We start from the raw sequence: 103004 nt of genomic DNA, 5'->3' as shown, positions 1-103004 counted from the left end.
TGATTGCTGGCTGGACGAACCTCTGTTGGCGGATCAATGAGCCCTGTTGGACGAATAATTTGTTCTGCAAAAGTGCCGTGAGATTGTTCTATTTCCCAGCGTCCTGGTGTTGCAGAGACGGCAATAGTTTGTGGGCGCATGGCATCCCATTCTTCAAAGCGTAAAGGGCGATTGTCCATACAGGAAGGTAAGCGAAACCCATATTCTGCTAGGGTTGCTTTTCTTCGAAAGTCACCTCGGTACATGCCTCCAATTTGGGGAATGGTTACGTGACTTTCATCGATAAAAACAAGAGCATTGTTTGGAATGTATTCGAACAAGGTTGGTGGTGGTTCTCCAGGTTTTCGTCCTGTTAAATAGCGTGAATAATTTTCGATTCCAGAGCATGAGCCGGTGGTTTCCAACATTTCCAAATCAAAAATTGTACGTTGTTCTAAACGTTGTGCTTCTAAAAGACGTCCAGCTGCGTTCAACTCATCAAGGCGTTGAGCAAGTTCCATTTTGATCGATTTCATCGCTTGATTGAGTGTTGGGCGTGGTGTTACGTAGTGTGAGTTGGCATAAATTTTAATCGATTGAAGATCGCCTGTTTTTTGTCCCGTTAGAGGATCAAATTCCGTAATTGTTTCCACTTCATCGCCAAAGAGCGAAATACGCCAAGCACGATCTTCGAGGTGGGCAGGGAAAATTTCGATTGTATCCCCTCGAACACGAAAGGAACCACGAATGAAATTGATATCTTGTCGATAATACTGTTGAGAGACTAAATCAGCCAAGAGTTTTCGTTGATTGAGTTTATCACCTTTTTCTATTTTGAAGGTCATAGCAGTATAAGTTTCTACTGAACCAATCCCATAAATACACGATACAGACGCGACAATAATGACGTCATCACGTTCAAGGACAGCACGTGTTGCTGCATGGCGCATACGGTCGATTTGTTCATTAATTGAGGATTCTTTTTCAATATAGGTATCAGAGCGTGCAACGTAGGCTTCTGGCTGATAATAGTCATAATAGGAAACAAAATATTCGACGGCATTGTGGGGAAAAAAACTTTTAAACTCTCCGTAAAGCTGCGCTGCTAGAGTTTTATTTGGTGCTAAGATTAAAGCTGGACGCTGTGTTTCTTCAATGATTTTGGCCATTGTATAGGTTTTTCCTGAGCCGGTAACACCCAAAAGCACTTGTGTACGTTCATCTTTTTGAATTCCCTCAACCAGAGTTTTAATTGCTTGAGGTTGATCTCCTGCAGGTTCAAAGGGTGTTTCGAGTTGAAATGGAATGCCACCTTCAGATTTTTCAGGACGAACAGGGCGGTGAGGTGTCCATAACGCGCCATTCTTAAAAAGAGGATTGCCTGAGGAAATCAGAGCAGAAAGAGCCTCAACTGTTGCTGTAACACCATTTTTCATTGTTGTATCCTTTAATAGAAAAGTGCTGGTGATTTTAAAGAAAATACTAATTTTTACAATTTCATTACGACAACAGCAAAACGTTATTGAACAGATTTATTTTGGTTTATTGGAGCTTTCATTAGGATATTGATCAAGTTTTTTCTATGAGACGAATTCTTCGAAGTGTTTCTTTGGAGGGGGCATATTGTGGTTGTTCGTGGACACTATTGCATTTTTGCCATGATGATATTTAAAATGGCATAAGTTATTATGGCTGTTATGGAGAATAATCGGTACGTTTGGGCACTAAAGACATCGTGTATGTGTGATAAAGATCATTTCCATCTTTAAATGAAAGATAACGAGATGACACCCAACCTATTTGAGTGTTATATCGGATATGGCACCAATTGCCTTCACAGTTTTTAACAAAAACCAATTCTCCAGCAGAGATTAAGCCGCAAAGTGCATACTGAGTGCTAGGACCTGTTCTAAAATTAAGATTTCTCGTAACAAAAGCATCCGCAGCTTCAGATACCGTTGTGGCGAAAAAGAAAGAGCCAAACATAAAAAAAATGACGATTTTTTTCATTCTTCTGTAAAGAATTTCTTTAGAGATTTTCTATCCTTCTCTCTTTGTATCCCATATGATTTCTTTTGCTAGATTATGATAAAACAGAAAAAAATACAATTCTTTCTTCTTTAGGAGATTTTAAAGAGAAGAGTGAAGTTTAACGGTTTAAACACCAAAATGAGATGTTTTAATCACTATTTGTGCATGTTTTGTTTCCTTTATTTATTTTTGTATGGAAAATAGCGATACTGTACTATATAATGAAAAAGATCGTAGTTTTCGGATTCCAAAAGTAATTTTGGAAGCCGTTTTTTGTATTTTTATTAAACCTTCCGTGTAATAGAAAGGGACGGATTATGGAAAAAGTTCCGATGACTACAGCTGGTTTTGAGAGTCTTAAAGAAGAGTTGCGTTGGCGTCAACAACAGGAGCGTCCGCGAATTATTGAAGCAATTTCTGAGGCGCGTGCACATGGTGATTTATCAGAAAATGCTGAGTATCATGCAGCTAAAGAAGCGCAAAGCCATAATGAGGGGCGTATAAATGAGCTTGAAGATTATATCGCACGAGCAGAAGTTATAGATGTTACGCGTCTTTCAGGCGACAAAATAAAATTTGGAGCAACCATTAAACTCTTGGATGAGGATACTGAAGAAAAAAAAGTGTATCAGATCGTAGGAGATCAAGAAGCTGATGTAAAGGTTGGTAAAATCTCTATTTCTTCGCCTATTGCACGTGCACTCATTGGCAAGCAAGAAGGTGATGTGATTGAGGTGAATGCACCCGGTGGTGCGCATAATTACGAGATCATTAAGGTTCAGTACATCTAAATAACATATGGATTATTATGCGTGTATCTTTGGATGAAACTGAGATTATTGCGCCTCACTTTAAAAGGCGTTTATCGGGAGTAACATCTACGATTATTCAGCTTATTCCACTGCAACGCGAACAGGGGGTGCGTATATCCACTTTGGGGTTTGGTTTACCACAAACTTTGCCGGCTCTTGCCTTTAAGGACCTTTTCGGACTTTGGAAAAGTCCGAAAGGGAAGCCATTTCGTATTTGGCATGCACGACGCAATATTGAGATGCTTTTTGGGATCTTTTTGCGCGATATCTTGAAAATGAAGCTGAAACTTATCTTTACATCGGCTTCACAACGCCATCATAAGCCTTTTACCAAATGGTTGATTCGCTGTATGGATAGGGTTATCGCTACCAGTACACATACGGGCGCTTATCTGGAAGTGCCTCATAAGGTTATTATGCATGGGGTGGATGTGAGGCGTTTTACTCCACCACAGACTCTTGATGATTACTTTTCTTCGACAGGATTTCCAGGAAAATATGCGGTAGGGTGTTTTGGGCGTCTGCGTTACTCAAAGGGAACAGATTTATTTGTTGATGCCATGATAGCGTTATTGCCTGACTATCCTGAATGGACAGCACTTATTGCTGGTCGTACGACAGAGCAATATTATCATTTTGAAAAAGAATTACACCAAAAGATTGCTAAGGCTGGTCTGGATGATCGCATTATTTTTCTTGGTGAGATTCTGGATATCCCTTTGTGGTATCGTCGTTTATCGCTTTATGTTGCACCTTCTCGTACAGAAGGTTTCGGTTTAACACCATTAGAAGCAATGGCATCACAGGTTGCTGTTGTAACGAGTGATGCAGGAGCTTATAAAGAATTGGTGGTCGAGGGAACAGGAACAGTTGTAAAAGCAGGAGATAGAGCGGCTTTAACAGCAGCAATTGAACCTTATTTTTCTGATGTAGAAAAAACATTGGTCGCCGGAAAGAAAGCTTTAACCCATGTTCGTACACACTTTCCTTTGGAAAAGGAGACAACCGAGATTGAGCGTGTTTACAAAGAACTGTTTGCGGAAAAAACACTTTGATTATTATATCAAAAATCTTTTTGAGGAGTGATAAAAAGTGTTTTCCTTAAAGGTTTTTCATAGTCATCAAGAAAACAGCTCAATGATATAAATGTTATTTTACAAAATTTATATTGTCTTTGGTAGAACGCTATAAGAAGTTCTCAAAATTTTGGATAAAAGATTAAAAATGTATACGCTTGAGAGCAATATGTGCTTTATGATGAAGCATACTAGGAGAGAGGAAAATTATTTTTATTCAGTGATATTTTAGAATAAGAAAATAATGCTTTAACTCAAGTCTAGATATACGGTGTCGTACTGATATTGTTCGTTTTGGAAGACTTAAATAGATAGAAAAAACGTTTTCTTGTCTTTAAAAAGATATTTATGGTGTCTCCATGGGTAAAATAGTCGTACATATTTTCAATAAATTCATAATAAGATGGATCTAAGATCAATATATATATGATTTCTATAGATAATTTACCTTTTTAATTTGAATAAGAGCTATCCTCTTGCACATCACAATTGGAAGAAAGCATGTGGTGGATAAAAACTATTGAAGACAGGGTATAAAGAAATTTCTTATAAATTGTCTGAAATGCAGGCTGTTACGACATTAACAGAAAGAAAATAGTATGGTGGTACTAATTTATATCTTATTTTGTGGTACCGTCTTGCACCTTATTATTATTTAAGTAAAAATGATGGTGCCCATTTTATATCTTTCATGAGAGCTGTCGTGAAATGGGGGTGATGAGTATTGTGAGATGTTTTTTTACAAACAAGCTTGTGAATTCGTAATATAATAGCATTTTATTTTCTATAAGGATGTAACTCTATTAAAGAGAAAAAGCACTTTTATCAGCAAATATTCATATTTTTTGCATGAGAGATTATTCGTAAAAAAAAAAGGATGTTCTATGTGCCCACTTTATTTGATAAAGAAGATCAATAAAGTGAAGTTTTATATGTTCTGGATTTGAAGGCTCTTAGTATTTGATTACTCTTGTCGAATTATTTTTATATCAACATTTATATCGTTGATATGATGATTTGTATGAAATTTTCGGAAATCTTCAGTGGATTGAGTGAGGGGTGAATATTATGACTCATACTGTTCACACCTTTTTATGTTGTAAATTTTTTATCATGGTAGAATAAAATGCTTTATGCATTAGAATTGTTCACGCCAGAAAGCGGGAATAAAAAGGACGAATATTGTTATGATTTCAAGGCGTCCAGCTAACATTAGAAAACTTAAAATCCATAAAGCATTATCGTTGATTGTAGAGAAATTACCAGTGGGGCCAATAATATCTCCAAAGCCTGGACCAACATTTGAAAGTGCGGTTAAGACCCCTGTAAAGGCAGAGGTAAAGTCAAGACCGGTTGTAAGCAAAAGTGCAGTGCCGATAACAAGGCAAAACATATAAAGACAGACAAAAAACAAAACGGCTTGAGCAACATCGTTTGATATATTTGAGTGATCGTAGCGCGCCTTTACAACGACATTAGGAGAAAGAAGTTTTTCTATATTTGTTTGTGTAATACGCCAAAGAATAATGAGGCGATTGATTTTCATGCCACCAGAAGTAGAACCAGCACATCCGCCTGTAAAAGAAACAATGAAGAAAATTCCAAGCGCAAATGGTCCCCAAAGTTGATAATCTTCAGCGCTGTAACCTGTGGTGCTAATAATGGATGAAAGGTGAAAAATGACATCAAGGAAAATTAAGTGGAACGAGCGATGATCATAAAACCGTAGCCATGCCGCTAAAGCAAAGCTGAAAAGGAGAACGATATGGAGAAAAACAATCACTTGTGGGTCAAGGAAGCGTTTGGAGTGTCCAGGAAGGACTAATTTGACATAAAGTACGAAGGGCAAAGCAGAAAGCAACATGAAGATTGTTGAAATAATTAAGATGGCTGGTTTATCTAAAAAATAACCAAAAGAAGCATCATGCGTTGAAAAACCAGCTGTTGCGACTGTACTCATTGCATGGTTAATGGCATCAAATAAATTCATGCCTGCAGCAAAATAAGAAAGCATACAAGCCAATGTGAGACCAACATAAGCGATGATAATTCCGTTAGCAATTTGGTTGATGCGAGGCAATATTTTTTCAGATTTATCAGATGATTCCATATGAAAAAGTCGTACGCCACCCACACGCAGTGAAGGCAAAAGTAAGAGGGCTAAACCGATAAAACCAATGCCCCCAATCCAGCATATAAGAGAACGCCATAACAAAATACTTCGCGATAAATTATCAAGATCAGAAAGGACTGTGGAACCTGTTGTTGTAATTCCAGAAACAGATTCAAAAATGGCTCCTGCTAGAGAAATGGGAAGAGGAGAAAGATAAAGAGGTAAGGCACCTACGATGCTTCCTGTTAGCCAAAGACAAACAGTGAGCATAAAGCCAAGCCGTGCTGAAAAACGACAAGTAGCTCCCTTAGTTGCTAAAAGAATCAGCGTTGCTAACATTGTGGTTATGGCACAAGAATAGAGAAAGGTTATCCAATTACGATTGTTGTCGTGCAGATCCACAAAAATTGGCAAAAGCATTGCTCCTGCCATGATTAACGCAAAACGTGCACAGACATTGATAATAAACTGAAAAATGACCGTTCCCTATCTTTGTATCTCTTTTTATTATGGTTTTGTGCTCATAAGAATTTACGTTTTTCTCTTTATAGGATAAAGATTAATTCTTAACATTAGGATGCCTTGATGAAATTGGTAATCAGACCTTTTTATAAAACTTGAAAATGAAGTACATATAACATAATTGGAGTTCTTGAAAAATATTTTTTTAAAAGGCTGCATTCCGTTATCATTTATAGAATAATTAAGTTATAATAAAGTGAAGGGGATTTAATGGTACAATCGCATATTCGTCTGCTGATTATTGGCTCAGGTCCAGCTGGTTATACAGCGGCGATCTATGCAGCAAGAGCAATGCTTAAGCCGGTTTTGGTGACGGGCTTGCAGCAGGGTGGACAATTGACAATTACAACTGATGTTGAGAATTATCCAGGTTTTGCAGATCCCATTCAAGGACCGTGGTTGATGGAACAAATGGCGAAACAAGCTGAGAATATGGGGACAAAAATTGTCTATGATACAGTTATAAAGGCTGATTTGTTGAAGTATCCTTTTGTCTTATATGGGGATTCAGGAACACAATATTCTTGTGATGCACTGATTATTGCAACAGGAGCTCAAGCGCGCTGGCTTGGTTTAGAAAGTGAACAAACCTTTATGGGCGGTGGTGTGTCCGCTTGTGCTACATGTGATGGCTTTTTTTACCGTGATAAGGACGTTATTGTCGTGGGAGGAGGAAATACCGCTGTTGAAGAAGCACTTTATTTATCGCATTTGGCTAAAAGTGTAAGCGTGGTTCACAGGCGGGGGCAGTTTCGGGCAGAAAAAATTTTGCAAGATAGGTTGCTTGCTTGCAAGAACGTACGTATCATTTGGGATCATGTGGTGGAAGAAATTGTGGGGCTGCCTGCACAGGGGGCAGTGGGCGCTGTTGTAACAGGGGCACGTCTGAAAAATGTTAAGACAGGTCACGAGATGACAGTGAATGCAGAGGGAATATTTATTGCTATTGGGCATGATCCTGCTGTTTCTCTGTTTGAAGGACAGTTGAAACAAAAACGAGGCGGCTATTTATGGACAGCACCGGACTCAACAGCAACAAGCATTGCTGGTGTTTTTGCTGCTGGGGATGTAACAGATGAAATATTCCGCCAAGCTGTAACAGCTGCGGGAAGAGGATGTATGGCAGCGTTGGAAGCAGAACGGTTTTTGGATATATCTAAGCGTTAGTAACTCATTGAGAACATAAAGAATTTAGAGGTAGAATTAATTGTGGCACCACCGTTGGATTGGGATAAGTTAAGGGTTTTTCACGCTGCAGCAGAAGCGGGATCTTTTACGCATGCTGCTCAAAAGCTTCATTTATCTCAGTCAGCAGTTTCACGACAGGTTTCGGCTTTAGAACAAGAGGTTGGGGTATCCTTATTTCAACGTCATGCGCGTGGTTTGATTCTTACAGAACAGGGAGAAACTCTTTATCGTACAGCTCATGATGTTTTGATGAAGCTTGAAAGTGTACGTTTGCAACTAAGTGAAAGCTATGCAAAACCAACGGGGCACTTGCGTGTAACCTCGACCTTTGGAATGGGGGCAGGGTGGATTGCAGAGCGTATGCCAGAATTTCTTAGTCTTTATCCTGATATGCAGGTTCAGCTTTTGCTTTCCGATGAAGAGCTTGATTTGACAATGTGTCATGCGGATTGTGCTGTTCGCTTACATCAACCCCAACAACCTGATCTTATACAAAGAAAACTCTTTACAATTCATATGCATGTTTATGCTTCGGAAAAGTATATTGCAAATTATGGAAAGCCGGAAAAATTGTCTGATCTCGATGAGCATCGTATTATTTCGTTCGGTGAACCTGTCCCACCTTATTTGTCTGGTTTAAATTGGTTGGAAAAGGCTGGTAGAAGTGATGGATCATTGCGCGTTTCAGTTCTACAAATCAACAATATCATCTCAATAAAGAATGCGCTTATGCGTGATCTTGGGATTGCTGTGCTGCCTGATTATATCGTCAATAATGATGAGCATTTGGTGCGTCTTTTTCCTGATATGGTTGATATTCCTTCTTTTGATACTTTTTTTTGTTATCCTTATAATTTAAAGAATTTGGCAAGGTTAAATGCTTTTCGAGATTATATTTTTTTAAAAGCCCGTCAGTGGTCTTTTTAATGTTAATGCCTTAATTTATAAGGAATAATTAACTTTTTTACAATTTGAGACTCCCCTAATATTCTTTCGTTTTAAATTTGCCCATATTGAATCAATTAAAACTATTCGTTGCACATTAAAAGTGGATGGAGTCCGTGTGGAAAAATACTTTTGAAAAAAGGGATAAATGTTTTTTATGAATGCTAGCAAATGTGAGAGTTATTATATATTGAAAACTGGACAATCGTGTGATGGTGTAGCTTACATTTTTATATTTAATTAATAAAGAGTGGTACATGATAGAGACAAATTTAAAGCTATGTGTTTATTGCATAGCAGATACGCTTAAGTCTTTATTGTACTTTTTCTTATAAAATGACATAGAATGCTATCTCTTGATTATGTTGCCTCCCAGTGCATTTTCTTGAGTGTTCCCTTACGAAGATCTATCAGATTGATTTTATCTCTGAGGATTTTCCAAATTTGCCGGACATATGTCCGGCTTTTTTTTTATTTTTGAAAGAGCTCCTAGAAATTGCAATATATGGGAGGATGATAAGGAAAAAATTTCGAAACTTGTGGATATCCAACAATTTTTTAAGAATACTAAAATTCAATAAGGAGTTTGAGAGAGATTTATTCTGTTGTAGCATAAAAGTCTGTCTTTTAGGGGCATGATATAAAATATTTAAAACTTTATACATTGAGGTGCTTTTTATTAGAGTGAGAGGTGAATATTTAAGGCAGGTCTTGTTCATAAAGCCTATGAAGTAAATCAAGTCGTTATTAGATAGAACTTAAAGGAAACTGGATTGTTTACATAACGACGGGAAGTGGCTTCTTCTTCATTTTAGGACGAAGAAGAAGCCGAGAAATAGAAAAGATTTGATTGTAAGGGCAATTGGGTTTAAAAGCGCTCGATCTTTTTTAGAGTTATACATTGAATAGAGAAAGCAGAATAGTTTTTTTATCATCTCATGATAATAAACCGATTCATTTATTTGATCGCTAGATTTTTTTGATCTTTATCTACAGCCTCTATTGTTGTGTTTATTCATGGATATTTTTGCTGAATCGATTGATTCAGACCATGATACAGTTTCCGATATTTTCTCGGATATACTGACATTCGGCAAAAAAACGATCACAATAGATGATATTAAAAATTTTAAATTAAACTGTTGCAAAAGCGCTGTATACGTATACAAGCTTCTTCAAGTAATTCTTCTGATGTTGCATAAGAAATACGAAAAGCTGATCCAAGTCCAAAAGCAGATCCTTGGACGACAGCAACAGCTTCTGTTTCTAGAAGCGCTATGGCAAAGTCTTCATCATTCGTAATACATTGACCGTTGGGTGTTTTCTTTCCAATAAGTCCTGTGCAAGAAGGATAAACATAAAAAGCACCTTCGGGCGTTGGACAGTGAATGCCAGGAGCTTGGTTTAGCATGGAAACAACGAGATCACGGCGTGCTTGAAAAATACTTTTATTTTTAGCGATAAAGTCTTGTGGCCCATTGAGTGCTTCAACAGCAGCCCATTGTGAAATGACACTTGTTCCAGATGTTTGCTGACCTTGAATGGTATCCATAGCTTTAATTAATTCTTGTGGTCCCCCTGCATAGCCGATTCTCCATCCCGTCATCGCATATGCTTTGGAAACACCATTCATTGTGAGTGTACGCTCATAAAGCGCTGGTTCTACTTGAGCTGGAGTAACAAAGGTAAAACCCTCATATGTGAGATGTTCATATATATCATCGGAAAGAATATAAACATGAGGATATTTTACTAAAACATCTGTGAGTTTTTTCAATTCATTATGTGTATAAGCGGCACCTGATGGATTTGAAGGAGAGTTAAAGATGAACCATTTGGTTTTGGGGGTAATGGCAGCTTCTAGCTCTTGTGGTTGGAGTTTATAAGAAAATTCGGCTTTTGTTTCTAAAAAGACAGGCGTACCATCGTTGAGTGCAACCATTTCTGGATAACTTACCCAATAAGGAGATGGAATGATGACTTCATCCCCTTTATTCAAAGTTGCCATCAATGCATTAAAGAGAATTTGTTTTCCACCGGTACCAACAATAATTTGCTCTGGTTCATAATTGAGATTATTTTCCCTTTTAAACTTTGCAGAAATTGCTTGGCGCAATTCTGGAATTCCAGATATGGGAGGGTATTTTGTTTCTCCTCTTCGAATAGCTTCAATGGCCGCGTTTTTGATGTTGTCTGGGGTATCAAAGTCTGGCTCTCCAGCGCTTAAAGCAATAACGTTGCGCCCTAATGTTTTTAAATGACGGGCTTTTTGGGAAGCAGCAATTGTTGCAGAAGGTTTGATACGAGACAGTTTGTCGGCAATAAAAGCCATAATTTTAAATCCTTATATTATATCAACAAATAGTTATTGCTTTAAGGATATTCTATAAGAGATTATATTGTATGCAATAAAAAACTTCCAAAATACTCTTACACGGGCTTTACATTCTTCTTTTTTGAGATTTTTACAAGATAATCTATTCTTAGATTTTACGAAAGTTTTAGAGGAAGTATAAGGGGGGGGTGATAAATTGTGCAAAGGAGATAAGCAGCTTTTTATTTTAACAAGGTAAAATGATGCTTTATACAAAATAAAAAAATCTTCGTCGTTACAGACGAAGATTTTTAAATAAAATATTGCAGAATTTAAACCTTAAAGAGCTGCAAGGTTGCCAGCGGCAAATTTTCCTGAACGACGATCTTGAAGAACATCATAAGAAATTTTTTGCCCTTCATTAAGACTGTTTAGACCAGAACGCTCAACAGCAGAAATGTGCACAAATACATCTGCACTACCATCACTAGGCTGAATGAATCCGAAACCTTTTGTTGTATTAAACCACTTAACTGTTCCTGTAGACATAGGAAACTCCTTAGAATATATAATTATATTGAGTATTGAAGCTTTCATTCCTTCAATACGGTTGTAGATCGAAATTAGGTGGGAGAAGTTTCGTCAAAAGTGCAGATCGCACAGGAAAGAAAGTCACGTAACCGAAAATTCGATGAAACCTCTATAAAAGTCTTTAGAACAAAAAGCAAGTCTTAATCAATTTTTATATAAAAAAAATAAGAAAGCAGTGTACCTTTTGCTGAGTAGAAAAAATTCAACTGAAATAACTTTGTAGTGAACGTACTTCAAGGCGCCTTTTTTTGAGTGCTTTGATCGCTTCTACGACGGCTTCGGCCCCAGCTATTGTTGTATAATAGGGAACATTTTGCATGAGTGCTGCATAACGTAATGATTTTGAGTCTGAGATGGCACTGGCAGTGCTAGTTGTATTAAAAATCAATTGAATTTGGCGATTACGAATGGCATCTTCAATATGAGGATGCCCTTCTAGGACTTTGTTGATTTTTGTTGCTTCGACGTGGTGTTCGGTAAGAAATTTATGTGTTCCACTTGTGGCGACAACAGAAAAGCCAAGCTCAGTTAAACGTTTTACAGGATTTAAGATGCGTTTTTTATCTTCATCTCTTACAGAAACGAACAAAGTTCCCTCTTTAGGGAGTTTTACACCAGCTCCAAGTTGGGCTTTAGCAAAAGCAAGCGAAAATTCATAGTCAAGTCCCATAACTTCACCGGTTGAGCGCATTTCTGGACCAAGAAGTGTATCAACACCTGAAAAACGAGCAAAAGGAAACACTGCTTCCTTGACGGCAATATGTTGTTTTTTCTGCAAGGAAGGTAATCCACCATAAGCTTGAAGAGCATCATGAAGTGTTTCTCCTGCCATAATACGTGCAGCCATTTTAGCAATAGGGCGACCAATCGTTTTTGCAACAAATGGGACAGTACGTGAAGCACGGGGATTGACTTCTAAGACATAAATGGTGTCATCTTTTATAGCATATTGTACATTCATGAAGCCGCGAACATGAAGTGCTTGTGCTAATGCTTTGGTTTGGCGCTCTAATTCAGTAACTATTTTATTTGAGAGCGTACGGACTGGTAAAGAACATGCTGAATCACCAGAGTGGATACCAGCTTCTTCAATGTGTTCCATAATACCAACAATCAGTGTTTCGTTGCCATCACATAGACAATCAACGTCTACTTCAATTGCTTCTGTTAAATAGGTATCAAAGAGAAGCGGATTTTTACCAAGCAATATATTGATTTGTCCTGTTGTGTCGTTAGGATAACGGACTTTGATATCTTCTGAAATTAATTCTGGGACACTCTCAAGTAAATAATTTTGTAAGCTACGTTCATCACGGATAATTTGCATAGCACGTCCTCCTAAAACATAAGAGGGACGTACAACCAATGGGAAGCCTAGTTCGTGGGCAATGAGGCGTGCTTGTTCAATGGAGTGAGCAATACCATTTTGAGGTTGTGTTAAGTTAAGTTTAAATAACAGTTTTTGAAAGCGATCTCTATCTTCTGCTAAGTCGATAGCGTCAGGTGAAGTACCCAAGATGGGAATGTTGTGTTTTTCTAGAGCGCTTGCCAATTTCAAGGGTGTTTGTCCGCCAAATTGGACGATGACTCCAACCAAATCTCCTTTTTCCTGTTCTGCTTCTAAAATAGCGATAACATCTTCTGTTGTTAAAGATTCAAAGTAAAGGCGATCAGAGGTATCATAGTCGGTTGAAACTGTTTCAGGATTACAGTTAATCATAATCGCTTCAAAGCCTGCATCACGCAGTGCAAAAGCAGCGTGGCAGCAACAGTAATCAAATTCAATACCTTGCCCAATGCGGTTTGGTCCACCGCCTAAAATAGCAATTTTTTTGCGTTCAGAAATGTGTGCTTCCGAGTGCTCTATACCTGCAAAGGGAACTTCATATGTTGAATACATATAGGCTGTAGGAGAAGAAAATTCAGCGGCACAAGTGTCAATCCGTTTGAAGACGTGTCTAACATTCAGTGATTTGCGTAAAGCTGCGATATCATCGGGTTCTTTTCCAGTAAGGGAGGCTAATCGCGCATCTGAAAATCCCATAGCTTTTAACATACGTAAGTTATCTGCATCTTGGGGTAATCCATGAACGCGGATACGCTGCTCCATTTCAATGATGGAGGCTATTTGTTCTAAAAACCACGGATCAATTTTGCTAATTTGGTGAATCTCATCTATGGGTAAGCCTGTACGCATGGCTTGAGCAATATAGCGTAGACGATCAGGGCTTGGTATTGCAATGGCGGAGCGTATAGAACTTTTTTCATCACCTTCAGCATGCTCTGGAATAACAATTTCATCAAGACCCGTAAGTCCTGTTTCAAGTCCACGGAGTGCTTTTTGTAACGATTCTTGAAAAGTGCGTCCAATTGCCATGACTTCTCCTACAGATTTCATCGCAGTTGTGAGGACAGGTGATGAACCGGGAAATTTTTCGAAAGCAAAACGAGGAATTTTTGTCACAATATAGTCAATAGAAGGTTCAAATGATGCTGGTGTTGCACCACCCGTTATATCATTTTTTAATTCATCAAGAGTATAACCAACAGCCAGTTTAGCGGCTACTTTGGCAATGGGAAACCCCGTTGCTTTTGAGGCAAGCGCTGAAGAGCGAGAAACACGCGGATTCATTTCAATAACAATGAGGCGCCCATTTTCAGGATTGACAGCAAACTGTACATTGGATCCCCCCGTTTCAACACCAATTTCACGCAAAACAGCAATCGAAGCATTACGCATACATTGATATTCTTTATCTGTTAAGGTGAGAGCAGGCGCTACAGTGATCGAATCACCGGTATGAATCCCCATTGGATCAATGTTTTCAATAGAACAAACAATGATACAGTTGTCGTTCTTATCACGAACAACTTCCATCTCATATTCTTTCCACCCTAAAACACTTTCTTCAATTAAAACTTCAGTTGTAGGCGAAGCTTCAAGACCGCGTTCAATAATTTCATAAAATTCAGAACGATTGTAAGCGATTCCACCACCGGTTCCACCAAGGGTAAATGAAGGACGAATAATAGCTGGAAGTCCAACAACATCAAGAGCTTGAACTGCTTTTGCTGTTGCATGGGCGATATAATGTTGTTTGCGATCAGTTTCGGTATGTCGCCAGTTGCGCTCAAGTTCTTCGAGTGCTTTGTCAAGTGCAGCACCAGAAAGTTTTGCTTTAAGTTCAGCACGCGTTTTTGCGTGCTGTCGGCGATTTTCTTCTTTTAGTTCTGTTGCATTGGCTAACATAGAGCGTGGCGTTTCTAAACCGATTTTTGCCATCGCTTGGCGGAATAAAGCACGATCTTCAGCTTTATCAATAGCATCAGCATTGGCCCCTATCATTTCAACATGATAGCGGTCTAAAATACCCATACGCTTTAATGATAAAGCAGTGTTGAGGGCTGTTTGTCCTCCCATAGTGGGCAAAAGGGCATCGGGACGTTCGTGGGCAATAATTTTGGCAACTATTTCAGGAGTAATGGGCTCTATATACGTTGCATCAGCTAGATCTGGATCTGTCATAATCGTGGCAGGATTAGAATTTACCAAAATAATTCGATAACCTTCTTCTTTTAATGCTTTACAGGCTTGTGTGCCTGAATAATCAAATTCACATGCCTGACCAATGATAATAGGTCCTGCTCCGATGATAAGAATAGATTTTATATCTGTGCGTTTGGGCATGGCTTTTTCCTATGACAAATATCTGTGCGCGATTGTTGCGGGTAAAATATTTCAGTTCTGAGGCTACAGTCATTTTATAAGTTAAGTGACAAAGAAAGTAAGCACTAAAATACCTTTTCCATGCTTTTTTTCATAAAATTGAAGATAAATTTCTTTTTTGAGCTGAGTCATCTCGTCAATATATCAAAAGTATGATCTTTGATAAAAAAATAATAGTAGTACTCCAACAAATTAGAATATTTAAGCATACTGTGGAGAATAAAAGCCGGAACATCTTTTCAATCCATTGCCGGCATATTTTGTGTTTTTATGACGTTGTTTTCCTAAAGAGGGAGCGCACTTTTTCTGTTGCTTGTAAAACATAAGCCATTATTTATGGTTCGATGGGATTTCGTAAAATGAAATGGGAAGTTTATCTTGTTGTTCCGTAAAGTACTACCGTTTAGAGCTGTGATATAAGGTATGAAAATTTACTACATTAAGGTGTTTTTTGTTAGAGTATATGATAGAATCCAGGGCGGAATTTGTTTTTAGAGAGCTTATGAAATAAACCATATGAAATGGTCTTAGTTGGAATCTGTTAGATAAAAGGCAAGATTGTTGATAGATCGATTCTGGTCGAACTTTCCGTTTTAGGGTAGGAAGAAAATCAATAGATGTATGTTTCCATTTCATAAAAGGGTGAGAGTGTATTTTAATACAATGGCTAAGGAGATAATTTCAGAATGATTTTGTTTGCTGTTAAAAGATAGTGAATACTCTCTCTTTACTTTATGGATGATGTTCAAAAATATTTAAAAATATAAAGAAGGCTAAAATGCTGAACATTTCCCAAACGAGAATATTCTGTCTGAAAGATGTATCAATAGGAAAGCTTTTGGTGGCTAGGTCTCAAAAAGGGATTTGTTATATAGCGTTAGGAGATACTATAGAGCAATTATTACAGGAGTTTAGGATACGATTTGGCAATGCACAACAAGTTGTAGGTGACAATACATTTAAGAGAGAAGTTGCTCATATTATAGCCATGATAGAAACACCTAAGTTGGTCAAAAAATATAATTTTCCCTTAGATATAAATGGTACAGTTTTTCAACGACAAGTATGGGCAGTATTATGTGATATACCATGTGGTGAAACAATTTCATATGAAGTCTTAGCATGCCGTATTGGTATACCGAACGCTTTTCGTGCCGTTGCTAATGCGTGTGCACGTAACGAATTGGCTGTTATCATTCCTTGTCATCGTGTTGTGCGTAAAAATGGTTTTATTTCAGGGTATCGTTGGGGATCCAAACGGAAACAGATTTTGCTACAACGAGAACAAAATGGAGGAATTTAATTTTGTGTGATGGGCATTATAATCGTTACAGTTGTCCCTTTCATTTCTTTTGAGGTAATTTCAAGTTTTCCTTTGTGGAGTTCTAGCAAGGAGCGTGAAATGGCTAAGCCAAGACCTGAGCCCGTGTGAGATTTAGTAAGCTGATTTTCAACTTGTTCAAAAGGTTGCCCAAGTTTTTTAATTGCTGATTGGGGAATACCAACACCTGTATCTGTAATTTTAAAAATAAGGTTGTTTTTTTTCTTGAAAGCACAGACATCAATATTTCCGCCAGAAGGCGTAAATTTAACGGCATTAGAGATGAGATTAAGGAAAATCTGTTTCATTGCACGACCATCAACTTCAGCATGAAGTTCTGGCGTAATGTTTGTTGTAACAACAATATTTTTTTCTTGAGCTTGAGGCGTTAGTGTCCGTACAGCTTCACTAATGATGGGCTCAAGATCGGTATTTTTACAATCAAGCGAAAATCTTCCAGCTTCAATTTTTGACATATCAAGGATGTCATTGATAAGGGTTAGAAGATGGGTTCCCGAATTGTAAATATCATGCATATATTCCTTATAGCGTTGTGAGCCAAGAGGTCCAAAAGTCGATTGCAACATGATATCTGAAAAGCCTAGAATAGCGTTAAGTGGCGTGCGCAATTCATGGGACATATTAGCCAAAAACTCTGATTTAGCTTTGTTAGCACTTTCAGCACGCTCTTTTTCTGCCTTGAGACTTTTATTAAGTTTTTCAACTTCTGAGGCACGTTGTTGAGCACTTCCTCGAGCACGTTTGAGTTCTTGAATAAAAGAAAAAAGACGCCTTTCACTGTCTTCAAATTTTTCCTGTTGTTGTTTAAGCTCAGAAATGTCAGTACCAATACAAACCAATCCTCCGTCTTGGGTTCGCCGTTCGTTAATTTTGAGCCAACAACCATCTGCCGTTTGGCGAATACTGGTTAAGTTACCAGTACCATCATCTTTAAGGGGATATTCACTGATAGCAGGGCGTGCCATGGCTTCGACGGTTGCACGTTGGATACCGGATTGTAGAATTTGTTTAGGAATAGCAGCATATTCGCAAAATTTGCTGTTGGACATGACTAAACGTCCTTCTGAATCCCACAAGACGAAAGATTCTGAAATGTTTTCAATTGCATCACGGATACGAAGGTCGGCTTGCGCTGTTTGTTCAGCCAATTGTTGCTGTTCACTAATATCGAAGGAAATACCAACCAAATGGGGTTCTTCTTCTTCAGTAACTTCAGCACGAATGCGCATCCAGACATAATGGCCATCGGCATGGCGCATGGGAACGTTAATATCGATATGCTTTTTTTTACCGCTCATTAATTCCTGAGCAAGATCAAAAAAATTCGCATCATTTGGATTGATAATGGCGCTAATTTGGGAAATTGAGAGCAATGCATCTTGAGGGACATAGCCCAGCATTTCGTACATTGCTCGTGACCAGTAGACGCGTCCACTTGCCATATTCCAATCCCATAGTCCACAGCGTCCACGCATCATTGCCATATCAATACGGTTTTGAATTTTTTCTGAGACAAGATCCGTTTTGCGTGCTCGTACAATTTGGTTGTAATAAGCATAAAGAAGAGCGAGGATAACGCCACTAGTTCCAATGAATAGGGTTATATTTAACGAGAGAATTTTCCGCCATTCCATGGCGCTATCTTGCATTTTTTCGCTAATGAATACGCCATATTGCCCATTTTCTGTTTGCTGAAATGAAGCAAGAGCAGGGGCATCTTTTCCTATTGTAATTTTCATAATTCCAACGTGCTGTCCAAGAGATTGTAAAGCAATGCTGTCAGAGATAAAATCTTGCAAAGGTTTTCCTAAAGAAATCTCTGAACTGGATGAAGCTAAGACATTTCCTTTTTGATCAATAATGGCGATCAGAGTGCTAGGATTAATAAGATCTTGATTACGAAAAGTGGTGAGGATATTTTGCAAATGACTATGAGAAAGGGCAGAGACTTTTCCTTTCTGAGAAACAGCCAGTAAGTCATGATTAATTGTATTGGTAATATGAGAAGCTAAGAGAGTGATGGTAGAACGCGTGTTCTTATCAATCGTGTTACGCCAATCATAGAGTGATATAAAACGAATTGATGCAAGTACAATAAGAAATGCTAAAATAACAAACGGAAGTGAGCGACGCAACCAAGGTTCAATAAAGAGAAGCTTTTGATAGGCGGAGCCAGAAAGCAGATGAATACGTTTTTTCTGCGCTTTATGACTTGGAGCGCTCGATTTTGAATCAGCATACACCTCCGTTGGCGCATGATATGCGTCCAATTTAGCCATTTCCAGTTCCTTTAATTATGGAATAATGTGATTTAAAAACTGCTTCGATATTCATAGTAACCCCATCGAGTGCAATGAATCAAAACAGGAGTCTTCTGTCCAGTCTTTTTTTTAAAAAAAAATAATTTTACTTCTATGAACGTGGAATATGAAAAGAAAAAGGCACTTTAAACATGATCTATAAACAGGCTTAGATTGCCTGTTTATAGATTTAATGATGATCGAATAGTCTGTAGAATTTATTTAAAAAAATATTATAGAATATTGATTTAAAATAATTTTTCGTTTCAAGTGAGCAGACGGTTGATGATATCAGCGACATCGCTTGATAACTTTGGCGCAGCAGCAATCATTTTTAATTCAGTTTCAAGTTTTTGTTGTCGAATGGGTTCTAATTGTCGCCAAGAGCGCATCGTTGTTAATAACCATGAAGCGAGCTGTGGATTTTTTTTGTCAATTTCCAAAATAATTTGGCAAAGAAAATGATAAGATGCTCCATCCATTCTGTTAAAGCCCGTGAGATTGTTAGAGGCAAAGACACCGATTAGGGAACGCACACGATTGGGATTATCTTTTGAAAAGAGCGGGTGTTGCATGAGCTTTTGAACATTCTCGAGCGTTGATGCCCCTGCAACCATTGCTTGAATGGAGAACCATTTATCCATGACCAAAGGATCATGGTGATAGCGGTTTTCAAAATCATTTAAGGCATTTTGCGCCTGCTCACTTTCATTAAAACGCTTCACGAGAACAGCGATACTAGCCATACGGTCAGTCATATTATCAGCTGTTGCATATTGTGTGGCAGCACGATTTGGATTGGCCTCAGTAATGGAAAGATAATCCAGTATTATATTCTTTAATGCTCGCTTTCCAGCTTGTACAGTGTTTGATGAATAGGGCTCTTTGGTTTGCATTTGCCCATAAAATTTTGTGAAGAGCCCTTGATGTGTATGCGCGAGCGAAGCTAAAAACTGATTGCGCACATGATGAATACGCTCTGGATCAACATTTTTACCAAGTGTATGGGCAAGTTCAACTTCGCTCGGTAAACTTAAACAAAATGCACGAAACTCAGGTTCAAGACTTTCATCTGTAATGATAGCTTCAATCAATTTTATCAAAGCAGAGGGCATACCCTCTTTTACTTTTGTTTCATCTTGAATGCTTTGAATCAAAGCTTGCGTCATTAAATGATTAAGAGATTGCCAGCGATTGATGTGATTGTCATCATGTTGTGCAAGAAAAATAAGTTCGCTTTCATTGAATGGAGTTTGTAGATTGATTGGCGCAGAGAAGTCTCTAAGTAGTGATAAAACAGGTTTTTCACGCAGACCCTTTAATGTAAACGTTTGGTTTTCCTTGGATAAAAGCATAACGTTTGATTGAATATCTGTATCCGCTTCATAGGTGAGGTTTTCTCCATTAGGTCCTAACAAGCCAAATAATATAGGGATAAGCATGGGCTTTTTTGTATTTTGTTGTGGGGTTGCCGGAATATGTTGCTTTGCATGAATTGTTAAAACACCATCGTTATAATGACTATCGATTTCTACATTTGGTGTTCCAGCTTGTTCATACCACAACATGAATTGGGAAAAGTCTTGACCAGATACTTCAGCAAAACAGGCGATAAAATCTTCAATTGTACAAGCTTGTCCATCATGACGTTGAAAATAAAGATCAGTACCTTTACGAAATAGAGAGGGTCCTAAAATAGTCCGTATCATGCGAACAACCTCAGCACCTTTTTCATAAACAGTTGTGGTGTAAAAATTGTTAATTTGGCTATATTGACGAGGACGTACAGGATGAGCGAGGGGACCAGCGTCTTCGGCAAATTGAGTAGCTTTTAATGTTTTTATATTTTCAATTCGCTGTAGGCTGCGTACATTTTGATCTGATGAAAATTCCTGATCACGATAAACAGTGAATCCTTCTTTTAAACAGAGTTGAAACCAATCGCGACAGGTAATACGATTACCACTCCAATTATGGAAATATTCATGTGCAATGACACGTTCAACATTTCTATAATCCTGATCGGTTGCTGTTTCAGGATCTGCGAGAACATATTTATCATTAAAAATGTTAAGTCCCTTGTTTTCCATTGCTCCCATGTTAAAATCGGAGACAGCAACAATATTAAAAACATCAAGATCATATTCGCGCCCAAAACATTGTTCATCCCAACGCATGGAACGTTTAAGAGCATCCATTGCATAGGTTGCGCGTTTGGTTTTTCCTTTTTCCACATAGATACCAAGCTCGATACGTCGTCCAGATACAGTTGTAAAATGGTCTTCTAACTTATCAAGATCTCCACCTACTAAAGCAAAGAGATAAGATGGTTTGGGATAAGGATCTTCCCAAATGGCAAAATGGCGATTATTCTCTAAAGTTCCTGTTTCCACCAGATTACCATTTGAAAGCAAGATTGGGATTGTTTGGGAATCTGCTTCAATTTTCACTCTATAGGTAGAAAGAACATCTGGGCGGTCGTAAAAATAAGTAATACGACGAAAACCTTCCGATTCGCATTGTGTACAATAAACACCATTTGAAAGATAAAGTCCCATAAGTTGGCGGTTGCTTTCAGGATTTAGTTCCGTAACCAATTTCAATGTAAAAGGAGCCGCTGGTGGGTTTGTAATTTCTAAACGTGAAGGCGTCACTTTATAAGTGTTTGGGGCTAACATCTCATCATTGATAGAAACGGAAATTAAAGTAAGATCATCACCAGAAAGAACAAGAGGTGTTAATTCTTTTGTATTGTGACGGGATTCAATAGACAATATGGCTGTAACATAGGTTTTTGTTGGTGCCAATTGGAAGGAAAGTTGTGTTTTAGGGATAGCGTAAGGGGTTGGCTGATAGTCTTCCAAACGATAAATAGATGTTGTTGGCTGTTCCATAGTTTTTCCCATTCGTATTTTAAGAGTTAAAGAAGGTGTTTAATTTTAGAGTCAAAGAAGATTACAGAATTACAAAAGGCTATCGAGGCGATTTTTTACTTCTAAGAAGTCTATCCATGTAAGTTTTTTTTGACTAGGGGTTCGGAGAAGGTAGGCAGGGTGGAAAGTTGGCATAACAGGTATTTTAATATTATCCTCACTTTCATAAATATGCCATTTCCCTCGTGTTCGGATAATCCCATTTTGAGATCCCGTAAGAAGCTGTGCAGCAATGCCTCCCAGTGCTATAAGTACACGAGGACGCGCTAAATAAATGTGCCGTTCAATAAAAGGACGGCACAAGGCAACTTCTCTTGGTGTTGGTGTACGATTTCCTGGTGGACGCCAAGGAATAGTGTTGGCAATGTAAACATTATTTCTTGTTAAGCCAATTGATGCGAGGATTTTATTAAGCAACATCCCTGCTTTTCCCACAAAAGGAATTCCTTGTATATCCTCTTCTCGTCCTGGTGCTTCGCCTATAAGCATCAGGGGGCTTCCTGCTGTTCCATCTGAAAAGCAGGTATTTTTTGCTGTCAATTTTAGTGAACAGCCATTAAATGCGAGGAGCGCAGATTTTAATTCATCAAGTGTTTTTGCATTGTTTGCACTCTCTATAGCTGTGGGTTCATTTTGTATAGCCCCCCTAGAGTTATGCAGCGGACGATGATCTGATTTTACGGTGGGAGATGTTTTGGGAGATGTTTGTTGATTATGAGAAATGTTCACGACAGATATTAATTTGCTCTCTGAACAAGCAGACTGCTTAAAACGATTAATAGGGAAATCTGTCAGAACAGCATCCGCACCACTTTCTTTATAAAAGTTTAAGAGTTCTTCATAAGAAATTGAGCACGGCGTTTGATTTAACATTTTATTTTTTCTAATGATCTAGCAACTATAGATCAAACAAAATTATCCTTCAAGTTTTATAAATGTATTCGCTAGCCATTAATGTACAAGAACGCTGATAGGATTCTCTCTTTTCACAAAAAAGGCAAATCGTAAAATGCGAGTGTTCGCGATTATATACATCTTTAAATGTACAATTTGTTTAAATTACGCTATTTTAAATTTTTAAACAGACTAAGCTCTTTATAATAAAAGAATTCTCTACTGAATGCAAGTGGTATGATAACATTTTTGATCATTATATTCTATATTTAATAATTAATGAAAGTGATTTTTATAGTATTTTATTTGTAAAATTAAGTATAAATTTTTTATTATTATATTTTTATCTTTTTTTAATAATTTTTATTAAAAATATTAAATATATTAATGAGATATATAAATATTACTTTTATATGAGAAAATATTAGATATATGAGAAAATACTAAGACTTTACAAACTGTTTTTGCAATGGGTTAAAAGCAATGTGTGGATATATGCTTTTGCTTTTTTTACAGCTGAAATGAGAGGTTCATTTAATGCTAAATGCGCAGCAATAGCGCTTGAGAGAATGCAACCTGTTCCTCGCATTGTTCCTTTTAAACGTGGCGTAGAAATATTTATGACTTCAGTTTTGTCAATGAAGCTATCAATTGCAAGAGGACCCTCTGCATGTCCCCCTTTTACTAAAATAGATCGAGCTCCCAATGACAAAAGTTTTTTTGCTTGTTGTATCGCTTGCTCATCATGAGATGCCAATGGACTTTGGCTAAGAAGAGCAAGTTCTTCTCTATTCGGTGTTAAAAGAGTAACATGGGAAAGCAGTTTATCGATCATCGTGTCGATGATTGCTTCCGTTGTTAGTTTTCCTCCTGATGAAGCGACAAGTACGGGGTCCAAAATAACTGGAACATGGGGATAGTCTTTGAGTACGTTACAGATTGCTGTTATAATTGCTTTTGTACCCATCATACCGATTTTTATTGCGCTTATAGGATTTGCTTCTAGGGCAGCACGCATTTGCGCAGCGACGAGGTCTTCACGCATTGGAATGATTTCGGCAACGCGATTATCATCTTGTACGTTAACACAAGTGATTGCTAAATTTGCTTTTATTTGAAAATATGCAGCGGTTTCTATATCACGAACAATACCGGCACCTCCTGTTGGATCCGTGCCTGCAACAATAAGAATGGAAGGTATCAACGCCATATTTGTGTCACTTTTATCCACTGTTGGACACGTTCTTCAGGTTTTTTATGGAGGATAATATCAGTCACAACAGCAGCACTATTTGCTCCCGCTTTTAAAACACCAACTGCGCGTTCTGGTGTTAAACCACCAATACCCACCAAAGGTAAAGCACCAATCCGCTTTCTCCATTGTTTGATTTTTTCTAGTCCTTGCGGCATCCATTTCATTTTTTTTAAGATTGTCGGATAAATAGGACCAAGTGCAATATATTCAGGATTAACAGAGAGTGCGATATCCAATTCATGTTCATCGTGTGTACTAAGACCAACTTTTATACCACTTTTACGAATTGCGTGAAGATCAGCATTGCTTAGATCTTCTTGTCCCAGATGAATAAAATTGCACTTTTCATCAATTGCTATTTCCCAATGATCATTAATAATTAATTGTGCTCCCAATTTATTGCATATGTTTTTTGCGCGCTTGATATGTTGACGGATTATTTGTTGATTTTCATGTTTCATACGCAATTGTACGAGCTTGATGCCAAGAGGGAGCAAACGTTCAACCCAATCAGCGTTATCAACGATGAGGTAAAATGGATCCAGTTTCATAAAAATACTGCTTTTCCAATGACTGGCGTTGAAGGGACTGCCACATTGCGTGCTTCGATCATGCCAGCTTTATATCCCATACGTCCTGCTTGAACAGCTTTAGAAAATGCTTCAGCCATTAAGACAGGATCACCTGCTTTAGCAACTGCGGTATTAAGCAGTACTGCATCGTAACCGAGTTCCATCGCAATGGCGGCATGTGATGGGCGTCCAATGCCGGCATCAACAACAAGAGTAGCGTCAGGAAGGTAAGCACGGATAGAACGCAGTCCATCAGTATTATGAGGTCCTTTGGCAGAACCAATAGGAGCACACCAAGGCATAATAACACGGCAACCAATGTCGAAAAGTTTTTCAGCAACAATGAGATCATCCGTTGTGTAAGCAAAAATTTTGAAACCTTCATTGTTTAAAATTTGCGCTGCTTCGATTAAGGAAAAAATATTTGGCTGTAATGTGTCTGGGTTTCCTATCACTTCGAGTTTAATCCAAGCTGTTTTAAAGAGATCTCTTGCTAATTGCGCTGTGGTTACGGCCTCTTTAACAGTATAACAACCAGCAGTATTAGGAAGCACTGTTACCCCAAGTTCTTGAAGAAATTGCCAAAATTGTCCACCTTGTTTTCCACCTGCCGTTTCACGACGCAAGGAGACAGTCACAATTTCCGTATTCGATTTATGAATAGCATCACGAAGGATTGCTGGTGAAGGATATTGCGCTGTACCTAATAGAAGACGGGAAGAGAATTGTCGTCCATAAAGATTCAGCATAATTTTAGCCTCCTTGCATTGGGCTTAAAATTTCAATTTTATCTCCTTCATGCAAGACAAATTGGCTTCGTGCATCTATGGAAACAACTTCAGCGTTAACAGCGGTTGCAAGCCAATTTCCTTCATACCCCAATTCTTCAAGTAAGAGACCGAGAGTCATAACTTCTGTTTGGACTGTTTCACCATTAACAAATATTTGCATGCTTTATTCCAATGCCAATTTCATTGCTCGTTTTGCCATTTCTGGAGACAAAAGAAAACCATGTCTATAAAATCCATTAATAGAAATACAATTACCATCTTTATGCACAGAAGGGAAGTTATCAGGATAACATGGACGAACACCAACGCCAGATTCAATAATTTCTGCTTCAGCAAAAGCAGGATGTAAAGTATAAGCCGCGTTGAGCAGTTCCATCATTGATCTCACTGAGATTGCACCATCAAAGTCACTTTCAATCATTGTTGCGCCAATCATAAAAATATTATCTTGTCGAGGTACAATGTAGAGAGGAAACCGTGGATGAAGAAGACGAATTGGACGCGAAATTTTAATATCGGTGCAGCGCACGAGAAGCATTTCGCCGCGTACGCCCCGTATATTTTTATCTTTTCCTAAACGTGCTATTCCTGTCGCATCAATAACAATATCAAAATTTGTTTCAGCCGTCTCTACATCAACAAAACACGCTCCATTGTTGAGAAGCTTTTCTTTTAAAGCCATAAGTGCTTTGCGAGGATCAATATGGGCTTCATTTTCATAAAAGAGCGCACAGTTAAAACGTTCCGCAAGATCTGGTTCAAGATGAGCTATTTCTATATTATCTATGGTTTTGTGATTATGCGTGCGTCCAGAAAACCGTTCAAGCTCTCCTCTATCTCGTGTAGGTGCAACCACTAAAGTGCCTTTTTGTATGACAAGGTTGGGAAGCGTTTTACGCCACCACTGTATAGCTTGTATACCAAGATCTTCAACAATCTGTTCCGCATTTTCTCTCTCACAGTAAGGTGCGAGCATTCCTCCTGCATACCAACTAGCACTTCCTATCGGAGAATGAGGGGGAGCCGATATAGTAACAGAAACACCTTTTTGCTGTAACATAAAGGCAACCGTTAAGCCGCCTACACCTGCACCTTTGATAAGAATGTTCTTCAACTGTTTGCTTTCTCTTTTTGAGGAGAAACGATTTCCATATAAAGATCACCATTTTTTTGATATTTCTCGGCCATGGCGATCATACCTTCCCCTTTTGTTTTTCTTATTGCTGCTGCCTCACGAATATCATGAGAAATACGCATAGAACAGAATTTTGGTCCACACATGGAACAAAAATGTACCAATTTATGGGCTTCTTTAGGCATTGTCTCATCATGAAAGGCACAGGCTGTTTCCGGATCAAGAGAAAGGTTGAATTGATCATGCCATCTAAAATCAAATCGTGCACGCGAAAGAGCATTATCGCGCAATTGTGCTCTAGGCAAACCTTTGGCAAGGTCAGCGGCATGAGCAGCAATTTTATAAGTGATCACACCAGTTTTTACGTCATTCCTATCGGGGAGTCCTAGGTGTTCTTTAGGTGTTACATAACACAACATAGCTGTTCCAAACCATCCAATCATAGCGGCACCAATTGCTGATGTAATATGATCATAACCAGGAGCAATGTCGGTTGTAAGAGGTCCCAAAGTATAAAAAGGCGCTTCATGACAGAGATCTAATTGTTGCTTCATATTTTCTTTAATTTTGTGCATTGGGACATGCCCAGGACCTTCAATCATAACCTGTACATCTTTTTCCCAAGCAATTTTTGTCAATTCTCCCAAAGCTTTAAGCTCTGCAAATTGGGCTTCATCATTGGCATCGGCAATAGAGCCAGGGCGCAATCCATCCCCCAAGGAAAGAGAGATGTCATACGTACGTGCAATATCACAAATTTCATCAAAATGTTCATAGAGAAAACTTTCTTTGTGATGATGCAAGCACCATTTTGCCATAATAGAACCACCTCGTGAAACAATACCTGTTACCCGATCAATGGTCAAAGGGATAAAAGGTAATCTTAATCCCGCATGAATGGTAAAATAATCAACACCTTGCTCTGCTTGCTCAATAAGAGTATCACGGAAAATATCCCATGTTAGGTTTTCGGCAATACCCTGTACTTTTTCGAGTGCTTGATAAAGTGGAACAGTTCCAATAGGAACAGGGGCATTTCGAATAATCCACTCACGAATATTATGAATATTTCGACCTGTTGAGAGATCCATAACTGTATCTGCTCCCCAGCGAATGGCCCAAACCATTTTATCAACTTCTTCTTCCATAGATGAAGTCACTGCTGAATTGCCAATATTGGCATTAATTTTAACACGAAAATTACGCCCAATAATCATGGGTTCGCACTCTGGATGATTAATGTTTTGTGGAATAATGGCGCGTCCACAAGCAATTTCATTGCGAACAAATTCGGCAGTATAAATTTCTGGTATTGATCCAGCAAATGTTTCATTTGATGGTACATTCTGCTGTTCGTTTACTGCTAATCCTTCATTTTCTCGTATAGCCACATATTCCATTTCTTCGGTAATAATGCCTGCGCGCGCGTAAGCCATTTGTGTAATTGCTTTGCCATTTTTTGCTCGTAAAATGGGACGTTTTTGTTTAAAGGTTGGTGTAAGGTTTTTATCAGAAGCCAATCCATTATCTTCAGGTTTAACTAATCGTGCAGGATAAGTTTCAGTATCATCCCGCTTAGAGAGCCAAGGCAAGCTAATTTCTGGCAAGCCTTTTGTAATATCAATGATCATATCTTTATCTGTGTAGGGGCCAGAAGTATCGTAAACTTTTAAAGGTTCCTCACCACTGCCATCAGTCAGTGAAATTTCACGCAATGGTACGCGCACATCAGAAAAGATAGGACTTTGTTGATAAATTTTGCGTGAAGCGGGAAAGGGGCTACAACTGATTGATGGAGTATTTTTCTGCACAAACTTTTTCCTTATAGATACAGAGTTCAAAAATAGGTTGCGATGTTAATGGGGATGTATTCAAATTATCAATTACGAGCATGCGGATGAATAGGAATAGTATTGCTTTATAGCAAAGCAAACCCAATAAAGCTCAAGAAAATTTATTTTGAAAAATTGATACAATATCTATTCTAATATTTGCATGCCTCCTCCCACTTAAAGTATTTTTGTTAATACGAATATGGTTGGCTTAAATATCTATGATGTCAATCATAAAAATATATTTAAATGATTTTGATGTGTTTTTTAAGAGTGAAAATAGATATTATGAAGTGATAAACTATGATACTGAAGCTTTTATAAACAAGAATAAAGTTAAAAACGGATTATCAAGGAAAAATTAGATAGTTTATAGCTCTGATCGAGATTTTTTTCATATTAAAATAATAACTCAGAATACCATAAGATTCTTTCATCATACATCTTTTCATATAAAATTACTTCTTGCACGTCATCCGTGGGAGCATATGGGGCAAAACACTTGAAGAAAGGAAGCCAAAAGTCATTCATGAAGATTCTCAGATGCGAGGACTATCGCAATGTGGGGACCAACAAAATGTATAATGGGTTCTAGCTTGTATCTTCAAAAGCTTAAAGATGATGATCTGTAATGGCTTACCATTGTATCATTGACGTGCGCTGTCGTAAAATGAACGGAGTATATTTTAAGCAATATTTCTTTAAAAAGTGCGTGATATGCAATACCATTCTATTTTTCATGAGGGGATGTTCCCATTAGGAATGCAATAAACAAAAGCGTGAAACAATACCTAATCTTCATTATTAAAAATAAATTGCCTTGAATGTTTTAAAAATCGTAAAGCGGAATTAAAAAATGATGATGAAAATAAACAAAGGCTTTTCATCTTGAAATTTCATCAACACTTTTAAAGAGTTGGAAGAGAGAGGAAAGCAAAAGGATGTATCTCAGCATAAAGTACTACGTAAATTCATTAATTAGTTTGCAATAGAAATGCGCACAAAGCGCTGTGTTTTAGCTTAAGACGAGGAAAAAATTCATTTTCTGAGACATAAAACTCTTTGTTTTCAAGGTAAAGTTATTCAAGAGTCATGTGATATCGTGCAACAATATTACAGATAAGAAATCACTAATTATATACAAAAAGCTTTCTAATTATAATGAAGTGCTCTTATTATTATAAGACAACAAGAGAAAAATTGAGTAAATTTGCGTCAAAATTTTTTTAAACACTAAAATAGGTAATAAATAAAACAAACGCAAACAAAGAATTATTATGATAATGATTAACAAAGCCAAAAACTAATTTTGGAATAAGTAGGGAATTATGAGGAGGAGTAACCAAATTCCCACTAATATTGCTATTATTAGCAATGTTACAATTGGTAGCCATATAAAAGCTGCAGCTATACAGGAAAAGATGATTGGTATACTCCAGAGATAGACAAATGTGTTAACAAGAGACTCATAGGTAAATTCGTTAGTGAATTCTTTATCTACACTATTATAGCATTCTATAATCGCTTTGCATTGTCCCACTAATACCATAAAACTGGTTATGAACATTATGAAAGATATAAAAAACAGTTTATCTTTTAGATCTTGTTAAAAAAATCATTTTTAAGTAGTGCACTTATACTAAATAATGAGGTAAACGCCGGAAAGAATAGAGAAGAGCACCAATAATTGCAAGATGTTGTTGAGAATGATTTATTATTCTTGCAAAAAAAATATACATATAATAATATATATAGAGATATGCTAAGTGCGGGAGGGGAGAATTTGATTACGGGGCGTTTAAAAAACAAGGGTATTGTTCATAAAAATTGGGGGAGGGTGCTGGGTTATGTTTTTTAATATTTTCCGGATTGGGTACAACCTTCAGATTTGGTGAGGGTGTGTGGTGTTTCTTTAGTATTTCAAAGTATTTCATTTCCAGTTCAATGAAAGCGTGAAGAAGTGTCCATATTGAATATATTTTCTATGGTGCATTTAGATTAGACAAAAGCTTGTTCAAAAAAACATTGGTGCTGACCTTGTAACACAATTTCAGGAATAAATTGAATAAAATAGAACAAAGCATCTGCATGTGAATAAAAACATAATGAAGCATGCAACGAAGTTGAAGCTAACTTTTAAAATTTTAATATAAGTGATAGCTAAAAGATAGAGTTTCTTTGTTTTAAAATATCGACGCGATAGATTTAAACTATTGAAAAAAATAAAAAAAGATAATGTTTAAATCAGAAACTTTCTATGTGGATGATAAGTTATTACATTCTATAATGGTTGTATGAAATCCATAATAAGGAAAACTTTGAACAGTATTTATAAATTTTGCAACAAGATGCAAGATTTAAAAAACAATTATATAACAACAGCAAAGCAACAAAACAAGATATTAAGTAACATCAGATGAGGTAGTTACATTACACATTAGAAGAGAAAACATTAATACTAATGTTATGAAAAGCATCTGGTGAATTTAGGTTATTAAATTGTAAGGAGTGAAGAGAGGTAAAATGCGTAAATACGGATGGTGCAGTAATTATGATGTACCAATCAACAGCGGCAGCACATTTTAGTGCACAGAACGAGAATTTGTTAAAAAAACTATGAAAATAATGGGGGATTTATAATGTCTAATATTTACGATTGGTCTCTAAAGGCTGATGAAAATGCTTATTCAGATAGTATCATTAATTGGGCAGAAGGTCAGCCGCCTAGTTCTGTTAATGATAGTGCACGGGCGATGATGCAGCGCGTGCGTGAATATCTTGCAGATAATGGTGGATCTATTAATTCAAGCTTTATAGTGAATGTGGAAGATAAAACAACATTAATTACCTTAAAGACAGTTTCGCCTATAAAGAAATACAACAATGATATCGTCATACGTTTTAAGGCTTGTGGTGTAAATATTGGCTCGACAAAAATAACTGTTAATAATATAGGGGAAAAGCTTATCTATAAAGCAACTGATGCGGGAGTTATACCATTAGAAGGTGGAGAATTTCAAACAGATGGCATTTATGAAATGGTATACAATAATGGTGTTTTAATAAAAGAGCATGAGGGGTGGTACTTATTAAATCCTACACCACCAAAGATAGAAAGTTTTCCCTCTGGATTTATTGCAACATTTGCTATGCAAAATGTGCCAAATGGTTGGCTTTTGTGTGATGGTAAGGCCTATAAGCGTGAAGATTATCCGCAGTTATTCAACGCAATAGGTGATAAATGGGGAAAAGACAGCAATAAAACTTTTAAAGTTCCTGATTTTAGAGGCATGTTTTTACGCGGCTTTGATAATGGTCGGGGTTTAGATAGTGGTAGAAAATTTGCAGATAAACAACAAGATAGCATAAAATCGCATACGCATATTGGGAGTATTGAAAATGCAGGCGAGCATACGCATAATTTTGAGTATCAAGGGGTAGGATGGCCAGTTGGTGATATTGGGAGACTACCAAATCATTATACCTATAATGCGACCCTGAAAGGGAGAACAGGTTCTGCTGGTGCACATACACACAAGGTAACTCTTTCCCATACGGGTGAGGCAGAAACGCGCCCTGTTAATGCAACCGTTGTCTATGCTATAAAATCATGAGTATGTTTGAGTAATAATAATCCATCCACCCTGATAATTTTGTTAACGCGGAGCAATTTCGCGTTATTTTCTAGCATATGAAGAGGAAATCTATACTGTTAATATGATACTTGAGAGAGTCAAAAAAAACAATTTTTTAAAATGACAGATGACAAAAAAAGCTCATATAAAAATAAAAAAAATTCTTGAATATTTGCATTTTTTATTTTTCTATGGACTTTAGTTTTTAGATTGAAACCGATAGCTTAGAGATCTAATTTCATAGGAGGATGCCGTTTGAGGGAGTATAAATGGGATATCTTCTTTAGGTAATTCAGAAACGTTTAAAGAACAATGATAAACATCGCGGAGATTTTGTGTTGTCAAAACGTTAGTTGCATTTCCTTCGCAATAAATCTCTCCTTCCTTGAGCAAAATCATGTTATCTGCATAATGTGCTGCGAGATTGAGGTCATGAAGAACAGCAAGAACGCCGCCACCAGAATGGGCAAAATTTTTGGCAATATCCATAACGATGATTTGATGTTGAATATCGAGGCTAGCAATAGGTTCATCTAATATCATCCAGCGAGGAATTCCATTATGAACAGGTTTCCAGATTTGGCAAAGTACACGGGCAAGTTGTACTCTAGCTTGTTCTCCGCCTGATAATTGGTGATAATATAGGTTGCCATAATCAGCAAGGTCAACGCACTCTAAAGCTTTTTGGATAAGATTTTGCACTTCGGCTTTAGCAATGGTAAATTGGTTTACAGAAAGGCCAAGCCCTACAACTTCATGGACTAAGAATGGAAATACGAGCGTTGTTGATTGTGGTAGTACAGCGCGCATTTTGGCCATTTCATGAGTTTTTGTTTGGCATACATTATAACCATTTAAGGTTATTTTTCCACTGTAAGGAATTTCACCACTCAGAGCTTTGATAAAAGTACTTTTTCCTGATCCATTAGGACCAATAATAATGGTAAAAGCACCACTTTTAGCTTGAAGATTAATGTGTTTAAGAATTTGCTTCTTTCCGCGCTGAACACAAATATTTGTCGCTTCAATCATGAAAAGTCTGTTCCTCGTTTGCATATAAGGATCCATAGAAAGAAAGGTGCACCAAAAAGTGCTGTTACAATTCCAATTGGCAATTCTGCGGGGGCAACAATTAAGCGTGCAAACGTATCAGCAAAAATAAGTAATGCTGCTCCCAAGAGAGCAGAGCAAGGAATGAGATAGCGATGATCAGGACCAATGAGTTGACGTAAAATATGAGGAACAATAATACCAATAAAACCAATACCACCACTGACAGCAACAGCACTACCACACATAAGAGCAACAAGGGGAATAGCAATATTTTTAACGCGTTGAATATGGAAACCAATATGGCCAGCAACAGCTTCTCCAAGAGCAAGGGCATTAAGTGCTCGTGATAAAAAGGGAGAGAAAAGAAGACCAATAACGATGAAAGGGAGAACGAGCCATACTTTCAACCACGTAGCGCCCGCAAGAGAGCCAAGACTCCAAAAAGTGATATCACGGAGTTGTTGGTCATTTGCGATAAAAATCAATGTTCCAACAACTGCACTGCTTAATGCACCAAGAGCAATACCAGCAAGCAGCATGGTTGCAATAGAGGTAAAGCTATTATGCGTTGCTATTATGTAGAGAATAATCGTTGATAAAAGTCCACCAAAAAAAGCACCTATGATAACTTTGTAAGGCTCTAGAAAAGGTGCAAATGAAATAGGAAAAGCAATACCGACAACAATCGCTAAGACTGCTCCAAGTCCAGCACCTGCTGATACACCTATAATTCCAGGATCTGCAAGAGGATTACGGAAAAGCCCTTGCATAAGAACACCGGAGACAGCTAAAGCTGCTCCAATCAACAATCCAAAGATAACACGGGGAAGCCTTATGTCAATAAGCACGAGGTAATCACGCGTTTTACTACTTACTGAAAAATCTTGTGTAAGCATTACATGGAGGAGATCAACGAAAGAAACCTTTGCGGCACCATTCAAGAGCCCACCAAAAATACTGAAGATAAGGAATATTATTAAGCTTAATAATAAAATCTTCCCCTGCTTTGAACGGTTTATTTTTTTACCTTCTTTTGCTTCAGGCAAATGCATCATGGATGTACCGTCTACCATTTTTATCAGCTCTTACCGTTTTGATTTGCACCATAAAGTATCTCAATAAGCTCTCTTGATGCGTCTGCAGTGCGTGGACCAAATCCTAAAAAATACATAGCATCCATCTGTTTTATGGCATGATTTTTTGCTGCTGTTGTTGCTTGAACTGCCGGTATGGCTAAAATCTTATCAATGCTGGTTGATCTTGCACCATGTTTTACAAGTAAGATAACATCAGGATCTGATTTCAATAACGCTTCGCCGTTGAGAAGTTTATATCCTTTATAATCGGTGATAGCATTGATAGCACCTGAAAGTTTTATCATACTATCAGCTGCAGTACCTGTTCCAGATGCCATGACGCGTCCATTTTGCACAGAGAAAACAAAAAGAACACGCTTTGGTGTTGTTACTTTCGCCAAAAGCGCATCGTTTTCTAAAAAATTACGCTTCAATTTTTCAATTAACGCAGCCGCTTGCACTTCTCGATGAATAGCTTGGCCAACGAGGCGAATCTTTTCTATCACATTTTCACGGGAGTAGTCTTCTGGTATGATCACCAGAGGTATTGATGTTTTTTTGAGAATATCAATTGTTGAAGCGGGACCGCTTCCTTCAACAAGCAATATGCCCTCTGGGGCAAGTGATAAAACACCCTCAGGTGAAAGAGCACGCATATATCCAAGCACAGGAAGCTTGAGCGCTTCTTGTGGGTAGACGCTTGTACTATCACGGGCGACAAGTTGATCTTGGGCTCCCAATGCATAGACAATTTCTGTAAGTGCTCCGCCGATAGAAACAATACGAGCATTTTCAGGAAAACGGGTTGTGGGTTCAGCAATCACTTGTTTAGAAAAACAGGTAAGAGAGAGCAGTAAACATATAAGAAAAAGGTTTGATAACCTATGCAAAAGAGATATGAACATGTCTGACCTTACCTTATCTTAGTTACTGCTGTTTTCTTGGCACAATGGTAAACCATTCAATAAAGAGCGCCAATCTTCACGTTCTTTTTGGCCCTCCTTGCGTACGCCAAAGAATTGAATAATCATCTCATCATCTTTATCGAAAACTTCAAGTGAGTTGACATACCCATCAATTGTAGGTTTGCGAACACGCCATACCTTCTTGATTCCAGAAACGAGTAAATGGAGGTGAAATTTCTGATCGAGAACATTAAGCCAAGGTCCCATTTGCTTAATATTCTTTACTTGCCCAGTGAAAATTTGGATACATCCTTTATTTCCAACAAAACACATAATTGGTAACTCTTCTTGCGCAACTTGTTTGAGCATCATCTCAACAGCTTCTATTTTTAACTCATCGGCAAATTCATCTCCGGCATGTTTTACAGCATTATGTCGATTAATTTTCAGTTCAGAAATAATTCCATGAAGTTGATGCACATCAGTCATCTGTCGCCAACGATCTCGGAACTTTTCAACATCTAGCTTTGCCGTATCACATTGTACTGGAGTAGGAGCGGGAGAAATATCAAGTGTGGGTGATTGATCGTCATGAAGCAACTTTTCAACAAGTGCAGCCCATTCTTCCATATTTGTTGCGTCTTGAGAATAGAGTTTGAAAATAGCAATGCCATACTGATCAAAAAATTGCAGACTTTTCATAGGTGTTCCGAGAATAGTCACGTCATGCTCGAAACCAAACTTCCACTGTTTTGAAAAAATACGCAAGTCAATTTCACCGAGTGTTATCGGAATATGCTGACTTTGAACAATCTTCTCAAAACATCCTGTTATTTCATGGACAGCATTTTCATTCCGTGTTAATGCCATGACTATTCCAAGTTTAGGAGCACTTTCCAAGAGAGTAGCGACATCAGCGCGTAGTTTTTTTGCTTTTCCAATCGTACAATAAGCCGCAATGAGTTCTGCTTCGGATATACCAATAGAGTCCGCGAAATCGCGGTTACGCATTTCTTTTTTTTCTTCACGCAAGCGAATAATCATTTCGGCTGTGTATGACATGGGCTTATCCTTATGTTACCTGTTTAAAGGTTAATTGTTTAATTTTAAAACTCAAAAACAGTGAGTTGAACCACTATCAACTAATGGTTCAACTCACCACCAAAAAAGCCCTTATTTTATCAACAATAGAACAATAAAAATCGATAAATTACAAAGAGTTAAAGCGCAAACTTCAAAATTTGTTGTTCAAAGAACAATGAGAACAGAAACGCAATAATTTATTTTTTATCGATATAACCTTTTTAATTGATCTAATGATTAACAAAAGTGACTAAAATTTTTGCACGAACGAAACTTTAAAGTTGCGACCAGGCTGACTATAATAATCCTTCGGTGTTGAGCCGTCATCGGAAGGAAGATCTGATACATTCCAATATTTTTGATTGAACAGATTATAAACACCAGCCCTTATAACAGGACCCTTTTCACCAAATGGCTTCAACCAACCTGACACATCAATAATATTATAACCTGGAATTTTTTGATAGTCCGATTCCTTAGCAACTTTATCACGTTTGGCAGATGAGGTAAGCACGACGTCTGCTCCCCAGATTTCTTTTGCATATCCGATTCCAGCAATCACTTTTAAAGCTGGAATTGAGTTAAGATATTCATCTTTATCAAGATCCTTTCCTTGCGAATAGGTAAGAGAAAAATTGCTATGGAATCCATCATTAAGATCCAAATGTATTTTTGCTTCAGCACCATAAATACGCACATTTGCACGATTTCTATAATGGCGACGTCCCAATGGGTATTCCTCTGATCCCCCTATATTCACAGTGTCTATAAAGTCCTTGTATTGATTGAAAAAGGCACTGAGTGAACCACCTAAATTTCCATTTCCATACCTTATGCCAACATCATACCCATTGCTCGTTTCTGCTTTTAGATCAGGGCTGCCCTTCGAGTAATAAGCAGAGGGTTTCATATAAGAGACATAAAGTTCCGCAATACGTGGTGCACGAAAAGCCTGTGCCCATTGAGCATAAAGTGTTACTTGATCACGAACATCCCACTCCACACGTAATTTGGGAGAAAAACGTGAACCATTTCTTTCTGGAGGAAATTTGTCAGAAAGCAGAGTTTTCTCATAAGAAGACGTTTTCTGAGGGACATACTTATACCAATCATAACGAATTCCAGGTGTGATACGGAAATGGTTATCAGCAAAGCCAATTTCATCTTCGAAAACAAAACCCAAATTATAGCCATTTGTATCTGGTGAATCTGACCGATTAGCGGGCACAAAGAGGCACCCCCGTGCATTTTCCGGCAAGTGACAATTATCTTTCCCGAACAAATAATGATGAAACTTAGATGACAAGACATTAGCGGCAAGCTTTAACGTATGATCTACAGTGCCAATATGAACTTTCTTGAGAGCATCAGCATTGAAACCATAATTGGTATTACGCAAAAAATTATCTCTCAAAAAATCCCCTTTGGGTGCCCGAACACGAAATGAAGTCCTAATATCATGACTTGACTGTCTTTGCCAATAAATCTGTCCACGAAACGCATCAAAAATAGCATCTTCATTGCCGTTATAGTCATAAGAAAGAGAAAGGCGTTCACGGAGTTTGTCGTCCTTGTCATAAACGGAACCACGGGCATAATATCTTTCAGAAGCATTCAATGAATGTGTATCAATATTGTGACCAAAACGCTCTGCTGTAAAACCAAGTCGGTGATTGTCATCAAGGTATTGGTGAATTTTAAAGAGCAAATTGTTTTGGTCAAAATGAGCAGGGTTTTTACGTGTGCGCTCTTCATAGCCTTCTAGGGTTCCCATATTTTTGCGCTCATGACCTTCCGCATAAGAACCTTGGAAAAGCAAAAACGTTTGTTGAGCACGCATTGCAACAGCTTGATCTACGTGCCAACTATTATCAACAGAATGATAACCACTTCTTATAAGACCACCCCAATTTTTTCCTTCTGCGATAAGATCTTCAGGATCAAGGGTACGCAACGCAACAACTCCTCCCAGTGCACCAGATCCATAAAGACTAGAATCCGGTCCCTGAATCACATCAAGTGTGGAAAGCGCACTAAAGTCAAACATTGTGTTACCACTGTTATTACGCAATATATCATTGAACCATGGAAGAACAATACCATCCACTGTTGTGAGAACACGGTTTGCTTCTAAACCACGAATGACAAAACTGTTATTGCTTGGGCTATACCCCACGGTTGGATAAAGACGACTAATATCATAGGCATCAGTTATTTGTTTCTTACGAATATCCTTCGCGGTTTTCCGATCTGTCAGAATAGTGACCGAATCCAAGGCCGTCCCTATTTTTTTCTCTTCAATAACAATTGGTTTGAGTTCAGTGACAGCACCTCCATCTTTATTTCGTGCAAAAACAAATGAAGGTATACAGACCGATAATGCACTTAAAATCACACAGCTTTTATAGATATTTTTTCGTCTTATTTGCATAACACATCACAACCTTTTTAAACATCCCCTCTCTGTTTTGAAATTTTATTTACATACAAAAAGGCTGGACCCGCTGATTAAAACTTGCCAGCCAAGCAGAAATGATTTTGCCAACAAGACAAAATCACTAGAAAACCATATTAAACATGACAAAATCAGTCAAGAAAAAAGTTGCAATTTCAAAATAGCCTGTTTTAATGAGATTTACACCAATATTAAGCTTAAAATAGTGGCAGAAGAAACGATGAATTTTGAAAATACGACGCAATTATTAACTCTTTGGATTGGTGCATTTGTTGGAGCTTTATTTTTGCATGTATTATTGGGAGCGCAGTTTTATTTTCAAAGTACGGGTGTAAGTAATGGCTTGCTCTCGTCGGAGATTATGCTGACTTTTGTGCAAGAAACTATCTATCCGGATGTTGATACAGATTTGTCAGATATTCATACAGAGTCGGATATTAATACAGAGCCAAAAGTATTACAGTCTGATCTTTTAGAGAAGGAGTCAGAGGAATTGGAATCCGTGGATGAAGTTCAATCGGAAGAGCCTCAGCATATGGTAGAACAAGATGACTTAAAGTCTTTGGAAGAACCCCTTCCTCAAAAAGTGGAGCATAAAGCGTTTATCAAAAAAACAATACCGATGCCAAAGGCTGTAGTAAAGCGCTCCAATGCAAAGGTGGTACGTTCTTCTTCCACCAACAAGGGCGTCAGTACAGCAGGGCTTGAAGATATGTTGTTAATGGAGTGGTTAGCAAAGGTACAGTCACAATTAGAAAGGCAAAAAAATTATATTGTGGGACAGCGTACCAGTCGTGCAAAAGGAACGGTGAAGTTAGAATTTATGGTGCATAAGAAGGGGAGTATTTTTTCTAGTCGTGTAGCAGTCTCTGCTGGTAATCCGGAACTTGATCGATTAGCGATGGCAGCACTTCAACGCGTTGGTTCTTTTCCACCACCACCACCATCAAAAGTGAATAAAATAATCAGAGTATCCCTGATATTTAGCTGATTTTTTATATAGGACGCTTATTCTTATAATATATTGATTTATAATAATTATTTACAGTTTGAATAAAAGTTAAAATATAGTTCGTTCGATTTTTTTGACGTTGTGTCAATCAAAACCATCCGCTTACTTATGACACAAGTTGAAGGGGGAGTATGGGTAAAAAACTTCTAAAAAGCAGTGAATATACTTCTTATGAATGTTCTAAATGAAAGGGCTGTTGCAACATTGGGAGTTAAGGGATGATAGAGCTATAGCTTTTATTAAGTAAAGGTTAATCGTGTCTCATCGATTTTTATACCATTCGTGAGAGGATTTTCGTAAGTACTTTTCAGATACACCGTTGTGAAATGGACTTAGAAACATTAAAATAAAACAAGAATAAGAATATAAATAAGAAAAACATACTATTTTTGGATACTCTGTTTTGTGTGAAGGATGTGAGCTTATATGTAAAAATGGGAAAAAAAAGCAAAGCTTTATCTTCATCATTAAAAAATATTGACATATTTAAAAGTCGTAAACCCGAATGAAAAGGGAAGTAGTAGAAGGGAATTGTTTGTCTTTAAGGCTTTCTAACTCAATGAGTCTGTCTTTCTGTTATCAGAGATAATCCAAACGATATACATAATAACGTACTCTTATTTGGTATAGAAATGTTATAAGCAGAACAAAATAGTCTTAAAATATGCTTATGCTATTATACAAGATTTGAATATTGATACTAATAAGCAACAGTAAAAGAATGCCCTATTTGTTTCACTCTTCTCTTATATTTGTAATCATCTATGATATTGTCGTTTATGTTGGGAAGAAATGAACTATTTGTACGACATGTTGATTTATAATGATAATTCATCATTTTGTATTTGAAATAAAAGACCCTAATAGCGTAGGGTTTTCTCATTTTGAATTTATTGATACTGAATCAATTAAAATTACTTGCTTATACATCATAAGCAGGTTGGTATGTGGATACTATTTAAAAAGGAATAAAAACATTTCTTATGAACGCTTTCAAATACTATTTGGGAAGTTAAGGCATATTATTTCCGTCGACCAGAAAGCAGGTCGGTTTTTATATCTATTTTCCCAGTGAGTCTTGCTTTGTAGACACCATAATTTTCCATGACACGCATCACGTAATTACGTGTTTCTGTATAAGGAATACGCTCAACCCAATCAATGACGTTATCGAGAGATTGTCCTCGAGGATCGCCATAACGTTTTATCCATTCATTGACACGACGGGGACCCGCATTATAGCCAATAAGAGTTAGTATATAGGATCCATTAAAACGTTCCAATTGTTCATTGAGAAAATGGGCACCTAATGTTGCATTATAATGAGCATCACTGCTAAATTTTTTAGGAGACCATGCGATTGAGTATTTTTTTGCCAATGCTTTTGCTGTTGTAGGAAGCAATTGGAGTATACCTTGTGCACCTGCTTTTGATATGGCTGTTGGATTAAATTCGCTTTCTTGGCGTGCAATGGCATAGATAAGCGATTTTTCTTCTACAGAAATATTAGTAGAAGCTGGTATAGCTCCCAGAGGATGAGAGAGTGCACCGACATTTTTTCCCTGAAAGACAGCCATTTTCCCAATTTTGAGGCTGGTATAATAGTCTCCATTTTTTTCTGCCATAACAGCCAGAAGGGCTAATTCGCCGGGGCTTTCTATTTTTTTTCCGAGCTCTCTATAAAAAATTTTAGCAAAATCAGCATAGCCGGCTGCTTCAAGACGTTGAATTGCTTTGATCGCTTTTCGTGCACTAAAATGTTGTCGCTCAGCAGTTGTTGGTTTGGGAAAGGAAACTTTAAGCTTTTTTTGGTTGAGTCGTGCAGCGGCTAATTGACCGTAGTAAGTTGCACCAAAATGAGCTGCGCGATGAAAGTATTGCTGGGCATTTTTATGTTCTTCTAGCGTTTCTGCTGTTCGTCCCATCCAGTAATATCCACGTGATGCAGAAAAAGGTAAAGAAGAGAGTTGAGGAATACGTGAAAAATGCTGCATTGCCAATTTAGGGTTATGAAGAAACCGTAGTGCGTACCATCCTGCATGAAACTCAGCATCGATAGCTAATGCAGATGTTATACCAGTGTGCATTGCAACGAGTTGATAAGCAATTTTTGGTTTGTTTAAATCGAGCATTTCACGAGAAAGGGCGCGTTGTTCTTTCCACAAAGAATGAGGGTTCATAAGGCGGAATGCATCTTTTGATGTTTTCATCATGAGTGCTGCAGCTGCATTATATTGCTCTGTTCGTCGAAGATGGCGTATTCGAGCAAACTGAAAAAGAGGATCTTTTTGCCATGATCTTTCTACAGCTTTTAATTTTTGTGTAGCTCTAGGATCATTTTTTTCAACGGCCACAAAAGCATCAAAAAGAGATTGAGCATGGGCTAATTTTGCAACGCGTGCTGCTGAATCAAAACGATATGCATACAGCATAAACTGCATGCGTTTCAGATGATCAATAGGTTTTAATGCAGCGCTTGCATTTTTAAGAACAAATATTTCTTCTTTTGCATTAAGCTGTGTTTTATGCCACCATGGCGCAATAACGTGTCGAGCACGAGTGGTTTGTCCCGTTGCAATAAGTGCTTTAGCGAAGAGAGCCATTCCTTGCGCTGTTTGGGGCGGGTGATGAGAAAATTTTTGGATGATTGCGCGTGTGAGGTTGGTTTCGTTAAGAAAAGCACGTTCAGCATTGCGTTGTATCGTTTCTATACCGGGCCATCCTTTTAGCATGTTGATTGCATTAAATATTTCAGAACTTGGTATATTAGCTTGGTTTGATATCCCCAGCGCCCATGTCAAAATATGACGATCAAGGCTATGTTTTTCCATTGAATTACGAAGGTTTATTGTTTTTGCAATATTGTTGTTTGCTAGTGCATCTAGACCAGCTTTCAGTTGCTGAAGTGTAGCAGTATTGTGTGATGTCGTGTGTATCTGTTGAAGAGGCTCTTGAGCTCTTTTTTCGGGAAAGGGAGTAGGGCGCACCAAAGGGATTGGCGCTTTCCCGTGCAAAAGAGGTGTTTGCGCGGATGCACTTGAAAATAAAATTCTTATTGCCAGTATAAGTGCAGTAAAGGTTGATACGAAAAGAGAGGTGGAAAATACACGCATAGAGAAAAGACCTTGAGACCTTGCTTTTTGTAAAAACTTAAGGATTTATAGAACACAAGCATGAAAAACGCGTTAATATAGACGGTTTATTTTAAACAAATGTGCAACATTTAAGGAGGGACATTTTCATCTTATGAGGGCTTTTTTTGAAATTCATCTTGCTTCAATGATAGAGCAAGATTATGTTCTATTTAAAATTTATAAAAGGCGATTATTAAAAAAATAAAAGCGAATATTATAGGGAGTTTATCATGCTCAAGGGAGCTATAACTGCGCTTATTACACCGTTTGATAATAAGGGCGCAATTGATGAGAAGGCGTTTTGTGATTTTATTGAATGGCAGATCACACAAGGGATTAACGGTGTAAGCCCAGTTGGGACAACCGGTGAATCAGCAACGTTAAGTCATGAAGAACATAAGCGGATTATAGAATTGTGTGTTGAGCAGGTCGCAAAGCGTGTTCCTGTTGTTGCTGGAGCGGGATCAAATAGCACAAGTGAGGCTGTAGAGCTTGCACAATACGCGCAAAAAGCTGGTGCAGATGCAGTTTTGGTTGTCACTCCCTATTATAATAGACCAAATCAATCTGGTTTATACAAACATTTTTCTTCCATTGCCAAAGCTGTTTCTATTCCGATTATAATTTATAATATTCCTGGTCGTTCTGTTATCGATATGGCTGTGGAAACGATGAAAGACCTTTATCAAGATTTTAAAAATATCATTGGTGTAAAAGATGCAACGAGCAGAATTGAACGCGTTAGTGAACAACGTGAAAAGTGTGGGAAGGATTTTGTACAGCTTTCCGGTGATGATTGTACAGCGTTAGGTTTTAATGCACATGGAGGTATGGGGTGTATTTCAGTTTCCTCCAATGTTGCTCCAAAGCTGTGTGCAGAGCTTCAAGCTGCTTGTTTTCGTGGTGATTATAAAACAGCACGAGAATTAAATGATCGCTTGATGCCTCTTAATCGTGCTGTGTTTATTGAGCCTAGTCCAGCGGGTATTAAATATGCTGCTGCAAAATTAGGATTTTGTGGTGATACTGTGCGTTCTCCGATTGTTCCATTAACAGAAAGAACAAAGAAGATTATTGATGCAGCCCTCAGTCATGCTGGTATTTTAAAAGCATAAAATGATATTGACAAAGCCATGAATAAAAAAAAGAACGCGCCCGTACGGAAAATAATTGCTGACAATCGTAAAGCACGTTTTAATTTTGAAATCCTTAATAATCTCGAGGCCGGTCTTGTCCTTCAGGGAGCGGAAGTAAAGTCCTTACGTTCTAATCATGCCAATATTGCTGAAAGCTATGCGAGTTTTGAGAATGGGGAATTATGGTTAGTAAACAGCTATATTCCTGAATATACGCAGGCTAATCGTTTTAATCATGAACCGCGACGTTTGCGCAAGTTATTACTTTCAAAACGTGAGATGGCACGTTTTTTTAATGCAACGTCTCGTGAAGGAATGACACTTGTTCCTCTTAAACTTTATTTTAATGAACGAGGGCGTGTTAAGTTGGAGATTGCTCTAGCGCGGGGAAAAAAGCTTCATGATAAGCGCGAAACGGAAAAAAAACGCGATTGGGGACGTGAAAAAGCAAGACTTTTAAAAAGATATGGATGACGGATGCGATTTAGATATCCTTTATTTATAGCGCTGGTTTAAAACAGTTTTAGCATTGGTCTAAGTATGTTTTTGCTGCTTGAAAAATTTGGTGAAACATGGCGTCTGTCAAGCGTCCAGTATTTGTATTATAACGAGAACAGTGATAGCTCGAAAAGATGCGTAATCTGCCGATGTTATTAATTTCGCCGTGTCCAAAAGGGTGAGCTAAAACTTTTGCATTAAGGGCACGTATCGTTGAATGGTGCGCAATGGTGCCTAAGGTAATAACGGCTTTAAGTTTGGGAAGATTTGTTAAAAGAGGTGAGAAGAAATAGCGGCATGTGTTAATTTCTGCACCGGTGGGTTTATTTTCTGGGGGAACACAACGAACAGAGTTGACGATTGCTGCATCAATCAGTTCAAGAGTATCGTCTGCTCTTTCTTCAAAGGTTCCTTGGGCAAAACCAAATTTTTTTAAAGTTGAATAAAGTAAGTGCCCAGCATAATCACCAGTGAATGGACGTCCAGTTCGATTTGCACCGCGTAATCCAGGAGCAAGCCCAACAATAAGCAGGCGCGTTGTGTCTGCTCCTTTATAAGGAAAAAAGGGGCGCACCGGTGCGTTGTACCAACTTGGTTCTTTTACACGCCAGTCAGCGATAAACTGATGGAGCCTAGGACATAAATTGCAATTTTTGGGCGGTTCTGGGCAAAGTGATGTTAATTGGCTATTCATGGTGTTAGGCATCAATCGTTTTTTCTATTTTTTTGAATCTTTTATAGCGTATATGACGGGTTATGTTTTGAGAAACAATCTATAATGAATATAAATAAAATTTAATATAAACTTATTGCTAATTATTATGTAAAGAGAGGTAATCTTTCAGTAATTTATTCGATGAATAAGAGTGCAATACACATGATGTTCAAAGAAAAAAGTTCTCTCTTTAAATACAGATATTATCATAAAAAGTATGCATAAGGCTGCCGTTATTGCAAAGGATTTTAAACAGCTGATATTCCTTTTAAAAGGAGGAAGACTACAGACAAGCATTTTGTCAAGAAAGACCTCCCTTTGTTTGAAGCCAATCTATTGGAATGCTTTTAAGAGCAGCTTTGATAATAAGAGCAGCTTTGATAACGAGCATGAATAGGTTATACATTTTTATAAATTTTCTAAGAATTTTCTTAAATAAGTTCTTTAATCAAAAAATATAAAAGTTTTTGTTGTTTTTCTTGTGTTTTATTTTGATTATTGTATATACTTCCCTATCCGCTATTAAATTTTTTTATTTGAGAAAGAGGCATAAATGGCCCGCGTAACGGTAGAAGATTGTATTGATAAAGTTGACAACCGCTTTGAATTGGTACTTTTAGCAGGTCATCGGGCGCGTCAGATTTCACAAGGAGCGCAGATTACGGTTGATCGTGATAATGATAAAAATCCAGTTGTTGCTTTGCGTGAAATAGCAGAAGAAACATTGTCGCCTGCTGATTTAAAGGAAGACCTTATTCATTCGCTGCAAAAACATGTGGAAGTAGATGAGCCAGAAATGGCAAGTGAATTTATTACCCATTCAGGTGAAGCTGAAAGTGTTTTTAATACGTCGTCGCAAGAAGAAGCTACTTCATTTGATCATATGTCAGAAGAAGAGCTTTTAGCGGGTATCGAAGGTTTGGTTGTTCCAGAAAAAAGTGACGATTATTAATTGCAGCAATTTATATTACAGGAGTAAAGATACCTTGTCTGTAAGGAGCAGTTATTTTTCTTGTCTTTTATTGATAAGATGTGTTCAATAAGGATTAGGGATGTGAAAAGATAAAGGATATGCTCGTATGATGCGTCAGTGTGAGCTTGTTGGACGTGTTCAACGTTACAAGTCTGACGTAGATGAGGCTCTTTTAAACAGGGCCTATGATTATGCAATGAGAAAGCATGCACATCAAAAGCGTGCTTCGGGTGATCTTTATTTTTCTCATCCTTTAGAAGTTGCTGCTATTTTGACAGATATGCGGTTGGATGAGGCAACGATTGCTGTTGCTCTTTTGCATGATACAATTGAAGATACAAGCGCTACACGAGCAGAAATTGATCAGCTTTTTGGTTCTGAAATTGGCAAGTTGGTTGAAGGACTTACAAAACTTAATAAGCTTGATCTTGTATCAAAGAAAGCCGTACAGGCAGAAAATCTTCGTAAACTCCTTATTGCCATTTCTGATGATGTTCGTGTTCTTTTAGTCAAACTTGCTGATCGTCTTCATAATATGCGCACCCTTGGTGTTATGCGTGATGAGAAGCGCCGGCGAATTGCTGAGGAGACGATGGATATTTATGCGCCGCTTGCTGGTCGTATGGGTATGCAGGATATGCGCGAGGAATTAGAAGATCTCTCTTTCTTTTATTTAAATCCAGAAGGTTATCGTACGATTACCAATCGTCTTTCTGAGTTATCAAAACGCAATCGTGATTTGCTTTCCACAATTGAAAACGAGTTGACAAAACTTTTTTTCGAGCATGGCATTAAAGCGAATGTTAAAAGCCGTCAGAAAAAGTCGTATTCCGTCTTTCGCAAAATGGAAAGCAAGGCGCTCTCTTTTGAACAATTATCCGATATTTTTGGATTTCGTGTGATTGTTGAAACAGTGGATGATTGTTATCGCGCTCTTGGTGTTATTCATACGACTTGGCCAATGGTTCCAGGTCGTTTTAAAGATTATATTTCTATACCAAAGCAGAATGATTATCGTTCCATTCATACAACGATTGTGGGACCATCGCGACAACGTGTTGAATTGCAGATTAGAACTGCTGCTATGGATGAAATTGCTGAATATGGCGTTGCGGCACATTCCATTTATAAAGAGCAAGGTTCTAATTATTCGGCTTCGAGGTTATCAAATGAAACAAATGCGTATGCATGGTTGCGCCAAACGATTCAATCTTTGTCAGATGGAGATAATCCGGAAGAATTTTTAGAACACACAAAGCTTGAGCTTTTTCAAGATCAAGTTTTTTGTTTTACGCCGAAAGGTCGATTAATTGCTTTTCCTAAAGGAGCTACGCCTATTGATTTTGCTTATGCCGTCCATACAGACATCGGTGATTCTTGTGTGGGTGTGAAAATCAATGGTCGTATTATGCCTTTAATGACCAAATTAAAAAATGGTGATGAGGTTGATATTATTCGTTCACACGCTCAAATTCCGCCAGCTGCGTGGGAATTTCTTGTTGTCACAGGTAAAGCACGTTCAGCTATTCGACGAGCAAGTCGTGCCGCGGTACGTAAACAATATTCGGGTTTAGGATATCGTATTCTCGAGCGTTCATTTGAATATATGGGAAAACAATTTTCAAAAGACGTTTTGAAGAAAGTTTTGCCACGTTTAGCACGTAAAGATGTAGAGGATGTATTGGCGGCTGTTGGGCGTGGAGAGCTGTTTTCCGCTGATGTGATTAAAGCGGTTTATCCTGATTATCAAGATCACCGTGTGGTACAAAAGTCATCTTTTAAGTCTGGGGAAGAAGGTTGGTTTAATATTGAGAATGCCCAAGGTATGATTTTTAAAGTTCCAGAAAATGAAAAGAATGCAATGGTCGAGAATCATCAATCTAAAGCATTGCCTATTAGAGGAACCCGTGGAGATATACCCGTACGTTTTTCACCGGAAGGAGCAGTACCTGGAGATCGGATTGTTGGTATTATGCAGCCTGGGGCTGGGATCGTTATTTATCCAATACAGTCTTCAGCTTTGATGGCGTATGATGATCAGCCAGAACGATGGATTGATGTCCGCTGGGATATTGATGCCCAAATGAATGAACGTTTTCCTGCACGGATAAATATTTTGGTTGTAAATAGTCCTGGTTCTTTGGCTGAAATTACACAAATAATTTCTGCTAACGATGCCAATATCCAAAATTTATCTTTTATCCGTACAGCACCGGATTTTACAGAAATTATGATTGATTTGGAAGTGTGGGATTTAAAACATTTGAATCGTATTTTTTCTCAGTTAAAAGAGGCAGGTTCAGTAAGTACAGTACGGCGGGTTCATGGATAAAAAGAAAGATTTTGCAATGAATACACAAGATGTCATTGATATTTTTAAACAAGCAGATGCTATTCTAGAAGGGCATTTTATTTTAACATCGGGGCGCCATAGTGCGACTTATATGCAAAAAGCGAAAGTATTCATGCATGCTGACTTGACGGAAAAGTTATGTCGTGGGTTGGCTGAAAAAATCAAAAAATCTATCGAGGGAGAAATTGATTATGTTGTGGGTCCCGCAATTGGCGGCCTTATTCCTTCCTATGAAACTTCACGTCACCTTGGTGTTCCTTCTCTTTGGGTAGAGCGTGTAAATGGCATCTTTGAATTGCGTCGTTTTGAAATCAAGAAGGGGGCACGGGTTGTTATTGTCGAAGATATTGTGACAACGGGTCTTTCCATTCGTGAGACTATTGAGGCGCTTGTTGCAGCAGGAGCAGAGGTATTGGCCAGTGCATGTATCCTTGATCGTTCTGGTGGTAAGGTCAATGTTGGAGTTCCATTGATTGCGCTTGCTGAATATGAGATAACCTCTTATACTAGTGATGCACTTCCTGCAGAGCTTTCTGTCCTTCCAGCGATTAAACCAGGCAGTCGAAATATTTAATTGTCTTTCTGTTTTTTTTTGTGCAAAAGCTTAAAAAGATTAATTTGGATGATATAGATTATTTCATCATCAAAAGATGTATATTGAGAGTCATATGCTTTTTCGTAGTCGAGAACCAATAGATTTTGTAACGCGTATTCGACTTTGGTTATGGCCACGTCGTTCATTTTCTCGCTCATTTTGCTACATACATAAACGTATTTTGCGTATATCAGCAACACCGCATGAAGTAGCATTAGGGGTTGCTGTTGGCATTTTTTTAGCTTGTTCCCCTTTCTTTGGGTTGCATATTATTTTGGCAATATTTTTATCTTGGCTTTTGCGTGCAAACTTTGCTGCCGCAATCATTGGGACGATTTTTTCTAATCCACTCACATTTTTATTGATTGTCATGGCTGATTATAAAGTAGGGTATTTTTGTTTATCACTTTTTAGTGATGTCAAAGAGATTTCTCTTTCGCAAATTCGTGCTCTATTTAATGGTTTGACATTGTCAAATCTCTCTCTCCTCTTTAAAGGCGCATGGGACACAATTATGAGTCCTATGATTTTAGGTGGAACTCTTTTAGGTATTGTTTTTGGTAGTTTATCTTATATAGGTGTTTACAGAGCAACGGTTCGTTTTAAACAAAAGCGATATCAAAAGATTATAAAAAAAAGGCATTTAAAGAAGCGTTCATCGTAAGAAAGATCGGGTAATATGGTATGATTGTTGGTCTTGGAAATGATCTGGTTGATATACGACGTATTGAGAAAATATTGGTTCGTTATGGTGAGCGTTTTACCCAACGTATTTTTACGGATATTGAAAAGAATAGATCCAAAAATCTCAAAAAAAGCTCCTCTTCCTATGCAAAAAGATTTGCTGCTAAAGAAGCATGCGCTAAAGCCTTAGGAACGGGAATTGCTTGTGGTATCAATTGGAAAGACATGGGGGTCGTTAATTTGCCATCTGGTAAACCAATAATGCAATTAACAAATCGTGCGCAAGTGCAACTTCAAAAGTTATTACCTCCTCACCATGATGCAGTTATTCATCTTAGCATAACAGATGATTTTCCTTGGGCACAGGCGTTTGTTATTATCGAAGCACTTCCACGTGGATAGATGGTGTGAGAGATTGTGCTTTTGTTATTTGAATATTATGATGAAAAAAAATTATATCTGTGATGAGAAGGCAGTTGGTGATGATCCAAAAAGATAAAGTGCATAAAAAAGAAAAAAAAGGTGGGGTTCGTGAATTTATTTCTGTTTTAGTACAGGCTCTGCTTTTAGCAGCCGTTATTCGGACACTTTTTTTCCAGCCTTTTAGTATTCCTTCCGGTTCAATGCGTCCTACTTTGTTGGTGGGAGATTATCTGTTTGTTTCTAAGTATGCATATGGGTATTCTCGTTTTTCCATCCCCTTTTCTCCTCCTCTTTTTTCTGGACGAATTTGGGCATCTCAACCTCAACGTGGAGATGTGGTCGTTTTTCGCTTACCAAGTAATCCGAAGATTGATTATATAAAACGCGTTATTGGGCTACCAGGTGATCGTATACAAGTCCGTCAAAGTATTCTTTATATTAATGATGAGGCTGTTTCACGTCACTTTATGGGGGAGATTGATAATTCTGATATAACAGAGGTTAATTATCCTGTTGAGGTTTATCGCGAGACAATGCCTAACGGTGTCAGTTATGATACACTTGATTTAGCTTTCATCCCGAAAGTCGATGATACAAAAGTCTTTGAAGTTCCTCAAGGACATTACTTTATGATGGGAGATAACCGCGACAATTCAGATGATAGTCGTTTAGATGTAGGCTATGTTCCAGAAGAAAATCTTATTGGTCGCGCGAGCGTGATTTTCTTTTCTATCAGTAACGGTTCAAGTGCTTGGCAGGTTTGGCGCTGGCCATTTGATGTGCGTTGGAAGCGTTTGTTTTCTTTCATAAATACGGTTCATGATTTGCCGCTTATCAAGCAAGGAAACAACGATGAAACGTCTAATGATTGATCAGCTTTTCAAGCTGACGGGGCATCGTTTTAAAGATGAAGAGAGGTTAAAGAAGGCATTAACACACTCGAGTGTGCAAGATTCGGAACAGGGGAATTATGAACGACTAGAGTTTCTAGGGGATCGGGTTTTAGGGCTTTTGATTGCAGAAATGCTGTATCAACTTTTTCCTCAGGCAAGTGAAGGTGAATTATCAGTCCGTTTGAATCATCTGGTCAATGCGCAGACATGTGCTGATATTGCGCGTGAAATGAGGCTGCCTGATATGATCCGAGTTGGTTTTGAGATGAAAAATTTCGAGGGGCGTCGACTCATCAATATGCATGCAGATGTCGTGGAAGCTTTGATTGCCGTGATATATCTCGATGGAGGATTGGAAAGCGTTCGCCCTTTTATTCAAAAATATTGGCATAGTCGGGCAAAGAAAATGGATGCTGGTCGGCGTGATGCCAAGACCGAATTACAGGAATGGGCGCATATCCAAGGCAATGCACAACCACATTATCAGGTTATAAAACGTTCAGGTCCAGATCACGATCCTGTTTTTATGGTAGAGGTAAGTATTTCTGGGTTTGCTTCAGAGATTGGGCAGGGAAGCTCCAAAAGATATGCCGAAAGAATGGCAGCTGAAAAAATTTTGCGACGAGAGGGTGTATGGAAAACAGTGGGAAAAAATGATCATGAGTGACGTTATGAAAACGCGTTCTGGGTTTGTTGTGCTTATTGGGATGCCTAATGCCGGTAAATCGACATTGGTTAATCAATTGGTTGGAACAAAGGTTTCAATTGTAACGCATAAGGTACAAACAACACGAACTTTAATCCGCGGTATTGTCATTCATGATGATGTGCAAATTGTGTTGGTCGATACACCGGGTGTTTTTCGTCCCCATAAGCGCTTAGAACGTGCCATGGTCTCTGCTGCTTGGGGAGGGGCTAAGAGCGCGGATGTTCTGCTCGTTTTAATTGACGCTCAAAGTGGTCTTTCGGATGAAGTTGATATGATGTTAGATATTGTAAACAACATGAAACAAGAAAAAGTTCTTGTTCTTAATAAGGTTGATACAGTTGTTAAATCATCTCTTCTAGCGTTAACCACTAAAATAAATGAACGTGTAAAGTTTGCGCAAACATTTATGATTTCTGCTCTAAACGGTTCTGGTTGCAAGGATTTACTTCATGCGTTGAGTAATATGATGCAGGAGGGACCATGGTATTATCCGGAAGATCAAATTTCCGATATGCCCATGCGTCATCTTGCTGCTGAAATTACGCGTGAAAAACTCTTTCTTCGTCTTCATGATGAACTTCCTTATTCCTCAACGGTTGAAACAGAAAACTGGGAAGAGCGTTCAGATGGTTCCGTCAAAATTAATCAAGTTATTTATGTCGAGCGTGAGAGTCAGAAAAAAATTGTCTTAGGAGCAAAAGGCGATACAATTAAGGCGATTGGTCAAGCAGCACGTAAAGAACTTATGGAAATTATGGATCAAAAGGTTCATCTTTTTCTCTTTGTGAAAGTGCGCGATAATTGGGATACTGATCCAGAACGTTATCGCGAAATGGGATTGGATTTTTTAAAATAAGATTTTTAAAAATAATTAAAGTAAAATGAAGTGGAAAGAACAAGCTGTTATTCTTGGTACACGCCAATATGGTGAAACAAGTGTTATTCTTGAGGTTATGACACGTGAACATGGTCGTTATATGGGAGTGGTAAAAGGGGGGCGATCGCGTCGTATGGCTGCTCTTCTTCAACCTGGAAATTTTGTGGAGGCTGAATGGTGGGCTCGTTTAGAAGAGCATTTGGGACTTTTTCGGCTTGAAGCTCTTGATTTACATGCGGCAAGATTAATCTGTCTACCAGAAGCACTTTATGCTTTGCAATTGATAGCTTTTCATTTGCGACTTCTTCCCGAACGTGATCCGCACCCCGTTTTATATGATATTTTACACCTTTTTATGCAGAATTTTGATGAACCATTTGTAAATGCAGAATTGCTTGTACGTTTTGAAATGCGGCTTCTTGAAGAACTTGGTTTTGGTCTTGATTTATCTTGTTGTGCTGCAACAGGTCGTCAGGAAAGGCTTCGTTACGTATCACCAAAATCTGGACGGGCTGTCTGTGAAGAAGCAGGGGAACCTTGGAAAAAAAAGCTTCTCATTCTACCACAATTTCTTGTGCAAAGAACAACTCGTCCTACTGATTCTAGTGACATAATAAATGGTTTTATACTGACGGGTTTTTTTCTTATGCGTCATGTCTGGGAGCCACGAGATATAAAGCAGCCGTCAGTACGCATGAATTTGATACAATTGTTTGAGCGCCAATTTGGTATACAAGCATTAATTTATTGATCTGATGATAATTGAATGGGAAAATGAAAGTTTTAAAGACAATTGCTGAAGTCCGACAATATACTTCAGAGGAACGACGTTTAGGTTTTTCGATTGGTTTTGTTCCAACAATGGGGGCATTGCATGATGGTCATCTTGCATTAGTACAGTATGCAAGAGCAATGTGTGATCGCGTATTGGTTTCTATTTTTGTCAATCCAAAGCAATTTGGACCTCATGAAGATTTTGCTCAATATCCAAGAGACTTGAAGGGCGATTGTGCTTTGTTAGAAGAAGCAGGTGTTGAATGTGTTTTTGCTCCTTCTGTAGATGAAATGTGGCCACTGGGAAATGATACAATTGTGCAAGTGAAAAAATTATCACGTATTTTGATGGGAAAATTACGTCCAGGGCACTTTTGTGGTGTGACAAGCGTTGTTGCTAAACTTTTTAACATTGTCCAACCAGATAAGGCTTTTTTTGGGGAAAAGGATTTTCAACAAATTTTAATTATTCGGCGTATGGTTGAAGATTTGGCTTTTCCTATTGAAATTGTTGGAGTTCCTATTCTACGGGAGTCAGATGGTGTAGCTTGTTCTTCACGCAATCAGTTTTTAACATTAGAAGATCGTAAAGCTGCCAAAATTATTCCTGAAAGTGGGAAAGCAGCTGAAAAGCTTTACCATGAAGGTGAACGGTCGGTTGATAAATTATGCAAAACTGTTCGTGATATTTTACAACAAGAAACGCGTGCAATCATTGAAGCAATAGATTTACGGGATATGGAAACTTTATGCGTGATTAAAGGAACATTGAATAAACCAGCAGTTTTACTTCTTACTGTTCGCTTTGGAGAGGTAAGGCTGATTGATCAATATATATTGCAAGAGAAGGGCGGAAAATGAGTGTACATAAAACCGTAAAGCGTATAACATCTTCCGAAATACGTGCAAGAAAGGGACAACAGCCAATTGTTTCTTTAACAGCTTATCAAGCTTATACTGCGCGGATTGCTGATCCATATTGCGATATCCTTTTGGTTGGTGATAGCGTTGGTATGGTTGTGTATGGGTTTGAGACAACGCTTCCTGTTAATTTAGATATGATGATTTTACACGGACAAGCCGTGGTGCGTGGATCTCAAAAAGCTCTTGTGGTTATTGATATGCCTTTTGGCTCTTATGAGGAAAGTCCAGAGCAAGCTTTTTTTAATGCATCGCGTATTCTTGCTCAAACGGGGTGTGGTGCAGTTAAGCTTGAAGGTGGTGTTTATATAGCGGAAACAATTGATTTTTTGTGTAAACGTGGCATTCCAGTGATGGGGCACATCGGTCTTACACCCCAGGCGGTGAATCGTTTTGGTGGTTTCAAAACACAAGGACGAAAACAGAGTGATTGGCAAAGAATTGAAGCCGATGGGGCTGCAATTGAGGAGGCCGGTGCTTTTGCTATTGTTTTAGAAGGGATTGTCGAACCTTTAGCAGTAAAACTGACAGAAAAGCTTTCTATCCCTACGATCGGTATTGGTGCATCCAATCAGTGCGATGGACAAGTATTGGTTATGGAAGATATGTTGGGCTATGGTGCTCATGTGCCAAAATTTGTACGCCGTTATGGAGACCTTGAACAAGCCATGGAAACTGCAATAAAGAATTATGCAGAGGATGTCACATCTCGTGCTTTCCCAGCGGATAATGAAGTTTATAAACTAAAATAAACTTCAGTTTAAGATGAAAAGTTTGACAAGGGAACATTTGTTATTTTGATAATGAAAGTGCATTATTTCATATATTTTGTATGCAATTTGAGCTGTGATTTTTTCCATTTCTTTAATGGAGTCACTCCTCTCATGCAAAACAGAACGCCATTGGGTTGCTAAGTCATGTGCTTTTTTTAAGAAAGCTTTCTTAAGGAACTCAACTCCTATTTCGCGACGGCTTTTGTGAATGGTATAACGGTAAAGCTCCTATGAAGTGTACACTTTACAGAGCACTAGCATCTTTACGCTTCATAAGAGACATTTCAAATTCTTTCTTTAAAAGTTTTTACCCATATGCCGGTCCCACTTATGACGTGCAAGAGAATGATTTTGATTGATTCAATATAAACAGATTTGAAATGAGTGAATCTCACGATATTAGGGGCTCTTATTCAACATGAAAAAAACAATGAATTATTATTATAAATCAGTGTGATGAGTCTTTAATGATAGGGAAGAAACAATGCGAAGAGTCTATAATCTTTGGGCATCCAAGTCATTGAAGCGAGTTAAAAATGCGTTTTCAATTTGTTGGGTAGAATAGGGGTATAAATTAAGATCATCGGGTAAAATATTATTGGGAGAGCCAAAATAGCGAAGGGCTTCTTCTGTACTAAATCCAGCAAGCGTAATCGCTTCATAATATGCAGCGATACGGTCGGCTTGTTTGATTTTTTTTAAAAGTTTTTGAGAAAGATCAACGGGGAGAGAAAAGCGCATGTGGATAGCATCTTGGATGTCCTTTTCAATGCGTTCATATTGTTTTCCTATGACAGCTTTAAAGGGGGAAATCATATCGCCGATGACATATTCTGGAGCATCATGAAGAAGAGCATAAAGACATTCGTTGCTTCCCGATTGTGGAAAAAGTTTTTGAAATATTTGTTCAACCAAAAGTGAATGTTGTGCAACAGAATAGGCATGCTCCCCTCGTGTTTGACCGTTCCAACGTGCCACGCGAGAAAGTCCATGGGCAATATCTTCAATTTCAACATCAAAAGGAGAAGGGTTGAGAAGATCAAGTCTGCGTCCAGAGAGCATTCTTTGCCAAGCGCGTGCTTCTCCATTTTTTAATAATTCAGCTTTAGCCATGCGTATTTTCTATAGTATTTTCAGGAAAGGTAAAATTCATATTTTCAGCAATGTTTATAGTGACAGGAATGTTTTTTACAGTAAAGGGGATGTTATGGTCCATAGAATCTTTGACGTGGTCAACACGCATTAAAGCGAGAGCCTCATTTTCTACACACGTTCCCAAGTAGCCAAGCACTTTTGTTCCTGCTTCAATGCTAGATTGAGGGGTTAATTCACACTGGCCTTTTACAATAAAAATACGGCGACGTGCTGCACGGCGGTGGTGCATTCGTGAAACAATTTCTTGTCCAATATAACATCCTTTATTGAATGAGAGTCCATTGATTTGATCGTAATTAATATCATGAGGAAAGACTTTGCCAACTTCATAGTCTTGACCACTTTCCGCAATTGCATAACGGATACGCAATTGATTCCATGTATCATGATATTCTGAAGTCAAAAAAGGTTTTTTGCCATAGATTCGTATTATTTTTTCTTGTTGTGGGAAGCGTTTATCAACAAAACTTGAATCAAAATTTAAAGTATCTGATTCATTATTCAAAGAAACCGTAACAAGCTCTTGTAATGGTTGTGTAATTTCTACTTTTTTACGCAGCTTATAGAGTAACAGACGTTGGTGAAGCGTATCAGCTAAAGGCATTCTGATATCAATCAGGTAACCATTTTCTTTTTTTCCGATAAGAAAATCAGCAAGAACCTTTCCTTGTGGGGATAAAAGGGCTCCAGGGAAAAGTTCCTGTGGACTGATTTTTTTTACATCTGTCGTGATCAAGGATTGTAGAAAATCTGTTGCTTCTTCGCCTGTAATTTGAATAAGTCCGCGGTTTTTTAAGCAAATGGCATTTTGTTTTTCAATCATGGTTCTTGCCTTTCTGCTCAAAGTTACATAATCGATAAGTGAGCAATATGTAAGGAGCGTGGCTATGTTTAAAACATTTGATACAATTTTTAAAGGTGCAACACTTGTGAATCATGATGGAAGAAGCAAGCGTGATATTGGTATTACAAATGGTCGTATTGCTGAAATAGGCAACCTTACATGTGCATCGGCTAGTGAGGTCATTGATTGTACGGGGCTTCATATTTTACCAGGAATTATTGATAGCCAAGTGCATTTTCGTGAGCCAGGAAATGAATATAAGGAGGATTTGGAAAGTGGCTCGTATTCTGCTGTGTTAGGGGGTGTTACGGCAGTTTTTGAAATGCCTAATACCAATCCGTTGACAACATCAGAAGAAACATTAAACGATAAGGTTAAACGCGGATTTCATCGAATGCATTGTGATTTTGCATTTTGGGTTGGAGGAACGCGTGAAAATGCCCATGAACTCTCTGAGTTAGAAAGACTTCCTGGTGCGGCTGGAATTAAAGTCTTTATGGGGTCCTCTACCGGTGATCTTTTGGTTGATGATGATGAAAGTGTACGCCTTATTTTGAAGAATACACGCCGTCGTGCAGCTTTTCATTCTGAAGATGAGGCGAGGCTCAAAGAGCGTAAAATATTGCGTATTGAAGGGGATGCATCATCACATCCGATTTGGCGTGATGAAGTTGCGGCATTAAAATGTACGCAGCGTTTGGTAAAAATTGCCCATGAGACAAAAGCACGGATTCATGTGTTACATCTTTCGACAGAAGAAGAAATTGATTTTCTAAAAAAACATAAGGATGTTGCAACAATTGAAGTGACACAACATCATTTGACTCTCACGGCTGATGATTATAAGAAGTTTGGTACATTAATTCAGATGAATCCGCCTATTCGTGAGTCGCGCCACCGTGAAGCTCTTTGGTACGGTGTTCAACAAGGAATTATTGATGTCTTAGGCTCAGATCATGCGCCTCATACTCTTGAAGAAAAACTTCAACCTTATCCCTCTTCACCTTCAGGAATGACAGGGGTGCAAACAACAGCAGCAATTATGTTGACACATGTGAATGAAGGAAAAATATCTCTTGAACGTTTTGTTGATCTCACTTCACATGGCCCTAGTCGTATTTTTGGTATAAGCTGTAAAGGGCGCATTGCTGTTGGGTACGATGCTGATTTAACCATTGTTGATCTTAAGAGAGAAGAAATTATTACGAATGGCTTAATTGGTTCGCGTGCCGGTTGGACACCTTATGATGGTCAAAAAGTTAAAGGTTGGCCTGTTGGGACTATTATCCGTGGTATGCGCGTTATGTGGGAAGGTGAAATTGTCACACCTTCACAAGGAGAGCCTGTTAAATTTATGGAAACTTTGGTGTAAACAGATTAAAAAGTATGCCGTAAAATATCATCTTTTAGAGTGATGATATAGGGTATGTCAGCCTCTTTGGCACATAAGTGTTTTTTTATGCGTGGTGAATATTCTTAGGCTTATTTGTAGAAACTATGAAGCAAATTACATGAGTGGGAAGCCAAGAGGAAACTTGTTCACAAGAGCCTAGATTATTTACAGAGCAAATTTAGTTAACAATCTTCATCCTTTGAGGTGTGGGGAGGAAGCCAAAGAACGATTTTGTATAGGGAAAAAGGCGCTCATACGAATAAAAGCGTATCGAGACATTATTCTTTAAAAGTCTCTCTATTTTCAGAGCTGGTTTATTGCTCCCCGCATTTGTGAGAGGAATATCATTGATATCGCTAAAATGGAGAAAGATACTTTTTGTATAGATTAATTATTTATAATGCATGAGGAGGTTTTCAGATAAAATTCTTCCTTCCTCTATGTATCTTTGATTGGCTTCAATGGCTGCTTGTGTACAATGGTGATAATTTTCTGAGAAAGCACGATACGCTTCATTAAACGCTTCATAAAAATAAGCACGTCTTTGTGGAATGGGGTGTTCTGCTTCAATTAGTGCATTCATATAATCATACCATTGGTTTGTTGGAGGCTCGCAAAGATTTTGGAGAGAATGCAATGATCCCAAAATTTCTGCTAGTCGGAGTAATTTTTTTTCATAAGGTGGAGATTGTTGCGCAAAGGTTGGCATTGAAATGACAAGAAATATTAAAATAATGATGTTCATCAATCTATTACGCATTATTTTTATTGCTTTCTTTGAATAAAACTCTGTACAGATAAAATAATTTTGTCATGAGAACGGTGTAAAAAAAATAGAGTTAATTGCTACATTATTCTCAATTATTGATTATAAAATATAGGGCGTAAGAGGCAGTAAGGAACCCATTGTGGAATATTGAAAATACTGACGAAGCTTTGTGTGGTTAAAAATTTAAGATTTGCTTCCTGAAAGCTATCTATTTTTCACATAGGTTTATATTGTGTTGCCTATAGAATTTTTTCTAAGCTCGTTTTCTTTAAGAAGGGAAAGCATCTCTAATGATAGAATGCTTTTGTTCAATCAAATAAAATAGATTGTTTTTATGATAAATGATGGATACAGCCGTGAATACAATGGGAAAATGGTAAGAAGAATTTACTATAAGAAAAAAGTTTTTAGCCTAAACCGCGTAATACGATAATTTGAGATAAGATGCATCTAAAAGGAGCGGTACATAATATCGTCCATGGAGTCAATAATGAGAGAGTTGCGATTTTATAATACGCTGACACGTAAAAAAGAAAATTTTACACCAATAGATCCGACAAGAGTACGTCTTTATGTTTGTGGTCCGACAGTTTATGATTATGCGCATATAGGAAATGCACGCCCTGTTATTGTTTTTGATATTTTATTTCGTTTATTGCGTCATGTTTATGGCAATGAACATGTTCTATATGCGCGTAATATTACAGATGTTGATGATAAAATTAATGCACGAGCAGCTTTTGAATATCCAAACTTGTCATTGAATGACGCTATTCGTCAATTAACAGAACGTACATATTTCCAGTTTCAACAAGATACAATAGCACTTGGTTGTCTATTACCAACCAGTCAGCCGCGCGCAACCGAGCATTTAGAGGAAATGCGCTCTTTAATTGAAAGATTGCTTGAAAAGGGGCACGCTTATAAAGCGGAAAATCATATATTATTTTCTGTAAGTAGCATAAAAAATCCTCCCCACTATGGGGCATTTGCAAATCGTTCTTTAGATGAAATGAGGGCGGGGGCGCGTATTGATGTTGCTGCTTATAAAAGGGAAGAGATGGATTTTGTTTTATGGAAACCTTCTGTGGAAGGGGAGCCAGGTTGGGAATCGCCGGCCGGAATTCCTGTTTTAGGTCGTCCAGGTTGGCATATTGAATGTTCTGCGATGTCAATGGCAAAGTTATTAGCGCCCTATGGCGGTGGTTTAACCTGTGATGATCCGACCGCGAATGTTTTTGATATCCATGGTGGTGGACTTGATTTAATTTTTCCTCATCATGAAAACGAGATTGCACAAAGTTGTTCAGCTTTTGGGACGGAGCGAATGGCAAATTTTTGGATGCATAATGGTTTTTTACAAGTTGAAGGCAAAAAGATGTCGAAAAGCTTTGGCAATTTCATAACTATTCGTTCTGTTTTAGAGAATAATTTTTTGGAGTTTAATGGTATTTTAATCGATGAAATGAAGAAAAATTGGGCTGGTTTGTCTGCGCGTTTTTCGATGTTGCAAACGCATTATCGTGAACCATTAAATTGGACAGCGCAGCGTTTAATACAATCGAGTGGCGAACTGTATCGTTGGTATGAATTGCTTCGCAGCAAAAAAAGTGAGATGGAAAACAATGAAGCAATTAATGATACTTTGATAGATGCACTCAGTGATGATCTTAATACTCCAAAAGCACTGACTCTTTTGCGAAAGTTTTATAAAGAAGGGAATGCGCTGGCTCTTTCTAATGGGATGAATTTATTAGGACTATTACGACAAGAATGGATTAAAGAAATAGACTGCCCATTATTTATAAAAAAAACTTTTCTTGATTCAAAATTTATTGATCAACGTATTGCTGAAAGGCTACGACTTATCCATAATAAAGAGTGGGAAGCAGCGGATACAATTCGTGATGAGCTTGCAGCCGAGGGGGTTCTTTTAAAAGACAGTAAGGATCCGCAGAGTGGTGAGCGCATAACTGTGTGGGAAATAAAACGATTTTAATTTTCCTATTCCAGCAGCTTACATAAATAAAGGGAGGAAAGTTTGATGGAATTTTTATATCATTATGGATATATCGCGCTTAAGCTGGCTGTAGGTCTTGTTGCCTTCTTATTTATTTTAAGAACGACGGGGCGGGGCAGTCTTAGTCAGATGACACCAGTTGATTTGGTCAGTAATTTTGTTATGGGAGGTATTATTGGAGGCGTTATTTATAATCAGAATATTAGTAGCATTCAATTATTGCTTGTTTTACTCATCTGGCAAACCTTGATTACATCTTTTAATTTTTTTGCACGCTATTCAGTTTTTTTTCGTCGTCTTATTGCAGGGCGGAATGTTACATTAGTTTTAGATGGGGTTTTCCAAATAGATAAGATTAAGAACTTAGGGATCAATGTTAATGATCTCATTACGATGTTACGTCTTAAAGGGTGTCACTTACATGAAGCCGCTTTTGTTCGTTTGGAAACCAATGGTGATTTCACTGTCATTAAAAAGGAAGAGGGGAAGAAATCGACGATTTTAATAGAAAATGGTGAAGTTATTGATGATGGACTTAAAGAGATTGGTAAAACAAAAAAGTGGCTTCAGGCAGAATTGAAAAAAAACCATGTAAAAGTTGAAAATTTATTTGCAGCAGAGTGGTATGAAAATACAGATCAAAATAATAAATTGTATAGTGGATTATTTCTTGTTCCTTTTTCAAAAACAGTCTAACTTTGAATAACGAGTGGGTATAGCTTATTGGAAGCGTAATGAAGAGATAAATCTATAAACAACCACAGGGGGGTATTTTGCCTTTTTCGTGTGGATGATAGAGAAGTAAGGACTTTATGAAACGCAATGAAATGACAAAAACTGTATCATCAGATACAGGCAGAACTCTGCACACACTTTACAATTTATGGCCCTATATGTGGCCAATAGGGCGACGTGATCTAAAAATACGTGTGCTATGGGCAATATTTTATCTTGTTTTGGCTAAGCTCGTTCTCATATCTGTACCGTATTTCTTTAAATATTCTACGAATGTGCTTGATTCAAGCTTTCAGCTACCTGAATGGTTCCCATCCAGTTTGATTATTCCCATCATGCTCGTTTTGGCATATAATGTCGCACGTATTATGCAGGCTGGATTAAATCAATTACGGGATTCTCTTTTTGCCACTGTTGGTCAATATGCTGTTCGTCAATTGGCTTATAAAACCTTTGTACATATGCATGAGTTATCCTTGCGATTTCATTTGGAACGCCGAACTGGTGGGCTTTCTCGTGTGATTGAGCGTGGTACAAAAGGAATTGAAGCGATCGTAAGATTTTCAATTCTGAACACAGTACCGACAGTTCTAGAGTTTATATTGACGGCACTTGTATTTTACATAAGTTATGGGTGGAATTATCTTCTCATCGTTGTTGCAACGGTTGGATTATATATCTTGTTTACCATTAAGGCGAGTGATTGGCGCATTCGTATTCGGCAACAAATGAATACAGCAGATACTGAGGCCAATACGCGTGCAGTTGATTCTCTTTTGAATTTTGAAACGGTGAAATATTTTGGCAATGAAACTCTAGAAGCCGATCGATTTGATGCTTCTATGGTAGGTTATGAAAAAGCCGCAACAAAGATTTGGACATCGTTAAGCTGGCTTAATTTTGGTCAGGCTCTTATCTTTGGTATTGGAATGACGATCATGATGCTGATGTCAGCTTATGAAGTTTTTTATAAAACACAAACTTTGGGTGATTTTGTTTTTATTAATGCACTTTTAATGCAACTTTCCATTCCACTGAATTTTATTGGTTCAATTTATCGTGATATTCGACAAGGTTTAACGGATATTGAAGCAATGTTTGATCTTTTAGATGTTCAGAAGGAGATCGTTGATAAATCGGATGCTAAACCGTTAGAGATAAGCGATGGGACCATTCGTTTTCATCAGGTAAAGTTTTCCTATGATTCGACACGTCAGATTCTCAGAGATATTGATTTTGAAGTTCCTGGAGGAAAAACAGTCGCCATTGTCGGTCCATCTGGTGCAGGTAAATCAACTATTTCTCGGTTGCTTTTTCGGTTTTATGATGTTGACGCGGGTTCTATCACAATTGACGGGCAGGATATTCGTGACGTAACACAAAAGAGTTTGCGTGAAGCGATTGGCATGGTCCCACAAGATACAGTGTTATTTAATGATACAATTGCCTATAATATTTGCTATGGGCGTCCAAGTGCTACAGATGAAGAAATGCGCAAAGCTGCTGAAATGGCACAAATATCAAAATTTATTGAAATTTTACCGGAAGGTTTTCAGTCTATGGTAGGAGAGCGAGGTCTCAAATTATCAGGTGGTGAAAAACAACGTGTGGCTATTGCACGGACACTTTTAAAAGCCCCCCCACTTCTTATTCTAGATGAAGCAACATCGGCTCTTGATACGGCGACGGAACAGGAAATTCAACAAGCATTGGATATTGTAAGCCGTGGACGTACAACATTGATTATTGCTCACCGTCTTTCTACTGTTATCAATGCTGATGAAATTTTGGTTCTTAAAAGTGGTCGTATTATTGAAAGTGGGGCGCATACAGAGCTTTTACGCAAGAAAGGTTTATATGCTTCAATGTGGAATAAGCAGCTTGAAGCATCGAAAGCTGAAGAAAAATTACGTAAAATACGTGAAGAAGATGAGACGAGTATTGTTAATCGTAAAAAATAAATAGGGCAAAATGTAATCTATATCTTTATATGGAGTGATTGATTAAATACATAAAAAGATACAAGAGGAACAAAAAGATTTGTTGCTTGTTTAAGTTTACGATGAATAGGAAATTATATGAGTATTCTGCAATCTTTCCATAATAGCTTTGTACCGGTTCATAAAGAGGGTTATCCTTTTATTGTAGCGTTTTTTGTTATTTCGCTCATTCTTGGTTGGATATGGAGTCCGTTGTTTTGGTTTGGTCTCGTTCTCACGGTGTGGTGTATATACTTTTTCCGTGATCCAGATCGTGTGATCCCTTTGAATTCAAATTGGGTTATGTCGCCTGCCGATGGGCGTATTTCATTTGTGGAATCATGTGTTCCACCTGAAGAATTAGGATTAGGGAAAGATGAAATGATCCGTATTTCCATTTTTATGGATATTTTTTCATGCCATATTAATCGTATTCCTATCAGTGGTACAGTAGAGTCTATCATTTATCATCCAGGTCGATTTACCAATGCTGAGTTTGATAAAGCTAGCCAGTTTAATGAGCGTAATGGGATGGTAATTGATAGCAAACATGGTAAAATCGGTATCGTACAAATAGCGGGAATGGTTGCACGCCGGATTGTTTGTTGGTCAAAAGAAAACGATGCCGTTATGACTGGTGAGCGATTTGGATTGATTCGTTTTGGTTCTCGCCTTGATATTTATATACCAACTGAAATGAAATTGCGTGTTGCAGTTGGACAGACAGCAATTGCTGGAGAAACAGTTTTGGGTTCTTTTGATGATAAGAGTGCCACAACGGACTTCAGATACGATTAGGACTCACAATGAAAAATTTTTCGCCATTTTCTTCATTCAATCCTGAGGGGCAGCATGATGATGTTGCAAGTCGGCGGCGTTCACCTACATCAATGCGGTATGTCATTCCCAATATCATTACTATTTTAGCAATTTGTGCAGGGATGAGCAGCATTCGTTTGGCTTTTGAACATCGCTATGAAGCTGCTATTTTAATGGTGCTTTTGGCCGCAGTTTTAGATGGTGCTGATGGTCGCATTGCCCGTTTAATAGATGGTAGTTCATCTTTTGGGGCACAGATGGATTCTCTTGCTGATGTTATAAATTTTGGTGTTACCCCTGCACTTATTGTTTATTCCTTTATCTTGAATCAAGCAAATCACATTGGTTGGGTTGCAGCCCTTGTTTATTGTGTTGCTTGTTGTTTGCGATTAGCACGTTTTAATGTGATGTTGGATAACACCAATATACCTAAGTGGCAGAAAAGTTATTTTGTTGGTGTTCCAGCACCAGCAGGAGCATTACTCCTTTTATTGCCTACCTATTTAGGCGCTCTTGGTTTGGTCCCCAATTGGGGGTGGGCATTATTTTTTAGTCTTTATACTGTAATTATTTCTTTTCTTTTGATTAGTCGTTTACCAGTATGGAATGCAAAAACAATTGATCAAAATTTAAGGCGCGATATCGTTATACCGTGCATGTTGGTCATTGTTATTTATGTCGGTTTTCTTGCGACTTACACATGGAAAACTTTATTGATTACAGCTGTTAGCTATATGATTTTTCTCCCCTGTAGTTTTATCGCTTATAATAAACGTGCTACTTTAGAAGAGAAAAAGGCTGATACTAAAGCTATCCAAGAATCATAAAGTGTTTCATTCTTCTGTTGAGAAGCACAGGAAAAAGAGAGAGTTAAACGATTTACTTCTCCGATGATGATCAGTCAGGTACATGATAATCTACAAACCGATTTTTATGGACATTAAAGAGTTTTCCAGTTTCTTTTAAATCAGGTGATAACAAATGTACTATCTTTTTTGCAACCTCTTGTGGTGAAGGGAGAGTTTGTGGATCTTCACCGGGCATAGCTTCAGCGCGCATGGCAGTGCGTGTGGCACCAGGGTTGACACAATTAACCTTTATAGGGGTTTGTTTGAGTTCTTCTGCCCAACAGCGGGCAATCATCTCTAAAGCCGCTTTAGAGGCTGCATAAGCTCCCCAGAAAGGGCGCGCAGCATGCGCAACGCTTGAGGATAACAGAATGGCTCGTCCAGCATCAGATTCTCGTAATAAAGGCTCAACAGCTTTCATTAAGCGCCATTGGCTGAAAAGATTTATTTGAAAAACATCTTCAAATACCGTGTTTTCTATATGCGCTATTGGTGAGAGTGTTCCAAGGATTCCTGCGTTTGCAACGATAATATCAAGTTTTTTCCAGCGTTTTGCAATTGAGATAGCAAGAGTATCGATGTTTTCCATATGATGCAAGTCAAGGGGAACAAGGGTTGCATGAGCCCTTTTTTCTTGGATTTGATTATCTAATTCAGTAAGTCCACTGACTGTTCGTGCAAGAGCAATAATATGAGCGCCGCGTGCAGCAAGCTCGAGTGCCAAATAATAACCAATTCCTCTTGATGCGCCAGTAACAAGTGCAACACGCCCATGGAGACTAAAGTCACATTTTGTCATCATTAATCTCTTGTTTTAAGAACAGATGATTGATGAGTTTTGGAGAGGTTTTCTTGATCAACCAGCTGCGTAGGATAATATCCAGTAAAATAATGGTCAGTAAATTGTGGATCGGCGTTATTCCGTTTTTCCCCTGCTACAGCAAGATATAATCCATCCGTTGAAAGAAATTCTAATGAATCCGCTCCAATAAAATCACACATAGATTTTAAATCTGGATATTGATTTGCTAAAAGGCTTTCAACTTTAGGTGTATCAATACCATAAAAGTCGGGATAGAAAATCATAGGGCTAGAAATGCGCATATGAACTTCTTTTGCTCCTGCATCACGGAGCATTCGCACAATTTTAAGAGATGTTGTTCCACGTACAATAGAGTCATCGACAAGAATAACACGTTTTCTTTCAATCACAGGACGGTTTGCAGAGTGTTTTAACTTGACACCAAAAGCACGAATTTGTTGTGTTGGTTCGATAAAAGTACGACCAACATAGTGATTACGAATAATACCAAGCTCGAAGGGAATTCCAATTTCTTGTGCATAGCCAATTGCAGCAGGAGTTCCTCCATCAGGAACAGGAACCACAACATCACCCTCACAAGGGGCTTCCTGTGCTAAACGGATTCCCATATTTTTGCGTGTTGCATAGACACTACGCCCTCCAACGATTGAATCCGGACGGGCAAAGTAAACATATTCAAACAAGCAAAGTTTTTCTGGTTTTTCATTTTTTGGTTTTATAATTTTTTTAGTAATTTCCCCATTTTTTTGTATTTCACATATGATGATCTCCCCATTTTTAACATCACGGACATACTTTGCTCCAATAATATCAAGAGCACAAGTTTCAGAACAAAAAATAGGCTTACCATCAAGTTCCCCCATCACGAGGGGTCTAATCCCTGTTGGATCGCGTGCAGCAATAAGCTTTGTACGCGTGAGCGCTAACATAGCATACCCACCTTCTACTTGCCGAATTGCATCAACAAAACGATCAGAGGACGATTCATAACGTGAGCGGGCAATAAGATGAAGAAAAACTTCTGAATCTGATGTTGATTGACAGATAGCTCCAGAAGCGATGAGTTCACGGCGTAATGTAAGACCATTGGTAAGATTACCATTATGAGCAATAGCAATGCCTCCAGCTTTCAACTCAGCAAAAAGGGGTTGAACATTGCGTAATGCTACTTCTCCAGTTGTTGAATAACGGGTATGTCCAATAGCGCGATTTCCTGGTAAGCGTGCAAGTGTTGTAGGATTGGTATAGTGATCACCAACAAGACCTAAATGCTTTTCTTGATGAAACATTTTATTATGGTAGGAAACAATACCAGCCGCTTCTTGCCCACGATGCTGAAGTGCGTGGAGTCCAAGAGCTGTTAATGTTGCTGCATCTTCATGCCCAAGAATACCAAAAACGCCACATTCTTCATGAAGGGTATCATCATCTAATGAAAATTCTTGACAGAAAACATCACTCTTTATCATCATATTCTTTCAGTTGTGATACGAAGGAATCATTAATATCACATTCTACATCATTTAGTTCTCTTTCCTCATGAAAAACTATTCTCTATTTTTTAAAATTATCTTTTCATGAGAGTGTTGCTCATACGTATGTTTATTGCTGTCTTTAAACAAATTTTCCGCCTTTTCGAGAACCGATCCAATATCTTTTGGGAGTATTTCCCAAACTTTTTGTCCTAGTGAATCTAAAATAGGCCTTGTTTTTGCATTTTTTAACCAATTCGCTTGAAGCTCGGGTTTAATCAGTGCATTAATCAGCAATATACCGATGACCATGATAAGTAAACCGCGAAGTGCTCCAAAAATAAAACCAATAGCACGGTCAAGGATACCAATTCGACTATCAATAATAAAATCAGAGATCTTCATTGTAATAATTGAAGTAATAATGAGAACAATAATAAAAATCGTGACCAATGTTGTGATCAATGCAATCATTTTATTAGAGAGATAGTGTTCAAAGAAAGGTAAGACAGGCTTGAATAAAAACAGTGTCGTAATAGCTGCAACTGCCCAAGAAATCAACGATAACACTTCACGTGAAAACCCTCGAAGCATAGCAAGAAAAGCGGACAACAGGATGATTACTACGACAATTCCATCAAGGATTGTTATGATCATTTGTTTGTTCCTTATACATAAAGTTGTGTTCTTCTAAGTCTATGTGCAAATATATTTTTTGTTCTTATAGCAAGGATCTTTTGTATTTTATAGAGTTTTTTCTATATTATCATATCTATGGTGCAGATCATTTTTTACTTACGGTAAGAGTAGCAACGAGTTCGGGAAGGTCGGAGAAAGTTTTTTGTTGAAAATTGAGCGACTTCATCATTTCGGTTGTTGTTGTGGGATGAAATGCTCCTTGAAAGCCGAGTTTTTTTGCTTCATTGATGCGCTGTGCTGAATGTGAAACAGCGCGGGTAGCTCCTGAAAGACTGACTTCACCAAAATATACATAATCCGTTGGCAATGCGATATTGGCAAGAGAGGATACCAAAGCAGCGGCTACAGCTAAATCGGCAGCGGGTTCTGATATGCGATATCCACCCGCTACGTTCAGATAGACATCATGCTGTCCAAAACGAATGCCGCAATGGGCTTCTAAAACGGCAAGAATCATAGAAAGGCGATTTCCATCCCATCCGACAACCGCACGTCTTGGTGTCCCAAGGGAAGAAGGAGCAACAAGCGCTTGAATTTCTACGAGTATCGGGCGTGTCCCTTCCATTCCCGCAAAAACAGCAGCACCTGGTGCTTTTTCATTACGTTCTCCTAAAAACAATTCGGATGGATTTATCACTTCGCGTAATCCTTTATCAGACATTTCAAAGACACCAATTTCATCTGTTGGTCCGAAGCGATTTTTTACAGTTCTAAGAATGCGATAATGATGTCCTCCTTCACCCTCAAAATAGAGAACGCCATCAACCATATGTTCAACAACTCGAGGACCAGCAATTTGCCCATCTTTTGTAACATGACCAACAAGAACAACGGCGGCTCCTGTTTTCTTGGCAAAGCGGATCATTGCTTGAGCACCGATACGTACTTGTGTGACAGTGCCGGGTGATGAATCTGCTGTATCTGACCATAGGGTTTGAATCGAATCGATAATCACCATGTCAAGGTTTTTATGTTCGCTTAAGGTTGCCAGAATATCTTCAACATTGGTTTCAGCAGCAAGTTTCACTTCTGTATTGTTAGCTTCAAGCCTTTGTGCGCGCAGACAAATTTGCGCAATAGCCTCTTCACCTGAAACATAGATGACATTATATCCTTTACGTGATAAAGCAGCGGCTGTTTGTGTCAGCAATGTTGATTTACCAATACCCGGATCACCTCCAACAAGGAGTGCTGATCCACGGACAAAGCCCCCACCGGTAACACGATCAAGTTCAGCAATACCAGAATGAATACGTGGAGCATCTTCGATATTTCCAGAAAGAGATGTGAGTGTGACGATGCGTCCTTTACGAGCACTCTGCTTAGGACCACTTCCTATACCGCTATTTATAGTTTCTTCAACAAGGGAATTCCATTCTCCACAAGCACTACATTTTCCTGCCCAACGAGAATGGACAGTTCCACAATTTTGACAGATAAATTGAATACGATTACGCGCCATGTTGATTTAACCAATTTGCTCTGGAAGATAATTGCTATCGGCCAGATCACTGAATCGTGTGAAATCAGATTGAAAGGCAAGTGGCACGATTCCTGTCGGCCCGTGGCGCTGTTTCGCAATAATAACATCAGCTTTTCCCATAATTTTATCCATCTCATCTTGCCATTTTTGATGTTCCAAGCTACCTAACTTTGGTTCTTCATTTTTGAGATAATATTCTTCGCGATAGACGAACAGAACAATGTCGGCATCTTGCTCAATTGAACCAGATTCACGTAAATCTGAAAGTTGTGGACGTTTATCTGTTCTATTTTCTACTTGACGTGAAAGTTGAGAGAGAGCGATAATAGGAATGTTCAATTCTTTCGCCAATGCTTTTAATCCTGTGGTAATTTCTGTGATCTCTTGAACACGATTTTCTGATGAACGCTTTGAACTGCTTGTCATGAGTTGGATATAGTCAATAAACAAGATATCTAAACCATGTTGTCGCTTAAGACGCCGCGCACGAGCAGCTAATTGCGTAATTGATATTCCCCCAGTTTGATCAATATAAAGTGGTGCCTTTTGTAGTTGGTTCACCGCACGAATAATTTTTGAAAATTGTTCATCTGAAATATTACCACGCCGAATATCAGAAGAAGAGACTTCTGTTTGTTCAGAAATAATACGTGTTGCAAGCTGTTCTGAGGACATTTCAAGTGAGAAGAAACCTACAATGCCGCCTTCATTTTCTTGAATATTGGCATTGCGATTATAAGCATTAGCAATATTAAAGGCAATATTGGTAGCCAGTGAGGTTTTACCCATACCAGGGCGTCCCGCAAGGATAATTAAGTCAGATGCTTGTAATCCTCCCATTTTTTCATCAAGTGTTTTAATATGGGTGGCTATCCCTGATAATTGTGAAGAGCGCTTTTTCGCAGCACTTGCCATATCGATAGCTTTTTTGATAGCCTCATTAAAATTTTCAAATCCACCTCCATATTTCCCTTTTTCTGCTAGCTCAAATAATTGATTTTCAACAGCTTCAATTTGTTGGGTAGGCGTGAGTTCTACAGGAGCATCAAAGGCTGTATTGACAACTTGAGTTCCAAGGTTAATCAAAGATCGGCGGATAAAAAGATCGTAAATGACGCGTCCATAATCTTCAGCGTTAATAATAGTGACTGCCTCTGTGGCTAAGCGAACAACATATTGGTATACAGTAATATCTCCAATTTTTTCTTCCATTTGGATATAGGGCTTGATTGTAACTGGATCTACACGTTTTCCTGTTTTAATAAGGTGAGATAAAACATGATAAATTTTTTGATGCAATGGTTCAAAAAAATGTTCTGGTTTTAGAAAATCTGAAACGCGGTCAAGAGAGTCATTGTTGATAAAGATGGCACCAAGCAATGCCTGTTCAGCTTCAATATTATACGGAAGTTGCCGAAAAGAAGGAGAATCCTCTTTTTTTGAAGAGCTGACATTAACAACGTTAGTTTCTTCCATAATATTTTTCCACTAAAATTCCAAGTCTAGCTACTTTAGGCGATAAATTGAAAATCGTATAATTAAAAGAATAGAGCTACAACCCTTCATTTTAAGTTAAAATTATATAATTTTTCAAAACTCTCTTTTCGTTGCTCATTTATCATTTGTGTATTATTTATGTAACGTCTATCTATTTTGTTTTATAATACGTAATTTTAAAGTGGAAGTTTTGGTACTCTAAATTTAAGTATTTTGAAGTTACATGACCTTAAAATTCCAATATCTGTGTAAGTAGAATTACTCTTTTATAACTGAAATTATTTCAGATCATGTGAGGATACAATCAACTTACTGCTCATACAAGCCTTACCTTTAAGGGTAGAACTTTAAATTATTTTTGCTTTATATGCTGGAAACAAAAGATATTTCCTCTTAGTGATATCATCATTATCGGCATGTAATGCCTTTAAATAATATATTGCTAATTCTTTCATAAAAATTAGGTTCTTTATGTATGATAGCCATAAAATACTCAATTTTAAAATGTGAGTATTTTATGAGCAATATTTAAAATAGAATAAAAAATATAAAACAGAAAGCAAAAATAGCAATTAAGCTTCTTGATGAGAACTGTTTATATCGTTGTCATTAATTTCTTCTACCAATAATTCTTCCTGATTTTCTTCTAATAATTCTTCTTGAATATTATATATTTCTTTAGCAGAAGTGAGAGTTTCACCTTCTGCTTGGCGTTGTGCTTCACTGGTAGAACGCGCAACATTAATAATCACAGAAATTTGAACCTCAGGATGTAAGCTAAGAGTGATTGTGTGAAGACCGATCATTTTTATTGGATGGTTAAGTTCGACTTGATTTCTCCCAATAGAAAAGCCTTCATCTGTTATAATTTCAGCAATATCACGTGTTGACACAGAACCATAAAGTTGTCCTGTTTCACCAGCAGAACGAACAACAATGAATGATTGTCCATCAAGTTTTTCAGCAACTTTTTGCGCTTCGCTTTTGCGTTCAAGATTACGTGCTTCAAGTTGTGCACGTTGTATCTCAAAATGTTTTTTATTGGCTTCATTTGCACGTAAAGCTTTACCTTGAGGCAAGAGAAAATTACGCGCATAACCATCTTTAACTGAGACAATATCACCCATCTGACCAAGACGAGGAATGCGCTCAAGTAAAATAATATCCATAGTTTTTCCTTTCGAACAAATAAATTTAGTGGAGTTTTTTGCGTGATTGAAAATTATATTGAATAGCAGCCCAAATTCCCATCAAAAGCATCATGAAAACAATAGGTGGAGTAAAAACGACTGTTAAAATAGCAATATAAACAAGAGAAAGTATAATAATCCGACCGTTTACCCCTTTTGTAATATTGTGAAGATATGCTAGACCACTAATTAATATGATGACAGTGTATGCAGTACTAAAGACACGGGTACTCAAGTTAAGAGAAGCGCTCAACTCAATCATCGATGCTATGCAAACAATAATGAAAATAACAATTCCAGAAATTGGAAGGCGGAGAGTTTGGCTCCAATCATCACGGGGTCTTTTCAGCCATTTCATGTGTTGTGCTGCTATCATGGAAAAGTAAAGGTTACCAATGAGAAAAACCAAACTATAAAGAGTCAAAGAAACAGCAGTAAAAGTTGCTGGATGCGTCATTAAAAGCTCACTAAAAGCGCGTATATCGGCTTCTTTTATTGACTGTGATTGTTGCAGAGTTTGTGCTATGTTTTCGGTGATTTTTTTTGCAATGACGGGTGTGGAAGGACGGGTTTGAACATAGAGCCCAATGAAAGTTGCTATAAGAGCGATAAAATTAGTTAAATGAAAAATAACCGATGATAATGGATACCATATCAGTTCGTTTTCTTTTTGCGCTGGTCGTGCAAGCCCAAGAAGCCAAGAAGCATAGACAGCAGGAAGGAAAAATAAGAACATCAAGCCAAGAGCAATATAGGTATTAGTGGTTATGATAAGAACAACAGTGGCACTTATGAGGGCGATGAGACTGGCTAATGTTCCTTGACCGAACGCAACAATAAAAATTGGCAATGAAAGAAAGCAGCCAAGAAGAAGAGAAAAAAAGGGCGCGATATTTGCAACACTGATGATTGCCATTCCTATTACAACAGCAAATAATCCTGCTAAAATACCGATTAATATCTCATAGGTACGATTTTTTTTCATTTATTGCTGTCCTGCTTTCTGCAGTTAGGGGCGTGTCAATACCCCAACTTTAACATGTAATAGCTTAACATAGGATGCAACAAGCCATTTTTTTAATCATATAAGAAAAGCAACTGGAGAAACTCTCCAGTTGCATAGCGTATTGAGCGTTTACTTTATAACGTACGGAAGTAAGCCTAAAAAGCGAGCACGTTTGATAGCATTAGCTAATTCACGCTGTTTTTTCTGACTAACAGCAGTAATCCGTGAAGGAACAATTTTCCCACGCTCGGAAATATAACGTTGTAACAACTTGATGTCTTTATAATCAATTTTGGGAGCATTGGTCCCTGAAAAAGGACATGTTTTACGACGACGATGAAAAGGGCGACGTGCAGAGTTTTGATTGGTGTCAGTCATCATTCTACCCCTTCTATAGCATTTTCACGTTGACGACGTGGAAAACGAGGACGCTCTTCATCGTGTCCAATGTGACTATTGCGATCAAGGTGTGAGAGCATAGCAGATTTTTCTTTTTCGTGTTTTTCTACGCGAATGGTCATATAACGCAAAATATCCTCATTGATGCGCATCTGACGCTCCACTTCAGCAATTGCTGAAGCTGGTGCATCAATATTGACCAAGGTATAATAAGCCTTACGGTTTTTACGAATGCGGTAAGCAAGAGGACGAAGTCCCCAATTTTCTATACGCCCAACTTTCCCACCATGTGCTTCAATGACACCTTTGTAGAGACTCAAAAGTTCATCAACTTGCTGCGGTGTAATGTCTTGTCGGGCAAGGAACATATGTTCATAAAGAGCCATTGTTGTTTTGCCTTTCTTCAATTAAATCTTACCGGTTTTAGCGCAAAGCCTCTGCGACTTGTCTTTTTTGGAAATCCAAAGAAGAAAGGACGCGTTTACGATTCGAGACATCCGAGAGCGGAGACACGGGAGGCCGGAAACATTGTATTTCCTACTGATATTTTACAGCCCTCCGTTCAACCTCCAGCTAAAGTGCCGGCAACGAATATTTCATATCTACAGGTTATCTTTTAAAATAGCAAGTTTATGCACATAAAAAAATTTATTTGCTAAATCTTGATATATTTCCCTCTTCTACAAAAAGATAGTACTGTAACATAAAGGAGAGAAAAATGGACTTTCTAAACCAGATTGATGTCACACTCTTTGAAATGTTTGTCGGCAATCATCAAGCTTGGTCGATTGTAGTTTTGTTTAGTATTTTTTGTGCAAAGTTTTTAATTTACATTATTCCTCTCCATCTTTGTGCGTTGTGGTTTTGTGGTGGGGAGAGGGAACGATGTGTCGTACTAAGCATTTGCATGAGTATTTGTGCGGCTCTTTTCGTAGGTTATCTCATTTCTCTTTTTTATTTTCATCCTCGCCCATTCGTGGTAGGGTTAGCGACACCGCTTATTCAACATCGTGCAACAGCTTCTTTTCCTAGTAATCATGCCTTGACCATTGCATCTTATGCAGCTAACTTTTATTTTTACCGATACAAAGTTGCTTTTAAATTTGCCACGGTGTTTTTGTGCTTGATCTGTTGGGCGCGCATCTTTGTGGGTGTACATTATCCCTTTGATATTTTAGCAGGTGCAATTTTAGGAAGTCTCATAAGTTTGGGTGTTATTCAGTTTATAGCTCCCTACGTTCCTAAGTTTTTATATCAAATTCCGCCTTTAAAATATAATTTTAAGAGTGGTATTCGTTTTAAATAAAGGGCTTTATCTTGATTTGTGCGGATGAATAAGGTCAAAAGAGAATAATTTAATTGTACAATTTTAGGAGTTGATAAATGGGTGCAGCTTTTATTTTTCCAGGGCAGGGAAGTCAACTTGTTGGTATGGGGAAGGCGCTTACAGAGCAATTTATTGCCGCACGGATGGTTTTCGAGGAAGTTGATGATGCTTTGGGTGAGAAATTATCAAAGATCATTTTTGAAGGACCAGCAGATGTTTTAACGTTAACAGCAAATGCACAACCGGCATTAATGGCTGTATCCATGGCTGTCATTCGTGTGATGCAACAATTAGGGCTTCGTATAGAAGAAAAGGTAAAGTTTGTTGCTGGTCATTCTTTAGGCGAATATTCGGCCCTTTGTGCTGCTGGTACATTTACTCTCACAGATACGGCGAGACTTTTGCGTATTCGTGGCAATGCTATGCAGGCTGCTGTCGCAGTTGGTGAAGGTTCTATGGCAGCACTGATTGGTTTGGAAGAGCACATTGTGGAAGAAATTTGCGAAACTGTTTCTGGAGAAGGACTATGTCAGATTGCTAATGATAATGGTGGTGGGCAAATTGTTATTTCAGGTAAAGCAAAAGCAGTTGAGACAGCGGTAGAGATTGCATCAACAAAAGGTGCAAAACGTGCACTTCTTCTTCCAGTTTCTGCACCTTTTCATTCATCTTTAATGCAACCTGCTGCTGATGCCATGAAGAAAGCACTTTTGACTGTTAACAAAATGCCCCCTATTGTTCCTTTGATTGCTAATGTTTCTGTTGCACCTGAGAGCAATCCAGAGCGTATTACTACTCTTCTTGTTGAACAAGTGACTGGGAGAGTGCGATGGCGTGAAACAATAGAATGGATCGCTGCTAATGGGGTTGATACGCTTTTTGAAGTTGGTTCTGGAAAAATATTAACAGGTCTAACGCGTCGTATTAACAAAGATATAAAGGGGGTAACAATTGGAACAGTTGATGAAATAGAATCAGCGCTAGGCATGCTTGGCGTTTAATCTATAAGGAGTTAAAAAAATGTTTAGATTAACAGGACGTAAAGCTCTTGTAACGGGGGCTTCGGGAGGAATTGGTGAGGCAGTTGCACGCTGCTTTCATGCACAAGGAGCCATTGTTGGACTTCATGGAACACGTGAAGAAAAGCTTAGAGAAGTGGCGGCAGAATTAGGGCAGAATGTTTTTGTATTTCCCGCTAATCTTTCTGAACGCCAATCGATTAAACAATTGGCTGAAGTTGCAGAAAGAGAAATGGATGGTGTCGATATTTTGGTTAACAATGCGGGAATCACTAGGGATGGTCTTTTTGTGCGTATGCAAGACAAAGACTGGGATGATGTTTTAGAAGTTAACCTAACAGCTGCTTCTCTTTTGACGCGTGAATTAATACATTCTATGATGCGCCGCCGTTATGGAAGGATTATTAACATTACATCTGTTGTTGGTGTTGTGGGAAACCCTGGACAAACGAATTATTGTGCTGCAAAAGCAGGCTTGATAGGTTTTTCTAAAGCATTGGCACAAGAAATTGCTTCGCGAAACATCACTGTCAATTGTATTGCTCCAGGATTTATTAAATCTGCAATGACAGACAAGCTTAATGAAAAGCAAAAAGAAGCCATTATGGCTGCGATTCCAATGAAGCGTATGGGAAGTGGGCAAGAAATAGCCGCTGCTGCTATTTATTTAGCAAGCGATGAAGCAGCCTATACGACAGGTCAAACACTCCATATCAATGGTGGAATGGCAATGATTTGAGTATTTATTTTATTCCACATTGATTTATGAGTTGTATTATTTTAGATAGTAACGATTGAAATAGAAAGATGCATCTATTTCTTTAACATAACCGTTGATCAATTGATGTCGGAATGTCAGATTGGTTCATTTTGTAGGGGATATCCACAGGATGTTTTAAATCATTGCTAAAATCTTTTAAAGTAATGCATCTATTGCTTGATTAGATGAGCCGATATAGTTAACCAAATTATAGGAAAATATAAATTCGAGGATTTCAACATGAGTGATACAGTAGAGCGCGTTAAGAAAATTATTGTGGAACATCTTGGGGTTAATGCTGATAAAGTTGTAGAAAATGCAAGCTTTATCGATGATCTAGGGGCTGATAGCCTTGATACGGTTGAACTCGTTATGGCTTTTGAAGAAGAGTTTGGGGTAGAAATTCCAGATGAAGCTGCTGAAACGATTTTCACAGTTGGTGATGCAGTCAAGTTCATCGATAAAGCTTCTGCATGATTACTAAAGGGCAAAGGCATAAATTGCTTTTGCCTATATTCTTCGGAGCTCTTTTGAAAAGAGAGCTTTGAGAGGTGAAGTTTAGTTCAGGGTTAGAAGTTATGAGACGTGTTGTTGTTACTGGTTTAGGATTGGTATCTCCATTAGCTGGTAATATTGAATATAGTTGGAAACGACTTCTTGAAGGAAGAAGTGGTGTCCGACGTATCACTGAGTTTGATGTGTCAGATTTGCCATGCCAGATTGCTGCGCGTATCCCCGTAGGGGATGGAACAGAGGGGACCTATAATGCTGATTTGTATATGGAACCTAAAGAGCAACGTAAAGTTGATGCATTTATTGTTTATGCAATGGCTGCTGCTAACCAAGCGCTTGCAGATGCCGAATGGTTTCCTAAGAGTGATGAAGATCAGATTTGTACAGGTGTGTTAATTGGTTCGGGAATTGGGGGAGTTGAGGGCATTGTTGAAGCTGGTTATACGCTTCGTGATAAGGGACCTCGTCGTGTTTCTCCTTTTTTTATTCCAGGTCGTTTGATTAATCTTGCTTCTGGTTATGTGTCTATTCAATATGGTTTACGGGGGCCTAATCATTCTGTTGTAACGGCTTGTTCGACAGGGGCGCATGCGATTGGTGATGCAGCACGTTTGATTATGTTTGGTGATGCAGATGTCATGGTGGCAGGGGGGACCGAGTCTCCGATAAATCGGATATCTCTTGCAGGTTTTGCAGCTTGTAGAGCTCTTTCTACTTGTCGCAATGATGATCCTGAACGGGCATCTCGTCCTTATGATGCTGATCGTGATGGTTTTGTGATGGGGGAAGGAGCAGCAATTGTTGTTTTAGAAGAGCTGGAACACGCCAAAAAACGAGGAGCGCGTATTTATGCTGAGGTTATTGGCTATGGTTTATCTGGTGATGCTTACCACATTACAGCGCCTTCAGAAAGTGGTGAAGGGGCTCAGCGTAGTATGATGGCTGCTCTTAAACGTGCACAAGTGAATGTGAGTGAACTTGATTATATTAATGCTCACGGTACATCAACGATGGCTGATTCCATAGAGCTAGCAGCTGTTGAGCGTGTTTTAGGGAATTATGCACCACAAGTATCCATGTCATCAACGAAATCATCTATCGGGCATTTACTTGGTGCCGCCGGTGCTGCTGAGGCTATTTTTTCTGTTCTAGCTATACGGGATAATATAGCTCCAGCGACACTTAATCTTGACAATCCATCGATTGAAACGAAAATCGATCTTGTACCACACAAACCGCGTGAACGAAAGATTGATACGATTCTTTCTAATTCTTTCGGATTTGGTGGGACAAATGCATCGTTGGTGATGCGACGTTTTAGGGGATAATAAGTATTTTTATTGAATTTCTGCTTTTGAGTTTTCTACTTTGTTATAAGGTGAATGAGAAATTATAATATTGTCCTTAATCGCTATTGAGGGGTTATGTCCGATGTGAAAAAAGGAAAATCATTAAAGGACGTAAGTGATTCCTCTTCGAATCATTTAGCAGATAGTTATGACATGTTAGTACATAAAAAACGAAAGAAATCATCGATCGTCCGTAATCCGTTGGTTATTCTCGGTCATTTTTTTCTTATGCTGATTGTGGTTATTCTTTTCGCCATAAGTATTCCTCTTTATATTGGAAAAAGTATTTTTGAAGAAAAGGGAAAAATTGAGGAAGAACAAATTGTTCTTATCCATCCTGGCACAGGAATTCGTGAAATTGCTTCATTGCTAGAAAAACGTGGTTTCATTCGATCATCAGATATTTTTGTTTATGGGGTTGGTTATCACCAAAAAACAACGCATCTGAAGGCTGGTGAATATTTAATTCCGGCTCATTCTTCGATGCAGGATATTATGGATATTCTTGTGAAAGGAAAATCTATTGAGTATACATTTACAGTACCTGAAGGTTTAACGGTTCAGCAAGTTTTCGATCGATTAGCTGCGAATGAAATTTTGATTGGAGATCTTCCAAAAATTTTGCCTCCAGAGGGCTGTTTAATGACGGATACTGTTCGTTTTATTCGGGGGACAACGCGTAAAGAGATTGTAAACAGATTGCGTGAAGGACAGACAAAATTAATTCATGCTATATGGGCTACGCGTTCACCTAATTTACCTATTAAATCAATTGATGAATTTGTTATATTAGCCTCAATTGTTGAGAAAGAAACGGGAATTGCAGCAGAAAGACCAATGGTTGCTGCGGTATTTTATAACCGCCTTACAAAGCATATGCGTCTTCAATCGGATCCAACAGTTATTTATGGTCTCTTTGGAGGAAAAGGAAAGCCATCAGGTCGTGCAATTTATCGTTCAGATCTTGAGAAGGAAACACCATATAATACTTATAAAATTAATGGTTTGCCTCCAACAGCTATTGCAAATCCAGGTCGAGATTCTTTGAAAGCGGTGGCACATCCACCAAGCAGTGATGCACTTTATTTTGTTGCTGATGGTTCAGGAGGGCATGTTTTTTCTCGAACTTTAGAGGAACATAATGTGAATGTTCGCAAGTGGCGAGAATTAAAGGCAAGACATTGAATTTATAATGATAATACATCTTTTTGCATCGTAAATGAGAATGCAAAATATAGTAAAATTTTTCTCTTTAAACTTTTTATGAGAATGATAAAAAATCATTTTCTTGTCTGTCACAAGTGGGATTAGCGTATGGATAAAAATATTTAAGAAAGCAGTGAATACACTGCTAATAACTTATCTCAAAAAAGAGCAGAATAACATTGATAACTGCTAAGAAAACACATTGATTAGGGGAAAGGTTGAGATAATGTATAATTCAAATTTTGGAGAAACATTTATGAACAAAGTAGAGTGATGTAATGACAGTCTTCGAAAGTAAATTGAGTACTATAAAAATAAATCAACGCCGCGGTTTTTTATTTATTCTCTCTTCACCTTCAGGTGCTGGTAAATCAACAATTTCTCGATTACTTCTAAAAGATGGACAATTAGAGCTTTCCGTAAGTATGACCACAAGGAAAAGGCGTCCTAGTGAAGTAGATGGGCTGCATTATCACTTTATTTCAAAGGAAGAGTTTGAATATAAGCGTGATAGAGATGAATTTATTGAATGGGCAGAAGTTCACGGGAATTATTATGGCACTTTACGTGAAACTGTTGAGAACGCATTGAGTACTGGCCGTGATATGTTATTTGATATTGATTATCAAGGTACCGAGCAGCTGCAAAAAAAGATGCTAGGAGACACTGTATCTGTTTTTATCCTTCCACCCTCAATGAAAGAGCTTGTTTCGCGTTTACATCGTCGAGCAGAAGATAGTCAAGATATCATCAATTTACGATTGGAAAATGCACGAACGGAGTTAAAGCATTGGCGTTCTTATGATTATGTTGTGATTAACGAAGATTTAGATCAGTCTTTATCTTTTATTAAATCAATTTATTTAGCTGAAACTGTAAAACGCGAGCGATGTTCTTATCTTGACTCTTTTGTTGATGGGCTTATTGCTGAAAAGATCGATAAATGTCTTGATTAAAAAAGGTTGCATAACAAAAAGTGCAATTTTTTAGAGCACTAGATGCGCTAAAGTTACAAATTCTGAAACCGAGAGCGTTTCGGCACGGCGTGTTCCATCAATTCCAGCTTTTTCTAATAGCACTTCACCTCCAAGTGTTTTGAGATTTTGACGAAGCATTTTTCGTCTTTGTCCAAAGGCGGTTTTGGTGACGAGGCTTAGTTTTTGTGCAGAGCAGGCAAGAGGTTGTATTCGCGGAATAATATGAACAACGGAAGAAGTTACTTTAGGTATTGGTATGAAGGCTTGAGGGGGCACATCAAAAGCAATTTTAGCAGTGGTACGCCAGCCAGTTAAGACACTAAGACGTCCATAATGAGTAGATTGAGGTTTAGCTGTAATCCGTTTGGCAACTTCACGTTGAAACATCAATGTCATTGATTCATAAAAAGGAGGCCATGGTTCAGTCAAAAGCCAATTTAATAAGAGTTGTGTCCCAATATTATAGGGAAGATTTGCAATAATGCGAGGTTTTTTTGGGCTTGTTTCAAAGAGTTTTGAGAAGTCTTGCTTCAGTGCATCATTACAAATAATTTTTAATTTTTTAGGATAGTGTTTTTCTATTTCTAAGAGAGCTGGTATGCAGCGTTCATCGCGTTCTATTGCTGTTACAATGGCGCCCTTTGCTAGCAAGGCACGTGTGAGACCTCCAGGACCAGGACCAATTTCAAGAACAGGTTTTCCTTCTATATTACCTGCGTGATGAGCAATTTTAGATGTTAAATTAAGATCAAAAAGAAAATTTTGCCCCAAAGATTTATGTGCTTGTAATCCATATATATCAATGACCTCACGTAGAGGAGGGAGGTTATCTATTGGCATGGTATTAAACTATTTTCGGCAAGTTGATTTGCAAGTTTAAGAGCAGCAATAAAGCTTTCGGGAGAGGCTATCCCTTTATCAGCAATATCAAAAGCAGTTCCGTGATCTGGAGACGTGCGAATAAAAGGGAGACCTAACGTGACATTAACAGTGCTATCAAAGTCTAATGTTTTAACAGGGATAAGGGCTTGATCATGATACATACAAATGGCAACGTCATATGCCTTTCTTGCGCATTCATGGAACATTGTGTCGGCAGGCAGCGGTCCTGCAATATTGAGTCCTTTCTTTTTAAGATATTCAATAGCAGGAGTGATAACTTCAATATCTTCTTTTCCCATTGCACCTCCTTCTCCAGCATGAGGATTAAGACCAGCAACAGCTAGTCGGGGTGACGTTATTTTAAACCGTGTTTTTAAGTCACATTCAGTAATAAGTACCGTTTGAATAATTAAATCACGGGTAAGCTGTGAAGGAACATTTTTAAATGGAATATGAACAGTTATTGGTACTGTTTTTAATCGAGGTCCTGCTAACATCATAACTGGATGATAACATTTATGAAAAGCTTTATGGGCTAAATCGGCTAAAAATTCTGTATGACCTGGAAATTGAAAACCGGCATCATAAAGATTCTTTTTTGCAATAGGACAAGTGATAAGTGCACATGCATGGCCATTTTGAATCAATTGAACACAGCGTTGAATTGCTTCAATAATTCCAGCGGCATTATTCGATGAAGGTATACCTAATTGATCACTTTGTTTGTTTTTTAACGGTATGACAGGAAGAGCGTTTTGAAAATTTTTTGCGGAATTATTGATTAAAACAGATTGCACCTCAACATCAATCTGTAAAAAACGAGCGCGCGAACGAATAACATCTGGATCAGCAAGAAGCACAAAAGGTGGAATTTGGCGCGTAACACGCAAACTCCACGCTTTTAGTACTATTTCAGGACCAATTCCGGCAGGATCACCACCGCTAACAATAAGAGCAGCCATTATGAATTTTTAATGCGCGCCACTCGCCGCAGTTCTCCTAAATATTTGTCGCTTAATTCTTCAAGTTTTTGCGGGCTTCTTTTTTTACTATCTTGAAGAGAAAATATTAGTCGAGCGACATAATCATCAGAAACTCTTTTTATTTTGCAGACAGCAATTGCTTCGATTCCATCAGATGTTTCTTGTAATTTTGTCATTTTTCCAGCAGGCGTTGCAAGAATAGCTTGTTCCCATGCATTGGGAAGTTGGGGCTCCAGAAACTTTCCTAAGTGGCGGATAGTAACGTCTAAAATACCTCTTGCTTGATTGTGAGCATTGGCACATCCACGGAAATGTGCGCGAAAATTGCTTGCTTCTCTTTGACGTCTTTCAAAAATTTCTGAACGACGATGTGCAGGAATGACAAAAACAATTCGCTGTAATGTATATTCATTGGTTGAAGGTTTCACACCACCATTTTTTAATATCCTGCGTACAGCTTCTTGTTCGCTAATCATACCTGTTTCAGCTTGATAGCGTGCACTAACAAGACGCCCCCATCCTATTTGTCCACGGATGTAATCTTTAAAGTGTTGCACAGTGATCTCAGTTTGGATCAGAATCTGGTTGAGCTGATCAATCGTCATATTATTTTGTGTCGCAAAATTCTCAAAAGCTCTATCAACTTCATCATTGCTTACTTCAATATTACGACGTTTTATTTCAATATTTTTTAGCTTTTCATCGATAAGCTCTTTTTTAGCCTGTGCCACCAAATTGCCTTGCTTTTGTTGTAATCTGAGAAAAGCAAGGCGCCTTTGTATATCATAATTTGTGATGGGGTTGCCATTAACTGTAACAACAATAGAAGTCTGCGCAAAGACCGTTGGAATCAAAAATTCATTTATTAGCAGGCTACTTACGCTCAAAGACGCAATATAAAATAAAGCAAGAACACGCTTTTTCAATTTATTCATGTGAATAGGCTTTCGCATTGTTTATCAATTCTTATCAGTTACTCAAAATATACGTTTTTTTTCATAAAAACAATGATAAGTTAAATGACTGATACATTCTCTTTATAAATTAATCTATCTTTTTTCCGATATCTGCAATCGTACGCAATGAAAGAGAGAAATTAAAGTTTTGCAAGGGTGTTTTCCTGCCCGGATTCGTTACCTGTTGATAACCGAATGTTACCCCGAAACATTCATCTGTATAATTCAAGCTAATTCCTCGCTTTACAAATGTACCAGATACTAAATCATAACCGGCGTTGCTATTAATAGACCAATAATCTGCCAGTTTAAGTCCTGTTTGAAAAGAAATTTCTTGGCGCTCTTGAGGATATTCATAATCTGGTTGCTTTGCGATATAGGCATATTGTAGAGCCGCCCAAAAATTTTGCCATTTTTGTGATGCTTCGATTTCACTACGGCGGATTTTTCCTGTTTTTTTATCAAAGCGTCCACGCGTTTCTAAGGAAAAACCACTTTTATGGGTTGCACCAAACATTGCAACATAGTCTGAACGTTTTGCCTCTAAGCTAGAATGAATACCGACATTGACAAAGTCCTTTTCTGCAAAAGAATTCTTTCCTGCTAGATGAAAGGATTGTCCAACAAGACCATAAAGAGACCAATTGTCATTAAAGCTTCCAGAATATCTTAGACCTATATTGGCTCTTGTGCCACCTTCTACACGATCATAACCAGAAAATTTATCTCGTTGAAAGAGAGTGGTTGCATCAAAGACAAAGCTTTGAGCATCTTCATTAGGAATTTGTCCAATATATTGTTCATTATTGCGTATAAAAATTTGTGCGGTTGGTTCTATAATATGTGTAGAATGATCCGCTGTAATAAGGAAGGGATAGCGTAGTTCCAACCCTGCTGTTGCCATGCCACGAATTGTTGAACCATGAATTGCGGATGAGGAATTGTTTTCTGTAGAAGCTGTATAATTTTCGCTTGCATTGGTTGTAATGATATCAGCTCGTAGAGAGAGAAGGGGGGTTAAGATGAGTCCGTTATGCGTGTTGAAGCGCTTTTTCCACTGAAGCTCGTTTGTTAAACGCAAACTGTTTCCAGCCATACCAGAAAGTCTTACTATGTTGAGAGGGTTTCCTTTCTGGTCGGTAGAACTGAAGTCAGTATGACGGCGATAAATTGATTGCATATTACTATGGAAGGTAAGCTCTCCATTATAAATGGGTTCATCTGGTGTGAAAAAATAATCGATGCGCGGTAGGACCCAAGCTTGCCGAGAGTGACGTTCATAATGAGGATCATTCAATATTGAATCTTGAACTTTAAAATGATAAAAACGCATATCAAAATAATTTTTTCCTGCAAGACCATTCAGATAGATCTGAGAAAGTTGTGTAGGATTGCTATAGTTTTCAAGTTTATAGGCACGACTAAAATGCCGATCTGATTGTGCAAGAATATCCCATCCATAAGTCCAGTGTGAATTAATACGAAAGTCCCCTTTTGTTGCCAGCATATAACGGTTTTTATGCTGTGCATCAATCGTATCATTATCAAATCTATGCCGTTTCATTTGGTATATATGAGCAAAGCGAATATTATAACTGCCCATTTTAAAACGTTGACGCCATTCCCCTTCGGTTAAAAGCCCTTGTTGGGTATAAACAGTAGAAGAAAGGGTAAAATCATAGTGAGGGGCGAGATTCCAAAAATAAGAATTCTTTATCCCCATACCGAGATAATCAGTATAAAAAAAATGAGGAGTAAGCAGACCGCTAGCACGCCTGACAGTTGGATCATAGATCTCAAAATTTGGAAATTTTATAATCGGGACACCAAAAACTTCAAAACTGCTATTTTCAAACCGAATTTTTTTGATGCTATTATTCCATATGATCTTTCTTGCTTTAATTTTCCATAGGACGTCTCTATCTGGTTTATAAGAGCAAGGTTCACAGGCTGTATAGGTTGCATTTTCAAAGACTGTTATGTGATTGTTTTTGCGTGTAGCATTTTGGGCTGAAAAGTGAACATTGTTGGCTGTATCAATACGTAAGGCGTTTACAAAACCCTCGCCAAGATCTTTGGTCATATCAATTTGGTTGGAATAAATTTTATTACCATCCTTTTCAGTAATTTCAACGTTCCCTTGTGCTATAAGCCGTCCTGTTTTTTGATTGTAAATAATTTTTTGAGCGACAACTTTATTGCCATCATATTCGATTTGGACATTACCTTGTGCAGAAACAGTGTTTTCATCACGATTGTAGATGAGTTCATCCGCAGAGAGCAAAAGAGGACGTTCCGGATTTCGAATGCGACTTTGAGAAGGAGACATAAGGCTTTGAGCGTGTGCACAATAAGACAAAGCGCCTCCTAAAATAACTCCCATAACACTTTTAAAAGCGAGAGCACTTAATTTTTTTAAAATAATTTTTTTAAGTGTTAATGCTTTCACTTAGCCATCCTCTTTATGAAGTAAAAAAGAGATTCCTAAGAATAACGCAATAACAACGGGTGTCCAAGCTGCAATAATTGGTGGAATATATCCAGCATTACCAAAAGCTTGAACAAGTACGGAAATAACATAAAGCATAAACCCAGCTATTACTCCACCAAGAATCAACGTTCTAGATTGTCCGAAACGCGTAAAATTTAAAGATACAGTTGCTGCAATGAGGGTCATTGCCACAAGCAATGCCGGTAATGCAATCAAAGATTGGAAATACATATCAAAATTATTAGCAGAATAGCCAAATGAACGTGCAATCATAATTTTTTTTGGCAATTGGTAAAATGGAATAGTCGCGGGATTCGCTAAACGTTCCGTTAAAAATTCAGGTTTTAGATTGGTTTTTATTTGCAACACGGTAAATTTTTCAGGAGGATGCCCTATTTTATAGATTGTTCCATTTGTTAATAGCCAAGATCCATTAGTCAAGGTTGCTTTTGGGGTGTTAATCCAATTTTTGACGGTTGCGTTGTCATTGTATTGTACAAAGGTTGCATCGAGAAGAGAAAGTCCTTGGTCGGTGATAAATTTAGCACCAATGGTTGTTCTGCCTAAATTTGTACGTTGTGTTAACCAGTGGATACCTGTATTATGAAGAGGTGTTAGTACATTGTTATTGCGCCATTCAGTCATCTTTTTTTCTGCTTGAGAAAATCCCCATGCAGCAAGTGGGTTAATGAGGAGAATTGAAAATAATCCCAAAAGAAAAGCTCCCAAACAAGCTGGCATAAGAAATTGCCATGCAGAAACACCGATTGAACGAGTCACCACAAGTTCAAGTTTTTTGTTGAGCGAGATAAGTGTTGCCATTGCAGAAAAGAGTGCAATGAAAGGGATAAGTTGTTGCATGATAAAAGGGATGCGTAAAACAGAGAGGAAAAATGCATCTTTTGCTGTATGATGCGGAATGGAGGATAGCCTACCGGAGTTCTCTGTGAAATCGATTAAAAGAGCAAGAACAAAAATGCTTCCCCAGAAATAACAAGTTATTTTAAGATAACGTATAAAAAAGTATCGTCCAAGTGTCCACCCAATCATGATATTTCATCCGAGGAATCTTGAGATTTTCGATGTTCAAATTTGTTCATTACTTTTTGGAAAGCGATTTGAATAATCTCATTAACTTTTGTGGGGAGCCCAATTTTATGATTCGTTAAAAGCATAAAAAAGACAAATGCACTTGTCCCTATGGGCATAATATAAAGGAGTGGAACGTATGCAAGATCGTTCTTTGCTTTTTCTGCGAAAAAATATCCTATCCAATACACCAGAAAAGAAAGGGCAATTGCTGAGAAATTTGCGGAATGACGAGCTTGTCGATGGGAGCATACATCCCCTGCTGCTGCTAATGCAATAAGTGAAAAAACAATAGGGTAGAGCCATTGTGTTAATCTGCGATGAAACTCAGCTTTATATTGGAGTGGTTTTCGTTGATAGTAGGGATCTTTTGGATCAGGGTTTTGTAAATAAGAAAGAGATCGATCTTTTGGATAAAGAGTAGGTGCTTTATCACTGGGGATAAACTCCCCTAGGCTAAAAGTATATGAGCTAAATTGAACGATTGAAACACTGTTATTTTGATGGTTGACTCTTTCTATTTCACCGTTATTGAGAACCAGAAAACTACCGTTTTTATTGCTCACAATGGATGCGTCTGTTGCATAATAAAAAAGATCAGTCTTAGGATCACGCTGGTCGGCAATGAAAAGGCGTTCAAGTGTTCCATTTGGATTTCGTTCGCCAATTTCTATGTAAAGGTTATTGGCGAGTTTTTGGAAGCTTCCTTCATTAATGAATAGATTAATAAGATCAAAATGAGCGCTTGCTAGCATTTGTCGCATATGAAGACGCGCTTGAGGAACAACAAAATTAGCTATAGAAAAGGAGATACAGGATGCAACAATAGCAAGAAGAAGAATAGGTTTCCAAACAGTACTTTTAGGAAAACCAGAGGCATTGATGACAGCAAGTTCTGAGTCTTGATGCATTGCTGAAAGGATGGTTGTAATTGCGATCACTAATGCAAATGGAATGACAAGAAAAACAACAGAAGGAACCAATGAGAGTGAAAATTGTAAGACTGTGAGGAGTGTTTGTTTACTTGTTGTGAGAAAGTTTATCCGTGCGAGAATTTGTACTGTCCAACTAACGCCCACTGCTGCAATCATAACAGAACTAAACAAAACAAGGACACGTTTCAGGATGTAGAACTCAATAATACGCATAAATTGGGGAAAATCCTCAGTCTTTAATTCGATAGCAAATATTTTTACTGCTTTCGGTTAAAATGTAATAAAGTTCGAAAAAATATCCTTCTATGAATTGGATATTTTAACCAAATAAATAATATAAAATTGCCTATGAGGTCCTCTTTAAATTTTCCGTACATTATATTTTATTTTCAACTATAGTCTACAAAGAATCTAGAAAATAACTTAAAAAAATTTTTATTAACGTTGAAATTAAAATTTTTTGTCTTTTAAAGACACGTGCAAAAGGATAATGCATCTCAATCAAAAAAGAGGGTTTATATCTTGAACCGTTTCCTTTTATACTGTGGGTATGGAAGTTTCTCTAAAAAAGATGTTAGCTTTTTATAAAGGGTGATGAGGGCTTAAGAGGTTGGATATTCTATTCTATCATTTGACGCAGTCAACGCTGAAAGATATTTTACCAACGCTTGTAGAGCGTGCATTGGCTCGTTTTGGTAAGGTAACAATACAATGTGTAAGTGAAGAACAACGCGATTCTATGGATATGCATTTATGGGTTTATGCGGATGAATCATTTATTGGACATGGAACTGAGTGTGATCAATATTCAAACTTTCAGCCTGTATTTCTGACGACAGGACAAGAAAATCCGAATGATTCAAAGATTCGTTTTCTCATAGAGGGAGCCGTATGTTCGAATATTGATACTTATCAACGGCTTGTTGTGATATTTGATGGTAGAGATGATGAGCAGTTGAGTCTTGTTCGTGCACAGTGGAAAAAATATAAAATGGAAAATCATAATTTAACGTATTGGCAACAGACTGAAGATCGTTGTTGGGAAAAACAGGTTTAATGCGTCTCATCTCTGTTGTTCTGATTTTTATAGGATTGATAGGAATAGTAAATCCAGCGCTTTTTATTGCGAAAGGATCAGGGGGAGGGCGTTGGGTTTTTATTGTGATTTTTCTTTTAGGCATATTAAAGATATGGCCTACAATTAAAAAAATGAAACGGCATCATGATAATTGATCGAATTTTGCTTGTTTTATGGGCTGTGATATTGGCTTTTTTTTGCGTTTCGTGGTTGGGAACAACACATATCTTATCAGGAATGTTTACTGTTGCTTATATAAGCAATATTGCAGATTTTTTATTTTTCTTTTTGAGTGCCTTGTTCGCGGGAATATTGTGGTGGAAAATACCGCAACCCATGTCTTTAAAAATGAAACTGGCAGCATTTTTGCTGCCAGTACTTATTTTATTCTTCTTTATTATATTTTAGTTGGATATTTCATCATCTGTAAATCCGACGAAGCAAATCAGTGAAATAAAAGAAGCAAGAAGTAAATAATAACCGATATAAGATGTATCAAAATGTTGTACCAGATATTCTGCAATATAAGGCGCAAGAGAGGCTCCTACGATACCCGATAAGTTGAAAGTAATAGAAGAACCAGTATATCGAATTGCTGTTGGGTATGGTGAAGCCAAAACAGCACCAAGAGGACTGTATATCATCCCCATGATAGACAAACCGATAACAGACATTGCAAGGACTCCTATAACTCCAGAATTTAAGAAATAAGGAATTGCAAAAGAATAGATACCGGTGATGATTGTAACCCAAATCATCAAAGTTCTACGTCTAATACGATCAGCGAGTTTTCCAGTGATGACAGTAAAAATTCCACAGAAAATAGCACCAACAATTTCGACTTGAAGAGCTTGATAAAATGGCAATTGCAGATGGTTTGTTGAGTAGCTTAACAAATATGCGGTGACCAAGTAAAACAAAACAAATGTTGCCATACCAGAAAATATTCCAAGAAATAGGATTCGTGGACATTTTAAAAAGACATCGATGATAGGAACTTTGACACGTTCTTTACTTTCAAGAGTTTTTTTAAATTGAACAGTTTCATTGATTGAAAGACGGACCCATAATCCTATAATCATAAAAACAACTGAAGCAATAAAAGGAATGCGCCATCCCCAAGCTAAAAGTTCTTCATGATCAAGGAAATGCAACAGACCTAAATAAACGGCAATAGATAAAAATAAACCGATTGGAACACCCAATTGGGGGAACATCGCGTACCAGCCGCGCTTTTCTGGAGGGGCATTTTCTGTTGCGAGCAAAACAGCTCCTCCCCATTCTCCTCCTAATCCCATTCCCTGTCCAATACGGCACAAGGTCAAGAGGAAAGGGGCAAACCATCCAGCGGTTTCATAAGTAGGAAGAAAACCAATAATGACTGTTGAAAGACCCATTGTGAGAAGAGAAGCAATAAGTGTTGCTTTTCTTCCAATTTTATCTCCAAAATGTCCAAAAACAATTGATCCAAAGGGCCTGGCAAAAAAGGCCGCTCCAAAGATCAGGAAAGATTGTAAAATGGCAATCTGATCATTTTGTGTTGGAAAAAACACATGAGGAAATATGAGAGCTGCGGCAGTGGCAAAGACATAGAAATCAAAGAATTCAATTGTTGGGCCAATAAGGCTTGCAAACAAAATGCGACGAGGGGAATTTCTGTTTCTTGTACCTTGTATTTCTAAGTTTATAGACATGAATAGAATGTCCCTTTCAGTATATGACAAATCAAATGATGAGTTAACTGACTATAATTATAAAAATTTCAAATCACTGTCGAGTCGATATTATGACGTTTCTTATATATTAGAACAATGATTATGGCTTGATGAGCATGAATAAGTGTTCTTTAGATTATCCAAGTTAAGTAGAATAAAGACACTGTTTTAAATGCTGTAGAGGAAGAAATATGTGGATATAAAGGCCGCTCTCATTAACATTACTGTTTCCTTTAATGTTTAATGCCATTTTTATTTTATCTATTGAGGGATCAATCTTATTTAGACCAGCCTTTGGTATCTCAAAAATATTTTTCCATAGATGTAATTATAACACTTTTTAAGCGTATCAAAAAGAAATTAAATCTTTTAGTTGTGCATGCATTTTAAAACACAGGGTGTATATTTGATCTGTCAGAGTTTAGTCCATCGAATGCTTTATTATCTTAAAAAAACATGAGGTTGAGCAATTGCATTGAGTTGTTTTGGTCTATGCACTTTTTTCTAAATGGGGGAATTTAAATTTGAAATTATGGAGTGTGAATAATGCAACGCAAATTGAAATTAAGTTTTTGTGCATTAATGACCAGTGGTTTTTTTGTCAAGATTGCGAGTGCAGATGGAGTAGCGACACCAAAAGAAAAGTTATTAACACCAGTAAGTATCAGTGAACATCTAGAAGAGACAAAAAAATTGTTATTGGAAGTGAGGGGATTAAAAGAAAAAAAGGGGGGATCAAAAAGGATAGAGAATAAACAGATAGTAGAAGGAAGTAAGTATTCAGAAGAGGAAAGGAAGAGATTAGAAAACCTATTCTTTGAAGTACTCACAAATTCAATAATAAGTGATGGTGCTACTATCTATATTACTAATCGTGACTCTGAAGATTCTGAAATAAATAGCTTTAAATATGAAGATGCAGGCTATTCCATCAATAATACGGTTAAAGAAGGTGGAAAACTCTACATTGATGCAGCAAGTGTTAGCAGGGATACGACAATTGAGAGTGGTGGTATTGAATTCGTCCAAAATCTGAGCAGTTCAGAATACGCCACTGTTAAAAAAGGTGGTAAACAAATTGTTGAGAGTGGTGCAAATGCTGAGGGGGCTAAAATCTATGGTGGTGAGCAGATTATTTTTGGTAAGGGGGTCCTTGGAACTGGTTTGTTGCGTAAAGATAAGGAAAGTAGTGCTTATAACACCGAAATTTATGCTGAAGATGGAATCCTAGGACTACAAAGTGTCTATAGTGGGGGGATGGTTGTTGACACAAAGGTTATGAAAGGAGGTGTCCAGAATCTTGATGGTAAAGAGAATTTTAATAACGGATTCTCAGAAGATACTGATACAGCTGATACAGAAAATGAGGATTTTACAATCAATGAGGGGGCTTTTGCACTTAGTACCGAACTTTTTAAAAATGGTGTGCAGAATATCTTAGCAGGAGGGAATGCGAGCGAAGTTACTTTATATGATAGAGCTACTCAGAAGATATATGATTCTGGATACGCGGATAATCTAACAATTAATCACCAAGCACAATCATGGGTTTTTGCTGGTGCAATATTAGATAAGGATACAAATGTTAATGATTTTGGCAACCTCTATCTTTATGCTGGGAATGGTGAAGCTGTTACAGAAGTAGAAAATCTTATTTTAAATGGAGAAGATGCCAAGTTATACTCTATTGCAACTGAAAATAACGCTACTCTCTCTCAGGTTAATATCCAGAATTTAACTGGAAGTGGCAGAGTTATTTTTACATCTTTTGGGGCTGATAAGCATTACTCTAAGCTTAATATTGATGATCTATCAGGTTCTTTACATTTTGAGTTTAATGTCAACTTTGCCAAGCATCTTAGTGATTATCTTGTTATTAAAAAAAGTGGTTCAGGTTATCATACAATAAGTATTACTGATTCTGGAGGTGAGGTTACAACCCCTTCCCACAAAAAGCTTAAATTAATTTCTGATCATAGTGGAAACGCTCATTTTACTCTGACAAACACTTTTGGTGAAAAAATCAGAGCTATTGATGCCGGAACCTATATGTACAGTTTGAAACATAGAAAAAATAAGAGCAATGGTAAAATTTGGTATTTAGATGCGAATTATGCTCTTGATGAGGAAAATACCTCTTTATTTTCTGATTTTAACTTGCAACCATCTGCGATGGCTTCATTATCGAATGATCTCACAGAACGCACAATTGAAAAGGGAATGATTGTTACGATTGCTGATCCTAGCTTTGATAGTAACAGTGAGAAAGTTGATAGCAATAGAGAAACTTCAATTAGTAATATAGTTAAAGATGCTGGAAAGCTTTCCGTTTATAACGGTGGTTTTAGCCTGTATACGACAATTCAAAGAGGCGGTACTGAACTTATTAGAACACAGGGTCTTTCACAGGATAGTACAGTTAAGAGAGGGGGAAAACAAAAGGTTGAAGATGGGGGGAAAACTGAAGGGGCTCAAATTTACGGTGGTGAGCAGTTTGTTTCAGGAAAGTCTGATATCAAAGGTGAGATGGTAAGGAGTAGCGCCTATGACACTGTCGTTTCTGGTAAAAATGGAGTGCTAGGATACCAGAATGTGTATGATGATGGAGAGGTTTTTAGCACAAAGATCATGGAAGGAGGGGTACAAAATCTTTTTGTGGAAAAAGATCTAGACCATTATAGCAGTTTTGCATTTGATACGAAGATCTTTTCTGGTGGAGAACAACACGTTTTAGCAGGAGGAATCGCGATTGGTGTTCTCTTACAAGGGAATGCTTTTCAAGCAATAGATTTAGGAGGCTATGTAAAAGATTTAACGATTAAGGATCAAGCACAATCGTGGTTACATTCTGGTGCAACATTAGAAGGAAACACCATGATTCATGATTCTGGACGGATTTATCTTTATGCTGGTGCTGAGCAATCTCATACTGAAGTAGAAAAAATTGTTTTAAATGGCAAAGATACCACATTATACTCTATTGCTTCCAAGATGGATGGTGAAAGCTCTTTGATTGAGGATCTAAGCGGGGATGGACGCGTTGTTTTTACTTCTACCGTGTTTAATCCACATTACTCTAAACTTGAGGTCGATAATCTTTCAGGTAATTTACATTTTAGGTTTAATACTAATTTTGCAGAACAGCGCGGTGATTATCTTCTTATAAAAAAAGGAGCAGGTCATCACACCATCAGCGTTATCGATTCTGGTGCTGAAGTGACCAATTCTCTTCTACAAAATCAGAATTTAGTTTTGGAGCTTGATTTAATTCATGATCAAAGCGGAAATGCGCATTTTACTCTGATAGATTTCGGGGGTGAAGAGATAGCTACTGTTGATAATGGAGTCTATATGTACGCTCTAAAGAAAAAAGATCATAACGGTGGAAAGATTTGGTCTTTATCGACATCATCTACATTGGAAAAAATTTCTACTCCTATCTTTTCTCCATCTCATACGGAGTTGCCTATAGATAACTCTTTTGAGCAAGACAATACTGTTTCTCCTTCGGAAGATTCTATAACCAATTCTTATACAGGTGATTTCAATTTTTATGCAGAGGATTTCATTACTGGTCTAGGTGAAAAAAATTTACAAAACTCCATACTCGGTGACAATAGCATAGTTTATATTGCTGGTGATGGAGAAACGGATGATTTTAAATTATCCATTAATAATACAGTTCCAGAAACTGCAACACTCTATGTTAAGACTGGTGGTTTTAGTAAGAATACAACAATTGAAAATGGTGGTTCAGAGATTGTAGGGGAACAGGGTATCTCAGAATTTACGATTATTTACGAGGGTGGAAAACAAAGAGTGGAGGGAGGAGGATCCGCATTGAGAGCTGAAATTTATGGTGGTGAGCAGTTTGTTTTCGGAGAGGGTTATGTAAATGGTGAAATTGTGGGGAGCAGCACTTATAACACGACACTTTATGGTCAAGGTGACACGCCGGGACAGCAGAATATATATGATGATGGGATGGCTGTGGGAACAAAAGTGATGAGTGGAGGAATACAAACTCTTGCTAAATGGTTTGCAGATGATGATAGTTTTGTACAAAAAAGTGGTGGCTTAGCCGTAAATACTGAGGTTTTTGAGGGTGGGGTACAGCGGGTATTGGCAGGGGGAGAGGCGGATATTGTGACTTTACACCGCCATGCTGCTCAAGAAGTTCATGCTGGTAGCATTGTAAAAAATCTAACAATTAAAGAAGGAGCCAATTCATGGGTTTTTGCTGGTGCGATGTTGGAAGGAAAAATAAAGATTCATGATTTTGGACAAGTCCATCTTTATGCTGGAAATAATAGCTTTTATACTGAATATAAAAATTCTCAGACAACAGTAGACGATATTAATTTAGAAGGAGAAAACGCTAAATTATACTCTATTTCTACTGGATATGGAAACACAGAAACCTATATTAAGAAGCTAAGCGGTGTGGGAAATATTATTTTTACTTCTATAGAATCCAATTTACATTACTCTAAGCTTTATATTGATAATCTTTTTGGGAGTCTACATTTCGATTTTAATGTCAGCCTTGCAGAAGGAGAGGGTGATTATCTCTTTATCAAGAATGGCCGTGGTTCTCACACAATAAGTATTGTAGATTCCGGTATTGAAATTGTTGATCCTTCTTCGACAGAACTTGATTTAATTGTTGATCAAAGTGGAGGAGCACATTTTACTCTGAGAAGCTTTTCTGGTGCAAATGTTAAAACTATTGATGGCGGAACCTATATGTATGGTTTAAAACAGAGAATTGATGAGGATGGGGGTGAAAAAGTTTGGTATTTATCTGCGGTATTTATTGATAATGTTTCATTTCTCAACAGTTTGCCACGTAGTAGGAGCAGGTCTGCGCGGCATTTAAATCAAAATCAATCAGATTCTTCTCTTTCAACTATTACAGTTACAAAAGAGCATGCTAGTAAGTTGCTACATCGAAGAGAAAACCGCCAAAACTTAAGGCAAAAATCTCCAGCTTCTGTATCTCTAACTGTTTCAACTCTTGGAAGTCAAATTATTGGAGGGGCATATCCAGCAAGTTCTCTTCATTTTTCTGATGGAAAGCAACAGGCTGTTGTTTCAGAATCTTCACAATCTTTAGCAGATCAAATGATTTTGCGTCCAGTTCATAAAGAACAGCCTTCTCCACAATTGAGAGAGACGCTTTCAGTTTCTCACTTTTTAACCACTCCCTCTACAGATGCGGTATTGTCTATGTCTGTGGCTCCAGCGATGGTTTTTCACAATGAAATGCAAACCGTGCGTGCGGGAAGAGGAATTCTAGATAAAAGTAACAAGAATGCAGCTTTATGGAGCTATGCGATCAAGTCTAAAGAGAGTATTGCTACAGAGCATATAGATTTTAAGTTGGATCAGACAGGTATTGTTTTAGGGATCAATAGTTTAAGCGAGTGGGAAAATGGAGAATTTTATATAGGTGGTTTTGGCAGTTATGACCGCGCACGCATTGCGCATGCACGGGGTGGTATGAGCGGTATCAATGCTTATGGCATTGGCGCTTATGTCACTTATTTGGATCATAGTGGATGGTATTTAGATGGTATTTTAAAATATAATCATTATCAGAATACTCTAAAGGCAGTTTCAACGAATGGTTTAGGGATTGAAGGAAGCTATAGGCAATGGGCGGTGGGCACTTCCTTTGAAGCAGGTTATCGACTTAAGACGTCAAAGAGCAGTTGGTTGCAGCCTTATGGACAATTTACATGGTTGCAAGTTGAGGGTAAAGAAATCAAGTTATCGAATGACATGATAGGTAACATGCGTCCATTCACTTCATTACGCAGTGAGGTTGGCATATCTTTAGGATATGAATTTGGTTCTCGTATGGATTCCTCATCACTTGCGTATATTACAGCAGCATGGTTGCGTGAGAATAAAGATGACAACCATACATTGATTAATCAACGGCATTCATTTACCACTGACTTATCGGGTAATGCAGGTAAGTTAGGAATCGGTTTGAGCAGTTTAGTGAGTGAGAAGTTAAAGTTATATGGTGAGGCACATTATGTTAAAGGACGTAAAACAAAACAGTCCTTTCAGGGTATTTTAGGTGTACGCTATAGTTTTTAATTATATGGTTATTTTTTGGTTATCTTTAAATATATGATTGTTTTTAAAGATCTTTAATGAAGGTTCAGAGAACAATTTTTCAGAGCATGTGGCTTTGCTTTTCACGATAAACTGTATACCCTTATATACTTTATTATGCATTACTTTTTTCTTTGATAAGAAAACTCCGAGAAAATGCTAAAGAAGCACTATAAAAACGCCCTTATATTCTTGATCAAAAAAGTATTAAAAAAACTGTAGAGAACAGTTTTGTATGAGATAAGGAGGATTTTTAAGAAGGATTGTTTGCAATCTAAGGTTGAAAATATGTTTTGTAGAGCTAATTACGTTTAGTGTCTATGCAGGCGTGAAGGGGGGAGGATATGGCTCTACAATATAAATGGAAACGACATTGTTGGATACTCATGTTGAGCAGCTGTTTTGTACAAGCTGCTGCTGCAAATGAGGGGGGAATACCGCTTTTTTGTCAATCTTCAAGTTATGAAAATGGCAAAATATTTCAGGATCAATACAATGAGGATATGAAAACAGGAAGATGCATACTTGGAGCATCTAATGATGTTATTATAAGGGCGCGCAATGAATTAGACTTTTTAAAAAAGCCTAGCGATTTTACTGAGGATAAGGGCACTAGAGTGTTTGCGAGTCAACAGGAGCTTGGCAGCAGTCGTCGTGACAATGTCGGATATAATGTACAAGAACAAAATATTGCGTTTCTTAAAAAACCTGAACTTATCTTCATTAAAGATGGGGCGCTGTTAGAAAATTATGTCCTTGATAATGAAGGTAAAGCATACATTTCAAATGATGGCGAGAGTGATAGCCCAGGGCGATCCATTAATAACACTGTAAGGAATGGTGCAGAGCTTTATGTGTATGCAGGAGGTCTCAGTGAGAATAGTAAAATTGAACATGGTGGAATTGAAAATGTTGAGGCTTTAAAGGGAAAACAAGGCTTTTCAAAAAATGCTGTCGTTAAAGAAGGTGGACAACAAAGTGTTGGAAATGGAGGAAAAGTAGAGGGGACTAAAATTTATGGTGGTGAGCAACTTGTTTTCGGGGAGGGGGATGTTGGAGGAGAGGTTAAAGGGAGTAGTGCTTCTCATATTGTCATTTATGGTCAAGATAAAACACTAGGTCAACAAAAAGTATATGATGGCGGAAAAGTTTGGGATACGAAAGTTATGCGAGGGGGCGTACAAGAGGTTGGAAAAAAATCTCAAAGTGCTAAAAATGGTGGTTTTGCATTTGACACAGAAGTTTTTGGCGGTGGTAAACAGCGTATCTTAAAAGGTGGTAAGGCTATTGGAGTTACTTTAAATGAGAGCGCTATTCAGGAAATATATGCTGATGGATCTGTAAAAAATCTAACAATGAATGATGAAGCAAAATCATGGGTGCATGCTGGGGCAACATTAGAAGGCAAGACACAGGTAAATCATTCTGGGCAGATTCATCTTTATGCTGGGAATGATCAACATCGTACCATAGTAGAAGATATTATTTTAAATGGAAAAGATACAAAACTGTACTCTATTACTGACGAGTTTGATGGAAAAAGTTCTTTGATACAAAAATTAAGTGGTGAAGGGAGTGTTATTTTTTCGTTTACAGGTTCTGATCCATATTATTCTCAGCTTCATGTGAATAATCTTTCAGGAAATTTACATTTCGCGTTCAATACTACGATTGCCCATAACCGTGGTGATTATCTCTTTGTTGAGAAAGGTGCTGGGAATCATACGATAAGTGTTGCTGATTCTGGAGTTGAAATCACGGATCCTTTTTCAAATAAGCGTGATTTAATTATGGATCAAAGTGGTGGCGCACATTTTACGCTGACAGATCTTAAGGGTGACAAAATTAACGCCATTGATGGTGGAACTTATATGTATGACTTGAAAGAAAGAAAGGATGAAAATGGAAAAGTGTGGTTTTTATCTGCAGACCGCCTCAGTGGACCAGAAACCTCTATTCCAGATCCAGCAAATCCTTTTGTTCCTGGTGAGACATCAACAACACCCTCTACAGATGCAGTATTAACGTTATCCGTAGTTCCTGGACTTGTTTTTAACAATGAGTTGCAAATTGTAAGGAATGGTAGAAAAATTTGGAACAGAAATAGGAAAGATGTCGAACTATGGACTTATGCGATTAAGAGCAGAGAACGTATTGCGACAGGACATACACACTTTAAGCTTGGGCAGACAGGTTTAGTCTTTGGTGCTGATCAGTTGAGTGAATTAAGACATGGAGAGTTGTATGTTGGTGGTTTCGGTAGTTATGATCAAGCACGTATTTCTCATGCACGAGGTGGTAATAGTGATCTGAGTTCTTATAGCATTGGAACTTATGCAACTTATTTTGATCATCGCGGATGGTATATGGATGGTGTTTTGAAATATAATTATTACCGAGATAATTTGAAAGCTATCTCCACGAATGGTTTAGCTATTCAAAGTCATTACAATCAGTGGGCGATAGGTGGGTCATTTGAAATTGGTTGTTATTTTACACCGGCACAGAATACTTGGATGCAGCCTTATATCAAGCTAACAGGTTTGCAGGTTGAAGGTAAAAAAATAAAACTTTCAAATGGAATGATAGGTGATCTAAGCCCATTGGTTTCATTCCGCAGTGAAGTTGGATTAACTGCAGGACATGAATTCTTTGTGAATTCAGAAACTTCATTAACAGCTTACATTATAGCAGCTTGGTTGCGTGAGAATGTAAATAATAATTATACGACAATTAATAACCAGCATAAATTTATTACAGACTTATCGGGTAATGCAGGTAAATTGGGAATTGGTGTAAACGGTTCGGTCAATGATAAACTGACACTTTATGCGGAAGCACATTATCTAAAAGGACATAAGATTAAGAATGCTCTTCAAGCTATTTTAGGATTACGCTATAGTTTCTAAATATGTGTGTACGCGGCTGATTAACTTTATGAATGTAATTGTTTTGCAAGCTTAAACAGATAACGCTCGATTTTATCTTCTCGAGAGTGTAGAGATCTTCTCAAACAGTAAGGATATCTTTATACTCTCCTTTGAAGGCACGAGCGTTTTTTTCATCTATAACTTCAAATATTGAAAATTGTTCCTTGAACTCAAGTGAACAGTTTGAATTTTATTCAGATTTTCTGCCTTAAGTTAGAATTTTCTAACTGCTTATAGATACACAACTTAAGGTTGTTTATATTAAAAAATACACTTTAAAAGTGTTTTTAAACATAAATAAAACACATTACGATACAATCTAAGACGGGTTACCTATGTAGCCGTGGGATATTTTTCTAAATAATTGAGAGTGGAGTGTCGATAATGCAGTATAAACGTAAGTTAAGTTTTTCAGTATTGATGATCAGTAGTTGTCTTGTACAAGTTGCAAGTGCAGTTGAAAACAGAAATGGAGAGCTAACAATAGTAGAACATGTAGGAAATCGAGCAGAGATACCAAAAGGTTCAGCACTGATTACAAATAATTTTCCCAGTAGTAAGAGTAAAATTGGAGATGGCGGTGTTGAAATTGTTGAAAATGGAGCAACTTCTATAGGTTCCACTATTAAAAAAGGGGGAATGCAAATAGTTACACGCGGAGGAACTGCGATAGGCACCGAAATCCTTGGTGGTAAGCAGTTTATTCATGAAGAAAAAGGTCTTGATCTTACAAGCGTGGAGAGAAAAAGTAGTGCATATAATTCTACAGTTTCAGGGGATGGTGGAGTAGTGGGACAGCAGAATGTGTATGATGGAGCGTGGGTTTGGAATACGAAAGTGGGAGATAACGGAGAACAAAATCTTTATTCGGGAGAAAGAAAAGAGGGGGGAAAATCAATGTATGCTGAGATCTCTGGGAATGGGAGACAGCATGTCTTAGCGTTAGGAGAATCTTATGCTACTAATTTGAAAGATCATGCTATTCAAGTTGTATATCCTGAAGGGTTTGTGGACGGTCTGACAGTTAACAGCTTTGCTAAATCGTGGTTCCATGTTGGTGTTCAAAAAGTCGTTGGAGAAGTAAGGGTCAATGATCACGGAGAACTTTATTTATTTGCTGGTGATAGGACAAACCATATCACTAAGAAAAAGATTCCTATAGAGGCAAGAGTTGATGAAATAATATTTGAGGTTGGTGAACGAAACACAGGAGAAAAACCTCAGATTGAAATTGAAGATTTAGGGGGGCATAATGGAACTGTTATTTTTACTTCTATTCCGTATGATCCGCGACATATTTCACTTCATGTTGAGAAACTTTCAGGGGATTTACATTTTCGATTCAATATTAGCGCTACGGGGGATTCGAGTGATTACTTGTCGGTTGATGAGGGCGCAGGTAATCACAAAATAAGCGTTGCAGATTCTGGTGCTGAAATTATAGGTCCTCTCTCAAAAAGGAATAGTTTGGTTACTGAACTTCCATTAATTACCGATAGAAGCCAAGATGGAGGGGCTAATTTTACTTTGGCAGATTTTTTGGGCAAGAACATTACAGTTGTCGATGGTGGAACCTATCAGTATCAATTGCTGAAGAGAGAAAGGTGTGCTAGTTCTAGTGGTAGTGCTACAATTTGGTCTTTAAGCAGAGTCTCTGAAAATGCAGAACATTCGAGTACTGAAGCACAGTGTGTAAACAAGAAAACGAAGATTCCTCTTGCATTGTCTCATCAAGGCGCTTCTTCTAGAGGAAAAAATACCGGTCCTCGTAAACCTACTAAAAAAGAGCAACCCAAGCCACGTCCTCCACGTCATTTAAGAGAAAGACAGAATTTCTCTAGTGTTTCGGTATCTCCCTCTCAGGAAAATCGCACTCATGTGAAGTCTCCCCCAGCAAGTTCTCTTCATTTTTCTGATGGAAAGCAACAGGCTGTTGTTTCAGAATCTTCACAATCTTTAGCCGATCAAATGATTTTGCGTCCAGTTCATAAAGAACAGCCTTCTCCACAATTGAGAGAGACGCTTTCAGTTTCTCACTTTTTAACCACTCCCTCTACAGATGCGGTATTGTCTATGTCTGTGGCTCCAGCGATGGTTTTTCACAATGAAATGCAAACCGTGCGTGCGGGAAGAGGAATTCTAGATAAAAGTAACAAGAATGCAGCTTTATGGAGCTATGCGATCAAGTCTAAAGAGAGTATTGCTACAGAGCATATAGATTTTAAGTTGGATCAGACAGGTATTGTTTTAGGGATCAATAGTTTAAGCGAGTGGGAAAATGGAGAATTTTATATAGGTGGTTTTGGCAGTTATGACCGCGCACGCATTGCGCATGCACGGGGTGGTATGAGCGGTATCAATGCTTATGGCATTGGCGCTTATGTCACTTATTTGGATCATAGTGGATGGTATTTAGATGGTATTTTAAAATATAATCATTATCAGAATACTCTAAAGGCAGTTTCAACGAATGGTTTAGGGATTGAAGGAAGCTATAGGCAATGG

Annotated in this window: 81 protein-coding genes (1 of these 81 only partly in view); 40 read left to right on the top strand and 41 right to left on the bottom strand. The window is 37.9% G+C overall.

Going from position 1 to position 103004, the window contains the following annotated elements:
• Both ACFIJQ_RS04610 and ACFIJQ_RS04605 read right to left on the bottom strand, forming a co-directional pair.
• On the bottom strand, positions 1-1415 hold a 1415-nt coding region (locus ACFIJQ_RS04610), incomplete at its 3' end, for a DEAD/DEAH box helicase family protein (protein ID WP_375628746.1).
• Between the two features lie 259 nt (positions 1416-1674).
• The gene (locus ACFIJQ_RS04605; RefSeq protein WP_273788409.1) at positions 1675-1989 is read right to left on the bottom strand and encodes an SH3 domain-containing protein; all 315 of its coding nucleotides are present in this window, start codon (positions 1987-1989) and stop codon (positions 1675-1677) included.
• 338 nt (positions 1990-2327) lie between these two features.
• Here ACFIJQ_RS04605 and greA point away from each other — a divergent pair, with 338 nt between their 5' ends.
• Positions 2328-2801, top strand: coding sequence for a transcription elongation factor GreA (greA, locus tag ACFIJQ_RS04600; RefSeq protein WP_012754902.1), 474 nt, complete (start codon positions 2328-2330; stop codon positions 2799-2801).
• Between the two features lie 17 nt (positions 2802-2818).
• On the top strand, positions 2819-3877 hold the full coding sequence (locus tag ACFIJQ_RS04595) for a glycosyltransferase family 4 protein (RefSeq protein WP_273788410.1): 1059 nt from the start codon (positions 2819-2821) through the stop codon (positions 3875-3877).
• A 1159-nt stretch (positions 3878-5036) separates the two neighbouring features.
• Here ACFIJQ_RS04595 and ACFIJQ_RS04590 read toward each other — a convergent pair.
• Positions 5037-6431 (bottom strand): TrkH family potassium uptake protein, encoded by a 1395-nt coding sequence (locus ACFIJQ_RS04590; protein WP_375628755.1) that lies wholly within the window; start codon positions 6429-6431, stop codon positions 5037-5039.
• Positions 6432-6743: 312 nt separating this feature from the next.
• Between ACFIJQ_RS04590 and trxB the strand changes: the two genes are divergently transcribed.
• Together trxB and ACFIJQ_RS04580 are read left to right on the top strand one after the other, a co-directional pair.
• Complete coding sequence (gene trxB, locus ACFIJQ_RS04585; protein WP_375628743.1) at positions 6744-7700, top strand: thioredoxin-disulfide reductase; 957 nt, start codon at positions 6744-6746, stop codon at positions 7698-7700.
• Between the two features lie 42 nt (positions 7701-7742).
• Complete coding sequence (locus ACFIJQ_RS04580; RefSeq protein ID WP_012754906.1) at positions 7743-8648, top strand: LysR family transcriptional regulator; 906 nt, start codon at positions 7743-7745, stop codon at positions 8646-8648.
• Between the two features lie 1147 nt (positions 8649-9795).
• On the opposite strand, the gene ACFIJQ_RS04575 is transcribed toward ACFIJQ_RS04580, so the two are convergent.
• The 3 genes from ACFIJQ_RS04575 to carB form a co-directional block, all read right to left on the bottom strand.
• Positions 9796-10998 carry a pyridoxal phosphate-dependent aminotransferase gene (locus ACFIJQ_RS04575; RefSeq protein ID WP_012754907.1) on the bottom strand — a complete coding sequence of 401 codons (1203 nt, stop codon included), beginning with the start codon at positions 10996-10998 and terminating at the stop codon, positions 9796-9798.
• Between the two features lie 321 nt (positions 10999-11319).
• Positions 11320-11529, bottom strand: a complete 210-nt coding sequence (locus tag ACFIJQ_RS04570) for a cold-shock protein (RefSeq protein ID WP_012754908.1) — start codon at positions 11527-11529, stop codon at positions 11320-11322.
• A gap of 244 nt (positions 11530-11773) precedes the next feature.
• Positions 11774-15259, bottom strand: coding sequence for a carbamoyl-phosphate synthase large subunit (gene carB / locus ACFIJQ_RS04565; RefSeq protein ID WP_375628741.1), 3486 nt, complete (start codon positions 15257-15259; stop codon positions 11774-11776).
• A gap of 817 nt (positions 15260-16076) precedes the next feature.
• On the opposite strand from carB, the gene ACFIJQ_RS04560 reads away from it, so the two are divergent.
• A complete protein-coding gene (locus ACFIJQ_RS04560) occupies positions 16077-16601 on the top strand; it encodes a methylated-DNA--[protein]-cysteine S-methyltransferase (RefSeq protein ID WP_375628739.1) in 525 nt (174 codons plus the stop codon).
• On the opposite strand, the gene ACFIJQ_RS04555 is transcribed toward ACFIJQ_RS04560, so the two are convergent.
• From ACFIJQ_RS04555 to thiC, 9 genes are all read right to left on the bottom strand, one after another.
• Positions 16598-18919, bottom strand: a complete 2322-nt coding sequence (locus ACFIJQ_RS04555) for an ATP-binding protein (RefSeq protein ID WP_375628737.1) — start codon at positions 18917-18919, stop codon at positions 16598-16600. The genes ACFIJQ_RS04560 and ACFIJQ_RS04555 overlap by 4 nt on opposite strands.
• A 287-nt stretch (positions 18920-19206) precedes the next feature.
• Positions 19207-21834: an aminopeptidase N gene (pepN, locus tag ACFIJQ_RS04550; protein WP_375628735.1), complete on the bottom strand. Its 2628-nt coding sequence runs from the start codon at positions 21832-21834 to the stop codon at positions 19207-19209.
• A 69-nt stretch (positions 21835-21903) separates the two neighbouring features.
• Positions 21904-22746 carry a uracil-DNA glycosylase family protein gene (locus tag ACFIJQ_RS04545; protein ID WP_273788417.1) on the bottom strand — a complete coding sequence of 281 codons (843 nt, stop codon included), beginning with the start codon at positions 22744-22746 and terminating at the stop codon, positions 21904-21906.
• Positions 22747-23218: 472 nt separating this feature from the next.
• Positions 23219-23977, bottom strand: a complete 759-nt coding sequence (locus tag ACFIJQ_RS04540) for a hydroxymethylpyrimidine/phosphomethylpyrimidine kinase (protein WP_375628733.1) — start codon at positions 23975-23977, stop codon at positions 23219-23221.
• The gene (locus ACFIJQ_RS04535) at positions 23968-24573 is read right to left on the bottom strand and encodes a thiamine phosphate synthase (protein ID WP_375625055.1); all 606 of its coding nucleotides are present in this window, start codon (positions 24571-24573) and stop codon (positions 23968-23970) included. The genes ACFIJQ_RS04540 and ACFIJQ_RS04535 overlap by 10 nt, the downstream gene beginning before the upstream one ends.
• Positions 24570-25343 (bottom strand): thiazole synthase, encoded by a 774-nt coding sequence (locus tag ACFIJQ_RS04530; RefSeq protein ID WP_375628731.1) that lies wholly within the window; start codon positions 25341-25343, stop codon positions 24570-24572. Before ACFIJQ_RS04530 ends, ACFIJQ_RS04535 begins: the two co-directional genes overlap by 4 nt.
• A 4-nt stretch (positions 25344-25347) precedes the next feature.
• Positions 25348-25545 (bottom strand): sulfur carrier protein ThiS, encoded by a 198-nt coding sequence (gene thiS, locus ACFIJQ_RS04525; protein ID WP_012754917.1) that lies wholly within the window; start codon positions 25543-25545, stop codon positions 25348-25350.
• Between the two features lie 3 nt (positions 25546-25548).
• Complete coding sequence (gene thiO, locus ACFIJQ_RS04520; protein ID WP_375628729.1) at positions 25549-26499, bottom strand: glycine oxidase ThiO; 951 nt, start codon at positions 26497-26499, stop codon at positions 25549-25551.
• Entirely contained in the window at positions 26496-28331 is a 1836-nt protein-coding gene (gene thiC / locus ACFIJQ_RS04515) for a phosphomethylpyrimidine synthase ThiC (protein ID WP_375628728.1), read from the bottom strand. Before thiC ends, thiO begins: the two co-directional genes overlap by 4 nt.
• 1708 nt (positions 28332-30039) lie before the next feature.
• Here thiC and ACFIJQ_RS04510 point away from each other — a divergent pair.
• Together ACFIJQ_RS04510 and ACFIJQ_RS04505 are read left to right on the top strand one after the other, a co-directional pair.
• Entirely contained in the window at positions 30040-30210 is a 171-nt protein-coding gene (locus ACFIJQ_RS04510; RefSeq protein WP_155914971.1) for a hypothetical protein, read from the top strand.
• Between the two features lie 781 nt (positions 30211-30991).
• Entirely contained in the window at positions 30992-31966 is a 975-nt protein-coding gene (locus tag ACFIJQ_RS04505; protein ID WP_273788423.1) for a tail fiber protein, read from the top strand.
• Positions 31967-32185: 219 nt separating this feature from the next.
• Here ACFIJQ_RS04505 and ACFIJQ_RS04500 read toward each other — a convergent pair whose 3' ends face one another.
• The 5 genes from ACFIJQ_RS04500 to ACFIJQ_RS04480 form a co-directional block, all read right to left on the bottom strand.
• The gene (locus tag ACFIJQ_RS04500; protein ID WP_273788424.1) at positions 32186-33019 is read right to left on the bottom strand and encodes a heme ABC transporter ATP-binding protein; all 834 of its coding nucleotides are present in this window, start codon (positions 33017-33019) and stop codon (positions 32186-32188) included.
• Positions 33016-34113 carry an iron ABC transporter permease gene (locus tag ACFIJQ_RS04495; RefSeq protein WP_273788425.1) on the bottom strand — a complete coding sequence of 366 codons (1098 nt, stop codon included), beginning with the start codon at positions 34111-34113 and terminating at the stop codon, positions 33016-33018. The genes ACFIJQ_RS04500 and ACFIJQ_RS04495 overlap by 4 nt, the downstream gene beginning before the upstream one ends.
• Before the next feature lie 5 nt (positions 34114-34118).
• Complete coding sequence (locus tag ACFIJQ_RS04490; protein WP_273788426.1) at positions 34119-35021, bottom strand: hemin ABC transporter substrate-binding protein; 903 nt, start codon at positions 35019-35021, stop codon at positions 34119-34121.
• An 18-nt stretch (positions 35022-35039) separates the two neighbouring features.
• Positions 35040-36083: a hemin-degrading factor gene (locus tag ACFIJQ_RS04485; protein ID WP_375628724.1), complete on the bottom strand. Its 1044-nt coding sequence runs from the start codon at positions 36081-36083 to the stop codon at positions 35040-35042.
• A gap of 271 nt (positions 36084-36354) precedes the next feature.
• Positions 36355-38535, bottom strand: a complete 2181-nt coding sequence (locus ACFIJQ_RS04480; protein WP_375628722.1) for a TonB-dependent hemoglobin/transferrin/lactoferrin family receptor — start codon at positions 38533-38535, stop codon at positions 36355-36357.
• 244 nt (positions 38536-38779) lie between these two features.
• Between ACFIJQ_RS04480 and ACFIJQ_RS04475 the strand changes: the two genes are divergently transcribed.
• Positions 38780-39550: a cell envelope integrity protein TolA gene (locus ACFIJQ_RS04475; RefSeq protein ID WP_375628753.1), complete on the top strand. Its 771-nt coding sequence runs from the start codon at positions 38780-38782 to the stop codon at positions 39548-39550.
• A gap of 1043 nt (positions 39551-40593) precedes the next feature.
• Here ACFIJQ_RS04475 and ACFIJQ_RS04470 read toward each other — a convergent pair.
• A complete protein-coding gene (locus tag ACFIJQ_RS04470) occupies positions 40594-42684 on the bottom strand; it encodes a lytic transglycosylase domain-containing protein (protein WP_375628720.1) in 2091 nt (696 codons plus the stop codon).
• Between the two features lie 251 nt (positions 42685-42935).
• Between ACFIJQ_RS04470 and dapA the strand changes: the two genes are divergently transcribed.
• Positions 42936-43820 (top strand): 4-hydroxy-tetrahydrodipicolinate synthase, encoded by an 885-nt coding sequence (gene dapA / locus ACFIJQ_RS04465; protein ID WP_273788431.1) that lies wholly within the window; start codon positions 42936-42938, stop codon positions 43818-43820.
• An 18-nt stretch (positions 43821-43838) separates the two neighbouring features.
• A complete protein-coding gene (gene smpB, locus ACFIJQ_RS04460) occupies positions 43839-44315 on the top strand; it encodes an SsrA-binding protein SmpB (protein ID WP_012231306.1) in 477 nt (158 codons plus the stop codon).
• Positions 44316-44364: 49 nt separating this feature from the next.
• Here smpB and ACFIJQ_RS04455 read toward each other — a convergent pair whose 3' ends face one another.
• Positions 44365-45033, bottom strand: a complete 669-nt coding sequence (locus ACFIJQ_RS04455; RefSeq protein WP_026500323.1) for a uracil-DNA glycosylase — start codon at positions 45031-45033, stop codon at positions 44365-44367.
• A gap of 574 nt (positions 45034-45607) precedes the next feature.
• On the opposite strand from ACFIJQ_RS04455, the gene rpoZ reads away from it, so the two are divergent.
• The 11 genes from rpoZ (at position 45608) to panB (ending at position 55008) form a co-directional block, all read left to right on the top strand.
• Positions 45608-46006 carry a DNA-directed RNA polymerase subunit omega gene (gene rpoZ / locus ACFIJQ_RS04450; RefSeq protein WP_273788432.1) on the top strand — a complete coding sequence of 133 codons (399 nt, stop codon included), beginning with the start codon at positions 45608-45610 and terminating at the stop codon, positions 46004-46006.
• 127 nt (positions 46007-46133) lie between these two features.
• The gene (locus ACFIJQ_RS04445; RefSeq protein WP_012754931.1) at positions 46134-48359 is read left to right on the top strand and encodes a bifunctional (p)ppGpp synthetase/guanosine-3',5'-bis(diphosphate) 3'-pyrophosphohydrolase; all 2226 of its coding nucleotides are present in this window, start codon (positions 46134-46136) and stop codon (positions 48357-48359) included.
• 16 nt (positions 48360-48375) lie between these two features.
• Entirely contained in the window at positions 48376-48954 is a 579-nt protein-coding gene (gene pyrE / locus ACFIJQ_RS04440) for an orotate phosphoribosyltransferase (protein ID WP_012754932.1), read from the top strand.
• A gap of 94 nt (positions 48955-49048) precedes the next feature.
• Complete coding sequence (locus tag ACFIJQ_RS04435; protein ID WP_273788433.1) at positions 49049-49639, top strand: DUF2062 domain-containing protein; 591 nt, start codon at positions 49049-49051, stop codon at positions 49637-49639.
• A 20-nt stretch (positions 49640-49659) separates the two neighbouring features.
• Complete coding sequence (gene acpS / locus ACFIJQ_RS04430; RefSeq protein WP_375628716.1) at positions 49660-50061, top strand: holo-ACP synthase; 402 nt, start codon at positions 49660-49662, stop codon at positions 50059-50061.
• Positions 50062-50141: 80 nt separating this feature from the next.
• Complete coding sequence (gene lepB / locus ACFIJQ_RS04425; RefSeq protein WP_273788434.1) at positions 50142-50954, top strand: signal peptidase I; 813 nt, start codon at positions 50142-50144, stop codon at positions 50952-50954.
• Entirely contained in the window at positions 50935-51642 is a 708-nt protein-coding gene (rnc, locus tag ACFIJQ_RS04420; RefSeq protein ID WP_012754936.1) for a ribonuclease III, read from the top strand. The genes lepB and rnc overlap by 20 nt, the downstream gene beginning before the upstream one ends.
• Entirely contained in the window at positions 51635-52540 is a 906-nt protein-coding gene (era, locus tag ACFIJQ_RS04415; protein ID WP_012754937.1) for a GTPase Era, read from the top strand. The genes rnc and era overlap by 8 nt, the downstream gene beginning before the upstream one ends.
• 25 nt (positions 52541-52565) lie before the next feature.
• A complete protein-coding gene (gene recO / locus ACFIJQ_RS04410; RefSeq protein ID WP_375628713.1) occupies positions 52566-53312 on the top strand; it encodes a DNA repair protein RecO in 747 nt (248 codons plus the stop codon).
• Between the two features lie 23 nt (positions 53313-53335).
• Positions 53336-54196, top strand: coding sequence for a pantoate--beta-alanine ligase (gene panC / locus ACFIJQ_RS04405; protein ID WP_273788435.1), 861 nt, complete (start codon positions 53336-53338; stop codon positions 54194-54196).
• Complete coding sequence (gene panB, locus ACFIJQ_RS04400) at positions 54193-55008, top strand: 3-methyl-2-oxobutanoate hydroxymethyltransferase (protein ID WP_273788436.1); 816 nt, start codon at positions 54193-54195, stop codon at positions 55006-55008. Before panC ends, panB begins: the two co-directional genes overlap by 4 nt.
• Before the next feature lie 516 nt (positions 55009-55524).
• Here panB and ACFIJQ_RS04395 read toward each other — a convergent pair.
• Positions 55525-56142: a YfbR-like 5'-deoxynucleotidase gene (locus tag ACFIJQ_RS04395; protein WP_375628710.1), complete on the bottom strand. Its 618-nt coding sequence runs from the start codon at positions 56140-56142 to the stop codon at positions 55525-55527.
• Entirely contained in the window at positions 56135-57007 is an 873-nt protein-coding gene (locus ACFIJQ_RS04390) for a YgfZ/GcvT domain-containing protein (RefSeq protein WP_375628708.1), read from the bottom strand. Before ACFIJQ_RS04390 ends, ACFIJQ_RS04395 begins: the two co-directional genes overlap by 8 nt.
• 64 nt (positions 57008-57071) lie before the next feature.
• Between ACFIJQ_RS04390 and ACFIJQ_RS04385 the strand changes: the two genes are divergently transcribed.
• A complete protein-coding gene (locus ACFIJQ_RS04385) occupies positions 57072-58400 on the top strand; it encodes a dihydroorotase (RefSeq protein ID WP_273788499.1) in 1329 nt (442 codons plus the stop codon).
• 412 nt (positions 58401-58812) lie between these two features.
• On the opposite strand, the gene ACFIJQ_RS04380 is transcribed toward ACFIJQ_RS04385, so the two are convergent.
• Positions 58813-59181: a TIGR02301 family protein gene (locus ACFIJQ_RS04380; RefSeq protein WP_208439587.1), complete on the bottom strand. Its 369-nt coding sequence runs from the start codon at positions 59179-59181 to the stop codon at positions 58813-58815.
• 499 nt (positions 59182-59680) lie between these two features.
• Here ACFIJQ_RS04380 and cysS point away from each other — a divergent pair, with 499 nt between their 5' ends.
• From cysS to pssA, 5 genes are all read left to right on the top strand, one after another.
• Positions 59681-61189 (top strand): cysteine--tRNA ligase, encoded by a 1509-nt coding sequence (cysS, locus tag ACFIJQ_RS04375; protein WP_375628705.1) that lies wholly within the window; start codon positions 59681-59683, stop codon positions 61187-61189.
• A 45-nt stretch (positions 61190-61234) separates the two neighbouring features.
• Complete coding sequence (locus ACFIJQ_RS04370) at positions 61235-61906, top strand: DUF421 domain-containing protein (protein WP_012754946.1); 672 nt, start codon at positions 61235-61237, stop codon at positions 61904-61906.
• Positions 61907-62022: 116 nt separating this feature from the next.
• Positions 62023-63906: an ABCB family ABC transporter ATP-binding protein/permease gene (locus ACFIJQ_RS04365; RefSeq protein WP_375628703.1), complete on the top strand. Its 1884-nt coding sequence runs from the start codon at positions 62023-62025 to the stop codon at positions 63904-63906.
• A 117-nt stretch (positions 63907-64023) separates the two neighbouring features.
• Positions 64024-64722 carry a phosphatidylserine decarboxylase gene (locus ACFIJQ_RS04360; protein ID WP_273788496.1) on the top strand — a complete coding sequence of 233 codons (699 nt, stop codon included), beginning with the start codon at positions 64024-64026 and terminating at the stop codon, positions 64720-64722.
• A gap of 8 nt (positions 64723-64730) precedes the next feature.
• On the top strand, positions 64731-65570 hold the full coding sequence (pssA, locus tag ACFIJQ_RS04355) for a CDP-diacylglycerol--serine O-phosphatidyltransferase (protein ID WP_273788495.1): 840 nt from the start codon (positions 64731-64733) through the stop codon (positions 65568-65570).
• A gap of 70 nt (positions 65571-65640) precedes the next feature.
• Here pssA and ACFIJQ_RS04350 read toward each other — a convergent pair whose 3' ends face one another.
• The 9 genes from ACFIJQ_RS04350 to rpsF form a co-directional block, all read right to left on the bottom strand.
• A complete protein-coding gene (locus tag ACFIJQ_RS04350; protein ID WP_273788506.1) occupies positions 65641-66390 on the bottom strand; it encodes an SDR family NAD(P)-dependent oxidoreductase in 750 nt (249 codons plus the stop codon).
• A gap of 2 nt (positions 66391-66392) precedes the next feature.
• Positions 66393-67886 (bottom strand): amidophosphoribosyltransferase, encoded by a 1494-nt coding sequence (purF, locus tag ACFIJQ_RS04345; protein ID WP_375628701.1) that lies wholly within the window; start codon positions 67884-67886, stop codon positions 66393-66395.
• A 75-nt stretch (positions 67887-67961) separates the two neighbouring features.
• Positions 67962-68543 carry a CvpA family protein gene (locus tag ACFIJQ_RS04340; protein ID WP_375619410.1) on the bottom strand — a complete coding sequence of 194 codons (582 nt, stop codon included), beginning with the start codon at positions 68541-68543 and terminating at the stop codon, positions 67962-67964.
• A 127-nt stretch (positions 68544-68670) separates the two neighbouring features.
• Positions 68671-70047 (bottom strand): DNA repair protein RadA, encoded by a 1377-nt coding sequence (radA, locus tag ACFIJQ_RS04335; protein ID WP_273788493.1) that lies wholly within the window; start codon positions 70045-70047, stop codon positions 68671-68673.
• Between the two features lie 6 nt (positions 70048-70053).
• A complete protein-coding gene (locus ACFIJQ_RS04330) occupies positions 70054-71544 on the bottom strand; it encodes a replicative DNA helicase (RefSeq protein WP_273788492.1) in 1491 nt (496 codons plus the stop codon).
• 593 nt (positions 71545-72137) lie between these two features.
• Positions 72138-72734, bottom strand: a complete 597-nt coding sequence (gene rplI, locus ACFIJQ_RS04325) for a 50S ribosomal protein L9 (RefSeq protein WP_375625876.1) — start codon at positions 72732-72734, stop codon at positions 72138-72140.
• Positions 72735-72759: 25 nt separating this feature from the next.
• Entirely contained in the window at positions 72760-73740 is a 981-nt protein-coding gene (locus tag ACFIJQ_RS04320) for a hypothetical protein (RefSeq protein WP_273788490.1), read from the bottom strand.
• Positions 73741-73890: 150 nt separating this feature from the next.
• Complete coding sequence (rpsR, locus tag ACFIJQ_RS04315) at positions 73891-74139, bottom strand: 30S ribosomal protein S18 (RefSeq protein ID WP_012754957.1); 249 nt, start codon at positions 74137-74139, stop codon at positions 73891-73893.
• Positions 74139-74546 carry a 30S ribosomal protein S6 gene (gene rpsF, locus ACFIJQ_RS04310; RefSeq protein ID WP_273788489.1) on the bottom strand — a complete coding sequence of 136 codons (408 nt, stop codon included), beginning with the start codon at positions 74544-74546 and terminating at the stop codon, positions 74139-74141. Before rpsF ends, rpsR begins: the two co-directional genes overlap by 1 nt.
• A 332-nt stretch (positions 74547-74878) precedes the next feature.
• On the opposite strand from rpsF, the gene ACFIJQ_RS04305 reads away from it, so the two are divergent.
• The 7 genes from ACFIJQ_RS04305 to gmk all read left to right on the top strand — a co-directional run bounded on the left by ACFIJQ_RS04305 (position 74879) and on the right by gmk (position 81290).
• Entirely contained in the window at positions 74879-75466 is a 588-nt protein-coding gene (locus ACFIJQ_RS04305) for an undecaprenyl-diphosphatase (protein ID WP_273788488.1), read from the top strand.
• A gap of 77 nt (positions 75467-75543) precedes the next feature.
• Entirely contained in the window at positions 75544-76488 is a 945-nt protein-coding gene (gene fabD / locus ACFIJQ_RS04300) for an ACP S-malonyltransferase (protein ID WP_375628698.1), read from the top strand.
• A 19-nt stretch (positions 76489-76507) separates the two neighbouring features.
• Entirely contained in the window at positions 76508-77245 is a 738-nt protein-coding gene (gene fabG / locus ACFIJQ_RS04295) for a 3-oxoacyl-[acyl-carrier-protein] reductase (protein ID WP_375628697.1), read from the top strand.
• A 261-nt stretch (positions 77246-77506) separates the two neighbouring features.
• Positions 77507-77743 carry an acyl carrier protein gene (locus ACFIJQ_RS04290; protein WP_004860281.1) on the top strand — a complete coding sequence of 79 codons (237 nt, stop codon included), beginning with the start codon at positions 77507-77509 and terminating at the stop codon, positions 77741-77743.
• Positions 77744-77844: 101 nt separating this feature from the next.
• On the top strand, positions 77845-79107 hold the full coding sequence (gene fabF / locus ACFIJQ_RS04285) for a beta-ketoacyl-ACP synthase II (RefSeq protein ID WP_375628750.1): 1263 nt from the start codon (positions 77845-77847) through the stop codon (positions 79105-79107).
• 96 nt (positions 79108-79203) lie between these two features.
• Positions 79204-80313, top strand: a complete 1110-nt coding sequence (gene mltG / locus ACFIJQ_RS04280; RefSeq protein ID WP_273788484.1) for an endolytic transglycosylase MltG — start codon at positions 79204-79206, stop codon at positions 80311-80313.
• A 299-nt stretch (positions 80314-80612) separates the two neighbouring features.
• Positions 80613-81290 carry a guanylate kinase gene (gmk, locus tag ACFIJQ_RS04275; RefSeq protein ID WP_012754964.1) on the top strand — a complete coding sequence of 226 codons (678 nt, stop codon included), beginning with the start codon at positions 80613-80615 and terminating at the stop codon, positions 81288-81290.
• A gap of 30 nt (positions 81291-81320) precedes the next feature.
• On the opposite strand, the gene rsmA is transcribed toward gmk, so the two are convergent.
• The 6 genes from rsmA to lptF all read right to left on the bottom strand — a co-directional run bounded on the left by rsmA (position 81321) and on the right by lptF (position 88860).
• Positions 81321-82151, bottom strand: a complete 831-nt coding sequence (gene rsmA, locus ACFIJQ_RS04270) for a 16S rRNA (adenine(1518)-N(6)/adenine(1519)-N(6))-dimethyltransferase RsmA (protein ID WP_375628694.1) — start codon at positions 82149-82151, stop codon at positions 81321-81323.
• Positions 82142-83155 (bottom strand): 4-hydroxythreonine-4-phosphate dehydrogenase PdxA, encoded by a 1014-nt coding sequence (gene pdxA / locus ACFIJQ_RS04265; protein ID WP_375628692.1) that lies wholly within the window; start codon positions 83153-83155, stop codon positions 82142-82144. Before pdxA ends, rsmA begins: the two co-directional genes overlap by 10 nt.
• Entirely contained in the window at positions 83155-84111 is a 957-nt protein-coding gene (locus ACFIJQ_RS04260) for a peptidylprolyl isomerase (RefSeq protein WP_273788481.1), read from the bottom strand. The genes pdxA and ACFIJQ_RS04260 overlap by 1 nt, the downstream gene beginning before the upstream one ends.
• A 109-nt stretch (positions 84112-84220) precedes the next feature.
• The gene (locus ACFIJQ_RS04255) at positions 84221-86581 is read right to left on the bottom strand and encodes an LPS-assembly protein LptD (RefSeq protein WP_375628690.1); all 2361 of its coding nucleotides are present in this window, start codon (positions 86579-86581) and stop codon (positions 84221-84223) included.
• Positions 86582-87673 (bottom strand): LPS export ABC transporter permease LptG, encoded by a 1092-nt coding sequence (lptG, locus tag ACFIJQ_RS04250; RefSeq protein WP_273788479.1) that lies wholly within the window; start codon positions 87671-87673, stop codon positions 86582-86584.
• Positions 87670-88860 (bottom strand): LPS export ABC transporter permease LptF, encoded by a 1191-nt coding sequence (gene lptF / locus ACFIJQ_RS04245; protein ID WP_273788478.1) that lies wholly within the window; start codon positions 88858-88860, stop codon positions 87670-87672. Before lptF ends, lptG begins: the two co-directional genes overlap by 4 nt.
• 397 nt (positions 88861-89257) lie before the next feature.
• Here lptF and ACFIJQ_RS04240 point away from each other — a divergent pair, with 397 nt between their 5' ends.
• The 3 genes from ACFIJQ_RS04240 to ACFIJQ_RS04230 are packed head-to-tail and all read left to right on the top strand — an operon-like array spanning position 89258 to position 90133.
• The gene (locus ACFIJQ_RS04240; RefSeq protein ID WP_012754971.1) at positions 89258-89704 is read left to right on the top strand and encodes a DNA polymerase III subunit chi; all 447 of its coding nucleotides are present in this window, start codon (positions 89258-89260) and stop codon (positions 89702-89704) included.
• Complete coding sequence (locus tag ACFIJQ_RS04235) at positions 89704-89880, top strand: hypothetical protein (RefSeq protein WP_012754972.1); 177 nt, start codon at positions 89704-89706, stop codon at positions 89878-89880. Before ACFIJQ_RS04240 ends, ACFIJQ_RS04235 begins: the two co-directional genes overlap by 1 nt.
• A complete protein-coding gene (locus tag ACFIJQ_RS04230; RefSeq protein WP_012754973.1) occupies positions 89870-90133 on the top strand; it encodes a hypothetical protein in 264 nt (87 codons plus the stop codon). Before ACFIJQ_RS04235 ends, ACFIJQ_RS04230 begins: the two co-directional genes overlap by 11 nt.
• Here ACFIJQ_RS04230 and ACFIJQ_RS04225 read toward each other — a convergent pair.
• Positions 90130-91419 (bottom strand): MFS transporter, encoded by a 1290-nt coding sequence (locus ACFIJQ_RS04225; RefSeq protein WP_026500354.1) that lies wholly within the window; start codon positions 91417-91419, stop codon positions 90130-90132. The genes ACFIJQ_RS04230 and ACFIJQ_RS04225 overlap by 4 nt on opposite strands.
• A gap of 567 nt (positions 91420-91986) precedes the next feature.
• Between ACFIJQ_RS04225 and bafA (ACFIJQ_RS04220) the strand changes: the two genes are divergently transcribed.
• From bafA (ACFIJQ_RS04220) to bafA (ACFIJQ_RS04210), 3 genes are all read left to right on the top strand, one after another.
• A complete protein-coding gene (gene bafA / locus ACFIJQ_RS04220) occupies positions 91987-97551 on the top strand; it encodes a BafA family autotransporter (RefSeq protein ID WP_375628686.1) in 5565 nt (1854 codons plus the stop codon).
• A 362-nt stretch (positions 97552-97913) separates the two neighbouring features.
• Positions 97914-100478: a BafA family autotransporter gene (gene bafA / locus ACFIJQ_RS04215; RefSeq protein WP_273788366.1), complete on the top strand. Its 2565-nt coding sequence runs from the start codon at positions 97914-97916 to the stop codon at positions 100476-100478.
• Between the two features lie 405 nt (positions 100479-100883).
• On the top strand, positions 100884-103004 hold the 5' portion of the coding sequence (bafA, locus tag ACFIJQ_RS04210) for a BafA family autotransporter (protein WP_375628684.1). It continues 450 nt past the right edge of the window; the window shows 2121 of its 2571 coding nt (coding positions 1-2121); it begins with the start codon at positions 100884-100886; the stop codon falls past the right edge of the window.

It is taken from the genome of Bartonella sp. TT67HLJMS (genome assembly GCF_042193375.1).
In the GTDB taxonomy this organism is placed as follows: domain Bacteria; phylum Pseudomonadota; class Alphaproteobacteria; order Rhizobiales; family Rhizobiaceae; genus Bartonella; species Bartonella grahamii.
Note: the sequence above shows the minus strand (reverse complement) of the source record. Positions and strands in the feature narration are given on the sequence as shown.

Excerpts from the sequence above, each read along its gene's own strand:
- lptG (WP_273788479.1), bottom strand. The coding sequence starts at position 87,673 with ATGATTGGGTGGACACTTGGACGATACTTTTTTATACGTTATCTTAAA.
- ACFIJQ_RS04530 (WP_375628731.1), bottom strand. The coding sequence starts at position 25,343 with ATGCTGAATCTTTATGGACGACAATTCTCTTCCCGTCTTCTATTAGGT.
- era (WP_012754937.1), top strand. The coding sequence starts at position 51,635 with ATGAGTGACGTTATGAAAACGCGTTCTGGGTTTGTTGTGCTTATTGGG.
- pssA (WP_273788495.1), top strand. The coding sequence starts at position 64,731 with ATGAAAAATTTTTCGCCATTTTCTTCATTCAATCCTGAGGGGCAGCAT.
- ACFIJQ_RS04470 (WP_375628720.1), bottom strand. The coding sequence starts at position 42,684 with ATGCGTGTATTTTCCACCTCTCTTTTCGTATCAACCTTTACTGCACTT.
- ACFIJQ_RS04475 (WP_375628753.1), top strand. The coding sequence starts at position 38,780 with ATGAATTTTGAAAATACGACGCAATTATTAACTCTTTGGATTGGTGCA.
- pdxA (WP_375628692.1), bottom strand. The coding sequence starts at position 83,155 with ATGGCTGCTCTTATTGTTAGCGGTGGTGATCCTGCCGGAATTGGTCCT.
- ACFIJQ_RS04485 (WP_375628724.1), bottom strand. The coding sequence starts at position 36,083 with ATGTCATACACAGCCGAAATGATTATTCGCTTGCGTGAAGAAAAAAAA.
- ACFIJQ_RS04595 (WP_273788410.1), top strand. The coding sequence starts at position 2,819 with ATGCGTGTATCTTTGGATGAAACTGAGATTATTGCGCCTCACTTTAAA.
- radA (WP_273788493.1), bottom strand. The coding sequence starts at position 70,047 with ATGGCGCGTAATCGTATTCAATTTATCTGTCAAAATTGTGGAACTGTC.
- ACFIJQ_RS04380 (WP_208439587.1), bottom strand. The coding sequence starts at position 59,181 with ATGCGTAATAGATTGATGAACATCATTATTTTAATATTTCTTGTCATT.
- ACFIJQ_RS04370 (WP_012754946.1), top strand. The coding sequence starts at position 61,235 with ATGGAATTTTTATATCATTATGGATATATCGCGCTTAAGCTGGCTGTA.
- ACFIJQ_RS04395 (WP_375628710.1), bottom strand. The coding sequence starts at position 56,142 with ATGGCTAAAGCTGAATTATTAAAAAATGGAGAAGCACGCGCTTGGCAA.
- ACFIJQ_RS04445 (WP_012754931.1), top strand. The coding sequence starts at position 46,134 with ATGATGCGTCAGTGTGAGCTTGTTGGACGTGTTCAACGTTACAAGTCT.
- purF (WP_375628701.1), bottom strand. The coding sequence starts at position 67,886 with ATGATGATAAAGAGTGATGTTTTCTGTCAAGAATTTTCATTAGATGAT.
- ACFIJQ_RS04340 (WP_375619410.1), bottom strand. The coding sequence starts at position 68,543 with ATGATCATAACAATCCTTGATGGAATTGTCGTAGTAATCATCCTGTTG.
- ACFIJQ_RS04320 (WP_273788490.1), bottom strand. The coding sequence starts at position 73,740 with ATGAAAAAAAATCGTACCTATGAGATATTAATCGGTATTTTAGCAGGA.
- panC (WP_273788435.1), top strand. The coding sequence starts at position 53,336 with ATGAAAGTTTTAAAGACAATTGCTGAAGTCCGACAATATACTTCAGAG.
- recO (WP_375628713.1), top strand. The coding sequence starts at position 52,566 with ATGAAGTGGAAAGAACAAGCTGTTATTCTTGGTACACGCCAATATGGT.
- ACFIJQ_RS04435 (WP_273788433.1), top strand. The coding sequence starts at position 49,049 with ATGCTTTTTCGTAGTCGAGAACCAATAGATTTTGTAACGCGTATTCGA.
- thiS (WP_012754917.1), bottom strand. The coding sequence starts at position 25,545 with ATGCAAATATTTGTTAATGGTGAAACAGTCCAAACAGAAGTTATGACT.
- smpB (WP_012231306.1), top strand. The coding sequence starts at position 43,839 with ATGAATAAAAAAAAGAACGCGCCCGTACGGAAAATAATTGCTGACAAT.
- ACFIJQ_RS04350 (WP_273788506.1), bottom strand. The coding sequence starts at position 66,390 with ATGACAAAATGTGACTTTAGTCTCCATGGGCGTGTTGCACTTGTTACT.
- ACFIJQ_RS04230 (WP_012754973.1), top strand. The coding sequence starts at position 89,870 with ATGATAATTGATCGAATTTTGCTTGTTTTATGGGCTGTGATATTGGCT.
- fabF (WP_375628750.1), top strand. The coding sequence starts at position 77,845 with ATGAGACGTGTTGTTGTTACTGGTTTAGGATTGGTATCTCCATTAGCT.
- ACFIJQ_RS04505 (WP_273788423.1), top strand. The coding sequence starts at position 30,992 with ATGTCTAATATTTACGATTGGTCTCTAAAGGCTGATGAAAATGCTTAT.
- ACFIJQ_RS04555 (WP_375628737.1), bottom strand. The coding sequence starts at position 18,919 with ATGGCTAAATTGGACGCATATCATGCGCCAACGGAGGTGTATGCTGAT.
- ACFIJQ_RS04570 (WP_012754908.1), bottom strand. The coding sequence starts at position 11,529 with ATGTCTACAGGAACAGTTAAGTGGTTTAATACAACAAAAGGTTTCGGA.
- rplI (WP_375625876.1), bottom strand. The coding sequence starts at position 72,734 with ATGGATATTATTTTACTTGAGCGCATTCCTCGTCTTGGTCAGATGGGT.
- acpS (WP_375628716.1), top strand. The coding sequence starts at position 49,660 with ATGATTGTTGGTCTTGGAAATGATCTGGTTGATATACGACGTATTGAG.
- rpsR (WP_012754957.1), bottom strand. The coding sequence starts at position 74,139 with ATGACTGACACCAATCAAAACTCTGCACGTCGCCCTTTTCATCGTCGT.
- ACFIJQ_RS04540 (WP_375628733.1), bottom strand. The coding sequence starts at position 23,977 with ATGGCGTTGATACCTTCCATTCTTATTGTTGCAGGCACGGATCCAACA.
- ACFIJQ_RS04560 (WP_375628739.1), top strand. The coding sequence starts at position 16,077 with ATGCTGAACATTTCCCAAACGAGAATATTCTGTCTGAAAGATGTATCA.
- fabD (WP_375628698.1), top strand. The coding sequence starts at position 75,544 with ATGGGTGCAGCTTTTATTTTTCCAGGGCAGGGAAGTCAACTTGTTGGT.
- ACFIJQ_RS04225 (WP_026500354.1), bottom strand. The coding sequence starts at position 91,419 with ATGTCTATAAACTTAGAAATACAAGGTACAAGAAACAGAAATTCCCCT.
- panB (WP_273788436.1), top strand. The coding sequence starts at position 54,193 with ATGAGTGTACATAAAACCGTAAAGCGTATAACATCTTCCGAAATACGT.
- lptF (WP_273788478.1), bottom strand. The coding sequence starts at position 88,860 with ATGCGTATTATTGAGTTCTACATCCTGAAACGTGTCCTTGTTTTGTTT.
- ACFIJQ_RS04590 (WP_375628755.1), bottom strand. The coding sequence starts at position 6,431 with ATGCTTTTGCCAATTTTTGTGGATCTGCACGACAACAATCGTAATTGG.
- ACFIJQ_RS04500 (WP_273788424.1), bottom strand. The coding sequence starts at position 33,019 with ATGATTGAAGCGACAAATATTTGTGTTCAGCGCGGAAAGAAGCAAATT.
- ACFIJQ_RS04535 (WP_375625055.1), bottom strand. The coding sequence starts at position 24,573 with ATGAAACTGGATCCATTTTACCTCATCGTTGATAACGCTGATTGGGTT.
- greA (WP_012754902.1), top strand. The coding sequence starts at position 2,328 with ATGGAAAAAGTTCCGATGACTACAGCTGGTTTTGAGAGTCTTAAAGAA.
- ACFIJQ_RS04330 (WP_273788492.1), bottom strand. The coding sequence starts at position 71,544 with ATGGAAGAAACTAACGTTGTTAATGTCAGCTCTTCAAAAAAAGAGGAT.
- ACFIJQ_RS04490 (WP_273788426.1), bottom strand. The coding sequence starts at position 35,021 with ATGTTCATATCTCTTTTGCATAGGTTATCAAACCTTTTTCTTATATGT.
- bafA (WP_375628686.1), top strand. The coding sequence starts at position 91,987 with ATGCAACGCAAATTGAAATTAAGTTTTTGTGCATTAATGACCAGTGGT.
- ACFIJQ_RS04385 (WP_273788499.1), top strand. The coding sequence starts at position 57,072 with ATGTTTAAAACATTTGATACAATTTTTAAAGGTGCAACACTTGTGAAT.
- mltG (WP_273788484.1), top strand. The coding sequence starts at position 79,204 with ATGTCCGATGTGAAAAAAGGAAAATCATTAAAGGACGTAAGTGATTCC.
- dapA (WP_273788431.1), top strand. The coding sequence starts at position 42,936 with ATGCTCAAGGGAGCTATAACTGCGCTTATTACACCGTTTGATAATAAG.
- lepB (WP_273788434.1), top strand. The coding sequence starts at position 50,142 with ATGATCCAAAAAGATAAAGTGCATAAAAAAGAAAAAAAAGGTGGGGTT.
- ACFIJQ_RS04455 (WP_026500323.1), bottom strand. The coding sequence starts at position 45,033 with ATGAATAGCCAATTAACATCACTTTGCCCAGAACCGCCCAAAAATTGC.
- fabG (WP_375628697.1), top strand. The coding sequence starts at position 76,508 with ATGTTTAGATTAACAGGACGTAAAGCTCTTGTAACGGGGGCTTCGGGA.
- pepN (WP_375628735.1), bottom strand. The coding sequence starts at position 21,834 with ATGGAACAGCCAACAACATCTATTTATCGTTTGGAAGACTATCAGCCA.
- ACFIJQ_RS04360 (WP_273788496.1), top strand. The coding sequence starts at position 64,024 with ATGAGTATTCTGCAATCTTTCCATAATAGCTTTGTACCGGTTCATAAA.
- ACFIJQ_RS04365 (WP_375628703.1), top strand. The coding sequence starts at position 62,023 with ATGAAACGCAATGAAATGACAAAAACTGTATCATCAGATACAGGCAGA.
- carB (WP_375628741.1), bottom strand. The coding sequence starts at position 15,259 with ATGCCCAAACGCACAGATATAAAATCTATTCTTATCATCGGAGCAGGA.
- ACFIJQ_RS04575 (WP_012754907.1), bottom strand. The coding sequence starts at position 10,998 with ATGGCTTTTATTGCCGACAAACTGTCTCGTATCAAACCTTCTGCAACA.
- ACFIJQ_RS04605 (WP_273788409.1), bottom strand. The coding sequence starts at position 1,989 with ATGAAAAAAATCGTCATTTTTTTTATGTTTGGCTCTTTCTTTTTCGCC.
- ACFIJQ_RS04305 (WP_273788488.1), top strand. The coding sequence starts at position 74,879 with ATGGACTTTCTAAACCAGATTGATGTCACACTCTTTGAAATGTTTGTC.
- ACFIJQ_RS04545 (WP_273788417.1), bottom strand. The coding sequence starts at position 22,746 with ATGTTAAATCAAACGCCGTGCTCAATTTCTTATGAAGAACTCTTAAAC.
- rsmA (WP_375628694.1), bottom strand. The coding sequence starts at position 82,151 with ATGCCAATAGATAACCTCCCTCCTCTACGTGAGGTCATTGATATATAT.
- cysS (WP_375628705.1), top strand. The coding sequence starts at position 59,681 with ATGAGAGAGTTGCGATTTTATAATACGCTGACACGTAAAAAAGAAAAT.
- gmk (WP_012754964.1), top strand. The coding sequence starts at position 80,613 with ATGACAGTCTTCGAAAGTAAATTGAGTACTATAAAAATAAATCAACGC.
- ACFIJQ_RS04390 (WP_375628708.1), bottom strand. The coding sequence starts at position 57,007 with ATGATTGAAAAACAAAATGCCATTTGCTTAAAAAACCGCGGACTTATT.
- ACFIJQ_RS04290 (WP_004860281.1), top strand. The coding sequence starts at position 77,507 with ATGAGTGATACAGTAGAGCGCGTTAAGAAAATTATTGTGGAACATCTT.
- ACFIJQ_RS04235 (WP_012754972.1), top strand. The coding sequence starts at position 89,704 with ATGCGTCTCATCTCTGTTGTTCTGATTTTTATAGGATTGATAGGAATA.
- rpoZ (WP_273788432.1), top strand. The coding sequence starts at position 45,608 with ATGGCCCGCGTAACGGTAGAAGATTGTATTGATAAAGTTGACAACCGC.
- bafA (WP_273788366.1), top strand. The coding sequence starts at position 97,914 with ATGGCTCTACAATATAAATGGAAACGACATTGTTGGATACTCATGTTG.
- ACFIJQ_RS04480 (WP_375628722.1), bottom strand. The coding sequence starts at position 38,535 with ATGCAAATAAGACGAAAAAATATCTATAAAAGCTGTGTGATTTTAAGT.
- pyrE (WP_012754932.1), top strand. The coding sequence starts at position 48,376 with ATGAATACACAAGATGTCATTGATATTTTTAAACAAGCAGATGCTATT.
- ACFIJQ_RS04495 (WP_273788425.1), bottom strand. The coding sequence starts at position 34,113 with ATGGTAGACGGTACATCCATGATGCATTTGCCTGAAGCAAAAGAAGGT.
- ACFIJQ_RS04260 (WP_273788481.1), bottom strand. The coding sequence starts at position 84,111 with ATGAATAAATTGAAAAAGCGTGTTCTTGCTTTATTTTATATTGCGTCT.
- trxB (WP_375628743.1), top strand. The coding sequence starts at position 6,744 with ATGGTACAATCGCATATTCGTCTGCTGATTATTGGCTCAGGTCCAGCT.
- rnc (WP_012754936.1), top strand. The coding sequence starts at position 50,935 with ATGAAACGTCTAATGATTGATCAGCTTTTCAAGCTGACGGGGCATCGT.
- rpsF (WP_273788489.1), bottom strand. The coding sequence starts at position 74,546 with ATGGCTCTTTATGAACATATGTTCCTTGCCCGACAAGACATTACACCG.